The sequence below is a fragment of the Nonomuraea sp. ZG12 genome, from assembly GCF_052068115.1.
Lineage (GTDB): Bacteria > Actinomycetota > Actinomycetes > Streptosporangiales > Streptosporangiaceae > Nonomuraea.
The window spans coordinates 56,506-169,038 of record NZ_JBQHCW010000013.1 but is presented as its reverse complement, the minus strand read 5'-3'; the positions used below and the strand labels follow the sequence as shown (position 1 = coordinate 169,038).

Genomic DNA, 112,533 nt, shown 5'->3' with positions numbered 1-112,533 from the left:
CCATCGGCGTCATCACCGTCGGCGCGACGTTCGTGATCATCGGTGGCGGCATCGACCTGTCGGTCGGCGCCATCATGGCGTTGGCCTCGGTCTGGGCGACGACGGTGGCCACACAGGAGTTCGGGCCGTTCGTCATGGTGCTCTGCGCGGTCCTCGTCGGCACCGGCGCGGGGCTGGTCAACGGGCTGCTCATCGCCTACGGGCGATTGGTGCCGTTCATCGCCACCCTCGCCATGCTGGTGGCGGCGCGCGGCCTGGCCCAGCGCATGTCCGATCGCAAGACTCAGCTCATCCAGAGCGGCAACTCGGCCATCGTCGACCTGTCGACCACCCGGGTGCTCGGCATCCCGCTGCTGGTCTACGTCTTCGCGCTGGTCGTGGTGCTCGGCTGGATCCTGCTCAACCGCACCACCTTCGGCCGCCGCACCTACGCGGTCGGCGGCAACCCGGAAGCCGCCCGGCTGGCCGGCATCGACGTCCGCAAGCACACCGCCCTGCTCTACGCGCTGTCCGGGCTGACGTGCGGCATCGCGGCGGTCCTCATCATGGCCCGGACGACCACGGGCTCGTCCACTCACGGCGACCTGTACGAACTCGACGCCATCGCGGCCGTCATCATCGGCGGCACGCTGCTGACCGGCGGCCGGGGCACGATCATCGGCTCGATCCTGGGTCTGCTGATCTTCACGCTCATCACCAACCTGTTCATCCTCAACGGGCTCAACACCAGTGACCAGCTGATCGCCAAGGGTCTGATCATCGTCGTCGCCGTCCTTCTCCAGCGGCGGAACTTGAAGGAGAGAGCACCATGAGCAACAAAGTCGCGCGCAGAGGATTCCTCGTCGGCGGCGCCGTCCTGCTGGCGGCCGGCTGCACCAGCAACGAGCCGGCCGAGACCGCCTCCAGCGCGGCCCCCGCGCCCGCTCCGGCGGCCAGCGGCAACGACCAGCCGGGCACCAAGGTGGTCATCGGCTTCTCCGCGCCGGCGGCCGACCACGGCTGGATCGCCGCCATCGCCAAGAACGCCGAGGCCACCGCCAAGCAGTATTCCGACGTCGAGTTCAAGCCGGTCGAGCCCACCAACGACATCAACCAGCAGATCTCCGCCGTCGAGTCGCTCATCGCGGCCAAGGTGAACGCGCTGGTGATCCTGCCCAACGACGGCCAGCAGCTCAACCAGGTCGCCCTGCAGGCCACCGCCGCCGGCATCCCGGTGATCAACCTCGACCGCGTCTTCCCCGACAAGCTCGCCTACCGCACCTGGGTCGGCGGCGACAACTACGGCATGGGCGTCGCGGCCGGCCACTTCATCGGCAAGGCGCTGAAGGACAAGGGCGTCGCCGACCCGGTGATCGTGGAGATCCAGGGCATCGCCACGCTGCCGCTCACCCAGGACCGCAGCAAGGGCTTCGAGGACGCGCTGAAGACGTACGGGTTCAAGGTCACGGCCAAGCAGGACGCCCAGTTCACCGTGGAGACCGGCAACGAGGTGGCCGCCTCGCTGCTCCAGGCGCACAAGAAGATCGACGCGCTCTGGAACCACGACGACGACCAGGGCATCGGCGTGCTCGCCGCGATCAACGCGGCCAACCGCGACGAGTTCATCATGGTGGGCGGCGCCGGCTCTGCCAACGCCATGAAGGAGATCCAGGGCGGCACGTCGGTGCTCAAGGCCACCGTCACCTACAGCCCCACGATGGCCTCGTCGGCGATCAAACTCGCACGTCTGATCGCTCAGGGCAAGGGAATGAGTGACCTGGTGGAGAACCAGGTGCCGCAGTCGATCACACTGGCGTCCGAGACCATTACCAAGGAGAACGTAGAGAAGTATCTGCCACTTGGCTTCGAATCCTGATCGGGGGCTGCATGTCAGACAGAACCGTCGGCGTCGGCATGATCGGCTATGCCTTCATGGGACGCGTCCACTCCCAGGCCTGGCGTAGCGTCGCTGCCTTCTTCGACGTACCGGTCGTCCCGCGCATGCGGGTGATCGCCGGACGCTCGAAGGAGTCCACGGAGGCCGCGGCCGAACAGATGGGCTGGGAGGAGGCGGTGACTGACTGGCGGGAAGTGATCGGGCGGCCAGATGTCGACATCGTCGACATCTGCACGCCCGGTGACACCCACGCCGAGATCGCCATCGCCGCCCTGCGGGCCGGCAAGCACGTCATCTGTGAGAAACCGCTGGCCAATACCGTCGCCGAAGCTCAGGCCATGGTCCAGGCCGCGGCCTCGGCCACCGGCAAGAGCATGGTCGCCTTCAACTACCGGCGGGTGCCCGCCGTGGCGCTCGCCCGCGACCTGGTGGCGCAGGGCAGGCTCGGCGAGATCCGGCACGTACGCGCCCAGTACCTGCAGGACTGGATCGTCGATCCGGAGTTCCCGCTGGTCTGGCGGCTGCAGAAGGACAAGGCGGGCTCCGGCGCGCTCGGCGACATCGGCGCGCACATCATCGACGCCGCCGAGTTCGTCAGCGGCCAGCGGATCACCGGCGTCTCGGCGCTCACCGAGACGTTCATCAAGGAACGCCCGCTCGCGGAGGGGTCGTCCGGCCTGGCCGCCGCGGGCGGCACGGGAACAAGCACGGGGACTGGCACCGTGACCGTCGACGACGCCGCGCTGTTCACCGCCCGGCTCTCCGGCGGGGCGGTCGGCTCGTTCGAGGCCACCAGGTTCGCCACCGGCCGCAAGAACGCGATGCGCATCGAGCTGAACGGCTCGCTGGGCAGCCTCGCCTTCGACTTCGAGTCGATGAACGAGCTGTGGTTCAGCGAGGGCGGCAGAGGTTTCGAGCGCATCCTCGTCACCGAACCGGACCACCCGTACGTCGGCGCGTGGTGGCCACCAGGACACGGCCTCGGCTACGAGCACACCTTCACCCACGAGATCCGGGACTTCCTGGAGGCGATCGGGCACGGCACCGATCCGACGCCGTCGTTCGCCGACGGGTTGCGGGTGCAGCGCGTGCTGGCCGCGGTCGAGCAGAGCGCGGCTGACGGCAGCCGCTTCACCACTGTGGAGGACACATGAGACCCATCACGCTGTTCACCGGCCAGTGGGCCGACCTGCCGTTCGAAGAGGTCTGCAGGCTGGCGGCCGAATGGGGCTACGACGGCCTGGAGATCGCCTGCTCAGGCGACCACTTCGACGTCGCGCAGGCCGTGGCGGACCCGTCGTACGTCGAGCAGAAGCGTGCCCAGCTCGACAAGCACGGCCTGAAGGTGTGGACCATCTCCAACCACCTGGTCGGCCAGGCCGTCTGTGACCACCCGATCGACGCCCGGCACAAGGCCATCCTGCCGGCCCGCATCTGGGGCTCCGGCGACCCCGAGTCCGTCCGTCAGGCCGCCGCCGAGGACATGAAGGACACCGCCAGGGCGGCGGCCCTGCTGGGCGTGGACACGGTGGTGGGCTTCACCGGCTCGTCGATCTGGCACACGGTCGCGATGTTCCCGCCGGTGCCGGCCTCGATGGTGGACGCGGGCTATCAGGACTTCGCCGACCGCTGGAACCCCATCCTGGACGTCTTCGACGAGGTCGGAGTCCGCTTCGCGCACGAGGTCCACCCGAGCGAGATCGCCTACGACTACCACACCACTGTCAGGACCCTGGAGGCGATCGGGCACCGACCCGCCTTCGGCCTCAACTGGGACCCCTCGCACATGGTGTGGCAGGACCTGGACCCGGTGGGGTTCATCCTCGACTTCGCCGACCGCATCTACCACGTGGACTGCAAGGACACCCGGATGCGGGTGGGCGACGGCCGGCGCGGCCGCCTGTCCTCGCACCTGCCGTGGGCCGACATGCGGCGCGGCTGGGACTTCGTCTCGACGGGCCGGGGCGACGTGCCGTGGGAGGACTGCTTCCGCGCGCTGAACTCGATCGGCTACACCGGGCCGATCTCCATCGAGTGGGAGGACGCGGGCATGGACCGCCTGGACGGCGGCCGTGAGGCCCTGTCCTACATCCGCGACCTCAACGCCATCACCCCGCCCACCACCTCCTTCGACGCCGCCTTCTCCACCGAGTGACGTTCTGAAGGTCGTAGGAAAGCCCGGGCCACGCGGCCCGGGCTTTCGCACGTCAGGGTCAGTCCATGACCACGATCTGGCGCAGGACCTCGCCGCTCTTCAGCGCGGCCACCGCGTCGTTCAGGTCGGCCAGCCGGATCCGGGCGCTGATCATCGACTCCAGGTCGAGCTGTCCCGCCTTGTAGAGGTTGGCGAAGTAGGGGAAGTCGTGTCGTACGTCTGACTCGCCGTACAGGCTGGACAGCAGGTTCTTGCCCTCGAAGAGCAGGTTGAAGGCGGAGAAGGAGACCATGTCGTCGGCCGCGCCGGCGCCGACGACGATGACGTCGCCCCCGGCGCGGGTGATCTGCCAGGCGTTCTGGATGGTGGCCGACTTGCCGACGACCTCGAAGCCGTAGTCGAAGCCGTTGCCGCCGGTGAGCTCGTTCAGCGCGGCGGGCACCTGCTCGGGCGTGACCGCGTGGGTCGCGCCGACCTTCTTGGCCAGCGTGTGCTTGGACTCCAGTGGGTCCACCGCGAGGATCGTCCGGGCGCCGGACACGCGGGCGCCCTGGATCACCGACAGGCCGACGCCGCCGCAGCCGATCACCGCGACCGTGGAGCCCGGCCGCACCTTCGCGGTGTTGATCGCGGCGCCGACGCCGGTCGTGATGCCGCAGCCGATCAGCGCCCCGACCTCCCACGGAACCTCCGGGTCGAGCTTGATCGCGGCCTGCCACGGGATCACGATCTCCTCGGCCCAGGTGCCGCAGCCGGCCATGCCGAAGGCCGTGGTGCCGCCGCCGAAGCGGAAGTTGCCCTTGGTGAACGACTCGATGATGTACTTCAGGCAGAGGTACGGCTGGCCGCCCAGGCACAGGTCACACTCCTGGCAGGCCGGGCGCCAGCTGATCACCACGTGGTCGCCGGGTTTGACCGTGGAGACGTGCTCGCCGGCCTCCACCACCTCGCCCGCGCCCTCGTGGCCGAGGACGAGCGGCACGGGCTGCGGCAGCACGCCGGTCATGGCCGACAGGTCGGAGTGGCAGACGCCGGTGGCCTTGATCCGGACCCGGACGTCGGTGGGCCCGACGGGGGCCAGCGTGACGTCATCGCGGATGTCGAGCTTGTCATCGCCTACGGCATGCAGAAGTGCGGCGCGCATGGGGGGTTCCTTCCCGGCTATTCCTCAACGGAAAGTGCGGCTTTCGGACAGGACCGCACCGCGTGGCGTACGCGATCCCGCAGTTCTGGAGGTGGTTCGGGGAGGAGGATGTGGAGCTGATCGTCGTCGTCCACCTCGAACACCTCGGGCGCGAGTCCCATGCACACGGCATTGGCCTCGCAGACCAGTTCGTCCACCTTGACCTTCACGAGAGCCTCCTGTGATCCCATGAGACCATCTTGGTGGGCTCGACCACGTAAGCGACCCGCTTGCGGCCTGTCTGTTCGACGTAGGGGAGCAGGAGCTCGTCCGTCACCCCCGGGGTCATCCTGCGCGCGACGTCCATGCCGACGGCCATGACGTCCTCGGCGTCGTCCATCGGTGTGACCCGGCCGTACACCAGGATGCCGCGCAGCTCGGCGTAGTCCTCGCCGGTCTCGATGAGACAGCTCACCCGGGGGTCGCGCGCCAGGTTGCGGGCCTTCTGGGACTTGCCGTAGGTCCAGAAGGTGATCCGGCCCTTGTCGAGCCCGTAGAACATGGTCACCAGATGCGGCGTGCCGTCGGGGTTGATGGTCGCGAGCTGCAGCTTGCGTGCCCCCTCCAGCAACGCGGTGACCTCGTCTTCCGACATGGCGATCCGAGTACGCTGATTCACGCCTGCTAGTAGAACAGGTTCCATTATAGCGGGCAAGAGGACGCCGGAATGTTGTTCGGTTCCACTAGGGTGCAGGGCTATGACGATGCCGCCTGAGCTGCTGCGAGCCGCCGAGGACGCCAAGGGTTTCATGCCGTCGAAGGAGGGCCTGGCCCTGTTCGAGGTGGCCCGGGATTACGGCGCGCGCGGTCCCATTTGCGAGATCGGCACCTACTGCGGCAAGTCCGCCATCTACCTCGGCGCGGCGGCCCGGCAGGCCGGGTCCGTGGTCGTCACCGTCGATCACCACCGGGGCTCGGAGGAGATCCAACCCGGCTGGGAGCACCACGACCCGGAGCTGGTCGACCCCCGCTTCGGCAAGATGGACTCGCTGCCGGTCTTCCGCGCCACGATCGCCGCCGCGGGCCTGGAGGACGAGGTGATCGCGATCGTCGGCGGGTCCGAGCGGGTGGCCGCGCTCTGGCGTACGCCGCTCGGCATGCTGTTCGTCGACGGCGGCCACTCCGACGAGCCGGTCACCCGCGACTACGAAGGCTGGGCGCCGCACGTCATGACGGGCGGCGCGCTGGTCTTCCACGACATCTACCCCGACCCGGCCGACGGCGGCCAGGCGCCCTACCGGGTCTACCTGCGCGCCCTGGCGTCCGGCGCGTTCGCCGAGGTGCACGCCGAGGGCTCGCTGCGGGTCCTGGAGCGGGTGGCTCCGGGGATCTAGGCGGATCTAGGCGATCTAGGCGGTGTGGTGGCGGCGGGCCCACATCCTGCGGGTGTGCGCCTGCCAGGCCTGGAAGTCCTCGTGGCCGCGCGGGTCGTGGCCGAGCGCGATGAGCGCGCTGTCCGCCCAGCCGGCCGCCTCTCCCGGAGTGCCTCCCGCGAGGATCGGCACGGCCTGCGCGACATGGTCGGGCAGCGGCCCGGCCTGCGTCCTGGCCGCGACCGCGAACGCGCAGCCCTGGGCCAGATGCCCCCGGAACCCGTCGGCCCCCGCGTGCTCGGTCAGCCACCACAGCTCGTCGGCCTCCGCACCGCCCGTGTAGGCGGCGGCGAACCCGACCCCGCTCCACAGCGCGGCCCGCCTGCTGACCGGGTACGCGGCGATCCTGGCGGCCACGTCGTCGGGCGAGGCGCAGTCGTGGTACCAGAGCAGCCGTCCCAGGCCCTGGTCGAAGAGCGCGCAGTGGGACCTGGTGAGCAGGTCGGGCATGGCCCGCTCGCCCACCATCCGGTCCGCCCTGGCCATGCTCCAGCCGAAGCCGAACCCGTCGAGGGCCAGCCACCGCAGCAGCGGATGGGCCCGCCGGGACGCCCGGATCGGCCGCAGGCGCAGCATCGCGTAGCCCCGGCCGACGCCGAGATGGACGGCGAACTGGTGACGTGCCCCGGGGCCGGACAGTAGCTCATGAAGGCGCCGGCCCCGAGTCGCGGTGATCAGATCGAGCACCGCGCACGCCGCCCCCGCCCCCTCGAAGGCGAAGGCTTGCTGCTCACGGGAAATCTCATCGATCCTCACAACTTCCCGTGAGATAACTGCGTTGAAGCCATACAGATACGACTTTTCTGCATTCTCAATGACCGCCCGAGAAGGCCCTCGGGTGAGCCGGAACCTCCGTCTGCTCAGATCGGACTCGCGAGGATCCTTGACCAGAAACCTCCGCCAGCCCCGGACCGGGGTCAGCGTCGGCTGGATCCCGACCTGCTCCAAGAACGATGTTGTGCCCGTGTCGCCCACGCTTCCCCCGAAGACGCCTCGTACGGCCACTCCCGAAACTAGTGACCCCAATGCGGGCATCCATCGAGCCGCCACGCTTTCCCCGGCAAAGAAGCGGCAAAACCCCTTGCGGAGTCAGCGGCGGGCCGGGGCGCAGCCGCACCCATCGGGCTGTGCCACCGAGACGGCGGCGGCGTCGCGGAAGACGCCGGAGGCACCCGTCAGGCCGCCCAGGGCGTCGGCGGCCAGCACCACGGCGGCCGCGGTGTACCCGGACCGCTCGTGCGGGAAGTGCTTACGGTTGGCGAACTGCCAGCCGGTCCAGTAGGAGCCGTCCTCGTGCCGTAGATGCTGCATGTCGGCGAAGAGCGTCGCCGCGCGCCCGCTGTCGCCCACCGCGTCCAGGGCCAGCGCGAGCTCGCACGTCTCCGCGCCCGTCACCCACGGCTGGTCGGACACGCACCGGATGCCGAGCCCCGGCACCACGAACGTGGCCCACTCGCGCTCCAGCGACTCCCACGCCTGCGCGCCGCGCACCGCGCCGCCCAGGATGGGGTAGTACCAGTCCATCGAGAAGCGGCTCTTGTCGGCGAACGCCTCCGGATGGGCGGCCAGCACGTGCGCCAGCCGGTCGGCGGCCAGCTCCCAGTGCGGCTGGGGGTCACCGAGCTGGTCGGCGAGCAGCACAGCGCAGCGCAGCCCCTGGTGGATGGAGGAGCAGCCGGTCAGCAGCGCGTACGTGGCCGCCTGGCCGCGCGCGTCACGCTCCCAGACGATCTCCCCGCGCTCGGTCTGCAGCCCGGCGACGTAGTCGAGCGCCGCCTTGGCCATCGGCCACCGCTGCTCGGCGAAGGACCGCTCACCGGTGACGAGGAAGTGGTGCCAGAGCCCGACGGCGATGTAGGCGGCGTGGTTGGACTCGCCGCCCGCCTCGATCGCGACCCCGTCGAGCAGCTTCATCGGCCAGGAGCCGTCGTCGCGCTGGTGCCTGGCGAGCCAGTCGTAGCCCCTGCGCACAGGCTCGTCCAGCCCGGCGACCGTCATGGCCATCAGGCACTCGATGTGGTTCCACGCGTCGACGTGCCCTTCCGGCCAGGGCACTCCGCCGTCTTCCCGCTGGATGGCCGCGATGCTCTCGGCCGTCTGGACGACCTGCTCGCGGGAGATCACGCCGCGGGCTTCCTGACATAGAGCACGACGCTCTTGCCGATGACCGGATTGAGCAGGGCCTCGGCGATCCTGGTCGCGGCGGGGCGCTTCATGATGTCCCAGACGAGCAGCTCGTGGTACGCCTTCGCGACGGGATGGTCGTCGTTGTTGACGCCGACGGCGCACTTGATCCACCAGTACGGCGCGTGCAGGCCGTGGGCGTGGTGGTGCGGGCCGATGACGAACCCGGTGGCCTTCAGCTTGGCCGACAGCTCCGCCAGCGTGTAGATGCGCACATGCCCGCCGGGGGCGGTGTGGTAGTCCTCGTCGAGCGCCCAGCAGATCCGCTCGGGCAGGAAGCTCGGCACGGTGATCGCGGCCGTGCCGCCGGGCCTGAGCACCCGGAAGATCTCGGCCATCGCCGCCATGTCGTCGGGGATGTGCTCCAGCACCTCGGCGGCGATGACGCGGTCGAAGCCGCCCTCGTCGAACGGCATGTCCAGCGCCGTGCCCTGGACGGTCTCCCCGGTGCCGCCGGGTGGCACCTCGCCCGCCTTGTCCATCGCGGCGAACATGGCCGCCACGTTGTCGAGCTCGGCCTGGTCCATGTCGAACGCGACGACGTCCGCGCCTCGGCGGAGCACCTCGAAGGCGTGCCGGCCGCCGCCGCACCCCAGGTCGAGCACGCGTACGCCGGGGCCGACGGGCAGCCGGTCGAAGTCGACGGTCAGCACTGGACGATCTCCTCTGATCAGCGGGTACGGCGGGCCGCGATGGCCTCGCGGTAGGCCTCGACGGTCTTCTTGGCGACGACGTGCCAGGTGTAGCGCTCCATGACCCGGTCGTATCCGGCCTGGCCCACCCGCTCGCGCTCCTCGGGCGAGTCGTGCAGGCGGCGCAGCACGGCGGCGAGCTCCTCGGCGTCGCCGGGCGCGACCTGGACGGCGGCGTCGCCGACGACCTCGGGCAACGCTCCCGTACGGCTGGCGACCAGCGGCGTGGCGCAGGCCATGTGCTCGACGGCGGGCAGCGAGAAGCCCTCGTACAGGGACGGCACCACCGAGATCTCGGAGGTGGCGATGAGCTCGCCCAGCTCGTCGTCGGAGATGCCGTGCACGAAGCGGACCCGGTCCTCCAGCGACAGCTCCCGTACCAGCTTCTCGGTGGGGCCGCCGGGGGTGGGCTTGCTGACCACGGTGAGGTTCACGTCGCGCTCGGTGGCGAGCTTGGCCACCGCGCGCAGCAGCGTGGAGACGCCCTTCATGGGGGAGTCGGCGCTGGCCACGGCCACGATCGAGCCCTTGCGCCGGGGCTTGTCCGGGCGCGGGTGGAAGTAGCGGGTGTCGACGCCGAGCGGGATGAGGCGCATGTTCGCCTGGGGGACGTTGAAGTCGCGGTGGATGTCGGCCAGCGACGACTCGCTGACGGTCAGGATCGGGCTCAGCCGGGGCGCGACCTTGGCCTGCATCCGGACGAACCCGTACCAGCGGCGCATGGTCAGCTTCTTGGCGCCCTTGGCGGCTTCCAGCTCGATCCGCCGGTCCACGCTGATCGGGTGGTGGATGGTGCCGACCACCGGGAACAGCTTCTGGATGCCGAGCAGGCCGTAGCCGAGCGTCTGGTTGTCCTGGACGACGTCGAAGTCGCCGACGCGCTTCTTCAGCTCGCGGTGGGCGCGCAGGGTGAAGGTCAGGGGCTCGGGGAAGCCGGCGGTCCACATGGTGCCGACCTCCAGGAGGTCGATCCAGTCGCGGTATTCGGCGAGCTTGGGGGTCCTGAACGGGTCCTCGTCGCGGTAGAGGTCGAGGCTCGGCACCTTCCGCAGGATCACGCCCTCGTCGAGCTCGGGGTAGGGCTGGCCGGAGAAGACCTCGACGTGGTGACCGAGAGCGACCAGCTCGCGGCTCAGATGGCGGAGATACACGCCCTGGCCGCCGCAGGTGGGTTTGCTGCGGTAGGACAGCAGTGCGATCCGCAGCGTGTCACTCACGGACACCCCTTTCTCCGCCCGGTAGGCCCAGAGAAGGGCGTGTACCGTGAAAGATGACCTTAGTCCGAGAAGGCTACCATTCGGTAGGTCGTCTGGAATTGTTCGCAGCGGCAGCCATATGCCGTGCGAACTGCGACGTTGCCGTGACCGAGCGTGGTTCGGTAGAACGTGTTCTAGATGGATCTGAGGGCATGGCGTACATTTCCGTCGCAACGGACGCGGCAGCGATAGTTGGAGGACCCCGTTGGCCAGGCGCGCTCTGATCACCGGCATCACCGGCCAGGACGGTTCCTATCTGGCGGAGCACTTGCTCGGTCAGGGATATGAGGTGTGGGGGCTGGCCCGCGGCCAGGCGAACCCGCGGTTGTCGCGGATGCGCAGGCTGCTGGCCGACGTCCAGGTGATCCGGGGCGACCTGCTGGACCAGGGCTCGCTCATCTCCGCGGTGGAGCGGGTTCAGCCCGACGAGGTCTACAACCTCGGGGCGATCTCCTTCGTGCCGATGTCATGGGAGCAGGCCGAGCTGACCGCCGAGGTCACCGGGATGGGCGTGCTGCGCATGCTGGAGGCCATCCGGGTCTGCTCGGGCGCGTCGCGCGGCGGCCGCCCCTCCGGCCAGATCCGCTTTTATCAGGCTTCGTCGTCTGAGATGTTCGGGCAGGTCAGCGAGACGCCCCAGACGGAGACGACCGGGTTCCACCCTCGCTCGCCCTACGGCGTCGCCAAGGCGTACGGCCACTTCCTCACCCAGAACTACCGCGAGTCGTACGGCATGTACGCCGTCTCCGGCATCCTGTTCAACCACGAGTCACCGCGCCGGGGGGCCGAGTTCGTCACCCGCAAGGTCTCGCTCGGGGTGGCGCGCATCAAGCTCGGCCTGGCCGCCGAGCTCCGCCTCGGCAACCTGGACGCCCGGCGCGACTGGGGCTACGCGGGCGACTACGTCCGTGCCATGCACCTGATGCTCCGGGCCGAGACGCCGGAGGACTACGTCATCGGCACCGGGCGGATGAAGTCGGTCAAGGAGCTGGTGGAGGCCGCGTTCGCGGCGGTCGGGCTGGACTGGGAGCGCTACGTCGTCACCGACCAGAGCCTGCACCGTCCGGCCGAGGTGGACCTGCTGTGCGCCGACCCGAAGAAGGCCCGCGTCCAGCTCGGCTGGGAGCCCACGGTGTCCTTCGAGGAGCTGGTGGCCATGATGGTCGAGTCCGACCTGCAGCTGCTGACCAACGGCGGCGACCCCGACCAGGAAGGCTCCTGGCCCTGATCTCCTCTCCGCCCGGCCGATTCTCGGCATGCCCCATTGACAAAAAGTATTTTTACGTAAAGACTCATTTTTGCGATGAGAGACGTCCTGTACCTAGAAGAGATCGAGCAGGCCGAGGCGCTGCTCAAGCCGCAGCGCGTCGAGGTGCTGCGGCAGCTCGCCGAGCCCGGCACCTGCGGCGAGGTCGCGGCCCGGCTCGGGCAGACCCCGCAGCGGGTCTACTACCACGTCAAGCGGCTGGTGGACGCCGGCCTGGTCGACCTGGTGTCCGAGCGCCGGGTGCGCGGCATCAACGAGGGCATCTACCAGGCGGCCGCCCGCTCCTACTGGCTGTCGCCGCGCCTGGTCGGCCGGATCGGGCTGACCAAGGCGCGCGACGAGCTCAGCCTCGGCTATCTGCTCGACCTGATGGAGGAGGTTCAGGCCGACATCGCGGCGCTGGACAGGACCGCGCCGGAGCTGCCGTCCATCGGCCTGTCCGGAGAGATTCACGTACGGCCTGAAAAGCGGCAGGAGTTCCTGAACGACCTGCAGACCATGATGCGGGAGCTGTTCACCCGCTATGGCGGAGACGAAGGCGACGCCTTCAAGCTCGCCGTCGCCTGTTATCCCAAGGGAGAAGACCATGAGTGACCCGATGATCATCCGTGCCCGCGTCCCCGCCCCCGTCAAGCAGGTGCGGCACGCCCTGACAGACCCGGACACCCTGCGTGTGTGGCTGGCCGAGCACGTCGAGGTGGAGCTGCCCGACCGCTTCGAGTTCTGGGGCCGCTTCACGCCCGAGGGTGACGCGCCGCACCAGCGGCTGCTGCACGCCGATGACCGTACGGTGCGCTTCGCCTGGACGCTCGACGGCGTCGAGACGACGACGGAGTTCGCCGTGGAGGAGGACGGGCCCGACGCGGCGATCGTGTCGGTGTCGCAGAGCCACTTCGACATGCGGGAGGCCATGGCGGAGAGCAGTGTCCGCGGTGTCCTGCAGACCTACTGGTACCTCGTGCTGGCCAACCTGGTCGAGCACTTCGAGGGCCGCGCCCTCACGCCCAAGCCCGACTTCACCTCCGCCGAGCTGCGCGCGGAGGTCCTCATCGACGCCCCGCCGGCCAAGGTGTACGCATCCCTGATCGACTCGGAGGCGGTCACCCGCTGGTTCGGCTACCCGATCGAGATCGAGCCGCGCGTCGGCGGGCGCTACGCCATGGGCGGGTTCGACGCCGAGGGCGAGCCGGCGAAGATCCTGGAGCTGGAGACCGACCGCAGGATGTCCGTCGACTGGGGACCCGTCGGCGTCGGCACCTGGGAGCTGGAGGGCAGCGGCGGCAAGACTCGGCTGACCCTGGTCCAGAGCGGCTTCGACCGCACGCCCTACGCCGGCTGGCTGGGCAGCGTCTCCGGGCTGGCCGACCTGCGGCGCTTCGTCGAGATGGCGGACTGGAGCCCGATCTGGCTCAGCTGACCTCGGTGGGTGGCTCCGACAGATGAGACAGCACGGTCTCCGCGACCGTGCCGAGCACCTCGATCTGCTCCCTGGTCAACAGGTCGATGAAATGGCGGCGCACGGACTCGACGTGGTCCGGCGCCGCCGCCTCGATGGCCCGCAGCCCGTCCTCGGTCAGCACGACCATGGCGCCCCGGGCGTCGGACTCGCACTCCTCGCGGGTGACCAGCCCGCGCTGCTCCATCCGTGAGATGTGCCGGGACAGCCGGCTCTTGGACCAGAGCATCCGCTCGGCGAGCGCGGTCAGCCGCCAGCGCCGCTCCTCGGTCGAGGTCAGCGCCGTCAGCACGTCGTAGTCGGGCGCGGACAGCCCCGAGTCGTGCAGCAGGTCGCGGTTGACCTGGGCGTCGAGCAGTAACCTCATCCGGCGATAGCCGATCCACGCCCGGAACTCGGCATCGTCCAGCCAGCGGGGCTCGTCCATGCTCCCACCCTAGTTCTGTTTGGTTGACGTGTAACCAACTGCGGCTTTAGGTTTACATGTAAACCGTCATAGGGAGGGGCTGCCATGACCACGCCGCTGTTCGGGCTCGGCATCTCGGCTTCGGCCGCCCAGGGGGCCGATCCGGTGGGTGACGCGCGGGCCGCCGAGGAGCTCGGGTACGACTTCGTCTCCACCTCCGACCATCCGTCGGGCACCGAGCCGAGCTACGAGGTGTGGACGATGCTCACCTGGGTGGCCGCCGCCACCTCCCGGGTCAAGATCGCGACCCGGGTGCTCGGCGTCCCGTACCGGCCGCCCGCGATGGTCGCCAAGATGGCCGAGAGCCTGCACCGGCTCTCCGGAGGGCGGCTCATCCTGGGGCTCGGCGGCGGCTACTCCGACGAGGAGTTCCGCGCGTTCGGCCTCGGGGTGCCCACGCCGCGGGAGAAGGTCGACGGGATGGTGGACGCCATCCACATCATGCGCGGGCTGTGGTCGCAGCCGGAGTTCTCCTACAGGGGCGACCGCTACCACACCGAGCAGGCCGCCATGGAGCCCAAGCCGGACACGCCGATCCCCATCTGGCTCGGCACCTACGGCGACCGGGCGCTGGCGGCGACCGGCCGGCTGGCGGACGGGTGGATCCCCTCGCTCGGGTTCGCGCCGCCGGAGCAGGCCGCCGTCATGCGCGAGCGGGTCCTCTCGGCCGCGCAGGGGCGGCCGGTGCGGTGCGTCTACAACGTGCCCTTCGAGATCGGTACGGGCTCCGGCTCGCCGTCGGTGGTGGCCGGGTCTCCGCAGGCCGTGCTGGATCGGCTCGGGGCGTTGGCGGCCCTGGGGTTCACCTCGATGAACTTCATGCCCGCCGGTCCGGATCCCCGCGGCCAGGCCGAGCGGCTGGCCCTGGAGGTCCTGCCGGAGTTGCGCGCACTGGTGTGAGTGGTGGGGCCGCCTGTCTGATGGCTGTTTTTTCGCCTGGTGTTGTTGTTTGTCGCGGTTGTCGTCCGGGTGGTTCGGCGGGCGGTGATGGGCGATGGTCAGGCGGGTGGGCGAACTCTGCGGTGGCGGATGGAGTCGTCCTGGTCGAAGCGGCTGAGGATGGCGGACAGCAGGGCGCGGGCGTCGGTGACGCGGGCCGCGCCGTACTCCTCGGTCAGCTCGGCTTCGAGTGCGGCGCGGTGGGCGCGGGCGGCGCGCACCGCCGCCTCGCCGTGCTGGGTAAGGCGGAGCAGCCTGGTACGCGCGTCGTCGGGGGACGGCTCTCGGGCGAGCAGGCCACGGCGCTCCATGTCGGCGACGGCCTTCGACGCGCCCTGCTGGGTGACGCCCATCCGCTCGGCCAGCGCGGTGATCGACAGGGGCGCCGCGAGCACGTGCTGGATGATCACGCCGTCGTTGAACCGCAGCTCGCCGAAGCCGTCCGCGGCCAGCCGCCGCTGCACCTCGTCCGCCATCGCCCAGCCGGCGAACAGACTCACCAAGGAGAGGTCCAGGGATTCTGGAGTAGGATTCACAACCATGGTTGTGAAATCTAGCGAACCACCGGCGGCCATGCGTGCGGAGTTCGTCCGCGTCGCCCATCGGATCGTGTGGTGCACGCTGGTCACCGTGGACAGCCGGGGCCGGCCGCGCTCGCGTGTGGTGCACCCCTACTGGGAGGAGGCGGGCGGGGAGCTCGTCGGATGGGTGTTCACCCGGCCCACTCCGCTCAAGGTCGCCCATCTGGCGCGTACGCCGTACGTCTCGTGCTCCTACTGGGACCCGGCCCAGGAGGTCGCGGTCGCCGAGTGTGAGGCGGCCTTCGCCGGTGATGAGGCGACTCGGCGGAAGGTGTGGGACCTGTTCGCCGGCGCGGAGGAGCCGCTCGGGTACGATCCGCGCATCCTGAGCGTGGCGGACCATCGGGACGAGAGCATCACGGTGCTGAGGCTGACGCCGTGGCGGCTGAGCACGCTCAAGAGCGCCTGGCAGCGCCCCGACGGGGCAGCACAGCACATCGCCACGCTGTGAAAAAGCCGGTACGGCAGAGCGGCCCTCTTGCGGCGCCTGTCTGTGGATAACGCGATGTTCTCCACAGAACCTCGTTCGCACGGTCGGCCGGTGGCGGCGGGCGCGCATCCTGGGCGGCGTGTACACCCCCGCCTCGCCGCTGATCGATCGCGCCCGCCGCGTCACCCGCGCGATCCCCCAGGCCGTCGCCTGCCGCCGGACGGCGGCGCACATCTGGGGTGTGGACCCCCTCACCAGTGCCACTCCCGCCGCCGACCGGCCCGTCGAGATCATCGCGCCCGGCGATCTGTCGATCCCCGGCTGCCTCACCCACGTGATGTACGTGCCCAGCGGCGACGTGACCGAGCACGCCGGGGTCCGCCTCCCCACACCGGGCAGGACGGCCTTCGACTGCGCCCGCTGGTTGCCCCGGCTGGAGGCGGTGACGGTGCTCGACCAGTTCCTGAGCCGGGGCGTGAACGTCGATGACCTGCTGCACCGCCCGACGACCTCCCGGCGCGTCCACGACATCCTGGCGCTCGCCGACCGCCGTGCGGCCTCACCACGGGAGAGCTGGCTGCGCGTCATCCTCATCGACGGCGGCCTCCCCAGGCCCGCCGCGCAGCTCCGCGTCACCCTGCCCGGCGACCGTTTCGCCTACCTGGACCTCGGCTGGGAGCCTTACAAGGTGGCCGTCGAGTACGACGGCCGCGCCCACCACACCGCCCCCGCCGACCAGCGCCGCGACGACCTGCGCAGGCAGGAGCTCAACCGGCTGGGCTGGCGTGTCATCGCGGTCGGCCGCGACGTCATCCCCGCCCGCACCGCCGACTTCCTGGAGCACGTGGCCAACGCCTTGATCGAGCGAGGCTGGCAGCCGGGCCCCGACGGCATGATCCGCATCCTGTCCCGCATCCGAGCCGCCCGCCGCTCCCGCCCCAGACCTCGCCACCTACGCGCCTTCGACCCCTGACCACGGGCGCGTCCTTCTTGAGGCGGCGTTGTCCTGTCCCGCGTCCGAGCGGCCCGCCGCTTCCGTTCCAGACTCCGTCACCTACGTGCTTTCGACCCCTGGCTACGGGCATGCCGCCTTATGGCGTGGGCGCATTTCGGCAGGGGGCGATCCGGTTGGCCTGATTCGGTGGGCCCGATCCGAGGACGATGCGTATACGGACGGCAGTCGGCTTCGTCTCGGACGTCGGCCGATATCGCTCGCTCTCGCGAAGGGGGACGTCCATCCGGCCCCGCTCCGGGCTCGGCGCCTTCCGCCCGACCTCGCCACAACCAACCTCGGCATCCGTACCACTGCCGAACAGCGGTGACGCGATCGCCGGGCGAGGTCGGGGAAGAGCCGCCGCCGAGCCAAGTTCTGTGGAAATCCAGCCATCGGGAGGGGACGAATTTGGCTCGCCTACCCAGATCAGCTATTAGGTAGATGGTGATCCCGCAACCTGTGCTCGTCTCTGCCCCGCCGCCGGACGCTCGATGCCGCTGTCGCTGGGCCATCGCGCCGATCGAGCCGGGGGCACGGCGATGACGACGAGCGGCGTTCCGGTCGACGCCGATGCCGTGGACGATGCCGCAGGGCGCTTGGCCGGTGTGGTGCGGACGACGCCACTCGAACGCAACACGCGCCTCTCCGATGCGATGGGCGCCGAGGTGTGGCTCAAGCGCGAGGATCTGCAGACCGTGCGCTCCTACAAGGTGCGTGGCGCGTTCAACCTGATCGCGCAACTGGACGGCATCGCGCGAGCGGCCGGGGTGGTCGCCGCCAGTGCCGGCAATCATGCGCAGGGCGTGGCCTACGCCTGCTCGGCACTCGGCGTACACGGCCGGGTGTATCTGCCGCGCACGACGCCGCGCCAGAAGCGCGACCGGATCGCGGCGCTGGGCGGCAGCATGATCGAAACCGTCCTGGGCGGCGACACCTACGACGAGGCGGCGGCCGCCGCGGCCGCCGATGCCCGCGCGACCGGCGCGACGATCGTGCCGGCGTTCGACGATGCGCGGACCATCGCCGGCCAGGGGACCGTCATCCGTGAGGCGGTGGAGCAGCTCGGCACCAGCCCGGACATGGTGGTGGTGCCTGTCGGCGGCGGCGGGCTGCTGGCCGGCTCCCTCGCGTGGCTGGGCCGGCGGCACCCGCGCACTCGGGTCATCGGCGTCGAGCCTCAGGGCGCCGCCGGCGTCGCCGCGGCACTGGCCGCCGGGGAGCCCGTCACCCTGAGCGAGATCGACACCTTCGTCGACGGCGCAGCCGTGCGCAGAGCCGGGGACATCACGTTCCCGATCATCGCGGCCTCGGATGTCGAGCTCGTCGCAGTGCCGGAAGGCCGGGTGTGCAGCGAGATGCTGGCCCTTTACCAGACCGACGGCATCATCGCCGAGCCCGCCGGCGCGCTCGCCAGCTCCGCTCTCGGGCTGGTGGAGATCCCGGACTCCGCCACAGTGGTCTGCGTGCTTTCCGGCGGGAACAATGACGTCAGCCGTTACGCCGAGGTCGTCGAACGCGCCCTGATCCACGAGGAGCGCAAGCACTATTTCCTGATCGAGTTTCCCCAGGAGCCGGGCGCGCTGCGCCGATTCCTCGACGAGGTGCTCGGCCCGAACGAGGACATCACCCTGTTCGAGTACGTCAAGCACAACAACCGCGAGACCGGCCCCGCCCTGGTCGGTATCGAGCTGGCCGCCCCCGACGACCTGCCGGGTCTGCTGAAGCGAATGGAGGCCGCCCCGCTCCGGATCGAACGCATCGATGCCTCCAGTCCGCTCTTTCGATTCCTGCTATGACGCGCCGGTCCAGGAGGAACGAGTGGTGCCTGCAGGCTGGTCGAGGAGAACTTGTCCACGACCTTCGATCTCGAAGACCTCGCTCGGTCCTGTCGCTCCAGCGCGCGTACCTTGGCCCGGTTGTTCCGTCAGCGTGTTCCGCCGCGCCTACGGGCATACTCCCGGCGGGCGTCAGCGCGCCGGATAGCCCGGCAGGAGGTCAGCCGTTGAGGAGGCGGCTCGCCTGAGCGAGGATCTGCTCCGGGTCGTCGACCGCCGGGTAGATCCACTTCGTGTTGATGTCCTGCTTCATGGTCTTGGCCTCAGGGCCGGTCGCCGTGACCGTACGCTCCCAGCCGTTCGTGAGAACGGCGCCGGCGGACCCCAGGTCCAGGGCGTTGCTGTAGGGGTCAGCGGTGAAAGGCAGGAGGTCGGTCTCGAGGAGTCCGGCTGCCACGTTGTATCCGGCGCACTTGCCCATCGGCTGGGCGTGCTGGCAGCTCTGGATCGTGTAGTGCCCGTCCTCGGCGGCGGCCACCGCCGTGTCGCCGGCCGCGTACACGTCGGGGACTCCGATCACCCGCATGTACCTGTCGACGGTCAGCCTGCCCAGTTGGTCGCGTTCTCCCGGGATCTTGGCTGTGAGCGGGCTCGCGGCCATGCCGGCCGTCCAGATGACGGTCGCCGCCGGGATGACCTCGCCGTCCGAGAGAACGACCTTCTCGGGGGTCGCCGACGACACGGTGGAGCCCAGACGTCGTTCGATCTTCAGCTGGTCGATCGCGCCGTCGATGTGCGGGCGAGGTCCTGGGCCGAGCTCCGGGCCGAGGACGTCGGCGCGGTCGACCAGGACGATCCGCACTGTCTCACCGGCGCCCTGCCCGTCGGCGATCGCCCGCAGGCGCTCACCCAGGACGGTGGCGATCTCCAGGCCGGTGAAGCCGGCGCCCACGATGACGGCCGTGTACCGGCCGTCGGAGGGCTCCCGCTGTGGCAGGCGCCGCAGGTGGTGGTCGAGCGCGGCCGCCGCGGGCAGGGTGTCGATGTCGAAGACGTCCCCCGCGCCGGGGAAGGTGGGGCGTACCAGCTGACTGCCGGTCGCCAGCACGAGCTTGTCGTAGGACAGGGTCAGGCCGGTGCCGTCCCGTCCGACCGCGCGGACGGTACGGGCTTCGGTGTCGATATCGGTCACCGTCGCTGTGAGGCGGCGCACCCCGATCGGGCCGAGGACACGGTCCAGAGGCACCCGCATGGTCTCGGGGTCGTCCTCGTACAGGCGCGGACGGATGACCAGGTCGTCGCCGCCGCTGACCAGGGTCACGCGCAGCTCGTCCCCGGGGCTTCCGGCCGCGCGCGCGGCGCGAACGGCTCCTGCCGCGCTCCACACGCCGGCGAAACCGCCACCGATGACCAGGATGTCCTTCATGCTTTCTCCCCTTTGACGTGCGTACGGACGTCGCCGCCAGGACCGATTCCCGGCTCGTCGACCGTGGTCCGCCGTACATCCTGGACGTTATATATCCTGGATATTAAATGTCAAGATTAGGCGGCAGCTCGGTTCCGGACATAGGATGTCCACATCATGAGAATGGCCAAGGGCGTCGAGTGGGCCCTTCACACGCTCCTCAACCTGGACATGATCGGTGGCGGCCCGGTGGGCAGCGGTCAGCTCGCCGAGGCTCACGGCCTGCCGGCCCCCTACCTGATCAAGCAGTTGCAGCAACTCGTCAGGGCGGGGCTCCTGACCTCCGTTCCCGGGCCGCGTGGCGGCTTCCGCCTGGCCAGGCCGCTCGGTGAGATCACACTCCTCGACGTGGTCGAAGCCATCGAAGGTGACGCGTACCTCTTCCACTGCACCGAGATCCGTTGCTGCGGCAAGATCGGCGAGCTCTCCCCGCCACCGGACGGTCCATGCCCCGTCAAGACGGCCATGCGCCGCGCGGAGCAGGCTTACTACGAGGCGCTGGCCGCCCAGACCCTCGCGGACGTCAAGGCGGAGCTCGACCGCACGCCCATGGCCGGGCAGGTCATCCGGTCCGCGTTCACCTGAATGGTCAGTCCGTAGCCGGACCCGGAACAAGACGCGGAATCCGGCCGGACCCCTGTTGAAGCGTGCCACCACGTGACCGTGCTGGTCGCCGCCATCAACGAATGGCCGTGACCAGCGCGTTCCTATCCGCCTTGCACGGTCCGGCCCCCTGGAGTTCCGTAGTACCAGTGCCGCTCGGCCGGAGCGGGAGGGAGGGTGCCGGCAGCCAGATCGACCAGAGCCGCTGCCAGCTCGACAAGCGGAGCCGCGTCGATGTGCTCCGCACCGCGCAGGAAGCTGGTCGCACTCTCCTCCAGCTCGGGCCAGGTCGAGACTTCGGCCCGGTCCACGCCGCCGCGGGCCTCGATCCGGCGAGCAGCCTCCACGACACAGTGCAGGAGCACCTGTCGCCGATCCTCGCTGAAGTCGTCCAGCAGGACGGCGGAACCGCTGCCCGCCAACGCGTGTGTGCGGAGACCCTGCTCCAACTCCGGCCACCACGAGGGCCGGAGGTCCGCCGGCGTCTCCGCACCGACTCGCGCCGCTTCGATGAAGAGAACCCCGAGTGCCACGTCATAGGCCCAGAACATCGCGCCATCGGAGATCACCGGCACTGTCTTACTCAACGGCACTCCTCCGCAGCCGATTGCTCCCAGCCCAAACCATGGCCTAACGACCCGGCTGATCGCGCCTTGAACGGCGACCAGTACTTTCGCAGCAGGCCCTAGTGCAGCTTGACCGGGAGTTCCTTGATGCCGTTGATGAAGTGGGAGCGCAGGCGGCGGGCCTCGCCGGTCTGGCAGAGCTTGGGGTAGCGGCGGGCGAGTTGCTCGAACAGGACGCGGAGTTCGAGCTTGGCGAGGTGGTTGCCGAGGCAGAAGTGGGCGCCGCCGCCGCCGAAGCCGATGTGGGCGTTGGGGGAGCGGCCGATGTCGAAGACCTCGGCGTCCGGGAAGACGCTGGTGTCGCGGTTGGCGGAGGAGTAGAAGACGACGACCTTGTCGTTCTCCTTGATCTCCTGTCCGCCGAGGATCTGGTCGGTGGTGGAGGTGCGGCGGAAGAGGTTGACGGGGGAGACCCATCGGACGATCTCGTCGGAGGCCGTGGCGGCGAGTCCGGGGTCGGCCACCAGGCGGGCCCACTGGTCGGGGTGCTCGAAGAGGGCGAGCATGCCGCCCGAGGCCGCGTTGCGGGTGGTCTCGTTGCCCGCCACGACGAGCAGCAGGACGAAGAGGTCGAACTCGGTCTCGTCGAGTGTCTGGCCCGCTTCGTCGGACTGGAGGAGCTTGCTGACGATGTCGTCGCGGGGGTTGGCCTTGCGCTGGACGGCGAGTTCGTTGGCGTAGGCGTAGACCTCCATGGCGGCGGAGCTGCCCTCCTCCGGGGAGTCCGCGTAGTCCGGGTCCTGGGCGCCGATCATGCGGTTGGACCAGGCGAAGATCTTGTCGCGGTCGGTCACCGGGGCGCCGAGGAGCTCGCAGATCACGTACAGCGGCAGGGGCGCCGCCACCTCGGTGACGAAGTCGGCCTCGCTGCCGCACTTGTCCAGGAGGTCGTCGGTGATGTCGCGGATGTGCTGTTCGAGGGCGCCGATCGTGCGCGGGGTGAAGCCCCGGTTGACCAGCGAGCGGCGCCGGGTGTGCTCCGGCGGATCCTGGTTGAGCATCATCATCCGCTGCATCGCGATCTGCTCTTCCGGCATCTCCGCGAAGAGCGCCAGCTTCCTGGAGGAGGAGAACAACTCGGAGTGCCGGGAGACGTGCACCACGTCCTCGTAGCGGGTGACCGCCCAGAAATCCGGCTCGCCAGGGTGCCGGTGGACGGGGTCGTTGGCGCGGAGCCAGGCGAGTTGCTGGTGCGGCGGTCCCGCGGCGGCGTAGTTGTCCTGGTCTACGAGGTCGATGTGCACCCGGATTCACCCTCTTGATCAAGCGCTTGGTTTTTGGTATTGCAACGTGTTCTATTACGGCACTGTACGACCGTCAAGGAGGAACGCGAACCCATGCGTACCCCCTTGACATGCCCGCAGCCTCCCCACCAGCATCGGGAGGAAGAGACATCCGATGTCTGACGAAGGATGCGTTGTGAAGCTGCTGCGAGTAGGAGCCGTCGGCCAGGAGCGGCCGGTGGTCATGGACGACGCCGGTGACCTGCGCGACATCGGAGAGCCGGAGATCGACGGGGCGTTCCTGGCATCCGGGGGCGTGGCTCGGGTGCGCGAGGCGCTCGAACGCGACGCGCTGCCCGTCATCGACGCCGAGGGCCTGCGGATCGGCGCGCCGATCGCGCGGCCGGGCAAGATCGTGTGCATCGGGCTCAACTACAGCGACCACGCCGCCGAATCCGGCGCCGACGTGCCGGCCGAGCCCGTGGTGTTCATGAAGGCGAGCAACACCCTGGTCGGGCCGTACGACGAGGTGCTCGTGCCGCGTGACAGCGTGAAGACCGACTGGGAGGTCGAGCTCGCGGTCGTCATCGGCAAGCGGGCCCGCTACCTGGAGTCCCGGGAGGAGGCGCTCGACGCCGTGGCCGGGTACGCGGTGGCCAACGATGTGTCCGAGCGGGAGTTCCAGCTTGAGCGCGGCGGCCAGTGGGACAAGGGCAAGTCGTGCGAGACGTTCAACCCGATGGGCCCCTGGCTGGTGACCGCCGACGAGGTGGGCGACCCGCAGGCCCTGCCGCTGCGCCTGTGGGTCAACGGCGAGCTGCGCCAGAACGGCGACACCAAGAACATGATCTTCGACGTGGCCGAGGTCGTACGCTATCTGAGCCGGTTCATGGTGCTGGAGCCGGGCGACGTGATCAACACCGGCACCCCCGCCGGAGTCGCCATGGGCATGCCCGGTCAGCCCTATCTGCGCGCCGGTGACGTGGTCGAGCTGGAGATCGGCGGGCTCGGGAGACAGCGGCAGAGCGTGGGCCAGGCATGACAGAGCACGGCGCGCGGGCGTACGAGATCGTGGGGATGCGGACGCACGACGTGCGCTTTCCCACCTCGCGTGAGCTCGACGGGTCCGACGCGATGAACCCCGACCCTGATTACTCCGCGGCCTACGTGGTGCTGACGACCGACGACGGGTTCGCCGGGCACGGGTTCGCGTTCACCATCGGGCGGGGCAACGACGTGCAGACGGCCGCGATCGGCGCGCTGGAGTCGTACGTGCTCGGCCGGGACGTCGAGGACCTGGGCGGGCTCTACAAGGAGCTGGTCCACGACTCGCAGCTGCGGTGGCTCGGGCCGGAGAAGGGCGTCATGCACATGGCGATCTCCGCCGTGGTCAACGCCCTGTGGGACCTGAAGGCCAAGCGGGCGGGCAAGCCGGTCTGGCGGCTGCTGTCCGAGATGTCGCCGGAGGAGATCGTCGGCCTCGTCGACTTCCGGTACCTGAGCGACGCGCTGACCCCGGACCAAGCCCTCCAAATCCTGAAAAATGCGGAAAGCGGTAAGGAAGAGCGGATAAATCGGCTTATGGCCGATGGGTATCCCGCCTACGCCACCTCCCCCGGCTGGCTCGGGTACGACGACGACAAGCTGCGCCGCCTCTGCCAGGAGGCTCTGGAGCAGGGCTTCGGCCAGATCAAGCTCAAGGTCGGCGCCGACCTGGCCGACGACATCCGCCGCCTCACGGTGGCCCGCGAGGTCTGCGGCCCCGATTACCCCATCGCGATCGACGCCAACCAGCGCTGGGACGTCGGCTCGGCCATCGCGTGGGTGCGCGCGCTCGCCGAGTTCCGCCCGCACTGGGTCGAGGAGCCCACCAGCCCCGACGACGTGCTCGGCCACGCCGCCATCGCCGAGGGCATCAGGCCCATCCCGGTCGCCACCGGCGAACACGTCCAGAACCGGATCGTGTTCAAGCAGCTCCTGCAGGCCGGTGCGCTGTCGTACCTGCAACTCGACGCCGCCCGCGTCGGCGGCGTCAACGAGAACATCGCGATCCTGCTGCTCGCCGCCAAGTTCGGCGTCCCGGTCTGCCCGCACGCGGGCGGCGTCGGGCTGTGCGAGCTGGTGCAGCACCTGGCGATGTTCGACTACGTGGCCGTCAGCGCCGCGATGGACGACCGCGTGATCGAGTACGTGGACCACCTGCACGAGCACTTCGCCGACCCGGTGGTGATCGACCACGGCCGCTACCGGGCGCCCACGGCCCCGGGGTTCAGCGCCGAGATGCACGCCGCGTCGATCACCGCCCACACCTACCCCGGCGGAGAGGTCTGGAGATGAGCCTCAAAGCCATCGTGACCGGCGGCGGTTCGGGCATCGGCCTGGCCACCGCCACCCTGCTCGCCGGGCGGGGGATGCGGGTCGCCTGCCTCGACCTGCACCCGCCCGGCGAGCCGTTCGTCGGCATCGCGGTGGACGTGCGGGACGACGCGCAGGTACGGCAGGCCGTCGCGGAGGCGGCCGAGCGGCTCGGCGGCATCGACATCCTGATCAACAACGCCGGCGTCGGAGCCCAGGGCACCGTCGAGGACAACGACGACGACGAGTGGCGCACGGTGTTCGACGTCAACGTCCTCGGCATGGTCCGGGTGAGCCGCGCGGCGCTCCCGTACCTGAGAAGGTCCGAGCACGCGGCGATCGTCAACACGTGCTCGGTGGCCGCCACGGCGGGCCTGCCCGGCCGCGCTCTCTACAGCGCGACCAAGGGCGCGGTGCAGTCGCTCACGCTCGCGATGGCGGCGGATCATGTACGCGAGGGCATCCGGGTCAACTGCGTGAACCCGGGCACCACGGACACCCCGTGGGTCGGGCGGCTCCTCGACGCGGCCGACGACCCCGAGGCGGAGCGGGCGGCGCTGAACGCCCGGCAGCCCATGGGCCGTCTGGTGAGCGCCGACGAGGTGGCGACGGCGATCGCCTATCTGGCCGGCCCGGAAGCGGGCGCCACCACCGGGACCGCGCTGGCCGTGGACGGCGGCATGCAGGGGCTCCGCCTCCGGCCCCCGACTTCGGACGACTCCAGGAGCTGATGTGATCGAGCTGCCCCGCCACGGGCTCGGCACCGCGCCGATCGGCGGCCTCTTCCGGGCGGTGACCGACGAGCAGGCGCGGGCCACCATCGACGTGGCCTGGGAGGGCGGCGTCCGGCTGTTCGACACCGCGCCGCACTACGGACTCGGCCTGTCAGAACGCCGCCTCGGCGCGGCGCTCGCCGGCCGCTCCGGCTACGTGCTGTCCACCAAGGTCGGCCGCCTGCTGGTGCCCTCGTCGCGGGGCGGACGCGACGACGAGGGCTTCGACGTGCCCGCCACGTACGAGCGCGTCTGGGACTTCTCGCGCGACGGCGTGCGCCGCTCCCTGGAGGAGTCCCTGGAGCGGCTCGGCCTGCCCCAGGTGGACCTCGTCCTCATCCACGACCCCGACGCGCACGTCGACCAGGCGATCGCCGAGGCCTATCCGGCGCTGGCCGAGCTGCGCGCGCAGGGTGTGGTCAAGGCGATCGGGGTCGGCATGAACCAGTGGCAGGCGCCGCTGCGGTTCGTCCAGGAGACCGACATCGACGTGGTCATGCTGGCCGGCCGCTACACCCTGCTCGACCAGTCGGGCCTGCCCCTGCTGGCCGCCTGCGCCGAGCGGGGCGTGCGGGTGCTGGCGGCGGGCGTCTTCAACAGCGGCCTGCTGGCCACCCCCGAGCCCTCGGGCACCTTCGACTACGCCCCCGCCCCGCCCGCGCTCGTCGAGCGCGCCCGGCGGGTCGCCGCGATCTGCGAGCGGCACGGCGTACGGCTGCCCCAGGCGGCGATGGCCTTCCCGCTGCGCCACCCGGCGGTCGCCGCCGTCGTCCTGGGCGCCCGCACCCCTGAGGAGATCCGTACGAACTTCGCCCTGCGCCGGCGCCCGGTGCCGGACGTCCTATGGCGGGACCTGCGCGCCGAAGGTCTCCTTCAGCAGGCGTAGCGCACGATCCACAGTCCGGGCACCGGCTCGGCCTCGCCCTGCAACGTGAACCCGAGCCCTTCGTAGAGCGCCCGCGCGGGAGCGTTGCCGCGGCCCGTGGACACCACGATCCCGCGCCCCTCCGCCCTGGCCATGACCTCCTTGACCAGCGTCCGCCCGATCCCCTGCCGATGCGCGCCGGGGTGCACGATCAACCGGTCGAGGTCCACCTCGTCGGAGGTCCGCGCCCACGCCACCGCGCCGACCAGCCGCTCCTCGTCATCGAAGGCGCCCAGCCAGGTGAGCGGCAGGGCCAGCAGGTCGGCCGGCGTCTCGTGCAGGGGTGGGATCCGGTCGTCCCCGATGATCTGCGCTTCCACTCTGTACGCCGCGTGCTGCAAGTCGAGCAGCCCGGCCTGGTCAGGGGATATTTCGGTAATGTGCATTGCCCGAGTATCGCCTACCCGACCTCCCACAGCGCGCTCACCGGCATGGCCCGCATCCTGTCGCCGAAAGGCAGGGTCAGTGTGCCGGTATGGAGCACGATCCCGGCGAGGAAGTCCTCCCCGAGGCGGTCGGCAAGATGCCGCAACCCTCTGAAATCGTCCGCCCGGACAGTGGAGGACGCTTTCACCTCGATGCCGACGACCTGGCCCCGTCTGTTCTCCAGGACCGCGTCTACCTCCACCTGGTCCTTGGTGCGGTAGTGAAAGAGGTCCACCTGCTCGTCGGCCCAGGTCAGCTGACGTGCGAGCTCCATAAGGACGAATCCCTCCAGGAGCGGTCCGAAAGGTCCGCCAGGGCGGATGAGGCCTCGAGCGTCAGCGCCGAGCAGATGCGCCGCGACCCCTGAGTCGACGAACGCCATCTTGGAAGTCCGGATCGCGCGATTGCCCAGATTCCTGGACCAGGCCGGGATGCGTTTGATCAGGAAGACTTCCTCAAGAAGATTCAGGTAGCGCGAGGTCGTGGTAGCTGATAGCCCCGCCTCTCTCCCGAGGGCTTGGCCGACGAGAAGCTGGCCAGAACGAGCGGCGAGTAGACGGATGAGCGTACGCATCTCCGCCACCCGCTCGACTTCGAGAAGCGCTGTCATGTCCCGGCTGATCAGATCGCCCACGTAGGAGCTCAAGAAGTGCTGCCGTCTGCGGTCGCTCGCCCGAGCCACGGATTCGGGGAAGCCGCCACGCACGATCCTGTCCGCGTACTCGCTGCGTGTCACGGTGGAGTTGTGCTGCAGCGCGGCACCCTGATCGAAGATGGAATCAACGAACCCGTCAGACGTGTTGTCGATCTCTCCTTGGGAAAAGGGCCAGAGTTCTATGGTCTCCATCCGCCCGACGAGTGTGTCCGGCAGCGTGCGCAACGCCAGGAGGCGGGAGGAACCTGTCAATAGGTATTGACCCGGCTGTGGGTCAGCGTCCACCCGAGCCTTGATGGCGAGCAACAACTCGGGTACTCGTTGAATCTCGTCGATGACCATGATCGGGGAGAAGTCCACGAAACCATCCGGATCCGCCATCGCGGACTGGCGGACGAAGCTCATATCCAGATCCCGCCATTCAGCGGACCTCTCGCTCGTGATCTGCTTGACGAGCGTGCTCTTGCCGCTCTGGCGGGCACCGTTCACCAAGACCACCCGGGTGTCTGCCAGGGCTTCTGTCACGGCACGTGTGGCATGTCGCCTAACCACCCTGCCCAGAGGAGTGCTCACCATGAGCTAAGCATGGCATGGACGAGTCCTCTGCTGTGGTGGTTCAGACGCATGGTGAGTGGTGATGTGGACGGGTGCTACGTGGTTGTTCGGACGTAGGAACTCTGACGCAATGGTCGCTACCATGCTGACGCATTGGTCGCCGCCGATGTGGTGGTCTGGTCGCCGGTCTCGTGGTGGATCGGTCGCTCAGGAGGGGATGAAGAGCCACGCCGTCGACTCGCCTGGTTCGTATGGCGAGTCGAGGCGTTTGGCCACCACTCCCGGCAGGCCCTGTTGCTTGGCCGCCTGGCGGACGGGGTCGGCCTGGCCGGGCCACGACGGGGCCGTCTGCCAGTGGGAGGTCGACAGGTTCAGCGCTTCCAGGGCGGCCCGGCGTACGGTGTAGGGCTGGTCCACCAGGGAGCGGCCGTCGTCGTACAGCAGGTCGTAGAAGACCAGCACCTCCGCGCCCGAGAGGGTGGCGAGCTCGCCGTCCAGCAGGGCGGTCCTGCTGCCGAACGACTCCGCGAGCGCGCGCAGCCAGGGATGCTCGCGGGCGGTGGTGGTGCGGCCGCCCTCGATGGGGACCAGGAGGCGGCGTCCGCCCCAGGCGAACTCGTAGGCGTAGGCCGCCTGGTCGCGGGGCGGGCGGGCGCGTTCGGCGGGGAGCATGGGGGACAGGTCCGGCAGCGGGTCGCGGGCCGGGGGGTCCATCCGGTGGATCATCCAGTTCTTGCCGTTGGTCTGGAAGAGCACGAAACGACCGCCGGCCCGCGAGCCGCGCAGGACGACCTTGACCTCCCGGTCGGACCATTTCTCCAGCTCGTACGTGCCCTGGTCCCAGATGGTCATCGCGCCGCCGCCGTACTCGCCCTGGGGGATCTCGCCGTGGAAGGTGAGGTACTCCATGGGGTGGTCCTCGGTGTGCACGGCCAGGTGGTTGGTGCCGGGGTCGTCGGGGAGGCCCTTGGGGATGGCCCAGGAGGCGAGCACGCCGTCGTGCTCCAGGCGCAGGTCCCAGTGCAGGGAGCGGGCGTGGTGCTCCTGGATGACGAAGGCGTCCCCGCCCTGCGGCTCCGGGGGTGTCTGGGGGACGGGCTCGGGGGTACGGCTGGCGTCGCGTTTGCTCCGATATTTCGTGAGTTTGTCAGCCATATGGGCGTACTACCCCGTAATGGCGTGCGAAAATGATCTCTCCCCCAGCCCCCGATGAGGATGAAGACTCCCATGAGACGTTGGATGGTCATGGCGACCGCCGCGCTGTTCGCGTGGGCGCCGAGCGCCGCCGTCGCGCAGACCGCCGCTCCGGACCCCGTGCAGGCGCTCAAGAAGCAGTTCCGCGCCGAGCGCGGCGTCGACTTCACCGAGATCTCCCGCAGCGGCTCGGGCGAGGTAAGGGTGCGACGCCATGGGCAGGTGCAGCTCGGGACCGGCGGCCCCTTGGCGGCGTACATCACCGGGTGGAACGTCTACAACGACGACCGGCTCAACGACATCGAGCCGGAGGCCCGGCTCATCGTCGCCGACGACACCTACTATCTGGCCGGCGAGTCACTGCCCGAGGGCAAGAACTGGATGGGCCTGAAGTACGGCGAGAAGCTCAAGATCGAGCCCGAGTCCCTGATCACCGAGCAGACGATCAACGTGTTCGATCCGGCCGTTCTCAAGGTCACCCTGAAGGGCGCGACCGCAAAGCCCGTCTCGGGTGGATTCTTCTACCGCGGTGACGTGACCTACGCCGAGCTGAGCAAGGCGGCCAAGAGCTACTACGCCGCCGACCAGGAGGGCGTGACCTCGAAGAAGAACGCCAAGACCAAGATCGAATGGCGGCTCTGGACCGACGGCAACGGCCTGATCAAGCGCTTGACGGCCAAGACGCTCTCGGTCAAGGGCGCGGTGCTGGAGCGGGTCGACACCCGTTACTCCGACTGGGGACGCTGGCAGATCATCCCGCCGCCGGCCGCCGACGAGGTCATCGACTGGGAAGACGCCAAGAACCTGCCCCGCGACCTGCCCGACCCCAACGCCATCGACCTCGGGGCCACCCCCTAGGGAAGCACCTTGCGCAGCCACGCCTCCACGCCCGCGATGTGCACCGTGGCCCAGGACCGGGCCACGTCGGCCTGGCGGGTGGCGATGGCCTCGTAGATCGCGGCGTGCTGCTCCCGCGTCTTCCGCATCGCGCCTTCCTGCGTCAGGCCGCGCCAGATCCGGGCCCGGGTGGTCGGGCCCGACAGGCTCTCGATGAACGAGCAGAGCACGCTGTTGCCGGACCCCACCGCGATCCGCCGGTGGAACTCCAGGTCGTTGGCGACGAGCTCCTCGATCGTGGGATCGGGGGGCAGCGCCTCCAGGATCGCGCGCAGCTCCTCGATCTCCGGCTCGGTCATCTGCTCGGCGGCCATCGCGGTGGCGGCGGGCTCCAGGATGCGGCGCACCTCGAAGAACTGCAGAACGGTGTCGTCGCGGTGCAGGTCCAGCACGAACGACATGGTGTCGAGCAGCAGGCGCGGCTCCAGACTGGTGACGTAGGTGCCGTCGCCCTGGCGTACGTCGAGCACGTTGATCAGGGCGAGGGCGCGTACGGCCTCGCGCAGCGAGTTGCGTGACAGGCCGAGCCGCTCGGCCAGGTCGGACTCCTTCGGCAGCCGGTCGCCGGGGGTCAGCTCGCCGGAGAGGATCATCTGCTTGATCTTGTCGATGGCCGCGTCGGTGACCGCCACGCTCTTCTCCCTAGACATCGGACGTCTAGGATTCTATGGCTTTGAAGCGCACCGGGCCGTCGCCGGACAGGCGGCGAACCGCGCCGCGGGCCTCCAGGGTGCGCAGATGGGCCGCGGCCTCGCCGGCCGCCATACCGCGCAGCACGGGCGGCAGATCTGCCCAGGGCCTGTTCCAGGTCATCATGGCGGCGGTCTCCCAAATGGTCGGCGGTTCGGCGCGCTCGGACAGTTGGGCGTGCAGCCGTTCGAGCTTCTCCTCGTGATGGTGGCGGATCTCTGCCGTCCGTGCTGCTACATCGGGAAATATCCACTCATGGGCGGGGAGGGCGTCGAGCATGCCGAGCTCGCCCACCCGGCCGAGCGACTCCAGGAAATCACCCAATGGGTCCACATCGGTCCGGTCGTAGGGATAGATGCCGACGTGTGGGGTGATGTCGGGGAGCACATGGTCGCCGGTGAACAGCCGGTCGGCGTCCTCCAGGTGCAGGCAGATGTGCCCGGGGGTGTGTCCGGGCGTGTGCACCGCCCGCAGTTTCCTGCCCGGCAGGTCGATCAGATCCCCGTCCCGCAGCCGCAGATCGGGCATCGCCGGCACCTGCCTCCCCTGCGGCGCAGCACTCCTCGACTCCCGGCCGCCGACTCTCTCCGTCTCGCGCGGGGTGCCGTTCGCCGGGCCGTCGCCGGTCGGGTCTGCGGGAGGGTTGCCGGCGGGCTCGGTCGCGGGTCTGGCCGGGCCCGCGTGCACCGCCGCGATCTCGTCGGCGCCCGCGCCCGCCAGTTTCAGCATGTCCGACTGGAAGTCCCGGTGGGCGTCGTCGGACAGGCCGTGCATGAGCTCGACCAGCGCCGCGTCCGCCTCGTGCATCGCGATCCAGGCGCCCGACTCCTGCCGCACCTGCCCGGCCAGCCCGGCGTGGTCGGGGTGGAAGTGGGTGACGACCACGCCCCTGACCGACGCCACGTCGATCCCGAGGCCGGCCAGCCCGCCGCTGAGCGCCGCCCAGGCGTCCGGGTGATTCCACCCGGCGTCCACCAGGACGGGCCCCTTGGGCGATTCCAGGGCGTACACCAGCGTGTAGCCCAGCGGGTTGCCGGGGATCGGCACCGGCACGCTGCACACCCCGCCGCCGAGGTCCTGCGGGCGCTGCTCTGCGTACGGCCTGCGCCGCGATCTGCTCATCGAAGGTCCCCCGTCGTGCGTCTTGCGTAGATTGTGGGGGAGAGACGCGGAACTTGGATACGGATGATCCGGCTCTGTCCCCTCAAGCGATGCGCTCGATGATCGTGGCCGTGGCCAGCGCGCCGCCCGCGCACATCGTCACCAGCGCCGTGGCCGAGTCCGACCGTTCCAGCTCGTGCAGCGCCGTGGTGAGCAGCCGTGCGCCGGTGGCCCCGACCGGGTGGCCGAGCGCGATCGCGCCGCCGTTGACGTTGACCCGCTCGAGGTCCGGCCGGTGCACGCTCGCCCAGGACAGCACCACCGAGGCGAACGCCTCGTTCACCTCGAACCGGTCGATGTCGCTCATCGCCATCCCGGTCGCCGCGAGCACCTTCGCCGTCGCGTCCACCGGTCCGTCCAGGTGGTAGTACGGCTCCGCGCCGACGAGCGCCTGAGCCAGGATCCGCGCCCGGGGCCGCAGCCCGTCCCTGACGGCGATCTCCTCGCTCATCACCAGCACGGCGGCGGCGCCGTCGGAGATCTGCGAGGACGTGCCGGCGGTGTGCAGCGTGCCCTCGCCCCGGACGGGCTTGAGCGCGGCGAGGCTCTCGGCGGTGGTCTCGCGCAGTCCCTGGTCGCGGGTGACCTCACCCACCGGTACGATCTCGCGCTCGAACCGCCCGTCGGACCAGGCCTTCGCGGCGAGCTGCTGGGACCGGGCGCCGAAGGCGTCGAGCCGCTCACGGGTGAGCCCACGCCGCCGCGCGATGCGCTCGGCGGCGGTGAACTGGTCGGGCAGGTCGATGCTCCAGTCGTCCGGCCGTGGCTTGGCCGGTAACACGTTGCTGCCGAGCGGTGCCCGGCTCATCACCTCGACCCCGCAGCCCACGCCCACGTCGATCACCCCGGCGCGGATCAGCGCCGCTGCGAGGTGCACCGCCTGCTGCGAGGACCCGCACTGCGCGTCGACGGTGGTGACGCCCGCCTGGTAGGGCAGCCCCGCATACAGCCAGGCGTGCCGCCCGACGTGCCCGCCCTGCTCGCCCGCCTGGGTGACGCACCCGGCGAACACCTGCTCGACCAGCGCGGGGTCAATCCCTGAACGATCGATGAGGCCGTTCAACGCGGTGGCGAGCACCTGCTGCGGCTTGAGGTCGGCCAGCAGGCCGCCGCGCTTGCCGATGGGAGTACGGACGGCCTCGACGATCACCGGTGTGCCCACAGTCGCCTCCAGAACGATGCTCTGGCCGAGACTGTAACCCGTTCTACTTTGTCGCGAAAGCCCCGTCCAGGGTGCTGGGCAGGCCGAACAGCTCGAACAAGCTCAGGTCGAAGAACATGGACACGTGGCTGATCAGCGAGCCGGTGAAGGTGAGCACGGGCAGCGCGAACGGCCGATAGTGGTCGCCCTCGCGCAGATACATGCCGAACGCCGGCTGCCCGTTGGCCCAGGTGGGCACCAGTCGCAGATCCCCGGGGCCGCGCGCCGGGCAGTTGGTCGTGATTAGCGCGACGATCGCCTCCACGCCTTGGTACCAGCCGTCGAAGGGAGGCATCTCCCAGATCGCTTCCTTGGTGAGCAGCTCCGTGATGGCGCGCATGTCGTAGCTCTCGAACGCCTTCATGTAGCGGTCGAGCTGGGCCTGCTGCTCCTGGGTCAGCGGCTGCGGCCGGTCGTCGAGGCTGGGCGCCACCTCCTGGAGCTGCGCGCGGGCCCGCTGCAGGATGCTGTTGACGGCGACGGTGGTGGTGTCGAGCACCTCGGCGACCTCGGCCGCCCGCCACTTGAGCACGTCCCGGAGGATGAGGACCGCCCGCTGGCGCGGCGGCAGATGCTGCAGGGCCGCGACGAGCGCGAGCCGGATGCTCTCGCGGGCGGTGACGATCGCGGCGGGGTCGTCGCCCCCGGCGCCCACCATCCCGTCGGGCACCGGCTCCAGCCACGGCACCTCACCCCGCTCGACCGGCGGCGCGGTCGGCTCGGCGGCCGGCGCGCCGAGGCCGGTCGGCAACGGCCGGCGGCCCCGGCTGTCGAGCGCGGTGAGGCACTGGGTGGTGGCGATCCGGTAGAGCCAGGTGCGGAGCGAGGAGCGGCCCTCGAAGCCTTCGTAGCCGCGCCACGCCCGCAGGTAGGTCTCCTGCACCAGATCCTCGGCGTCGTGCACCGAGCCGAGCATGCGGTAGCAGTGCGCGAGCAGCTCACGCCGCATGGGATCAGCCAGGCGGAGGAAATCTTCGCTCGATGGCTTGTCGCTCATACCTCCTGTATAGGCCAAGCCACCGACAGACTGAGAAGGGACCCAGGTCAAGCCGTCGGCAGACCGGGACGCGGGCCCAGGTCAAGCCGTCGGCAGACCGGGACGCGGACCCAGGCCGAGCCGTCGGCAGACCGGGATCCCGTCCTCCTTCGGGGTGCAGGTCGGGTCAGTCCGGGACCGTGAGGACGATCTTGCCGGTGGTTCGGTTCGTCTCGCCGAGTTCGTGGGCCTTGGCCGTCTCGGCCAGGGGCACGGTCGCGGCGATCTCCGCGTGCAGCTTGCCCGCCTCCATCAGCGCCGCCAGGGCCCGCATCGCCGCGTGGTCGGGCTCGACGAGTATGGCCTCCGCCCGGATGCCCAGCTCGGCCGCCCGGGCCGCCACCTCCTCGCTCATCCCCAGCAGGGACACGATCGTGCCGCCCTCGCGCAGCGTCTGCAGGGAACGCATGGCGTAGTCGCCGCCGATGGCCTCCAGCACCACGTCGACGTCGCGTACCACCTCGGCGAAGTCCTGCTCGTGATAGTCCACGAGCTCGTCGGCCCCGAGACCGCGCAGCAGGTCGTGCTTGCCGGCGCTCGCCGTGCCGATCACGTACGCGCCGCGCGCCTTGGCGATCTGCACCGCGAGGTGCCCGACCCCACCGGCGGCGGCGTGCACGAGCACGCGCCGGCCGGCCGTCACCCCCGCGACGTCCACGAGCGCCTGCCAGGCGGTGAGGGCGGCGAGCGGGATCGCGGCCGCCTGCGTGTGGTCGATGCCGGCGGGCTTGCGGACGAAGTGCCTGGACGGCGCGGTGACGTACTCGGCGTAGGCGCCATGAGCCACCGGGTAGCGGAGCATGCCGAAGACCTCGTCGCCCGGCTTGTACAGGGCCACGCCGAATCCGACGGCCTCGACGACGCCCGAGACGTCGAAGCCCAGCACGAACGGGGGCGGCGTGCCCCACACGTTGCCACTGGCCCGGCTCTTCCAGTCGGTGGGGTTCACTCCCGCCGCCTTCACCCGCACGAGCACCTCGGTCGGCCCGGGGGCGGGCTTGTCGACTTCCACCATCTTCAGCACTTCGGGACCGCCCGCGGTGTCCTGGCTGATCGCACGCATCTTCATGCGGACCAGCTTGCTGGACGCGGCGGCGTTCGGCGAGTGACCCGAAGGCCAATATGTGCAAAAATCGGGCCATGCACCGTGTAGCCGTCCTCGCGCTCGACGGTGTGATCCCGTTCGAGCTCAGCATCCCGTCCCGGATCTTCGGCGGCGCGTTCACCCCCGACGGCCAGGCGCGCTACGAGGTGGTCACCTGCTCGCTCGACGGCCGCCCGGTCGTGACGGCCGCCGACTACTCGGTGATGGTCGAGCACGACACCGCCGCGCTCGCGACGGCCGACACCGTGGTCATTCCCGCAGTTGAGGCCTTCTCCGACATCACCGGCCCGGAGGAGCTGCCTGCGGGCCTGCTCGCGGCGCTGACCTCCCTGCGTCCCGGAACGCGGGTGGTGTCGATCTGCGTCGCCAGCTTCGTCCTGGCGGCGGCGGGCCTGCTGGACGGCCGGTCCGCGACCACCCACTGGAAGCGGGCCGAGCACTTCGCCCGCCTGTACCCCCAGGTGCGGGTGGACCCCGGCGTGCTGTTCGTGGACGACGGCGACGTGCTCACCTCGGCGGGCGCCTCCGCCGGTGTGGACCTCTGCCTGCACCTGCTGCGCCGTGACCACGGCAGCGAGGTCGCCAACCAGGTGGCACGCATGTGCCTGGTGGCGCCGTGGCGGGACGGCGGCCAGGCGCAGTACGTCGAACGCCCGATGCCCGAGCCGTCCGACTCAGGGACGGCCCCCACCAGGTCCTGGGCCCTGGAGCGGCTGGGCGAGCCGCTCCGGCTGGAGGATCTGGCCCGGCACGCTGGCATGAGCAGGCGGACGTTCACCAGGCGCTTTCGCTCGGAGGTCGGCACCAGCCCCGGCCAGTGGCTCACCCTGCAGCGGGTCGAGCTGGCCAGGCGGCTGCTGGAAAGCAGCGACCTGCCGGTGGACGCCGTCGCCGAGCGCGCCGGTCTCGGCACCGCGGCCTCGCTGCGGCAGCACCTGCACGCGGCGGTCGGCGTCTCACCCCACGCCTACCGCCGCACCTTCAGGCTCTCCCCGCCCACGCCCACGGCCATACTCTCGACGCCCGAGCTCTCCACGCCTGCGCTTCCCACGCCTGTCTAGAAGTCGCTCAGCAGCCGGTCGGAGGCGATCTCGATGCGGCGCTGGATCTGCTCGTAGGTGCGGCGCCCGCGCAGCATCTCCAGCAGCTCCTGCACCCAGATGCTCGACAGGGAGCCGGCCAGCGCGATCTGCTCCTCGCTCGCCTGGTCACGGCCGATGCCGCCGGCCGAGACGCGGAGCAGCAGGCCGGCCATCCGGTCGCCGAACGGGGTCTCGACCTCGGCCAGGATCAGCGAGCGGATCAGCGCGTCGGCCAGCTCCGGCTCGCGCATCAGGCCGCGGGTGGCGCGCATCAGGACGTCGACCGCCCGCCCGGCGGGGGTGGAGGCGCTCGGCGGCCTGCGCTCGATGCTGCTCTCCAGCAGGTCGATCTCCTCGCCGACGACCGCCACGACCAGGTCCATCTTGGACGGGAAGTAGCGATAGAGGGTGCCGAGCGCCACGCCCGCACGCTCGGCGACCGTGCGCATCTGCATCGCCTCGACGCCGCCGCGTGAGGCCAGCGCGGCGGCCGCCTGGACGATGCGCTTGCGGCGCTGGTGCTGGCTACGCGTCCGGACGCTGTGCCCGGCGTTGGGCCCGCTGTCGGGCCCAGCGCCGGGCCCACTGGTGTGCCCGCTGCTGGGCTCGTGCTCCATGGTCCCCTCGGTGTCGCTGGGGGGCGTGGCGATGGCCGCCTGCGGGGTGCGCATGAGAACACGTTACTTGATTTGTCAGCGGCCGGGCTTGTTACTCGTCGGTCACAAACGGCGCCTATAGATGCATGTCTCTAGCGCTACAGGCATATATCGGGACTTGCCGTAACGGGTTGCCTCTGGACAGATTTTAGAATCTGTTCTAGTTTGCGGTTCGACCGAGCGCTTGGTGGAGGCACCATGACCGCGGACACCCTCGCCGCCCTGCTGGCGGCCCGGGCGGAGGACGACCGTCCCGGGCTGCTGTTCGAGGATCGGCGATGGTCGTGGCGCGAGTACGTGCGCGCCTGCCGGCGGGCTGGGGCCTGGCTGGACCGGCGTGGCCGCCCTGGCCAGGACCGTCCCGTCCATGCGGGCGTGCTCTGCGACAACGTGCCCGAGCTCGTCTTCCTGCTGGGCGCGGCGGCGCTGACGGGGCACGTGGTGGTCGCGCTGAACCGCACCCGGTCGGTGGCCGAGCTGTCCCGCGACGCCCGCGCGACCGACGTGGACGTGCTGCTGTGGGACGAGCCCTACGAGGCCCTGGCTCGTGAGGTCGCCCACGACACCGGCGTGGAGCCCGTCCCCGTCTCGGCCCTGTCCCACCCACCCCGAGCCCGAACCGAGCAGAACGGCCTCAGCCCGGACGAGCCCGATCCGGGCGGGCATGGGCAGGGTCGGCACGGCCCGGGTCGGCGTGCGACGGGTGCGCCCAGGCCGGGTGAGCTGGTGATGCTGATCTTCACGTCCGGCACCTCCGGGCGCCCGCGTGCCGTCCGCGTCACACAGCGCAAGATCGCGCTGCCGGGGATGTCGCTGGCCGCGCTCCTCACCCCCGACGACGTCGTCTACTGCTCGATGCCGCTCTTCCACTCCGGCGCGATCATGGCCGCGTACGCCCCGGCGGTGGTCTCGGGGGCCGCGCTGGCGCTGCGCCGGACGTTCTCCGCCTCCAGCACCCTGCCCGACATCAGACGGTACGGGGGCACGTACCTGCATTATGTGGGCAAGGCGCTGTCCTATGTGCTGGCCACCCCAGAGCTGCCCGACGACGCGGCCAACCCGCTGAGGATCGCCTTCGGCAACGAGGGCAGCGCGACGGCGACCCGGCGGTTCGGGGAGCGCTTCGGCTGCCGGGTGATCGACGCGTTCGGGTCCACGGAGACGGCGATCTCGGTCTCACCCGATCCGTCAGGCCCGCCCGGCAGCCTCGGCAGGCTCCCGGAGGGCGTCGAGGTGCGCAACCCGTACACCGGCGAGCGGTGCGCCACGGCGGTGCTGGAGGAAGGACGGCTGCGCAACCCGGACGAGGCGATCGGCGAGCTGGTCAACATGGCGGGGCTCGGCCTGTTCGAGGGGTACTACAACGACCCGGAGGCCGACGCCGAGCGCGTCCGCGACGGCGCGTTCTGGTCCGGCGACCTGGCCTACGCCGACGGCGACGGCTACGTGTTCTTCGCCGGGCGCGGCACCGAACGGCTTCGGGTGGACGGGGAGAACCTGGCCGTCGCCCCGATAGAGGCAGCGGTACGGGAGTTCCCCGGCGTGGTCGAGGCGGCGGTCTACCCGGTGCCGGACGCCCAGGCCGGCGACCAGGTGATGGCGGCCCTGGTGCTGAGCGCCCCCGCAGAAACGCCCCATCCGGCAGCGTCCGACCCCGCGCTGTCCGACCCCGCGCTGTCCGTTCCTGCCGCGTCCGTTCCTGCGGGTTCGATCCGAAGGCGTTCGCCGCCTTCCTGGCTGCGCGGCGGGATCTCGGGGCGAAGGCGCTGCCCCGTTATGTACGGCTGTGCCGCGCGCTGCCCCAGACGCCCTCGCACAAGGTCATCAAGCGGCTCCTGGCCAAGGAGGCCTGGCGTACCCCCGACCCCGTCTGGTGGTGGCCGGGAGCCCGTGCCGAGCCGCGATTACTCGGCCCGGAGGACGTCGCGGCGATCGAGGGCGAGTTCATCCGGCATGGCCGGCACCACCTATTGGAGGGTTGATGGATTTCAAGCTTGACGAGACCCAGGAGGAGCTGCGCGCCCTGGCCTCGGACGTACTGGCGAAAGAGGCCGGTCACGAGCGGCTGGAGTCGCACGAGAAGAGCGGCAGGCCGTACGACGAGAGGTTGTGGAAGGCGCTGCGGGAGGCCGGCCTGACGGCCGTCTGCGCGGCCGAGCACGCCGGCGGCGCGGGGCTGGGGCCTGTCGAGTTGGCCGTGGTCCTGCGGGAGGCGGGGGCGCGGGCCGCGCCGGGGCCCCTGGCGGCCACGCTGGTGAGCACGCTGGCCGTCAGCAGGTACGGCTCCCGCGAGCACCAACGGCGGGTGGCCGGGACGGCCGTGTCCACGGTGGCGATCAGGGAGCCGGGCCGGGCGCTCACCGACCCTCCAGCGACCGTGGCCGAGCCGGTGGCAGGCGGATCGGGCCCGGTGGCGGCCGATCTGGTGGCGGGCGGATCGGGCGCGGTGGCGGGCGAGGCGGGGGCGGGTGGATCGGGTCCGGGGGCGGGCGGCTGGTTGCTCAGCGGCCGCAAGAGCGGTGTGGCCCATGCCGAAGGCGATGTGCTGGTGACGGCCGATCAGGGTCTGTTCCTGGTGCACGCGCCACCGGCGGCGCCCGAGTTCGCCTCCACCGGGGAGCCCACGGCCACGATCACGCTCGACCGCACCCCGGCCGAGCGGGTGGCGGGGCCCCAGGCGATCGAAGGAGTGCGGCAGCTGGCCACGGCGGCCGCCGTCGCGCAGGCCTCCGGTGTGCTGGCGGGCGCGCTGCGGCTCACCACCGAGTACATCAGGACGAGGAAGCAGTTCGGCCGGGCGCTGGCCGAGTTCCAGGCGGTGACCATGCAGATCGCCGACGTCTACATCGCCGGCCGCGCGCTGGACGTGGCCATGTGGTCGGGCGCCTGGCGGCTGGCGGAGGGACTGCCCGCCGAGGAGGACCTGGCCATCGCGGCGTTCCACACGAGCGAGGCGGTCAAGGCGTTGTACACCTGCCAGCACCTGCACGGCGGCCTCGGGCTCGACGTGACCTACCCGCTGCACCGCTACTTCGCGCACGCCAAGCACCTGGCCCACCGGCTCGGCAGTGGAGACGTCCAGCTCGACCTGATCGGAGGGCTCGCCTGATGCTGATCGACCTGACCCCTGACCAGCGCAGGCTCCGCGACGAGCTCCGCGAGTACTTCGCCGGCTGCCTGACCGCCGAGGACCGTAAGAAGATCGCCGAAGACCCGTTCGGCGAGGCGTACATGGCGCATTGCCGCAGGCTCGGCAGGGACGGCAAGCTGGGCCTCGGCTGGCCCAAGGAGTACGGCGGCGGTGGCCACGGCCCTCTTGAGCAGCAGATCTTCGCCAATGAGATCGCCCGCGCCGGCGTGCCGTACCCGATCATCACCGTGCAGACCGTCGGACCCACCCTCATGCAGTACGGCACGAAGGAGCAGAAGGACCGGTTCCTGCCGAGCATCCTGGCGGGCGAGTGCCACTTCGCGATCGGCTACAGCGAGCCCGAGGCGGGCACCGACCTGGCCTCGCTGCGGACCACGGCGGTGCTCGACGGCGACCACTACGTCGTCAACGGCCAGAAGATCTTCACCAGCGGCGCCCACTACGCCCAGTACATCTGGCTGGCCACCCGCACCAATCCCGAGGCGAAGAAGCACAAGGGCATCACCATGATGATCGCCTCGACCGCCGACCCCGGCTACTCCTGGACCCCGATCGTCACCATGGACGGCCGCCACCACACCAACTCCACCTACTACGCCGACGTGCGCGTCCCGGTGGACATGGTCGTGGGCGAGGTGGACAAGGGCTGGGACCTGATCGTCAACCAGCTCAACCACGAGCGCGTCACCCTGGGCCCCGCCGGCAACCTCGGCCAGGCCTACGACCGCTTCCTCGCCTGGGCCCGCCGCACCGGGCTGGCGGACGAGCCGGACGTACGGCGAGCGCTCGGCGCGGTACGGACCAGCTTCCGCACCAACGAGCTGCTCAACTGGCAGGTCGCCGCCAACATGGACCTCGGCTGGCTGGGCGCGCCCGACGCGTCGGCCACCAAGATCTACGGCTCGGAGCGGATGCAGGAGACCGGCAGGCTGATCGGCGACATCCTGGCCCGCTACGGCGACCCCGCCGACCCGGAGACGGCCCGGCTGATCGAGCTGACGGACCACGGGGCCAAGGGCGCGGTCGTCCTCACCTTCGGTGGCGGCGTCAACGAGGTGCAGCGGGAGCTGATCGCCATGCTGGGCCTGAACCTGCCGAGGCCGCCTCGATGAGTGACCCGATGAATGACAAGATCGACAGGGACCTGCACGAGCTGGCCGTCAAGCAGGCCGCGCTCGGGCAGGTGCCGGGCGCCCCGGCGGCGGACCCGGTCAACGCCCCCATGATCAGGCACTGGCTGGACGCGATGGGCGACACCAACCCCGTCTACCTCGACCAGGGGATCGCCCCGCCCGCGATGGCGCAGGTGTGGACCATGCAGGGGGTGCGCCGTGACGCCGGGCAGCACTCGCCGGTGGACGACGTCATGGCCGCGCTGGACGCCGCCGGTTTCACCGGCGTGGTGGCGACCAACTGCGAGCAGGTCTACCACCGCTACGCGCGGCTGGGCGAGCGCCTGACCTCGGCGACCCGCTTCACCGATCTGGCCGGGCCGAAACGGACGGCGCTCGGCGAGGGGTACTTCGCCACCTGGAACATCACCTGGTACGCCGAGTCGGGCGAGGCGGTGGCGGAGATGATGTTCCGGGTGCTCAAGTTCCGCCCGCCGGCGCCGGTGGTGCCGCGCGAGCCGTATCCGCTCAGGCCCGCCGTCAACAGGGACACCGCGTTCTTCTGGGACGGCGTGCGGCAGGGTGAGCTGCGCGTGCAGAGCTGTGCCGGCTGCGGTGAGCTGCGCCATCCACCGGGCCCGGTCTGCCCCCACTGCCGCTCCACCGACCGCGCGTATGTCGTCGCCGCCGGCGAGGGCACGGTCTACAGCTACGTGGTGCACCACCATCCGCCGGTGCCGGGGCTGGAGCCGCCCTTCGTCGTGGCGGTGGTGGCCCTGCCGGAAGGCGTGCGGATCGTGGGCGGCATCGTGGACTGCCCGCCCGAGGCAGTGGGTATCGGTATGGCGGTGCGGGTCACGTACCGCTCGATGGATGACGAACTGGTTCTGCCCATGTGGGCGCCACGGGAGCCGTGATGCGGACGTTGAGCGAGGATCAGGTCGAGCTCGGCTCGGTGCTGCCCGAGTTGCCGATCGACCTCACGCCCACGGTGGTCGTCTCCACCGCGCTGGCCACGATGGACTTCACCCCCGTGCACCACGATGTCGAAGGCGCTCGCGCGCAGGGCTCCAAGGACATCTTTCTCAACATCCTGACCACGATGGGGCTGGTCGAGCGGTACGTCACCGACTGGGCGGGCCCGGAGGCGGTGATCCGGCGGATCAACGTCAAGCTGGGCGTCCCGGCCTACGCCGGCGACCGGCTGCTCTTCACCGGCGCGGTCACCGCGATCGAGTCCGGCGAGATCACGGTCGAGGTCCGCGGCAAGGTCAGCCTCGGCGACCACGCCACCGGGACCGTCACCCTCGTCCTTCCCGCACGCCGGTGACGGCCGCGCCACCACGCAAGGAGCGAACGTGTTGAGAGCCCGCGCGGCCGTCGCCGGCATCGGCGCCACGGATTTCAGCAAGGACTCGGGCCGGTCGGAGCTGCGGCTGGCGGCCGAGGCGGTGTTCGCCGCCCTGGACGACGCCGGGCTGTCGCCCTCCGAGGTCGACGGCATGGTCACCTACACCCAGGACGCCAACCAGGAGATCGCGGTCGCCCGGGAGGTGGGCATCGGCGAGCTGAGCTTCTTCTCCCGCGTGGAGTACGGCGGCGGCGCGGCCTGCGGCACCGTGGCGCACGCGGCGATGGCCGTGGCGACCGGGGCCGCCGACACGGTCGTGTGCTACCGGGCCTTCAACGAGCGCTCGGGCCGGCGCTTCGGCCAGCCCGACGCCCGGGTCGGCGGGCAGCCGTCGTCGCAGGGGCTGGAGATGAGCTGGCACGTGCCGTTCGGGCTGATGACGCCCGCCGCCTGGGTGGCCATGTTCGCCCAGCGGTACATGCACGCCTACGGCGCCACCTCCGAGGACTTCGGGCGGGTGGCCGTGGCGATGCGCAGGCACGCGGCGACGAACCCGGCCGCCTGGTTCCACGGCCGCCCGATCACGCTGGCGGAGCACCAGGCGTCCAGGTGGATCGTGGAGCCGCTGCGGCTGCTCGACTGCTGCCAGGAGAGCGACGGCGCGGTGGCGCTGGTGGTGACGTCCGCCGAACGGGCCCGCGACCTGCGCCGGTCCCCGGCGGTGATCACGGCGGCGGCCCAGGGAGCCGGCGCCGGGCAGATGATGATGACCAGCTACTACCGCGACGACATGACCGGCCTGCCGGAGATGTCAGTGGTCGGCAGGCGGTTGTGGGAGATGTCCGGGCTGACGCCCGCGGACATCCAGACCGCCATCCTGTACGACCACTTCACCCCGTTCGTGCTGACCCAGCTGGAGGAGCTCGGGTTCTGCGGCAAAGGGGAGGCCGCCGACTATCTCAAGGACGGCGGCATCGAGCTCGACGGCCGGCTGCCGGTGAACCCGCACGGCGGCCAGCTCGGCGAGGCGTACATCCACGGGATGAACGGCATCGCCGAGGCGGTGCGCCAGATCCGGGGCACGTCCGTCAACCAGGTGGGCGGGGTCGCCAATGTGCTGGTGACGGCCGGCACCGGGGTGCCGACCAGCGGCCTGATCCTGTCGGCTCCCTGAGCGTCAGGGGCTGAGGATCGTCGGCACCGAGAAGAACACGATCATCGCGATCACCACGCAGATGACGAAGCCGATCAGCTCCCAGGCCCAGTCGAGGTGGCGCGAGCGCCGCTTCTTGCTCGGACGCCGCTTGGGCGGGCCCTGGGCCGGCCGCGCCTTGCGGACCACGGGCTTGCGGGTGTCGTGCGAGTCGAGTCCGGGCCTGGTGGTGCCGGGCTTCTTGCCGGCCGCCGTCTTCTGCTGCCCGGACGGCTTGGGGGTCGCGGCCGTGCGGGGCTGCGGCCAGAACTCGCTCTTGACGGCCTCGGGCTCGCGCGCCGCGGTCGCGGCGGTCATGGATACGGCGGCGATCGGCTGGGTGTCGGCGGGGGCGGGCATCGGCATCCGGTAGACCGGCTCCCGGTCGCGCTCCTTCGCCGGTGACCGGGGGGTGAACAGCGGGCCGGCGTCCCTGGGCAGGAGGAAATCGCCCGTCGCGGGTGGCACGTCCCTGGGCAGGATCACGTCGCCGGTCGCGGGCGCCGCCTGCGGCCTGGGCGGCAGGTCGTCGAGCACGTCGGCGGGCATCGGTGTCCGCATGATGAACGGCCGCTCGTCCTGCGCCTTCGGCGGCTGCCCGTCGGGCTTCTTGCGGCGCGGCTCGAACGCGGCGAAGGGCGTCGGCTTCTCGCCGAAGCGGACCTGCGAGGGGAACGGCGCCGGGCCTTCGGCGCCGGGGTGGCGCAGTTTCGGCATCGGCGCCGTGGTGGCGTCGTGCTCGGGGGTGCGCGACGACGACGGGGGCGTCAGCAGCTCGGCGGGGAAGAGCCTGGTGGTGCTCGCCGGGTCGGCCTCGCCCAGCGGCAGCGGCCAGTTGGGCGGCACCGGCCAGCGCGGCTTGACGAACAGCGGCGCCGGGGCCGCCGAGAGCGATCCGGCGAAGTGGATGCGCAGGGTGCCCGGCGGCGTCGGCCACGGCAGGCGGCCGAGCACGTCGCGCAGCGGGGCGACGCTCAGCGCGATGTAGATGTCGGCGATCGGCTTGGGCACCCGCTTCTCGGCGGCGGCCAGCGCCTGCCCGAGCGACTGCTTGAACCGGTTCGCGGCGTTGACCGCTAGCTCTTCCGCGGTGTCGGGCGCCACGTCGAGTACCCAGGCCAGCTCGGTCCGGTTGAGCCCGCAGACCTGCGTCAGCAGCAGCACCTCGCGCTGCTGCAGGCGCAGCTCGCTCAGCGCCCGCTCGACCAGGGCGGAGGCGGGGTCGATGAGCGGGTCGACCACGGGAGGCGCGTAGACGACGTCCCGCCGGTGGATCTCGCGCCGGGCGAACGCGTAGAGGGCGGCACGCGGAGGCGCCGGCTGCCCGCCCGTCATGGGCACGCCGCCGAGGACGGCCACCAGGACGTCACCCGCGGAGCCCAGGTCGCCGAGCTGGTCGGCGCAGTACGCGAACAGCCCGGCCGCGTGACGGTCGTACAGCTCTGCGACCAGCTCGGGGCGCGAGCGCTGCTCGGTGATCGAGTGAGTCACGTGACCGGTCCCTCTTAGTGGAGAAGCGGACGCTTTGGGGGGCGTCGGAGGTTTATGGAGGCAATCATGCCAACACACCCTGGTCCGGCGCACTACCAGATCGATAATTCGTAGGGAATAGCTGGTCAGTGAAGCGTTTAAGCATGGGGCGACAGGACAGACCTGGTCGGATCGCCGTAGTCTGGGGCCCAAGAGATCATGCGGCGGTCGTGGCAGGGGGGCCGCGGCCCTGCCCTGAAGCGGAAGGTCGCGCGTGATCACGTTCGACGCTGTCACCAAACGCTATCCAGACGGGACCGTCGCCGTCGACGGTCTCAGCCTGGAGGCTCCTACAGGCGAGATCACCGTGTTCGTTGGCCCGTCGGGCTGCGGCAAGACGACGTCTCTCCGGATGATCAACCGGATGATCGACGCAACGGAAGGACAGATCCTGCTCGACGGCGAGCCGGTGCGCAGCATCGACCCGCCCACCCTGCGCCGGGGCATCGGCTACGTCATCCAGCAGGCCGGGCTCTTCCCGCATCGCAAGATCGTGGACAACGTGGCCACCGTCCCGTTCCTGCTCGGCTGGAGCCGCAAGAAGGCCCGTGACCGGGCCATGGAGCTGCTGGAGCGCGTCGGCCTCGACGTGGGCCTGGCCGAGCGTTACCCGTTCCAGCTCTCCGGCGGCCAGCAGCAGCGCGTGGGCGTGGCCAGGGCGCTGGCCGCGGACCCGCCCGTGCTGCTGATGGACGAGCCGTTCAGCGCGGTGGACCCGGTCGTCCGCACCAGCCTGCAGGAGGAGTTGCTCCGGCTCCAGGCGGAGCTGAACAAGACCATCGTCTTCGTCACCCACGACATCGACGAGGCCATCAAGCTCGGCGACCGCGTCGCGGTGCTGCGCGTCGGCGGCACGCTCGCGCAACTGGCGGACCCGAAGACGCTGCTGTCGGAGCCGGCCGACGACTTCGTCCGCGAGTTCCTCGGCCGCGACCGGGGCATCCGCCGCCTGCAGTTCGTGTCCACCGCGGGCCTGCCGCTGCGCACGGACCTGACCGTCCCCGAGGGGTTCGAGGGCAGTACGGACGAGCCGTGGCTGCTCGCCGTCACCCCGGACGACCGGCCGGTGGGCTGGATCGCCAAGGGGCGGCCCGGCGAGCTGGAGCGGTTCGGCTCGTTCGTGTACGGCCAGGACCCGCTGCGCTCGGCCCTCGACGCGGCGCTGCTGTCGCCGTCGGGCAACGCGGTGGCCGTGGACGAGACGGGCCAGGTCGCCGGCGTGCTCACCAGGAAGGCGCTGGACCAGGCGATGGCGGAGGCCGCCGATGGATGACGGCCCGCCCACACTCTGGGAGTGGTTCGCCCGCAACTGGGCCACCGGCCGGGTGGGCAGCATCAGCGACCTGCTCGGCGACCACCTGCTGATGTCGCTGGTGCCCATCGTGGCCGGGCTCGTCCTGGCGCTGCCGCTCGGGCTGGCCAGCGTGCGCTGGCGGTGGCTCTACCAGCCGACGTCGGGCCTGTTCAACGTGATCTACGCGCTGCCGTCGCTGCCGGTGTTCATGCTGCTGATCTCGGTCACCGGGCTCTCCCCGATCACCGTGATCATCCCGCTGACCTTCTACGCCATGGCCGTGCTCATCCCGGCGGTGGTCGACGGGCTCGGCTCGGTGCCCGACCACGTCCGCCAGTCGGCGGTGGCGATGGGCTTCACGCCGCTGCGCCGCCTGGTCCAGGTGGAGCTGCCGATCGCCGCGCCCGTGGTGCTCGCCGGGCTGCGCGTGGTGGCGGTCTCCAGCATCAGCCTGGTGAGCGTGGGCGCGCTGATCGGCCAGGGCGGCCTCGGCATGCTCTTCACCAGGGCCTACCAGAACCCGTTCCTGCCGCCGGTCATCGTCGGGATCGTGCTGATCGTGGTGCTGGCGCTGATCGTCGACGGGCTGCTGATCCTCTGCCAGCGGCTGCTCACGCCGTGGGTGCGGGCGAGGAGGGCGTCGTGAACTGGCTGAGCGACTTCTTCGGCGACCCCGCCCGGTGGTCCGGGCCCGACGGGATTCCCGTCCGGCTGCTGGAGCACCTGGAGTTCTCCGTCCTGGCCCTCGCGCTGGCCATGCTGATCGCGATCCCGCTCGGGCTGCTGATCGGCCACACCGGCCGGGGCGAGGTGCTCGTGGTCGTCTCGGCCAACCTGGCCAGGGCGATGCCCACGCTCGGCATCCTCGTGCTGTTCGTGCTGCTGCTCGGCACCGCGTCCATCTGGCCGGTGATCATCCCGCTGGTGCTGCTGGCCGTGCCGCCGATCCTGGTCAACACCTTCGAGGGCATCAGGGGAGTCGACCCCGAGCTGCGTGACGCGGCGTACGGGATGGGGTTGCGTGGCGGGCAGGTGCTCGGGCGGGTGCTGGTGCCCGTGGCGCTGCCCCTGATCCTGCTCGGGCTCCGGCTCTCCGCCATCCAGGTGGTGGCGACCACGACCGTCGCCGCCTACACGGGGCTGGGCGGGCTGGGGCGCTTCATGATCGATGGATTCGCGACCCAGGATTACTCCAGCGTTGTCGGTGGTTCTGTGTTGATTGTGCTGTTCGCACTCGTGGTGCAGCTCGCCTTCATGCTCGCGCAGAGGGTGACCGTCTCCCCGGGGGTGAGCCAGCGGTTGAAGGTTCGTTGATGTGTCGTACCAAAGGAGTTTTCTTGTGAAACGTATGTTCAGCGCAGCGGCAATGCTGTTGTCCGCGACACTCGCGTTGACCGCCTGCGGCGGTGGCGGCGGCAACCCGCTGCAGACCACGAGCGCGGCGCCCACGGGCTCGGCCACGGGGTCGGCCCCCGCCGGCGGCCCGGTCGTGATCGGCTCGTTCGACTTCGACGAGAGCGTGCTGCTCGGGTCGATCTACGCCCAGGCGCTGGAGGCCAAGGGCGTCCAGGTGGAGGAGAAGCCGCGGATCGGCAGCCGTGAGGTCGTCTACGACCAGGTCAAGAGCGGCGGGCTGACCCTGGTTCCCGAGTACAACGGCAACCTGCTGGCCTTCATCGACCCGGCCACCACGGCGGCGACCACCGAGGAGATCAACACCGCGCTGAAGGAGAAGCTCCCGGCCGAGCTGGAAGTGCTCGACGCCGCCGCGGCCGAGGACAAGGACACCCTGTCAGTCACCAAGGACACCCAGACCAAGCAGTCGCTCACCACCATGGAAGACCTGGCCAAGGTGTCGAAGGACATGATCGTGGGCGGTCCGCCGGAGTTCAAGAAGCGCTGGGAGACGCGTTTCAAGGACGTCTACGGCATCGAGTTCAAGCAGTGGAAGCCCACCGGCCCCACCACGGCCGACGCCATCAAGGACGGCTCGATCCAGGTCGGCAACGTCTTCTCCACCGACCCCAAGATCACCGCCAACGACCTGGTGCCGCTTGAGGACACCAAGAACATCTTCCCCGCCCAGAACGTGACTCCGCTGCTCTACAAGGCCGGCGCCACCGACACCGTCAGGACCACCCTCAACGGCGTCTCCGCCAAGCTGACGACCGAGGGCCTGCTGGAGATGATGCAGAAGATCTCTGTCAACAAGGACGAGCCCGCGACGGTGGCCAAGGAATGGCTGACCACCAACGGCCTCGGCTGACCCGTCCCGTTCCCAGGAGGCCTTCGCCGTGAGCGAGTTCACCGACGCCATGGCACAGCTCGCGGGGGGCGTGGCGGTCATCACCGTCCGCGACGGCCGGGACGACCTGGGCGTCACCGTCTCGGCGCTGGCCTCCGTCTCGCTGGAGCCGCCGCTGGTCCTGGTCAGCCTGGACAGCGGCGGCTACCTCAACGAGGTCCTGCTCCGGCGGGACCGCTGGGCGTGCTCCCTGCTGTCCTCCGGCCAGGCGGCCATGGCCAGCAGGTTCGCCGCCGCCGGCCGCCCCGGTGCCCGCCACCTGGTGGCGGGCACCCCGCACCACCGCGGTCCGCACTCGGACGCGCTGGTGGTGGAGGGCGGCGTCGCCGCCCTGGAGGCGGAGACCTCCCAGGTGGTGCCCGCAGGCGACCACACCCTCTTCATCGCGACCGTCCTCGCCGTCTCGTACGTGACCCCCACCCTCCAGCCCTTGGTACGCCTACGCGGCCGTTATCGCGCGGTGGGCGGCTAGCTCTCCATGCGGGTGACGTCCGCCTCATCCACCTTTGTCCCACCAGGTGGCACACTGTGGGATGGACGGATATGATTTCCTCATGCGCGAGGCATGGCACGAGCCGCCCGAGATCAACCAGCGCGATTTGAAGAACCGGGCGAGCGAGATCATGGACGCCGTCGAGCGAGGCGAGTCCTTCACGCTGACACGCCACGGTCACAAGATCGCGACCGTCACCCCCATAAGCCGCCGCCGGACCTTCGTCCCGAAAGAACGGCTCATGGCGGTCTTCGCGAATGCTCCGGTCATTGACGACAAGGAGTTCGAGGACGACGTGCGGACCGCCTTCAACGACGAGGACTACGATCCCTGGGAGCGTGCCAAGAGGAGCGCCACGTGATCGGCGAGGAGGCCGGGCTTCTCGACACCAACATCCTGGTTCTCGCTGCGCGGTTGGATCCGGCGGAGTTGCCGGAGCGTCCCGCCATCTGCACGGTGACGCTGGCCGAGCTCGCGGTGGGGCCGCTGGTGGCTGACGACCCCCTCAAGCGGGCCAGCAGGCAGGACGTGCTCGCCCGCGTAGAGTCGGAGTTCGAGCCGATCCCGTTCGACGTCGCGGCGGCTCGCGCCTTCGGACGGGTTTACACGGCCGTCAAAGAGGCAGGCCGCAATCCCAGAAGCAACACCGCTGATCTGCTCATCGCCTCCGTGGCGGTGGCCAACCGGCTGCCGCTCTACACGGTCAATCCCGGCGACTTCAAGGGCTTGGAGGGCCTGCTCACCGTGGAGCCGGTCACCCACCCCGACCAACGCTGAGGGCGTTGCCGACGATATCGGCAACGCCCTGGTGATGGAGCCTATGCCGACCGGGGGAGTATGTCATGGCCGGGTGGCCGGCGTGCCGGTCAGCGGATCGTGTACCACGCCGGGAGGGTCAGGGGGCCCGTGGCCGGGAGGCCGAGTTCGGCTGAGAGGCGGGCCAGGGGGCCCCAGGCGTCGAGCCGGATCCGGGTGAGTGCGGCGGCCCGGTCGTCGCTGGAGTCCGGGCCGCGCAGCCGCTCCAGCGGGTTGAGGCGGGGGAAGGTGCGCACCGGGGCGTCGTCGGACAGGCGGGCGCGCTTCCTGGCCAGGGCGATGGCGTCCTCCAGGCCGCCCAGCTCGTCCACCAGCCCACGGGCGTGGGCGTCGGCGCCGGTCCAGACGCGGCCTCGGGCCAGCTCGTGGGCCCGGTCGCGGGTGAGGTCGCGGCCCTGGGCCACCTTGCCGACGAAGTCGTCGTAGATGCGGTCCAGCCAGGCGTTGACCCGCTCCCACTGCTCCGGCGAGAAGGCGCGTGAGGTGGAGAACATGCCGGCGTTGGCGCCCTCGGCGACCAGCTCCGTGTTGACGCCGATCCGCTCCAGGAGCTGGGAGAGCACCGGCTTGCCGCCGAAGACGCCGATGGAGCCCGTCAGCGTGCCGGGCTGGGCGACGATCATGTCGGCGGCCATGGCGACGAAGTAGCCGCCGGAGGCGGCCAGGTCGCCCATGGAGACGATGACAGGCTTGACCTTGCGGGTGAGCACGACCTCCCGCCAGACGGTGTCGGAGGCGACGTACGAACCGCCGGGGCTGTCCACCCGGAAGACGACGGCCTTGACGTGCTCGTCGCGGCGGGCGGCCCGCAGTGCGGCGCTGATCGTGTCGGAGCCCATCGCGCCGCCTCCGCCGAGCGGGCTGCGGCCGCTGCGGCCGGTGCGGATCTGGCCGATGCCGTGGATGAGGGCGATGCCGGCGGCGGTCGGCTGCGGCAGTTTGCGTGCGGCGGCGCCACGGGCGTAGCGGGAGACGTACAGCAGGTGGGTGTCGCCGCCGGTGGACTGCTTGACCTCGTCGTACACCTCGTCCCGGTAGGCCAGCCCGTCGACCAGCCCGGCCTCCAGCGCCTCGCGGCCGATGAACGGGCCCCGGTCGATGTGCTCGCGGACTTTGGCCGGATCGAGCCGGCGGCCCTCGGCGATGCCCGCGACGAGGTGCTCGGTGACCGACTCCACGATGCGGGCCATGGACTCGCGGTGCGGCTCGGTCATGTGGTCCTGGGTGAAGGTGTTGGCGGCGGTCTTGTACTCGTGCCGCTGGCCCATCTCGTAGTCGACGCCCAGCTTGGTCAGCGCGCCCTTGACGAACCGCTGCTCCAGGGCCACGCCGGTCAGCCCGATGTCGCCGCTGGGCTGCAGGTAGACGCGTTCGAAGGCGCTGGCCAGGTAGTAGGGCACGGTGCCGCCGCCGAACTCGCCGAACGTCTCGCCGAAGGCGACCGTCAGCTTGCCCGAGGCGCGGAAGGCGACCACGGCCTGGCGCAGCTCCTGGACCATCGCGAGCCCGATCGGGTTGCCGCCGATCTTCACGATCAGCGCCTTGACCCGTGGGTCCTTGACGGCCCGCTTGAGCCCGGACAGCACGTCGGCCAGACGGGGCTTGCGCATGGACAGCACCGCGGCGAGCGGGTCGGAAGGCGGTCCTTCCGTCAGCCCCTCGGTGAGGTCGAGCTCGAGAACCAGGGGCGCGGTGCGCCGCTGACGGAGCTTGTCGATGCCTTCGAAGATCGCCTTGCCTGCGTCCATAGAGCCACCCTAAGCGGCAGTAGTCGGCCATGGGCGGCCAACTACTGCCGAAGCGGACACCGGCTCAGACGCGTGCTCCGGCGGTGGCGGCACCGACGTTGACCTGAACCGTGGTGACGCGCGGAGGGAAGAGGTTGTAGGTGATCGGGGTGCCGGTCGCCTGAATCCGCTGAAGGACCTGCGCCGGGCTGAGGGTGGGGTACGCCTGCTTCATCAGCGCGAAACTCCCGGCCACGTGCGGCGTCGACATGGACGTGCCGCTCAGCGACCGGTAGGCGTCGTCCGGCACCGAGGAGGTGACGCGCACGCCTGGCGCGAGCAGGTCCAGCAGTCTTCCCCGGTTGGAGAACGTGACGACCTGGCCGTTGTCGTTCGTGGCGCCCACGGCGACCGCGGTGGAGATGCAGGCGGGGGAGGCGACGGCGTCCCGCCAGCCGGCGTTGCCCGCCGCGACGACCGGCGCGACCCCGGCGCCCACCAGCGCGTCGAACTGGGGCTTCAGGGCGGCGGCCTGCGGGTCGGCGTCGCAGTGCTGCCGGTGCGGGCCGCCTCCGCCGAGGCTCATGTTGACCGCGGCCACGTTGTGCGTCCTGGCCACGCGGGCGACGTACTCCAGCGCGAGTTTCTGGTCGGAGGTGTAGCTCATGTAGCAGGGCGCCGCGCCACCGCAGGTCTGGATGTCGTCGAAGCGGCTGAAGACCTGGACGGGCAGGATGCCGGCGGCCGGGGCGACGCCGTTGGCGGGCGCCCCCGCCACCGCCCGGCCCGCCGCGATGCCCGCCACGTGCGTGCCGTGGGCGCACCGGTTGGCGCCGCCGACGAGGCACTGCGCGGTCTCGGCGTCGGCCGCGCCGGGGCCCGTCTGGCTGGACTGGCGGTTCGGGCAGAGCGACACGGCCCCGGAGCTCGGGTCGGAGGTGGAGAAGCAGGCCTCGTCCACGATCCGGCCGGCCATGAACGGATGGTCACGGTCGATCCCCGTGTCCAGGACGGCCACGGTGGTGCCGGTGCCGGTCCAGCCCGCCGCGTTGGCGACGTCCGACGAGATCGCCCTGGTGCTGGAGTCCAGGAAGGCCTGGCTGAGCGTGTCCGGGTACACCGACCTGACCCGGGGGTCCTTCCGCAGCCCGGCCAGTGTGGCGCTGTCGACCTCGGCGACGAAGAAGTGCGGGGAGCGGGTGGCCTCCAGCACGCTGGCCGTGGGGGAGATCTTCTCGACGTCGCCGGCGACGGTGCTGACGCTCTCGCCCGGGTTCAGCTCGACGATCGAGCGCACCTTCGGCCGGCTGCCGAGCTCGGCGATCAGGCCGGGACTGATGGTCGGGTCACCGGCGTCGGGGACGTGGGCATGGGCATGGGCCTGGCCGGGCTGGGCTGCGGTGAGCACCGCCGTGGCCGTGGCGAGCGCCAGGACGCCTGCCGTGAGTGAGCGTGAGCGCACCGATTCCTCCGAGGTAGCACAGACGGACGGGGGAAGTCCTGGCGGAAGATCCCCACGGGTGTTGTCGGTGATGCCTCAGTTGTCGAAGTGACGGAGGTTAGAGATGCGAATGTTGGCGGAGGTAGGCAACCGCCAAGGTGCTCTTTAGCGAGATTTAGTGATATTGGTGGCTGCCCGCTTGAGAGCCGCGCTCGTGGACTTGCTGGTCAGCCGTACCTTTTCCGAGGATTTGAGGGTCTTGGTGCTGTTCACCCCGTGGGCCCAATTGAGCCAGCCGGTGAGCAGGGCGCTGTCCAGCTGCCGCTTGGCGGCCTTGGCGCCCTTCAGCACCCGGTAGGCCTTGCCCAGCGACGAGGCCTTGGTCAGCTCGGGGAAGACCTTGCTGGCCTTGTGCGCCAGCTGCAGATAGCAGGTGAGCGTCGGGTCGGACATCTTGCCGCTGTTCCGGTGGATCTCCACGGCCCACTGCTTGGCCGTCATCCGCTTGGTGGCCGTGCCACGCGTGCAGACGGCCGGGGCCTTCGCGGTGGTGGTCGGCGTCGGCGTCACCGTGACGGTCACCGTGACCGTGACGGTCGGCAGCGGGATCGGCGTCGGGTCCGGCTCGTCGTCCACCGGAGGCTCGGGCGTGGGCCCGCTGCCCGTCGGGTCCGGCTCCGGATCGGTGCCGGGATCGGGGTTCGGGTCGTCCGGGCCGGGCTCGGGAGCGGACGGCGGGTTCTGGCTGATCTCCGGCTGCGGGGCCGTGCCGGTCAGCGCGGCGGCCACGTCCAGGCGCGGCGTGCGGACCTCCGCGCCGTCCACCTGATAGACGTACGGCCTGCCGGTGGTCTTCAGCTTGTCGATCAGCTCGGGCATCGGCGTCTGCGGCGACTGAACCTTCAGCAGCGCCAGTGCGCCCGCCACATGCGGGGCGGCCATCGAGGTGCCGCTGTGCACGGCCATCTGGTTGTCCGGCACCGACGACTCGATGTCCACCCCGGGCGCGAACAGGTCGACCAGCGCGCCCCGGTTGGAGAAGTCGGCGATGGCGTCGCCGTCGTCGTTGGCGCCCACCGCCACCGCCGAGGAGATGCACGCGGGGAAGGAGGCTCCCTCGAAGAACTCGTTGCCCGCGGCCACCACGGTCGCCGTGCCCTTGGCGAGCAGGGCGTCGATCGACGGCTTGAAGGCCCGCGCCTCCTCGCTGTCGTCACAGGAGACGTCGGACGGCATGCCGCCCAGGCTCAGGTTCACCGCCGCGATCGGCTCGCTCATCGCCGCCACGTGCTCCATGGCCAGCCGCAGCGACGACTCGAAAGCCAGCAGGCAGGACGGCTCGCCGCAGATCTCCTCGTCGTTGACCCGGCTGAAGACCTGGATCGCGATGATCCCCGCGCCGGGCGCCACGCCGCCGGTGCCGGCCGCGATGCCGGCGACGTGCGAACCGTGCTCGCACAGGTTCACGCCGCCGGCCTGGCACTTGGCGGTGGCGGCGTCGGCCGAGCCGGGCCCGGTCTCACTGATCTGCCCGTTCGGGCAGAGCGACTCGGCGCCCAGGTCCGAGTCCGTCGCGGAGAAGCAGGCCTCGGCGACGATCCGGTTCGCGAAGAACGGATGATCGCGGTCGATGCCGGTGTCCAGGACGGCGATGTTCTGGCCGCTGCCGGTGTGGCCCGCGGCGTGCGCCTGGTCGGCGCCGATCAGCTTGAGACTGGAGGCCAGCGACGGCGGATAGGCGCGATCCCGGTGGATGGAGGTCACCCGGGAGTCCTCGGCGAGCGCGGCCAGCTCCTCGGCCGTGCCCTCGACGACCATGAACGGCTGGCTCGCCGGCTGGAGGAGGACCTCCACACTGTCGGCCGCCGCTTTGCCGGCCACCGGCGCGTGCTGCGCCGGGTCGGTCAGCTCGACGATGGCGCGCACGGTGCCGCCGTCGACGGCTAAGCCCTCCTCCACCTTCTCCTCAGCGCTCTGGGTGACACTGGGGGTGGGCGTCGGCGTCGGATCATCGGCGAAGGCGGGCGCCGCGGGCAGCAGAGCCAGCACCATCGAGCACACGATCAGGGGGCGAAGTCGCACCGGCGTCCTCCGAGACGGGATGATCTCGGAGTTTACGGTGATTTGTCAGGACCGCACAGCCCCTGCAATCCCTTTCTCATCAGACTTTCAGGTCGTGCCGCCGCTCGGCGCCGACCTCGACAACCACACCGCCCCCAGCGGCGGCACCCGCAGGGTCGTGGAGTACGGCAGGCCGTGGCAGGGCTCCTCGACGGCATCCACCGAGCCCAGGTTGCCCACCCCGCTGCCCCAGTACTCATAGGCGTCGGTGTTGACCGCCTCCGTCCACTGCCCGCCGTACGGCAGGCCGAGCCGGTAGCTCTCGTGCGGCCCGCCGCTGAAGTTGACCACGCACGCCACCGCGGACCCGTCGTCCGCGTAGCGCAGGAACGACAGCGTGTTGCCCGGCGCGTCGTCGGCGTCGATCCACCGGAACCCCTCCGGCTGGGTGTCCTGCTCCCACATCGCGGGCGTCTCACGGTAGAACCGGTTGAGGTCGCGCACCAGCCGCTGCACGCCCTGATGCCCGTCGAACTCCAGCACCCACCAGTCGAGCCCGCGCTCCTCCGACCACTCCGAGCCCTGGCCGAACTCCCCGCCCATGAACAGCAGCTGCTTGCCCGGATGCGCCCACATGAAGGCCAGCAGAGCCCGCAACTGGGCGAAGCGCTGCCACTCGTCGCCCGGCATCTTGCCCATCAGCGAGCCCTTGCCGTGCACCACCTCGTCATGCGACAGCGGCAGCACGTAGTTCTCGGAGTAGGCGTAGATGAGCGAGAAGGTCATCTGGTGGTGGTGGTACTGCCGGAAGATCGGCTCGTGCCGCAGATACTCCAGCGTGTCGTGCATCCAGCCCATGTTCCACTTGAAGCCGAACCCGAGCCCGCCGAGGTGCACCGGCCGCGACACACCCGGCCAGGCCGTCGACTCCTCGGCCACGGTGATGATGCCGGGCGCCTCCCGGTAGCAGACCGCGTTCATCTCCTTGAGGAACTCGACCGCGTCGAGGTTCTCGCGGCCGCCGTAGACGTTCGGCGTCCACTCGCCCTCGCGCCGGGAGTAGTCCAGGTAGAGCATCGAGGCCACGGCGTCCACCCGCAGGCCGTCGATGTGGAACTCCTTCAGCCAGTAGACGGCGTTGGCCACCAGGAAGTTACGCACCTCCCTGCGGCCGAAGTCGAAGACGTACGTCCCCCAGTCGGGGTGCTCGCCCCGGCCCGGATCGGCGTGCTCGTACAGCGGGGTCCCGTCGAAGCGGGCCAGCGCCCAGTCGTCCATCGGGAAGTGCGCCGGCACCCAGTCGAGCAGCACCCCGATGCCCCGCCTGTGCATCTCGTCCACGAACCGGCGGAAATCGTCCGGCGTGCCGAACCTGGCCGTCGGCGCGTAGTAGGAGGTCACCTGGTAACCCCATGACCCGCCGAACGGGTGCTCGGCCACCGGCATCAGCTGCACATGCGTGAACCCCAGGTCCGCGACGTACTCCGAGAGCTGGTCCGCCAGCTCCAGGTAGGACAGGCCGGGCCGCCACGAGCCCAGGTGCACCTCGTAGATGCTGGTGGGGCTGCGCTGCGCCTGCCTGTCGCCGCGCTCGGCCATCCACTCCGCGTCCTGCCAGACGTAATGGGACTGCTCCACCACCGACGCCGTCTGCGGCGGCACCTCGGTCCGCCTGGCCATCGGGTCGGCCTTGTCCCGCCACACGCCGTCGGCGCCCAGCACCTGGTACTTGTACCGCTCACCCGCCCCGATGCCCGGGACGAACAACTCCCAGACCCCCGAACGACCCAGCGAGCGCATCGGGTAGGCGGTGCCGTCCCAGTGGTTGAAGTCGCCGACGACCCTGATGCCACGGGCGTTCGGCGCCCAGACGGCGAACGCCGTGCCGGCCGCGTCCTGGTGCTCCATCACCCGCGCGCCGAGCACCTCCCACAGCCGCTCGTGCCGGCCCTCGCCGATCAGGTGCAGGTCCACCTCGCCCAGCGTGGGCCAGTGGCGGTAGGGGTCGCTCGTCTCATGCGGCTCACCCCCGGCGTACTGAACGCTCAGGGTGTAGCCGGGGACCTTGTCCAGTCCCGGCACAGTGGTCTCGAACACCCCATGCGCCTGGTGTCTCATGTCATGCGTGGTGCCGTCCTCCAGCACCACTTGGACACGTTCGGCGAGCGGGCGCAGCGCGCGGAAAGTGACCCCGCCAGCGACGGGGTGCGCTCCCAGCACGGAGTGCGGATCATGATGCGCCCCGCCCGCGAGGCGGTCGAGCTCTGTCCTCATCGGCATGTTCCTTACCCTGCCCTACGGCGACCGTCCAACCCAGCCACTGCCCGCATTCACCGCGACAATCACCGAAAGTGCTGAATCTTGGGTTTATCCGGCCCGTAAACACCACTTCGATCAGTTGACCTCAAGTTTGCTTGAGCTCCTAGCCTTCCATGCATGAACATGAAACGTGCGGGCAAGCGGGAGTGGATCGGCCTGGCCGTCCTCATCCTGCCGACCTTGCTGCTGTCCATAGACGTGACCGTGCTGCACCTGGCGGTGCCCGCGCTGAGCGCGGACCTCCGGCCGACCGGGGCGCAGCTGTTGTGGATCAACGATATCTACGGGTTCCTCATCGCCGGCTTTCTGATCACGATGGGCACGGTGGGCGACCGGATCGGCCGCAGGCGCCTGCTGCTGATCGGCGCGGCCGCGTTCGCCGTCGCCTCGGCGCTGGCCGCCTTCGCGCCCAGCGCCGAGGTGCTGATCGCGGCACGGGCACTGCTGGGCGTGGCCGGGGCCACCTTGATGCCGTCGACGCTGTCCTTGATCCGCAACATGTTCCACGACCCCGCCCAGCGCACCACCGCGATCAGCGTGTGGATGGTCGGCTTCACCGGCGGCATGGTGATCGGGCCGCTGGTGGGCGGCGTGCTGCTGGAGCACTTCTGGTGGGGGTCGGTGTTCCTGCTCGGCGTGCCGGTGATGGTCGTGCTGCTGGTGGCCGGGCCGTTGCTGCTGCCCGAATACCGGGCGCCCGCCGTCGACCGCCTCGACCTGGCCAGCGTCGGCCTGTCGATCGTGGCCGCCCTCGCGGTCATCTACGGTCTCAAGGAGCTCGCCGCCGAAGGCCCCGGCGTGGCCGCGCTCGCCGCGCTGCTCTCCGGCCTCGTCCTCGCCCTGGTGTTCGTACGGCGACAGCGGACGATCCCCGGCCCCCTCCTCGACCTGAAGCTCTTCGCCGAGCGGCGCTTCAGCGGATCGCTGGGCACGCTCATGCTGGTCATCCTGACCGGGCCGGGCATCGGCCTGCTGGCCGCGCAGTACATGCAGCTCGTGCTCGGCCTGTCACCGCTGGAGGCCGGGCTGTGGAGCCTGCCGCCGACCCTGGCGGTCATCGCCGGGTTCGTCTTCGCGCCGATGCTGGCCCGGCGGCTCCGGCCCGGCCTGGTCGCCGCCACCGGCCTGGTGCTCTCGGCCGCCGGCATCCTGCTGCTCACCGCCCTCTCCGCCGCCGGGCCGGAAGCCGGGCTCGGGCTGCTGGTCGCCGGGCAGTTCGTGTTCTTCCTGGGGGCGGCTCCGATGCTGGTCCTGGGCACCGACATGGTGATCGGCTCCGCGCCGCCCGAACGGTCGGGCTCGGCGGCGGCCCTGTCGGAGACGGTCCAGGAGTTCGGCGGCGCGGTCGGGCTGGCCGTCTTCGGCAGCATCGCCGCCGCCGTCTACCGCAGCGTGCTCGACGTACCGGAAGGCGTCCCCGCGCAGGCGGCGGAGGTCGCCACGGACACCCTCGGCGGTGCGGTGGCGGTGGCCGGCGGCCGGCCGGCCGAGGTCGCGGACGCGCTGCTCGCCGCCGCCCGCGCGGCCTTCACCGACGGCCTGGCCGTCACCGCGGCGGTGAGCGCCGTGGTGCTGCTGGCGGCGGCGGCCCTCGCCGTGACCACCCTCCGCCACGTCCCCCCATCCGCACCCCAGCCGTCCGAAGAGCCCTCGGTCCGGGAACCGGCGCACTCGGCTGAGTGACGCGCCCCACCCGCACCTCCAGCCTTCCGGGCAGCCCTCGGTCCGAAGAGCGTGGCGGGTTCGGTGGCGTTCAGAAGGTTTCGTCGGGTTGGGCGGCGGCCGTCAGCGCGGCGGTGAGCGCCTCGTCGCCGAGGGCCTGGCGCACGGCCTCGGTGATGCGGTCCACGTCGCCGCGTTCGGCGGGAGGCAGGGGTGCTCCCACCGACTCCCTGAGCGCGGCGGCCCCGCCCAGCAGTCGTGCCGCCTCCTCGTGCCGTCCTTCCAGCGCCCGAGCCCCCGCGAGCCCCTCGAACGCCAGCGCCACCGCGCGCGGGTCACCGACCTTGCGGGCAGCCGCCAGGCTCTGCTGGTGGAGGCCGAGCGCGCCCGCCGCGTCGCCGCGCCGCTCGGCGACGAAACCCAGCTCCGCCAGGATCAGCGCCGCCCCCGGCTCGCCCGACACCTCGCGCACCCACCCCAGCTGGGAGCGCAGCCGGCGCTCAGCCTCATCCAGCCGCCCCTGCCTTCTCGCCACCAGCGCCAGCCCCACCTCGGCGAACTCCTCGGCCGGCCGGTTCGACTGCGACACGGCCAGCACCCTGGCCCGCTCGTGGTAGTCCTCCGCCAGCGCGTGGTCGCCGGTCAGCAGGGCGATCCGGCCCAGCCGGGACAGCGCGTCCGACACCGCGCTCCACAGCCCCAGCTCCTCGGCCCTGCGCAGTCCCTCGCGCCGCAACTCGGCGGCGCGCTCGTAGTCGCCGGTGATCTCGGCGTGCGTGCTGAGGTTCTCCACGGCCCGCATCTCACCCCACCGGTCGCCCGCCTCGCGGAACAGCACCAGCCCCCGCTCGCCGTCCTCCCGCAGCGCCGCCACGTCGCCGCGCATCGCCGCCCATCTGGCCCGTACGTTCAGCGCCGCAGCGGTGCCCCACGTGTCGCCCAGCGCCTGGAACTCACCCAGCGCCTCGTCGATGAGCCGCACACTCGCCGACAGGTCGTCGAACCCGAACAACGTGAACCCCGCGAACCATCGCGCCCTGGCCCGGGCAAGGGGATCCTCGACAGCCTCGAACAACCCGGTATCGAACCACCGCAACCCGCCCTGACCTGGCGTTCTGTCCACGGTGTCGGGCTGCGTCGTGCCAGGTTGCCGTGGGTCTCCGGCGAGGAGGGACAGGCCGGTCAGCCAGATCCGGGCCTCGGCGTCGCCGGAGATGGCCACCACCGACTCCAGCGCCCGACGGCCCTCGCCCAGCCTGCCGCGCAGCACCCAGTACCAGGCGGTCGCGTTCACCAGCCGGACGGCCTCTTCCGCCGCGCCGAGACGTACCGAAGCCTCGATCGCGGCGCGGATGTTGTCACTCTCGGCGTCGAGGACGGCGAGCAGGCGGCGCTGCTCGCGCCCGCGCAGGTGCGGCTCGGCGCGCTCGGCGAGGCCGGCGTAGTGGCGGGCATGCCGGAGCCGCACCACGTCCAGCTCCCCGGCCTCGGCCGAACGCTCCCGGCAGTACGCGGCCACCGACTCCAGCAGCCGATAACGCCGCCCACCCACCTCCGACCGGCGGTGGACGGGTTGCGTTGATCCGGCCACCTCCGACGGGGGGTCGAGCGGCCGTGTCGGCTCGGCCACCACCAGGGATCGGTCCACCAGGCGCGTCAGCACGTCCACGACGTCCAGGCCGGAGTCCGCGCAGATGGCCTCGGCCGCCTCCAGGGTCCACCCGCCCGCGTGCACGGCCAGGCGGCGCAGCACCAGGCGTTCGGCGTCGGTGAGCAGCTCCCAGCTCCAGGCGATCATCGCGCGCAACGTCTGCTGCCTGGCGGGCGCGCCTCGCCGGCCCGAGGCGAGCACCCGGAACCGGTCGTCGAGCCGGTCGGCGAGCTGGCGCGGGGTCAGTGCCCGCATCCGGGTGGCGGCCAGCTCCAGCGCGAGCGGGATCCCGTCCAGCCGCTCGCAGATCTCCGCCACCGCGGCGTCGTCGTCCAGCCGGACGCCCGCCCGCGCGCGGAACAGCTCGGCGGCGGCCTCACGCGTCAGCGGCGGCACGCTCCACACCGTCTCGCCCGCGACCCGCAGCGGCTCCTGACTCGTCGCCAGCACCCGCAGCCCCGGCGCCGCCCGTAGCAACGCGCCGGCCAGCTCGGCGACCTCGTCCACCACGTGCTCGCAGTTGTCCAGCACCAGCAGCGTCCGCCCGTCGCGCAACGCCGTGGCCAGCCGGTCGCTCAAGGAGCCGGGCATGTCGTCCCGCACCCCCAGGACCTTCGCCACCGCGTCCGCCACACCCCCTCGGCCCTGTACGGGCACCGCCCCCAACTCCACCAGCCACACCCCGCCGTCGAACCCAATGCCAGCGGTCTCTCGGGCAGGGTGCTGGGCCGGGGGTGAGAGGGGATCTGCCACCCCCACGTGCCGGGTGGGGGTGGGTTCGGGGTGGTTGGCGACTTCCAGGGCCAGGCGGGTCTTGCCGACGCCGCCGGGGCCGGTGAGGGTGATCAGCCTGGCGGTGGTCAGGAGGGAGCGGACCTCTGCCACCGCTTCCCGTCTGCCGACCAGGGCGGTGAGCGTCGCGGGGAGGTTGGTGCGAGGGCCGGTGGGTGGGGTGGGGAGCTCGTTGCGGGGGAGGGCAGGGGTGTGGAGGTCGGGAGATTGGCGCAGAATCGCCTGGTGGACCGCTGCCAGCTCCGGGCCGGGATCGATGCCCAGGTCGTCGGCCAGTCGGGCGCGTAGGGCGGCGTAACGGGTGAGGGCCTCGCTCTGCCGGCCGGCGCGGTAGAGGGAGCGCAGGTGTACGGCGTGCAGGCGTTCGCGCAGCGGGTGCCGTCGCACCAGGTCGGTCAGCTCCGCCGCCAGCAGGTCGTGCTCGCCGAGGCCGAGGCGGGTCTCGGCGAGAGACTCCATCGCCACCAGCCGCTGCTCGTCCAGCCTGGCGATGGCGGTCCTGGTGAACTCCTCGTCGGCGAACTCGCCGTACGCCTCTCCCCGCCACAGCTCCAGGGCCCGGGTCAGCAGCGCACGTCGTACGGTGAGGTCGGTCGTGTGCCCGGCGCGGCCGAGCAGGGCCTGGAACAGGCCCGCGTCCACCTCCTCGGCGGCCACCCGGAGCAGGTAGCCGGGCGGCTGGAAGGTCACCACGTCGCGGTCGCCCAGCGCCTTGCGCAGCTGGGAGGCCTTGACGCGGAGTGCGGCGGGAGCGTTGCCGGGCGGACGGTCGCCCCACAGGTCCTCGATCAGCCGGTCGGTGGACACGGGCACGCCCCGGTGCACGAGCAGGTCGGCCAGGAGCGCGCGGACCTTGACCTCGGGCACCTGGACCGGCTCCCCGGCCGCCGTCCACGCGGCCAGAGGCCCCAGCACCCCGAACCTCATCCGCCCCCCATAACCATCTCCGAACCGCACCATAACCGTCGTTCCGCATCGTGGGGTCAGTCCAACACCTCGTAGAAGGAAATGCGGAAATGTCGAACTCTATTTCGATCCTGGGCCTCGGCCTCATGGGGCAGGCGCTGGCCGGCTCCCTCCTGGACGCGGGCCACCAGGTCACCGTGTGGAACCGCTCGGCGGGCAAGGGCGACGACCTGGTCGCCAGGGGCGCGACACGGGCGGCGACGGTGGCCGAGGCGGTGGCGGCGAGCCCGCTGGTGATCGTGTGCGTGCTGGACTACGTGGCGGTGCACGCGTTGCTGACGGACGTCCCGCTGGACGGCCGCGTCCTGGTGAACCTCACCAACGGCCGCCCCTCGGAAGCCCGTGAGACGGCTCGGCTGGTGGCCGGGCGGGGTGGCGACTACCTGGACGGCGGCGTCATGGCCGTCCCCCAGATGATCGGCAACCCGGGCGCGCTGATCCTTTACAGCGGCTCGCAGGCCGCCTTCGACGGTCACCGGGACACCCTGGGGATCATGGCCGAGCCGCGCTTCGTGGGCGCCGACCCGGGCCTGGCCCCGCTGCTGGACCTGGCCATGCTGACCGGCATGTACGGCCAGTTCGCCGGAGTCCTGGAGGCCGTGGCGCTGGTGGCCTCGGAGAAGGTGCCGGTGGTCGAGTTCACCAGCACGCTCCTGGTGCCGTGGCTGAACGCGATGGCGAGCACCATGCCTCGGTTGGCCGAGCAGATCGAGGCGGGCGACTACAGCACCGACGTGTCGAACCTGGAGATCAACCGGGTCGGCGCGGCCGGCCTGATGCGTGCCTTCGAGGAGCAGGGCGTCAAGCCCGACCTGCTCCTGCCCCTGAAGGCGATCATCGACCAGCGCGTCGCACGCGGCCACGGCACCGAAGGGCTGCAGGGGCTGATCGAGGAGCTGCGCTGAGCAGCGGCTGGAGCTCGTGCACCAGCGGTGGTCAACCCTCGTCGAGGAGTTGGCGCAGGCGGTTGACGATCTCGGTGTGGTCGGCGGTGGGGGGTAGGTGGTCGGCGGCGTCGGACCACAGCTCGGTCGCCGCCCGGCCGAGTCTCGGGGTGACGCCGGTGGCCTCGGCCAGTTCGACCCCGATGCGCATGTCCTTGAGCATCAGGCGCAGGCCGAAGCCCGAGTCGAAGGTCTCCGGCAGGATGTGGTCCGGCCACTTGCGCTCGGTGGAGCCGCTGCGCCCGCTGGAGCCGTTGACGGCTTCCAGCATGGTCGCCGGGTCCAGGCCGAAGCGCTGCCCGGCGAGCATGGCCTCGCTGGTGAGGAGCAGGTGGGTGGCCGACATGAGGTTGTTCAGCGCCTTCAGCGCGTGCCCCGAGCCGGCGGGCCCGAGGCGCAGCACGCGCCGGCCGACGGCCTCCAGCAGCGGGCGCACCCGGTCGACGTCGGCCGGCTCGCCTCCGGCCATGACGGTGAGCGTGCCGTTCTCGGCGCCCTTGACGCCGCCGGAGACGGGCGCGTCCACCAGCCGGACGCCCCTCAGGGCCGCCCGCGCCGCCAGGGCCCGGGTGTTCAGGGGACGGGACGAGCCCATGTCGATGACGACGGTTCCTGGCGCGGCGGCCTGAAGGAGTCCGTCGCCGTCCATGACGGCCTCCACCGCGGCGGAGTCGGGCAGCATGAGCACCACGACCTCGGCGTCGCGGGCGGTGGCGGAGGCGGCGGGCACGGCGGTGCCGCCCGCCGCGACCAGGGCCTCGGACGCGGCCTCGGCCCGGTCGTAGCCGTTGACGCGGTAGCCGGCCGCGATGAGCCGGCGGACCATGGGCAGCCCCATGTTGCCCAATCCGACGAAGCCGATCGTGGCCCCGGTCTGGAGCGGGGTGGCGTTCAGGGGCTCTTCACCCCTTCTTCGCGCAGCTCGCCGAGGGTGCGCTCGGCGATGCGGAACGACTCCAGGGCGGCCGGCGCGCCGACGTAGACGGCCGTCTGCAGCAGCGCCTCCTGGATCTCCGCCTCCGTGACGCCGTTGGTGATCGCACCGCGTACGTGCACAGCCAGCTCGTGCCCCCGGTTCAGCGCGGTGAGCATGACCAGGTTGAGCAGGCTGCGGGTACGCCGGTCCAGGCCCTCCCTCGTCCAGACCGCGCCCCAGCAGTACTCGGTGACCAGCTCCTGCACGGGCCGGCTGAAGTCGGTCACCGCGGCGAGCGAGCGCTCGACGTGCGCCTCGCCGAGCACCTCCTTGCGCATCGCCAGGCCGGCTTCGAAACGGTCGCTCATCGGTTCTCCTCATCGTGGGCCGCGGTGTAGTCGGCGGGGCTGACCTCGTCGTACCAGTGGGTGGGGCCGAGGGAGATGGCGGTGTGCGTCATCAGGGTGGTGTCGGTCGCGCCGTGCCAGTGCCGCTCGCCGGGCGGCACCCAGACCGTGTCGCCGGGCAGCAGCTTGACCGCAGGGCCGCCCTCGGCGCAGACCCAGCCCTGCCCGGCCAGCACCTGGAGGATCTGGCCGTCCGCGTGCTCGTGCCAGTTGGTCCTGGCTCCCGGGGTGAAGGTGACGAGGTTGATCGTGGTGCCGTCGGTGGTGGGCAGCACCGGGTCGGCCCACACGGTGCCGACGAACGTGGCGGACTTGACGACGGACACCTCGCCGGCGGCGCGTCCGTGGACGATTCTCATGACGTTCCTCCATGTACGCGTACTCCGCCGGAGACGTCGCCGATGGCGTCGACCACGCGGTTGCTGATCTGGTCGGCGTAGCCGAGGTTGGCGGCCAGGCCGAAGGTGGCCAGCGGGCCGGCCGCGTTCAGGGTGGGGACGCCGAGGTCGTGCAGGTGGTCCACGTACAGGACCAGATCCTTGGTCATCAGGGTGGAGGTCAGGCCGCCCTCCAGGTAGTCGCCCTCGACGATGTGCGGGAAGCGGTTGGCCGTGGCCCAGTTGGCGCCGCTGGAGGCGTTGAGCACGTCCAGGAGGGTGCGCGGGTCGAGCCCGGCCTTGCGGCCCGCGACCATGACCTCGCTGGTGGCGGCCAGGCTGACCGCGTTGAGGAAGTTGTTGAGCAGCTTGGCCGAGTGGCCCGTGCCCGGCCCGCCCAGGTGGAAGATCTTCTGCGCGAACGTCTCCAGCAGGGGCCGGATCCGGTCCAGCGCCTCCTGGTCGCCGCCGGTCATCAGCGTGAGCGTGCCCCGCTCGGCCGCGGCGGCGCCGCCGGAGACGCCGGCGTCGAGGTAGCGGGCGTCCTTGGCGGCCACGAGCGCGGCGATGCGCCGGGTGGAGCCGGGGGAGGTGGTGCTCAGGTCGACGATGGTCTGGCCGGCTCGGGCGTGCTCCAGGAGGCCGCCCTCGCCGAGCACGACCGCTTCCACGGCTCGGCTGTCGGGCAGCGAGAGCAGGATCTGGTCGGCGGCGCCCGCGATCTCCGCGAGGTTGCGGGCCGGGCTCGCGCCCGCGCGCTCGGCGCTGCCGGGCGCGGGGTCGTGACCGAGTACGGGGTGCCCGGCGTCGGTCAGGCGGCGGGCGATGCGGCCGCCCATGTTCCCCAGGCCGACGAATCCGACGCTCATGCGCCGTCCCTTCTCGTGGTGATCGCTCACGCACCGGCTCCCTTCGGGGTGATGACGCGGGCCGCCTCGTCCACGGCGGTGGGATCCCACGCTCCGGCGCCACCGCCGGGGCGGACGGTGTTGACCCAGGCGGAGCCGCCGTCCACCGACAGCACCTCGCCGTTGACGTAGGAGGCGTCGGAGCTGAGCAGGAAGGCCACCGCCGCGGCGACCTCCTCGGAGGTGCCGGTGCGCCGTTGCGGGACGGTCGTGCCCCGTCGCCTGAGGTCGTCGCCCGCGCCGGGGCTGCCGGCCGAGCCCGCGAACAGGCCGGTGGGGACGAGCCCCGGCGCGACGGCGTTGACCCGCACGCCCTGCGGGCCGCCGTACATCGCGGCTCCGCGCATGACGCCTAGCACGCCGTGCTTGGAGGACTCGTACGGCAGCAGGTCGTGGCTGCCGCGCAGGCCGGCGATCGACGCGGTCAGCACGATGGCACCGCCGGCGCCCTGCGCGGCGTACTGGCGGAAGGCGGCGCGGACGCCGAGGAAGGCGCCGCGCAGGTTGACCGCCACGACCCGGTCGAAGTCCTCGACGCTGATCTCGGGCAGCCGGTCGAAGGTGCCGACGATGCCGGCGTTGAGGTGGTGCAGGTCCACCCGGCCGAACCGCTCGACGGCGGCGGCCACGTAGGCGTCGGTGTCGTCGGGGTCGGACACGTCGGCGCGTACGGCGAGCGCGGGACCGGCAAGCCCGTCGGCGACCCGCTGGGCGCCTTCCAGCTCGACGTCCACCACGACGACCGACGCGCCCTGGCGCGACAGCAGGCTCGCGGTGGCCGCGCCGATGCCGGAGGCGGCTCCGGTGACGACGGCGACCGCGCCCTCGAATCTGCTGGTCATGACTTCCTCTCCGGTGATGCCCGCCAGCCCTGGTAGACCAGGCCGCGCCTGGGCAGCGTGCGGCACAGCAGGTAGTAGACGAGGTGGGTGCGGGGCCACTGGGTGACGTTCGCGCCCGAGGACGAGTGGTAGTAGTTGTTGCAGCCTGCGTCCATGGCCGAGGCGTGCTTGGCGAGCTGGCGGTCCACCCAGCTCACGTGCCGGTCCAGCGCCCGCTCGTCGGTGTCCACCAGCTTGGCGCCGCTCCTGTGGACCCGGCGGATGGCCCGTACGGCCACCTCGGCCTGGCGTTCGAGCTGGGCGATGATGGAGAAGCCGCCGTTGGTGTTGGGGCCGTACATGATGAAGAAGTTGGGGAAGCCGGGCACGGTCACGCCGAGGAAGGCGCGGGGGCGTTCGCCCCAGAACTCCTGGATCTCCTTGCCCCGCCGGCCCGTCACGGTGAACCCGGACAGGAACCTGGTGGGCTGGAAGCCGGTGCTCAGGATGAGCACGTCGATCGGATGCTCGGTGCCCTGGTCGTCGATCACGCCCTTCTCGGTGACCTTGGTGACCGCGTGCGGGACGAGGTCGACGTTGGGCCGGTTGAGCGCCGGGTAGAAGCCGCTGGCGAAGATCGGCCGCTTGCATCCCCACGGGTAGGAGGGGGTGACCGCGGCGCGCACGGCGGGATCGTCGATGGCCGAGTCGATGTAGCGCAGGCACAGCTCACGCATCCGGCGCTGCTCGCGCCCGCCCGTGTCGTAGGCCTTGAAGCGCCGCATCGAGTCGCGGAAGAGCTTGAGCCGGTAGAGCCGGCGCAGCGCGGGCAGCCGTTGGAAGCGGGCCCGTTCGGCCGGGGTGAAGGTCCGCTCGCCCTTGGGCTCCACCCAGCCGGGCTCGCGCTGGAAGACCGCCAGCCGCTCGACCAGCGGGGCGATGGCGGGCACGATCTGCACCGCGGTGGATCCGGTGCCGACGATGGCGACCCGCTTGCCGGTCAGATCCACGTCCGCGTCCCAGCGGGAGGTGTGGAACGACACGCCGCCGAACTCGTCCAGGCCCGGCCACGACGGGTAGCGGGGCACGTTCAGCAGCCCGACGGCGCTGATCACGAAGCGGTACGGCCGCTGCTCGCCGTCGTCGGTGGTCACCAGGTAGTGCCCGGCGTCGTCGTCCCAGACGACCGACTCGACCCGGACGCCGAACCGGAAGCGGGGCCGCAGCGAGAAGCGGTCCACCACCGCCTCGGCGTAGACCTGCAGTTCCGGCTGGGTCGCGTGGGTGCGCGGCCAGTCGTAGGGCATGAAGGAGAAGGAGTAGGCGTGCGAGGGGATGTCCACCTCGCAGCCCGGGTACCGGTTGTCCCACCAGGTTCCGCCGGGGGCCGGTGACTGCTCGAAGATGGTGAAGTCGGTGATCCCGGCCTGCTGGAGCTTGACGGCGGCGGCGATGCCGCCGAAGCCCCCGCCGATGATCGCCACATTGGTTCCTCCGGGCACGAGCTGGCCCCCTTTCAGGGCTGGACCGGTGGCCGGACGTCGAAGACGGCCAGTTGCGTGGCGATGTGCTGATACCAGCCGACGATCACCGTGACCTCGAAGAGCCCGTCGGCCCCGAGGGCGGTGACGGCGCGCTCGTAGGCGTCGTCGTCGAGCCCTCCGGTGCGCAGCAGGATGCGGGCGGTCTCGTGCACGGCGCGTTCCCGTTCGTCCGTGAAGCCGGGGTCCGCGCCGTCGCACAGCGCGTCGACCTCCTGCTGGGACAGTCCGGCGGCGGGACCGGCGAGCCGGTGGGCGTACAGCTCGTACGGGCTGTCGCGGTGCTGGGCGACGCTGAGGATGATGATCTCGCGGCTGCGGGCGCTGAGTGAGATCTCGAACCGGACGGCCGCGCCGAGCTGCTCGAAGGCGCTGCCGATCGCGGGGTTGAGCAGCCAGGCGTTGCACGGTCCCGTGAGGGCGCCGCTCTCGTCCACGATGGGGAAGGCCCTGGTCTGGGTGGCGCGGCGGCCGTTGACCAGCGCGTCGTAGATGCTCCACTGCCGGGCGTCAAGGTCGTCGGGGCCGATCGGGGGGATCCGGCTCATGAGGCGGCCTCGGGCATCGGGTAGTCCGCGGCGTTCAGCACCCAGCCGTCCATGAGGGAGAAGTCGGTGCGGGGCGGGGAGAAGATGTCGATCAGGTGGTTGACGCCGGCGGCCGTCGCCTGGCTGGTGTGCTCGGCGGGGGGCGGGATGATCGTGAGCGACGGGCTGTCGCAGTGCTCGTGCTCGTCGTCGCGCCACTGGCTCAGGTCGGTGGTCCACGGCCAGCGCAGGTGGTGGGTGAACGCGCCGTCGATGACGAGGGAGCACTGCTCGAAGTCGTCGTGCGAGTGCGGGGACATCCGGGCGGGGTCGCGCGGGCCGGTGCGGGGATGGGTGAAGTTCACCATGAACGAGCTGCACCGGAAGATGCGGAAGGCGGGTTCGGTCAGGCCGGGCACGTCGAGGTCGTAGGTGCGCAGCCGGAACCCGCCGACCGGGTCGGGCCACGAGATCAGCGGGGCGACGCCGGGGTGCGGCTCGTCGTAGGCGGCGGCGTTGGCGGCCTCGGCCGGGGCGGCTCCGGAGCGGGCGGTGAAGATGGTGATGACCCGGCCGCCGCCGTCGAGCCGGACGTCGGCGGCGCCCGGCGGGATGAACGTGAGCGTCTGCCCGCCGACCTTTGTGGCCGTCCCGTCGATGGTGATCGTCGCGGACGCGTCCGCCTCGGGGATCAGTACGGCGCACTCGTCGGAGGTGTCGGGCACCGTGAACCCGGTGGGGGTGACCAGGTCGGTGTAGCCGATCACCAGGTGCTGGCTGCGGCCGTACCAGGTGCGGGTGTCCCCGTCGGTGGTGGTGGGGGGCAGCTCGTAGAACTTCACGTGGCTCGCGGGCGAGTAGACGCCGGCCGGTTTCCGCGTCGCCGTCGCGGTGGGCAGGGCTGAGCGCGCGTCGCTCGGATCGTAGGGCATGGTGGGGTCCTTTCTAGGGGTGGGAGGCGGCGGCGTCGCGGCGGATCGCGGCGGCGGCGGTGCCGAAGATGCCCGCGTCGTTGCCGATCATGACGAAGGAGAAGCCGCGTTCGGCCGCCCGGCGCGCGGCGGCTGCGTCCCGGCAGGCGGTGCCGAGCGGCACGTTCCGGGCGCGGGCGGCTTCCAGGAGCTCGCCGGTGTGCCGCTGGAGGAGCGGGTCGTCGGCGGCCAGGCCGGTGGACATCGTCAGGTCGCCCATGCCGAGGAAGGCGGCGTTGAGCCCTGGCGTGTCGAGGATCTCCGTGGCCTGTTCGAGCGCGGAGAGGTCTTCGAGCTGCGGGATGCGCAGGGTCTCCTCGTCGCCCCGCCGGACGTAGTCGGCGGTGGAGTCGAGCCCCCAGGCGCCGGCGCGGGAGGTGGTGCCGAGGCCGCGCCCGCCACGCGGGGGGAAGAGCATGCCGTTCATCGCGCGCTCGGCGTCGTCCGGGCCGGTCACGTGCGGGACGAGGATGCCGTCGGCGCCGGTGTCGAGGACGCGCTGCAGGTGGCTGCCGCCGGCGTCGGGCACGCGTACCAGGGCGTGCATGCCGAGCCCTTGGGCGACGACGACCGCGCGGTAGGTGGACTCCAGGGTCATGGGGCTGTGCTCCATGTCGGCGACCACGAAATCGAAACCCGCGCGGGCCAGCAGCTCGACGGTTTCCAGCGCGGGGATCTTGACCCAGGTCCCGATCAGGCACCGGTTGCTTTCGCGGAGGTGTTGGAGCATGCGCATGGATCCTCCTGTCCCTCTATGAGGGATGAGAGTTCTAGTAAGCGGGATAGGGGCGACGGTAGGCTTTTGGATGCTCTGCGTCAAGAGTCCTGTTTGAACACCTAATTTTCTTGAAGTCGAAATGTCGCAGAAACCTTGACGGCCCCGGTGGGGCGTGTTCTACAGTCCGACGTACCGGATGAGCGAACCGAAGAACCGCATTGCGGGACACACGCTGATCCGGATCGAGCGCGGGAGGGCCGCACGTGACAATCCCCGACATCCCCAGCGGTGACCTCCAGGTCGTCGCCCGAGTGGTCCAGCTGCTGCGGCTGCTCGGCGAGGCCGGGACCATCGATCTGGTGTCCGCCGCCCAGGAGCTGAGCGTGGGGAAGTCCACGGCGCACCGCTACCTGGCTTCGATGGAGAACCACGGCCTGCTCCAGCGCCGTGACCGCAACCGCTACGAGTTCGGGCCGCTGCTCGCCGAGATGGGCACCATGGCCCTGTCCCGGCTGGGCGTGGTCAACCTGGCTCGCCCGGTCATGGAGCAGATCAGCCTGCGGGTCCGGCACACGGTCGTCCTCACGATCTGGAACGGCAGGCAGGCGGTGGTGGCCCAGGTGCACGAGGACAGCAGCCGGACGGCTCACGTCTCGATAAGGACGGGAAGCGTTCTGCGGGCGGGGACGGCCCAGGACTGTATCTTCCGCGCCTTCCAGGACCAGTCCTTCTACCGCTTCCGTCATGAGGCGGCGGAAGCCGGGCAGGAATCCGACGGGCTTGAAGAGGTACGCAGGACCGGCGTCGCCATCCGATCGAGCGCCAACGAGGGAGTGCGAGCGGTGGCGGTGCCCATCCGGGACGCCGCCGACCGTGTCGTGGCCGCGCTGGCAGTGGTCGGCGTGACCCAGCTCGTACCGGAAGAGGACGACAGCGATGTGGTGATGACGCTGCGTGAGGGCGCGCAGGCCATCCACCAGGCATTGAGCGCTTCACTCGAGCGCGCGGGAGAGTGACCGACCGCTCTCCCGCAGCCGTGGTCCGGTACGCGCCGGCCGCGGACGAGTGACGGGGGTGGACCCGGAGCCGTGACGTCCCCCTGGCCGTGACGGCTCTCCACTCAAGAAAGGCAACGACATGAGGCACAACCAACTTCTGGCCCTGATGGCCACCGGTGCGCTGCTGGCCGCCACGGCGGCGTGCGGCGCGAACTCCTCGACCGACGCGAATGCCAACACTCTGACCTGGGCCAGCACGGGAGGCCAGTTCCAGGAGGACGAGAAGAAGGCTCTGCAGGAGCCCTTCACGGCCAAGACCGGCACCAAGTTCGTCAACGTGAGCCCCGCGGACGCCGCCCAGGTCAAGGCCATGGTCGCGTCAGGCAACACCAGCTGGGACCTGGCCAACATGAGCTGGATCTACGCCGGTGCCTACTGCGGGGAGCTCTACGAGAAGCTTGACGATCCGAAGCTCGACCGGAGCAAGTTCCCGCCCGGGACCACCCACGACTGCTTCGTACCGACCTACCGCTACGCCAACGTGTTCAGCTACAACGCCGACATGTTCAAGGGCGAAGCCCCCAGCAAGATCGCGGACTTCTTCGACGTCGAACGCTTCCCCGGCAAGCGCATCGTGCACGACTATCCCAAGAGCGGCCTGCTCGAAGCCGCCCTGGTGGCCGACGGCGTGGCACCCGACAAGGTGTACCCGCTGGACCTGGAGCGGGCGCTGCGCAAGCTCGACACCATCAAGTCGTCCCTGGTCTTCGCCCCCAGCTACGGCGCGATCCAGCAGATGATGGTGGACAAGCAGGGCTCGATGGTCCTCACCGTGACCGCCCGCAGCATCGTGACCGCCCAGAGCGGCGCCAACCTCAAGGCCGTCTGGGACTTCACCACCGTCGACATCGGCGCCCTGGTGATCCCCAAGGGCACCGCCAACAAGGCGCTGGCCCAGCAGGCGCTCGCCTTCACCACCGAACCGGCGCAGGCCACGGCGTACGCCAAGCTGACCGGGACGGCGCCCGCGCGCACCGACGTGGACATCACCAGCATCGGCTACAGCGACGTGCAGAAGAACTTCAACGCGTTCCTGCCCGACCGCGGCACCCTGCTCGAGCAGGACAAGCCCTGGTGGATCGAGAACACCGACATGGTCACGAAGCGCTGGACGAGCTGGAAGGTCAGCTAGGTAACCACGATGCCGGCCTCTACCGCGTCTCCGCCGACCGCCGCCCCCGCGCCGCCGGCCGGCCGCCACCCAGCGGCCCGGCGGCGGCGGGCCGCAGCGCTGCTGCTCCTGCTGCCCGCCCTCGTCGCCCTGGTCCTGTTCTTCGTGCTACCGCTGCTCGACATCATCATCGGCAGCTTCACCGACCCCGAACCGGGCCTGGGCAACTACCTCTCGCTCTTCACCGACGGCTACACGCTGCGCGTGCTGGGCCGTACGCTGCTCGTCGCCCTGATCGTCACGCTGGTGGGCCTCCTGCTCGGCTACCCGTACGCCTACGTGATGACGCTGGCCAGTCCCACCACGCGGGCGGTGATGGTGACGGTCGTGCTGGTGCCCTTCTGGACGAGCATGATGGCGCGCAACTTCGCGTGGATGGTCCTGATCCAGGACGGCGGCGTGGTGCAGGGCATCCTCGGCCTGGTCGGGCTGAGCGGCGTCACGCTGCTCGGCACCGCGACGGGCGTGGCCCTGTCGATGACCCAGGTGCTCCTGCCCTTCATGGTGCTGCCGATGTTCAGCGTCATGCAGCAGATCGACCGCCGCCTGCTGCTCGCCGGGCAGAGCCTGGGCGCCAGCCGCATGTCGACCTTCCGCAAGGTGTACCTGCCGCTGTCGCTCCCCGGCGTGGTGTCGGGCGCGTCGCTGGTCTTCGTGCTGGCGCTCGGCTTCTACGTCACGCCGGCGCTGCTCGGCTCCCCGCAGAGCGCGCTCATCGCCCAGATCATCAGCGTCCGCACCAGAGACCTGCTCGACTTCGGCGGCGCGGGCGCGATGGGCGTCCTCATCCTGGTCGTGACGTTGATCGCGCTGGGCGCCAGCAGGCGACTGGCGGGCGCGGGCACGGCGGTCGCCGCGCACGCCGTGGCCGCAGGAGGTGACAGATGAACGCGCGTCCCTGGCTGAAGATCGTGTCCGTGATCGTGGGCCTGTTCCTGACGGTGCCGACGCTCGTCGTCATCCCGATGAGCTTCTCCTCGTCGCAGACGTTCAAGTTCCCGCCCGAGGGCTGGTCGCTCCAGTGGTACGAGCGGCTGTTCACCTCGCCCGAGTGGAGCACGGCCATCCTGAACTCCCTGCAGGTCGGGCTGCTGACGACCCTGCTGGCCACCACCCTCGGCACCGCCGCGGCACTGGGCCTGGGCATGCTGGGCACCAGGACGCGTGGCGTGGCGACCGGGTTCCTGCTGTCCCCGATCATCATCCCGAACATCCTCATCGCCCTGGTGGTCTTCTCGGCCTTCCTGCGGCTCTCGCTGACCGGCTCCCTGATCGGCATCGCGCTGGCGCACACGGCCATCGCGCTGCCGTTCGTGGTGATCGCGGTGACAGCCCGCCTGCAGGGCATGGACGCGTCCCTGGAGAAGGCCGGCACCAGCCTCGGCGCGGGGCCGCTGTCCGTCTTCAGGAAGATCACCCTTCCGCTGGCGCTGCCGGGCGTGCTCTCCGGCGCGGTCCTGGCCTTCATCACCTCCTTCGACGAGGTGGTGATCGCACTGTTCCTGCAGTCGCCCAGCACGCTCACTCTCCCCGTCCAGATGTTCAACAGCGTGACCGTGCAGATCGACCCCACCATCTCGGCGGCATCGAGCCTGATGGTCTTGCTGGTCAGCGTCCCCATCCTGCTCGCGCAGGTGATCGGCGCGCGCCGAGGAAAGGCAGGTAGGCAATGACGACCGGAGACGGACGCATCGAGCTGACGGATCTGTGCAAGAGGTACGGCTCCGGGCCCCTCGTCGTGGACCACGTGAACATCGACATCGCGCCGGGCGAGTTCATCACCCTGCTCGGGCCGAGCGGCTCGGGCAAGACCACCACGCTCAACATGATCGCCGGCTTCACCGACATCACCTCGGGGGCCATCAAGCTGAACGGGCGCGACATCGCGCCACTGCCGCCGCACCGGCGCGCGTTCGGCATGGTCTTCCAGAGCTACGCGCTCTTCCCGCACATGACGGTCGCGCAGAACGTGGCCTTCCCCCTGCGTGAGCGCAAGGTGCCGAAGGAGGAGATCACCCGGCGGGTGGAGGAGACGCTGCGCCTGGTCGACCTGGCCGGCATGGGCGGGCGGCGGCCGAGCGAGCTGTCGGGTGGCCAGCAGCAGCGGGTCGCGCTGGCCAGGGCGGTGGTCTTCTCGCCCACCGTCCTGCTGCTCGACGAGCCGCTCAGCGCACTGGACCGCAAGCTCAGGCAGACCCTCCAGCAGGAGATCAAGCGCCTGCACGAGGAGCTGAAGCTCACCTTCGTCTTCGTCACGCACGACCAGGACGAGGCCATGTCGCTGTCGGACCGCATCGCGGTCTTCAACGCCGGACGCGTCGAGCGCATCGGCACCCCGGCCGACCTCTACCGCGACCCCGGCACCCGGTTCGTGGCCGGCTTCCTCGGCGAGTCCAACCTCTTCACCGGCCGGCTGCGCCCCGGCGGCGTGTACGAGTGGGCCGGGCACAAGTGGGCCGTGCGCGGCGGTGACGGCGTGCCCGCCGAGAGCGACCTGGTCGTCCGCCCCGAACGGCTGAGCCTGGCCGCCGCCCCCACCGACGTGCCCACCGGCGCGAACAGCGTCCCGGCGAGGGTGACCGGCGTGTTCTTCCAGGGCACCCACCAGCGCGCCGAGCTCGACTACGGCGACGGCACGACGGGCTGCGCCGTTCTTTCCCCCGACATCATGACCGGCATCAGGACCGGCAGCACCGTGACCGCCTACTGGGACCCCGCCCACCAGGTGCTGGTGACCGCGTCGACCGATTCACATCCGAACGAGGAGACCGCATGACCCCGCCCACTGCCTCGCTGCTCGACCCGGAGCTCGACGGCGACCGGCTCAACCCCGACCCGGAGGCAGACGCGCTCCTCGTGGGCGCCGTGGACCTGCACCAGCACCCCGGGCCGAGCCCGTTCCCCAGGCGGATGACCCTCCTGGACGCCGCCACGGACGCCGAGGGCGCCGGCTTCGAGGCGATCGTCGCCAAGTCCCACCACCACAGCATGGTCACCGACATCCTGGCGCTCGGCCCCGCCGGGCTCGACGAGCTGTCGGTACGGGTCTTCGGCGGCATCGCGCTCAACCAGACCGTGGGCGGCCTGAACCCGCACGCCGTCGAGCTGGCCCTGCGGATGGGCGGCCGGGTGGTGTGGTTCCCCACCCTGTCCTCGGCGGCGCACATCGACCACCACCGCACCCACGACACCGGCTTCCCCACCTCCGTCGTGCAGCTGCGCCCCAACGACGTGATCACCATCCTCGGCCCGGACGGCAAGGTGCTGCCCGAGGTGCGCGACATCCTGTCGGTCATCGCGGCCGAGCAGGCGATCATGACCTGCGGCCACCTGGGCGTCGAGGAGACGACCAAGCTGATCGAGGCCGCGAAGCAGGAGGGCGTGCAGCGGATGCTGGTCAACCATCCCTGCTTCGTCGTCGGAGCCTCCGTCGAGCAGGCCGCGCAGTGGGCCCGGCAGGGCGCGCACATCGAGCACTGCCTGGTGATGTATTTCGGCCGTCCCGAGCGCCGCAGGGACCTGAACGAGCTGCTGGCCTTCATCAAGGCGGTCGGCACCGAGCAGACCGTGCTGTCGTCGGACTCCGGCCAGCAGAACAACCCGCTGCCCGTCACGCTGTTCCGGCGCGGGGCACGCGGCCTCCTGGACGCAGGGCTGCCCGAGGGCGACGTCCGCCGCATGCTCGGCGCGAACGCGAGCGGGCTGGTGAGCCGATGAGCGGCACCACGTATGAGGTGCTGGCCATCCGCTACGGCACCCGCGCGACCTCACGCGCCGCGACCTTCTTCAACCACCACGTGTACCGCGAGGCGGACTCGCCCATCGACCTGGACTTCTACCTCTGGGTGGCCAGGAACGACCAGCGCACCGTGGTGATCGACACCGGCTACAACGCCGCCACCAAGGCGCACCGCCTGCCGCGCGTCGAGCTGGCCGACCCGCTCGCCACCCTGGCCGCGCTGAACGTGCGGGCCGAGGCGTCCCCCCAGGTGATCATCACGCACGCCCACTACGACCACATGGGCAACCTGGACGCGTTCCCCTCCTCCGAGGTGGTCATCGCGCAGGCGGAGTTCGACTTCTGGACCGGCCCGTACGCCGATCGCCCGCAGTTCGCCTGCACCGTCGAGGAGAACGAGATCGCGCACCTGCGCGAGGTCCGCGCGCAGGGGCGGGCCACGCTCGTGGAACGTGCCACCCAGGTCGCGCCCGGCATCGAGGTGATCCCGGTCGGCGGCCACACGCCGGGGCAGCTCGTCGTGCGGGTGGCGACGGAGACGGGCCACGCCGTGCTCGCCTCCGACGCCGCGCACTTCTACGAGGAGGTGGATCTGGACCGCCCGTTCACCTACCTCACCGACCTGACCGGCACCTACCGCGCCTACGAGCAGCTGCGTGAGATGACCGGCGAGCCCGGCGAGGTGCTGGTGGCGGGGCACGACGCCGACGTGATGCGGCGCTTCCCGCCGCTGCTCGGCGCCGGCGGACAGGTGGTGCGCGTTGGCTGAGCAGCAGCAGGAGAAGCAGCAGGGACAGGGGCTGGAGCAGGAGCAGGAGCAGTTCAGGAGCTCGCTGGCCGGGAAGGTGGCCGTGGTCACCGGCGGCGGCAGCGGCATCGGCGCGGCCACCGCCCGCCGCCTGTCACGGGACGGGGCGGACGTCGTCGTGGTGGACGTCGACGGCGACGCCGCCGCCTCGGTGGCGGACGGCCTGCCCGGTCTGGCCGTCTCGGTGGCCGCGGACGTCGCCACCGAGGAGGGCGTGGACGCCTACATCGCCGCGGCCCTGGACGAGTTCGGCAAGATCGACCTGCACCACCTGAACGCCGGCGTGCTCGGCACCATGGCGCCCCTGCCCGACGTGGCGGCGGCCGACTTCGACCAGGTCATCGCGGTCAACCTGCGCGGCGTCTTCCTCGGGCTGCGCGCCGCCTTCCGGTGCTACCGCGATCAGGAGACGGGCGGCGCGGTGGTCGTCACCGCGTCGATCTCCTCCCTGCGCGGCGCCGACGACCAGCTTCCCTACCAGACGTCCAAGCACGGCGTGCTGGGCCTGGTGCACGGCGCCGCCATGTACGGCGGGCCGCGCGGGGTGCGGGTGAACGCGGTGGCCCCCGGCCTGGTGCCGACCGGCCTGTTCGCCTCCTCCGGCCACGCCGACCGCGTCCGCACGCTGTCGCTGCGGGGCGGCACCGTGCCCATGCGGCGGGTCGGCACCCCTGACGAGATCGCCGGCGTGGTCGCCTTCCTGCTCGGCGACGACGCGGCGTACGTCACCGGAGAGGTCGTGTCCGCGGACGGCGGCGCGTTCATGGTCAACACCGTGACCCGCGGCGGCGGCGCGGGCGCGTGGACGCCGGCGGACTGACGAGTGAAAGGAACCCACCCGATGACGCTTACCCCCGAGCAGCAGAAGATCAAGGACGAGTTCATCCGGGTGCGCGGCACCTGGGGCGAGTCGTGGGAGAGCATGCTCCGGCTGGACGCCGGCTTCCTGGAGTCCTACCTGCGCCTGTCCGCGGTGCCCTGGACCAGGGAGCACCTGCCGGCCAAGGTCAAGGAGCTCGTCTACATCGCCATGGACGCCGCGGCCACCCACCTCTACCACCCCGGCATCCGCCAGCACGTCCGCGCCGCCCTGAGCCACGGCGCGACCGCCGAGGAGATCATGGAGGTGCTGGAGCTGACCGCCACCCTCGGCATCCACGCCTGCAACATCGGCGTGCCGCTGCTGCTGGAAGTGCTGGAGGAGGAGGGGCTGCGCATCGGACCGACCCCGCTCGACGAGCGCCGGGAGCGCCTGAAGGCCGACTTCACCCACAAGCGCGGCTACTGGCACGACTTCTGGGACGGCCTGCTGGAGCTGGACCCGGACCTGTTCGAGGCATACCTGGACTTCTCCGGTGTGCCGTGGACGACCGGCGTGCTGGAGCCGAAGGTGAAGGAGCTGATCTACATCGCCTTCGACGCCGCCGCCACGCACCTCTACCAGCCGGGGCTCAAGCTGCACATGCGCAACGCCATCGGCTACGGCGCCACATCCGAGGAGATCATGGAGGTGCTCGCGATCGTCAGCGTCATCGGCATCCACAGCGTCGTCGAGGGCGCGCCCATCCTCCAGGAGGAGCTGGGCTAACGGAACGCGGCCAGCGGGATGCCGACCCACGAGGGCCGGTTGCGGGACTCGTAGACCACCTCGTACACCGCCTTGGACAGCTCGAACGCGTGCAGCAGGGCGGCGTCCGCGACCGTGATCGTGCCGCCCCCCTCGACGTATCCGTCGAGGAACGCGGCCTTGTTGCGCTCGGCCCACTGGTCGGCCTTGGGCTCCAGTTTGTCCGCCTCGGCATGGCCCGCCAGCAGGTGCCTGGCGGCGTAGTCGAAGGAGCGGAGCATCCCGGCCACGTCGCGCAGTGGCGACGACAGCGCCCGGCGCTCGGCCAGCGGCTGGCCCGGCTCGCCCTCGAAGTCGAGCACCACCCAGTCGGCGGTGGTGCGCATCACCTGGCCGAGGTGATAGTCGCCGTGCACCCGCTGGACGGGCACCTCCGTGGTCAGCTCCTCGACCCGGTGGTAGGCGTCCTCCAGCATGCCGACGTGCTCGCGCAGCTCCGGCACCTCGGCCGCCGCCCGGCCGAGCTTGCGCCGCATGCCCTCGGCCATCCGCTTGATCTCGTGCGTCTCGACCGTGTCCGTCGGGAAGGCCTCGGCCAGCTCGTGATGGACGCGCGCGGTGGCGGCGCCCAGCCGGGACGCCTCGGCGGCGAAGTCGCCCCCGGCCTCCGCCGCGGTGACGCCGGGCAGCGAGTTGTACAGGTCGCGCACGCTGGTGAGCGCCAGGTCCCAGCCGTCGGTGGAGTTGGACAGGAACTCCTGAAGGATCGCCAGCGTGGTCGCGGTGCCGTCGAGGTCGGTCTCCATCCACCCGTACGGCTGGGCGATGTGCGGGGCGTGCCGGGCGGCCAGCGCGGTGACGACCTCCAGCTCGGGGTTGACGCCCGGGATGAGCCGGCGGAACAGCTTGCAGATGTACGTCTCGCCGTACACGAGCGAGGTGTTGGACTGTTCGGCCCCCAGCACCATGCTGCGGATGCCGGGGTCGATCTCGACGCCGGGCAGGTGCTCGAACCGCACCCGGCCATGTTCGGTGCCCTGTTCGGTGCCCTGTTCGGTGTCGCCCGCCATGGACTCCAGGACCCAGCGGGTCAGCACCGGGTCGTGGGCGGCGTCGTAGACGTGCCACCACGGGTGGGAGGGGCCGTCCGCGAAGGCGTACGGGCCGCACTGGCCGATGAGGGCGTGCTGGAGCGTGTCGGGAAGCTCGGTGCGCATGCCGAGCAGGAGCTGGTACCGCTCGCGGGAGCCCTCCTGCCACACCGACACGATCAGGTGGCGCAGGCCGGGGTCACCGGCCTCGATGGCGACGTCGGAATCGATCGACAGACTGTCGATCGGGCGCCCCTTGCCACCGAACCAGCGCTGATGTCCGATCCATGCGGCAAGGAGCTCGTCCAGCACGTCTTACTCCTCCTGGGTGATGGCCGGTGGGAGGGTGAACCAGTAGAACCCATGCCCAGGAAGTGTCAAAAGATACGGAAGCTCGCCAATCGGTGGAAAAGGAACTCCGCCCATGGTCTCGACGGGGGAGACGCCGACGAACCTCCGCAGGTCCAGCTCCACCGGCTGCGGGAAGCGGGACAGGTTGTTCACGCAGAGCATGCGGTCGTCGCCCAGCTCGCGGACGAACGCCAGCACGCTCGGGTTGGAGGAGTTGAGCTCGGCGAACTCGCCCAGCCCGAACACCGGATGGCGCTTGCGGATCTCGATCATGCGCCTGGTCCAGTGCAGCAGCGAGCCGGCGCTCTTCTGCTGCGCCTCGACGTTCAGGGCCTGGTAGCCGTAGATCGGGTCCATGATGACCGGCAGGTAGAGCCGTCCCGGGTCGCAGTCGGAGAAGCCCGCGTTGCGGTCGGGGTCCCACTGCATGGGGGTGCGTACGCCGTCGCGGTCGCCCAGCCAGATGTTGTCGCCCATGCCGATCTCGTCGCCGTAGTAGAGCACCGGCGAGCCCGGCAGCGACAGCAGCAGGGCGGTGAACAGCTCGATCTGGTTGCGGTCGTTCTCCAGCAGGGGCGCCAGGCGGCGGCGGATGCCGACGTTGGCCCGCATCCGCGGGTCCTTGGCGTACTCGGTGTACATGTAGTCGCGTTCCTCGTCCGTCACCATTTCGAGGGTGAGCTCGTCATGGTTGCGGAGAAAAATCCCCCATTGGCAGTTTTCGGGGATTTTCGGGGTTTGTGCGAGGATTTCCGAGATGGGGTAACGAGATTCCCTGCGGACCGCCATGAAGATGCGCGGCATCAGCGGGAAGTGGAAGGCCATGTGGCACTCGTCCCCGCCGCCCACCGGATCGCCGAAGTACTCGACCACGTCGGAGGGCCACTGGTTGGCCTCGGCGAGCAGCACCCGGTCGGGGTAGATCCGGTCGACCTCCTTACGGACCCGCTTGAGGTATTCGTGCGTCCTCGGCAGGTTCTCGCAGTTGGTGCCCTCCTCCTCGAACAGGTAGGGCACCGCGTCCAGCCGGAACCCGTCGATGCCCAGGTCCAGCCAGAAGCGCAGCACCTCCAGCATCGCGTCCTGCACGGCCGGGTTCTCGTAGTTGAGGTCCGGCTGGTGGTGGAAGAAGCGGTGCCAGTAGTACTGGCCGCGCACCGGGTCGTAGGTCCAGTTGGACGTCTCGGTGTCGATGAAGATGATCCGGGCGTCGGAGTAGGCGGTGTCGGTGTCGGACCAGACGTAGAAGTCGCCGAACGGCCCCTCGGGGTCGTGCCGGGAGGCCTGGAACCACGGGTGGGCGTCGCTGGTGTGGTTCATCACGAGGTCCGCGATGACGCGCATGCCGCGTTTGTGCGCCTCGTCGACGAGGCGCACGAAATCTCCGAGATCGCCGAACTCGGGAAGGATCTTCATGAAGTCCGCGATGTCGTAACCGCCGTCGCGCAGCGGGGACTCGTACAGCGGCAGCAGCCACAGGCAGTCCACGCCGAGCCACTGGAGATAGTCGAGCTTTTCGATCAGGCCCTTGATGTCGCCCGTGCCGTCTCCGTTGGAGTCGGCGAAGCCCCTGATCAGGACCTCGTAGAAGACCGCGCGTTTGTACCAGTAGGGATCGCGCGGCTTCTCCTCGTCGAAGGAGTTGGGTATGGGTGTGGAGCTCATGAGCTCTCCCCTTGGGGGCTCATGAGGGAGGCGCTAACACACACGTTGAAGACTCCCCGCTGAATTCAGTTCTACCGTGGCGAGGCTCGTACGGTGAGAATGTGGGCAGGCTGGATGTGAGGGTCGAGGCGCACGTAGTTGCTCTGGCGCCAGCGGTAGGACTCTCCGGACAGCTCGTCGTCGACGACGAACTCGGCGTTCCAGTCGAGCCCGATCGCGGGCAGGTCGAGTTCGACCGTGGCCTCGTGGGTGTGGTGCGGATCCAGATTGATCACCGCCAGAACGACGTCGCCCAGCCCGTGCCTTCGTGTGGCCGTGTCATAGGCGCCCGGGAGTCGCTTGGAAAAGCAGATGATGTCCGGTTGGTCGACCCGGTGGAATCGTAGATTACGCAATTCCTGCAGTGCGGGATGGGCTCTTCGAAACAAATTCAAATGCGTGATGAGAGGTGCCATACTGCGCCCCTCTCGCTCCGCTAGAACCCAATTACGAGGTTTGTACTGATATTTTTCACTATCTAGATATTCCTCGCTCCCTGGACGTACTGGGATATTCTCCGCGAGCTCGTAACCGGAGTACACGCCCCAGGTCGGCGAGGCGAGAGCGGCCAGCACGGCTCTGATCTTGAAGGCCGGTACGCCTCCGTGCTGCAGGTATTCGTGAAGGATGTCCGGCGTGTTGACGAACAGGTTGGGCCGCAGGAACGACGACGTCTCGTGCGCCAGCTCCGACAGGTACGCCTCCACGTCCGCCTTGGAGTTCTTCCAGGTGTAGTACGTGTAGGACTGGTGGAAGCCCACCTTGGCCAGCGTCTGGAGCATCGCCGGCCGGGTGAACGCCTCCGCCAGGAAGAGCACGTCCGGGTCGGTGGCGTGGATGTCGGCCATCAGCCGCTCCCAGAAGGACACCGGCTTGGTGTGCGGGTTGTCCACCCGGAAGATCCGCACGCCGTGGTCCATCCAGTGCCGCAGCACCCGCTTGACCTCGGTGTAGACGCCCTCGGGGTCCCGGTCGAAGTTGATCGGGTAGATGTCCTGATACTTCTTCGGCGGGTTCTCGGCGTAGGCGATCGTGCCGTCCGCCCGGATCGTGAACCACTCCGGATGCTCCTTGACCCACGGGTGGTCGGGGGAGCACTGCAGCGCGAAGTCGAGCGCGACCTCCATGCCCAGCTCACGAGTACGGCTCACGAACTGCTCGAAGTCGGCCAGGGTGCCCAGGTCGGGATGGACGGCGTCGTGGCCGCCGTCCTCCGAGCCGATCGCCCACGGCGAGCCCGGCTCGTCCGGTTCGGGGCTGAGCGTGTTGTTGCGGCCCTTGCGGAACGTGGTGCCGATCGGATGGATGGGCGGCAGGTAGACGACGTCGAAGCCCATCTTGGCGATCGCGGGCAGACGCTTGGCAGCAGTCTGGAAATTTCCGGACTTGCTGATGCCGGCCTCGTTCACCACCGCGCCCTCGGACCTGGGGAAGAACTCATACCAGGAGCCGTACAGCGCCCTGCGCCTGCTGACCCTGATCCGCTGCTGCCTGGCCCTGGTCACCATGTCGCGCAGCGGATGCGCCTCCAGCAGCGAGGCCGTCTCGGGAAGCTGCGTCACCGACAGCCGGGCCCTGGGGTCCAGCTCCTCGTCACGCAGCGTGGCCGCGACCGCCAGCAGCGCCGCCCGGTGCCCGCACGGGCTGTCGCCGTTGCCGCCGTTGCCGTTCTTGGCGCCGTTCTTGGTGGTCCTGCCGTTGCCATTCTTGGTGCCGTTCTTGGCGGCCGTGGCCGGCTGGCCGGCCGGGTGTCCGTTGGGCCCCGGGCAGTCGGCCGGCCGTACGGCCTTGGCGGCCCGCTCGAACAGCCGGGCGCCCTCCTCGCACATCAGATCGCTGTCCAGGCCACGCGGGATCTTGATCTCGGCGTCGTGCAGCCACGTCGCGATCGGATCACTCCACGCCTCCACCCGGAACAGCCAGTCGCCCTCGCTGGGCAGGCAGACCTCGACCCCCCAGCGGTCGGTGCCCGGCGCGAGCTCGCGCATCCGTCTCAGCCGGCCGCGCTGCCCATCGGGCGCGGTGAGCACCACGCCCGCGGCCACGGCGTCGTGGCCCTCTCTGAACACGGTCGCCGAGACCCCGAAGGTCTCGCCGGCGACCGCCTTGGCGGGCCACTGCCCGCAGTCGACGACGGGGGAGATGTCCGTGATGGGAATTCGTCCGATCATCGCATTTCAAGGTTGCGACGGCACACTCGGTACCGCCGGAGGCTTTCCGTTACAGGAACGATCCTTGCATGTAAATTCTGGGCAGCAGTGGATGTACCTCCCGAGTGTCACCGGGAGAGCCGACATTGGAGAAAGTTGCCCCAATCGTCCGTCTTCATGCTTCGTCCAGGAAAGGGGTTTGAACGTCTCTGCTGGGGGTGAAGGACTCAGAGGTCCCTCCTAGCCCGTAGGGTTCGAAATTGTGAGAGCTATCCGCCGGTTCACCGTCCGGACCGTCCTGCCCGCGGAGCTGGCCGCACTAGGCGAGCTCGTGCACAACCTGCGCTGGTCCTGGCACCCAGAGACGTTGGACCTGTTCGCCGAGGTCGATCCCGGCCTCTGGGAGCAGGTCGGCCACGACCCGGTCGCGCTGCTGGGCGCCGTGAGTCACGAGAGGCTGGCCGAGCTGGCCGCCGACCGTCGATTCCTGCGCCGGCTCGCCGACGCCGCCGACGACCTACGGGAGTACATGACCGCGCCCCGGTGGCACCAGACGCAACCCGACGGCGCGCGGGCCATCGCCTACTTCTCCCCCGAGTACGGCATCGCCGCCGCCATGCCGCAGTACTCCGGCGGTCTCGGCATCCTCGCCGGAGACCACCTCAAGGCGGCCAGCGACCTGGGCGTGCCGATCCTGGCCGTCGGGTTGCTCTACCGCCATGGTTACTTCACCCAGTCGCTGTCGCCCGAGGGCTGGCAACTGGAGCACTACCCGTCGCTGGACGCGGGCGGGCTGCCGCTGAGCCTGCTCAAGGACGACGGCGCCCCGGTCAAGATCCGCATCGGGCTGCCCGGCGAGCGGGCGCTGCACGCGCAGGTGTGGGTGGCGCAGGTCGGCAGGGTGCCGCTGCTGCTGCTCGACTCCGACGTGGCCGAGAACGACAACGCCGCCCGTGACGTCACCGACCGCCTCTACGGCGGCGGCACCGACCACCGGCTGATGCAGGAGCTGCTGCTGGGCGTCGGCGGCGTGCGGGCCATCCGCTCCTACTGCCGCGTCACCGGCCACGCCGAGCCGGAGGTCTTCCACACCAACGAGGGCCACGCCGGCTTCCTCGGCGTGGAGCGCATCCGCGAGCTCACCGAGGCCCGGCTCTCCTTCGACGAAGCGCTGGAGGTGGTGCGCGCCGGCACGGTGTTCACCACGCACACGCCGGTCCCCGCGGGCATCGACCGCTTCCCCGTCGACATGATCGCCCGCCAGTTCGGCGGCGACAACGCCTGGCCGACCGTGCCGGTCGAGCGGATCCTCGCGCTCGGCGCGGAGGCCGACCCCGCCAGGTTCAACATGGCCGTCATGGGCATGCGCCTGGCGCAGCGGGTCAACGGCGTCTCGGAGCTGCACGGCGAGGTCAGCCGGGACATGTTCAAAGAACTCTGGCCGGGATTCGACCTGGACGAGGTGCCGATCGGCTCGATCACCAACGGCGTGCACGCGCCGACCTGGGTGGGGCGCGAGTTCATGGAGCTGGCCGCCCGCGAGGTGCCCTCGCTGCTGGAGAAGGGGCGCGGCTGGGAGAACGTCCAGAAGATCCCCGACGCCGAGATCTGGAACATCAGGGGCGTCCTGCGGGCCCGCCTGGTCCAGGGTGCCAGGGACAGGCTCCGCCGGTCCTGGCGCGACCGGGGCGCGTCCCCTGCCGAGCTCGGCTGGGTCGACGACGTGCTGGACCCCGAGGTGCTGACGATCGGGTTCGCCAGGCGAGTGCCGTCCTACAAGCGGCTCACGCTGATGCTGCAGGACCCGGAGCGGCTGACCGAGCTGCTGCTGGACCCGGACAAGCCCGTGCAGATCGTGATCGCCGGCAAGGCGCACCCCGCCGACGAGGGCGGCAAGAAGCTGATCCAGCAGATCGTCAAGTTCGCCGACCGTCCCGAGGTGCGCCACCGCATCGTCTTCCTGCCCGATTACGACATGACGCTCGGCCAGCTCCTGGTCCAGGGCTGCGACGTCTGGCTCAACAACCCGCTGCGCCCGCTGGAGGCCTCGGGCACCTCCGGCATGAAGTCGGCGCTCAACGGCGGCCTCAACCTGTCCATCCGCGACGGCTGGTGGGACGAGTGGTACGACGGCACCAACGGCTGGGCCATCCCCACGGCCGACGGGGTGGACGACCCCGACCGGCGGGACGAGCTGGAGGCGACCGCCCTCTACGACCTGATCGAGCACGAGGTGGCCGACCGCTTCTACGACCGGGCCGGCGACGGGCTGCCGCGCCGCTGGATGGAGATGGTCAAGCACACGCTGACCTCGCTCGGGCCCAAGGTGCTGGCCGGGCGGATGCTGCGCGACTACGTGGTGGGCCTCTACTCGCCTGCCGCCCGCGCCGCCCAGGCGCTGTCGGCCGACTCCCACGCCGCCGCCAAGGCGTTCGCCGCCTGGCGGCTCAGGGTCACCAGGGCCTGGCCGGGCGTGCGGGTGGAGCACGTGGAGGCCTCCGGCATCGGCGACACCCCGGAGGTGGGCGCGGCGTTGGAGCTGCGCGCCACCGTCGCGCTGGGCGACCTGGAGCCGGGCGACCTGCTGGTGGAGGCCGCGTACGGCAAGGTCGGCCCGCACGACGAGCTGATCCGTCCCGCCTACCTGGAGCTGACCGCCGGCGAGGTGGAGGACGACGGCCGGGCCCACTACAGCGGTGTGGTGCCGCTGGATCGGACCGGCGCCTTCGGCTACACCGTCCGGGCCGTCCCGCACCACCCACTGGCCGCCGCGCGGGCCGAGCTGGGCCTCATCGCGGTGCCGGAGGAGCCCGCCGGCATGACCAACGGCATCCTACGGTGATCCGGTGCCGGTGGACCAATGCACCGGCACCGGCATAATCGGATCTGTGGACGACAGCGGCAACAGCCTGCGGGCAGACAATCTGGTGGCCACGGTCCGGGGTGTGCTGCCGTCCTTGACGCCGGCCGCCAGGACCGTCGCCCGCCTGATCCTCGAAGACCCGGCGACCGTGGCGAAGAGCACCATCACCGAGCTGTCGGCCGCCTCCGGCACCAGCGAAGCCACGATCGTGCGCACCGCGCGGCTGCTCGGCTTCGCCGGCTATCCGCAGCTCCGGCTGGCCCTGGCGGCGGCCGCCGCCCAGCCCGACAGGCTGGTGCCCGGCGACCTGGCGCCCGACGACCCGCTGTCGGAGGTCATCCAGAAGGTGGCCAGAGCCGAGTCCGAGGCGATCAACGACACGGTCGCCCAGCTCACCTCGGAGCGGCTCGGCCTGGTCGTCGACGCCATCGTGGGCGCCCGCAGGGTCGACGCCTACGGCGTGAGCGCCTCGGGGCTGGTGGCGGCGGACATGGCGCAGAAGCTGCTGCGCATCGGCCTGTCCTGCCACGCCTTCCAGGACGCCCACCTGGCCTTGACCAGTGCGGTGCTGCTCAAGGCCGGTGACGTGGCGATCGGCATCAGCACCTCGGGCGAGACGCCCGACGTGATCGAGCCGCTGCGGCGGGCGGGGGAGGCCGGCGCGACCACCGTCGCGATCACCAACAACCCCCGCTCCGCCATCGCGGAGCTGGCCGAGCACGTGCTCATCTCGGCCGGGCGCGAGACGGAGTTCCGTCCCGGCGCGCTGGCCAGCAGGATCAGTCAGCTCCTCGTCGTCGACTGCGTCTTCGTCGGCGTCGCCCAGCGCACGTTCGACTCCTCGCAGGAGGCTCTCACCAGCACCAGGCGCGCCGTCGCGGAGTTCACCAGGCGAACGACACCCGCACGTCGTCAGCCTTGACGAACATCACCCGGTGCCCGAACTGGATCTGCAGATACCTCGTCGTGCCCCGGACCACCGTGTGGCCGGCCGGGTCGAAGGTGACGGCCCGGTAGTACTCCGTCGCCGCCGGCCCGGACAGCGTGTACTTCTCGCCCGCCGAGAACGTGTACTGCAGCGGGGTGACCGCCTGGTACGGGATGCCCTCGGGGTAGGCCTCCTGCTCCGGGTACGCCCTGCCGTACACCGGGACCGTCGCCAGGCCCGGCCTGGGCGTCACCACGGGCCCCGCCGACGGGATGGCGGTCCGTGCCCCGGCGGGGTTGTGGAACCAGGCCTTCTGGCCGAGGTACCAGATCGCCGTCCAGTCGCCCTGCCGCTCGGCCACCGCGTAGCGCTGACCGGTGCTGGCCCTGGCGCTGTGGTCGTACACGCTGTAGAGGGACTCGCCGGTCGGGTGCTTGCCGATGTCCTTGACCAGCGGCGCGTCCTCGCGCGGCGCGGTGCGCAGCCAGACCGTGCCGGCGCTGAGCGGCGGGCAGTCCGCCTCCGGGTCGGCGCGGTCGCAGCCGTAGAAGTGCGGCTTGTTGGTGGCGAAGTCGGGCCTGATCATGACGCTGCCCGACTTCGGGCCGCCGAACGGGCGCAGGGGGGCGCCGAGCAGCTTGAAGTAGTGCGCCCAGTCCCAGAAGGGGCCCGGGTCCTCGTGCATGCCCCTGACCGTGGTCGGCAGCGTGCCGGGCACGTTGTCGTGGCCGATGATGTGCGCCCGGTCCAGTGGCACGCGGTGCTTGGCCGCCAGGTAACGCACCAGCTTGGCCGAGGTGCGGTACATCGCCTCGGTGTACCAGGAGCCGCCCTCGGCGAGGAAGCCCTCGTGCTCCAGGCCGATGGACTTGGCGTTGACGTACCAGTTGCCGGCGTGCCAGCCGACGTCCTTGGTCTTGATGTGCTGGGCGATGTGCCCGTCGGTGGAGCGCAGGGAGTAGTGCCAGCTCGCGCCGTAGGTGGCGTCCTGGACCAGGCCGATCGAGGGGGCGAAGTAGCCCTCCATGTCGTGGATGACGATGTAGTCGATCTTCTGGTTGACGGGACGGTTCGCCAGGTCGTGGTTGCCGTAGTCGTCCGGCGGCAGCTCTTGGTAGGCGGCCGGCATCCACTCGCAGGAGATGGTGCGCGGGCACTCCACGCCGTCACGGCGCGGCGGGCGCAGGCCCAGCTTCTCCAGCCAGGAGGCGACCGTGGACAGCCTGGGGACCGGCGCGAGCCTGACCCGATGGCCGTCGTCGGTGACGCGCTCCTCGCCCGCCTTGATGGTGGCGAAGACCTCGTCGGCGAAGAACTTGGCCGCCTCCGACTCCGCGGCCCCCGAATAGCGGGCGACCGCGCCGTACCACTGGCCGGGGTCGTCGCTGAGCGGCGCGCCGAGGGACTTCTGGTAGTCGGCCAGCAGGGCCGCGCCGCCCCTGATGTTGGCCGCCGGGTCGGTGCGGAGCTCCTCGTGGCTCTCGCCGGTGAGCTGGGCGGCCTTCTCCATGGTGCGCAGCGCGGCGGGGATCTCGGCCGGGGCGGGTGTGTGGGCGGGGGCGGGCTGCGGCCGGCTGTCGTCGCCTCGTGGGTCCTCCGCGCCTTCGGTGTGGTGGTTGGTCCCGGTGTAGGCGGCGGCGTCGGTCAGGTGCATGGGCCCGAATCCGGCGTCGTTACTGGGCCGCCCGGCGTGGGCGTCCCAGCGTGACTCGAGGTAGGAGACGCCGAGCAGCACGCTCTCGGGCACCTGGAACTCCTCGGCCGCCGCGCTGAAGGCCCGCTGCCGGTCGTCCGGCTCCGCGGCCCGCGCGACCGGGGTGTTCACTAAGGGCAGGATGGCGACCGCGGCGATCGCCAGCGCTCTGCGCATGTACCGCTCCTTGACTGGGGGGTTCTGGACCGAGTCAGCGTCTCAATGATTTCCTTCTTCGGCGAGAGTTTTTGCGAAGGAATATTTCAGCCATGGCATTGTAGGGTCGGATCATGGCTGAGTTCGTGAACGTCGAGGTGGCCGACCAGATCGCCACGATCAAGCTGGACCGTCCCAAGATGAACGTGCTCAACGCCCAGGTCCAGCGGGAGATCGCCGAGGCGGCGCGGGCCGTGGACGCCGACCCGCTGGTGCACGCGGTCATCCTCTACGGCGGCGAGCGGGTCTTCGCCGCGGGGGCCGACATCAAGGAGATGGGCGCCATGTCCTATACCGACATGGCCACCCACTCCCGCGCGCTGCAGGACTGCCTGACCGCCGTCGCCCACGTCGGCAAGCCCGTCATCGCGGCCGTCACCGGCTACGCCCTGGGCGGCGGCTGCGAGCTCGCCCTGTGCGCCGACTTCCGGGTCGCGGGGGAGTCCGCCAAGCTGGGTCAGCCCGAGATCCAGCTCGGCATCATCCCCGGCGCCGGCGGCACCCAGCGGCTGCCCCGCCTGATCGGCCCGGCGCGGGCCAAGGACCTCATCTTCAGCGGCCGGCACGTGCCGGCCGCCGAAGCCCTCGCCATCGGCCTGGTGGACCGGGTCGTCCCCGACGCCGAGGTCTACCAAGCGGCCCGCGACTGGGCCGCCACCTTCACCGGCGGCCCCACGGTCGCCATGAAGGCCGCCAAGCAGGCCGTGGACCAGGGTTTGGAGGTGGACCTCGACACCGGGCTGGAGATCGAGCGGCTCCAGTTCTCCGGGCTCTTCGCGACGGATGACGCGAAGATCGGCATGGGGGCGTTCACCGAGAAGTCCACCCCCAAGTTCACGGGCCGCTGACCCTTCTGGTGGTCAGCAGCGTGTCGTAGGCCGGTTTCGGCGCGAGGTTCTCGTCCAGCAGGCACGCCGAACCCTCACCGTCGAACCAGCCCGGGACCCAGGAGTGCCGGTCGGTGAAGCCCCAGACGGTGAACTCACGGCAGGCCCGCACGCTGAGGCAGTCGCTCAGCGCCCTGCCGTAGTACTCCGCCTGGGTGGCGAGCTTCTCCGGCGTCACCGGCAACACCATGCGCACGTCGAGCTCGGTGACGGCGATCTCCAGGCCGAGGTCGGCGAAGCGCCGCATGACGTTCGCCCAGTCGCCCGGGTAGTCGTACTGGATGCCGAGGTGGCCCTGGAAGCCCATGCCGTCGATCGGCACCCGCTGCGCCTGCAGCTCCTTGATGAGGCTGAGGGTGCCCTCGATCTTGGGCGCGTTCCACTCCACGTTGTAGTCGTTCAGGTAGAGCTTGGCGCGCGGGTCGGCGCGGCGCGCCCAGCGGAAGGCGTCGGCGATGTAGCCGGGGCCGAGGTGCGTCAGCCAGATGCTCTGCCGCATCGTGCCGTCCTCGTTCAGGGCCTCGTTGACCACGTCCCAGGCTCGGATCTTGCCCTTGTAGCGGCGGACCTGGGTGGTGACGTGGTCGCGCAGGATCTTCCTGAGCTCAGTGGCGTCGATCGTGCCGTCCTCGACGCCGCCGGTCAGCCAGGCGGGGAGCTGGTTGTGCCAGACCAGCGTGTGCCCGCGCACCTGCTGGCCGTGGCGGCGCGCGTTGCGCACCACTTCGTCGGCGTCCTCCCAGGCGTACACGCCGCGTTCGGGCTCGACCGACTCCCACTTCATCGCGTTCTCCGCGGTGATGTGGTCGAACTCGCGGTTGAGCCTGGCCTGGTAGTCCGGCTCGGCGCGCAGGGCGGCGACGTCCACGGCGGAGCCGATGCTGATGTGGAGCTTGCGCGCCAGGTCCCGCAGGTCGTCCACGCGGTGGTGCCCGTGCTCGGGCCCGTGCCCGGGCCCGTGCTCAGCTCCGGTGGCGGACGCGGGTAAGGCGATGGCCGGCACGGCGAGCGCCAGCGTCAGAGCGAGGATCAGTGGTCTCATCTGTGTCCCTTGACGACGATGGTGGTGAGTGCGCGTGGCTGGAGGGTGACCGTCGAGCCGTCGACCGGCCGTGGGGTGAGTGAGTTGGCGTTGTCGGTGAGGTAGGAGGTGGCCCTGCCGCGCACGCCCTTCCAGGTCAGGGCCGTGGTGCCGGTGTTGAGCACCTCGATCACCTCGGAGCCGTCGGGGTTGCGGAACGCCGAGACCTTCAGCGCGGGGTCGGCCGCCGAGGCGCCGAGGCGGACCGCGCCCGGCCTGATGAACCTGCTGTAGGCGGCCAGCGCCCACATCCGCTTGGACACCCGGTAGGTCTTGGCCACGTCGTCGATCTGCATCAGGGCGCGGGTGGCGCCGCGTGAGGCGCCGAACCAGTAGACGTAGGCGTTGACGTTGCCGAGGGTGAGCGCGTCGTGCACCGCCTGCGCGATGGTGAGGCCGTCGTAGCCGCTGCCGTCGTCCCAGTTCTCGTTCCAGGTGTCACCGTTCGGGTTCCACTCCGACATCCAGGTGTGCCGCTCGGTCGGCAGCGGGCCGTCGACCGGGCTGGCGTAGGTGTGGCCGGTGTGGACCTTCACCCAGCGGCGCGCCTGCGGATCGGCCTCGATCGCCGCCGTGTACGCCTTGGCCTCGTTCCAGCCGAATGAGTCGCAGCAGGTCACCTTGACGCCCCTGGCGATCGGCCCCAGCACCTTGACGAACTCGGCGGCCTGCTCGGGGGTGAAGCGCATGGAGGCGTACGACGCGGTGTAGTCGGGCTCGTTCGTGAACCCGAGATCGGTGATCTTGATCCCTTCGCGGGCGTAGAACTTCGTGTACTGCGTCAGGTAGCGGGCGTACGCCTCGCGCCACTCGGGCAGCAGGGTGCCGCCGTTCTTGTCGTCGCCGTTGTCCTTCATGTAGCCGGGGGCGCTCCAGGCGTCGGCGAAGAACCGTTGCACGCCGTAGGCCTTGGCCTCCTTGGCCACCCAGACCTGGCTGTTGTCGTCGCCGTCCCAGACGTACTTCGGCGGCGCGTCCGGGCCGCCGGGGTCCTCGGGCTGGATGGAGACCATGTGGTCGTACGGGCTGCCCGCGGGGGAGGAGCCGATCCCGAGGCGCAGGATGCTGAGTCCGGCGCCCTTGCGGCGGTCGAACCACAGGTCGAGGATCTCGCGCTGCTGCTCCGGCGACAGCGCGCGCAGCAGCTCGTTGCGGCGGAAGGCCTGGGACAGGCCGAACCCGTCGATCCGCTGGTGCCGGACGTGTTCCTGCACGGTGATCGTGGGCGGATCGCCGGGGTGGGCCGGGTTGACCGCCGTGAAGCCGAGCAGGACGGTCGCGACAACGCCTCTCAACATGGGCGCCTCCGAAAGTTTCGGGTTCGTGACGATAAATTTCGCCGAACGTCGGAAAACGTAAGCGGGGACGGCGCTCACGTCAACACCCGTGTCAAGGTCTCCGTCCCCGGAACGGTCAGTTGCGGCACCCATGCCGATCTTGACAAGCGCGTCCTGGCCGGGGCTGGTTTGCCACTATGGTGACGTTTCATGAAGCGCGTCCTCGTCCCCGCCCGGCTGCGTTCGGCGGTGCGCAGCTGGTTCGACTCCCGCTACATCTCCGTAACTGACCATCGTCAGGACATCAGGGACGCCCTGTGGGAGGTGCAGACCCTGCGCAGGGAGATGGCCGCCCTCCAGGGCGAGGTCGAGCGGTTGAGAAGCGCCGGGCCGCCGGTGAAGGGCGGGGTGGACAAGGCCACCTTCGAGCAGACGCGCAAGCTCACCCAGGAGACCGCCAAGGCGCTCGACGGGCTGCTGCGCAACGAGGTGCTCGTCTGGCAGGCGATCGACGAGATCAGATCCCGGCTGCCCGCCGGCGGGGAGCGGCCGTGCGCGTGAGCTGGGACGGGGGCAGGCTGACCTTCCGCCTGGACCCCGAGGACGAGATCACCGGCAGGGCCGCGGACGGGCATCCGGTCAAGCTCGCCATCAACACCTGCACCGTGCACGACGTGCCGGACGAGGCGCACCCCGACCTGTTCGCGGTCGCCGCCTGGACCGTCGTCGCGCCGTGGACGCGCCGCCGGATCACCTTCGACCGGGCCGTCTCCGCCGCCCTCGCCGCCGCGCTGCACGACGGCTGGGGGATCGAGGCCGGGCCCGTGGGCGCCGAGCCGCGCCCGGCCGGGCGGCGCCTGGCGATCTCCTACAGCGGTGGCGCCGACTCCGTGGCCGCCGCGACGATCTACCCCGAAGCGCCGTTCGTGCACTTCAAACGGGTCTCGCACGACCGGGTGCCGAACCGCTGGCCGCACTACCGCTCCGACGTGCTGGCCGACCTCGCGGGCAAGACCGGGCGCGAGCTCTCCGTCGTGCCGTCCGACCTGGAGTTCACCCTGGCCGAGCCCAGGCCCGGCTACCCCGAGCACCACGCGGTCGCGGCGGGGGCGCTGCTGCTGGCCGACCGGCTGGACCTCGGCGGCCTGGCCTTCGGCTACGAGCTCGGCTCCCGCTGGCTGGGCGGCGGCCGCTACCTGAAGCGGTACACCCCGGACAACCCCATGTGGGCGCCGCACGGCGCGTGGGGACGGCTGTTCGCCGCGGCGGGCGTGCACATCGTGCTGCCGGTGGGCGGCGTGAGCGAGGCCGTCACCATGCGCCTGGCCCTGGAGTCCGACCTCAAGGACCAGGTCCGGTGGTGCCTGACCGGCACCACCGGCCCCTGCCGCACCTGCGCCAAGTGCCTGTACAAGGAGCTCGTCCAGGCCGCCGTCGAGCGCCGCCCGCTCGACACGCCCATCACCGCCGACCATCCGCGAGCCGCCAAGTGGCTCCGGCCGCCCCCGTACGGCGGTCAGGAGATGGTCGAGTACGGACTCGCCCGCGTCCCCGGCATCGAGCGGACCCTCTTCGGCGGGGTCATGCACCACTTCGACGCCACCGAGGAGTCCACGACCTGGCTCGACCACTGCTACCCGCCCGCGATCGAGGAGATCGCCGCCCCCTGGCGCGGCAGGGCGGCCGCCTTCATGACGTCGGAGGTCGGCCTCATGACGCGTGAGGAGGCGCTTCGGGTGGAGACATGGGGCACCGCCGGTGGACCCGCGCCGCCCAGCCGGAAGAATGCGGTGAGATGAACAGGAGCGGCGAATGAGGGTCTACCTGTCGGTCGACATGGAAGGCGTCACCGGACTGACCGATCCGGAGGAGATGCACGCGGGCAAGCGCGGCTACGACCGCGGGTGCGAGCTCATGACGGCCGACGCCAACGCCGTCATCGACGGCGCGTTCGCGGCGGGCGCCGATCGGGCGCTGGTCAACGACGCGCACGGGTCGACCAAGAACCTGCGGATCGACCTGCTCGACCCGCGTGCCACCCTGATCCGCGGGCCGGGCAAGGCGCAGCGGATGGCGCAGGGGCTCGACGGGTCCTTCCAGGCCGCCTGCCTGGTCGGCTACCACGCGCGGGCCGGCGTACGGCACGGCGTGCTCAACCACACCTGGATGGGCAAGGAGATCCAGAACGTCTACCTCAACGGCGAGGAGTGCGGCGAGACGCGGGTGGTGGCGGCGTGCGCCGGCTTCCACGGCGTGCCCGTCGTGCTGGTGACCGGGGACGAGGCGGTCGGCGAGGAGGCGCGTGAGCTGCTCGGCGACGTGGAGACCGTGGCGGTCAAGAAGGGCATCGACAAGTTCTCGGCCGAGCTGCTGCCGCCGAGCGTGGCCCAGGCCCGCATCCGTGAGGCCACGGTGAAAGCGCTCAATCGGTTGAGCGACTTCACGCCCTATACGATTCCCGCGCCGTACACGCTGGGGGTGGAGTGGAACTCCACCGCCATCGCGGCCGCTGTGGCGCTGGTTCCCGGCGTCAAGTCGGTCGGGTCGCGGCACACCGAGTTCACCACTGACGACTACACGGAGATCATGGCGCTGTTCGGCATCTTCGCCACCATCGGCGGCCAGGTCGCCTGCGGCAGCGGTCCGTACGGCTGAGTGTGCGGGAGTAGCTGACATGGAAGGCGCGGCGCTGACCAGGCGCGGGCTGCTGGTGGGCATCGGGGCCGCCGGGGGCGCGGGCGCGATGTACGCCGCCATGGGGGCGCTCGGGCTGGCGCCGGGCGAGCAGGACAGGGCGTTCACGCCGCCGCGAGCGAGCGACTTCTCGCTGCGGGGCAGGGCCGCGGGCAAGGTGGTGATCCTCGGGGCCGGGGTGGCGGGGCTGACGGCTGCCTACGAGCTCGGCAAGGCCGGCTACGACTGCACGGTGCTGGAGGCCAGGGGCAGCGCCGGAGGGCGGAACCGCACGTTACGCGGCGGGGACCGGCTGACCGAGCTGAACGGGCCGGCGCAGCAGGTGACGTTCGGCGAGGGGGTCTACTTCAACGCCGGGCCCGCGCGGATCGCGCCGTGGATGGTCACCCTGGACTACTGCCGCGAGCTGGGCATCCCCATCGAGACGTTCGTGAACCGCAACGCGCACGCCTATGTGCACACCAGCGGCCGGACGATGCGTTCGGGAGCGGCCCGAGCCGACATGTACGGATATGTCGCCGAGCTGCTCGCCAAGGCGACCGACCTCGGCGCGCTCGACAAGAAGCTCACCGAAGACGACCGGGAGCGGCTGCTGGACTTCCTCAGGAGGTTCGGCGACCTCGGCCCCAAGCTCGATTATCAGGGCTCCACCAGGCGCGGCTACGCCGAACTCCCCGGCCTCGACGCCGGCGCCCCGCTCGGCGCGCCGGGCACGCTGAGCCAGGTCCTCGCCGCCGGCACCGGCCGGGCGATCACCAACGACTTCGGCTACGACCAGGCCACACCGATGTTCCAGCCCGTCGGCGGGATGGACGCGATCGTCACCCGGCTCGTCGAGGCGGTGGGCGCGGACCGGATCAGGACCGGCGCCCAGGTCACCCAGATCACCAGCCTGGCCGACGGCGTCGAGGTCACCTGGCGGGGCGGCCGGATGAAGGCCGACTACTGCGTGGCCACCCTCCCGCCGCACGTCCTGGCGAAGATCCCGCACAACCTGGGCGAGCCCGTCACGGCCGCCCTCCGCACGCCCGTCCCCGTCGCCGCGGGCAAGATCGGCCTGGAGTACGGCAGGCGCTGGTGGGAGATCGAGGACCGGATCTACGGCGGCATCACCGAGACCGACCTGGACATCACGCACATCTGGTACCCCTCGCACGACTACCACGCCACCCGCGGCGTAGTGGTCGGCTACTACAACACCGGGGCCGAGGCCGAGCTGTACGGCGCGCTCACCCCAGAGGACCGCCGGCGGCGCGCGCTCACTCAGGGCAAGAAGATCCACGGTGAGAAGTACCGCGGCGACGTGCTGTCGGCCGCCTCCATCGCCTGGGAGCGCCAGGAGCACATCCAGGGCGGCTGGGTGCGCTGGCCGGCCATTGATTCGTCCTTCACTCTTCTGCAACGTCCCAGCGGAAGGGTGTACTTCGCGGGCGACTGGCTCACCCATCTGATCGCCTGGCAGGCGGGGGCCATGCAGTCGGCCCGCAGTGCCGTCACCCAGCTGCACCAGCGGGTGCTGCGGACGCCGTGACGGCGCACGCCGCTCCCGTGACCGGCGTAGGGTCCTGGGAGAGCGATCGAGGAGCTGGGATGACGTTGGACTGGGTGCCCGCCACCGACCGGGACGACCTGCTGGCCGATCCGGTGGCGCGTGCCGTGCGGGAGGTCGACGGCGCGAGGGTGGCCGAGATCGACCCCGAGCTGGCCGACACGGCCGCGTTCTGCGAGCGCTACGGCGTGGCGCTCGACGCGTCGGCCAACTGCGTGGTCGTCGCGGCCAGGCGCGGCGGCGAGGTCCGCTACGCCGCCTGCATGGTGCTGGCCACGATGCGGGTGGACGTGAACGGCGTGGTGCGCAAACACCTGGACGCGCGCAAGGCGAGTTTCGCGCCGATGGCACAGGCCGTGGAGCTCACCGGGATGGAGTACGGCGGCATCACCCCGATCGGACTGCCCGACGACTGGCCGATCCTGGTGGACACGGCCGTCGCCGACCACCCGGACGTGGTCATCGGCAGCGGGGTGCGCCGCTCCAAACTCGCCGTTCCCGGGGCCGCCCTGGCCTCGCTGAAGAGTGCCGACGTGATCAGTTTGGCCAACTGAAGCCAATTCGAGACCGTTGATTGGGAAACCGATGGGCCCTGTCTGGACGTTGTACGACTGGGAATGTGGCCTCGTGGTTCATCTCGTGGGCGGGGATTAAGCCGGTATGGTGCTTCATGCCATGAACGATGACCGACTCGGCCCTTACCGGCTGCTCAGGCGGCTCGGTGAAGGCGGAATGGGCGTTGTCCACCTCGCTGTCGACCCTCAGGGACGGCAGGTGGCGGTCAAGGTCCTGCGCGCCGAAGTCGCCGGTGACGAGGTCGCCAGGCGGCGGCTTTCGCGTGAGGTCGAGACGATGCGCCGGGCGCGCAGCAAGTACATCGCCGAGGTGCTCGACGCCGACGTGACCGGTCATCGCCCCTACATCGTCACGCGTTATGTGGCCGGCCGGCCGCTCGACGAGATCATCAAGAACGACGGGCCGCTCGACCTGCCCGCGCTGGTGCGGATCGGCCACGGGATCGCCGTGGCGCTGGCCGCCGTGCACTCGGTCGGCGTCATCCACCGCGACCTCAAGCCGGGCAACGTGCTGATCCTCGACGGCGAGCCCGTCCTGATCGACTTCGGCATCGCCCAGGCGGTCGACGCGACCCGGCTGACCCAGACGGGCATGTTCATCGGCACGCCCGGTTATCTCGCGCCGGAGATCATCGAGGGGCAGGAGGCCGGGCCCGAGGTCGACATCCACGCCTGGGCCGGCACGCTGCTGTACGCCGGGACCGGCCAGCCGCCCTTCGGCAAGGGCACGCTGGAGATGATCTTCTACAACATCACCGCGGGCAAGGCCGACGTCAGCGCCGCCCCGGCGGCCATCCAGCCGCTGCTCAAGGCCGCCTTCCAGCGCAACCCTGGCAAACGGCCCAAGGCCGCCGAGTTGGCCGAGCAGACCGCGCGGATGCTCACCACGCCGCCGGGCGGGATGCCCGACGAGATCTCCACCGTGCCGCGCCCCGACGCCGAGCCGCCGCCCGTGGAGAGCCTGCTCCCGCCGCGCGACCCCGCCGTCACGCCGCCGTACGGCGCCGATCGCCCCTACGAGCCCCGCATCGCCCCCCAGCCCAGCAGCGGCCCCCAACCCAGCAGCGGCCCCCAGTTTCGCGGTGCGCCCCAGCCCGGTAGCGGGCCGCATGACGCGCCGGGGGACGGCTGGGCGCGCCCGCAGGACGTGTCCTCGGCGCAGCCGCCGTGGGACGCCTCCACGCCGCCGATGACGCCGCGCAAGCTCGTCGAAGGCCAGCACCCGCACGGTCAGCCCCCGGTCCAGCAAGGGCCGCCGGGCCAGGACCACCAGTACGTCTCGCTGCTGCCCGAACAGGGCGACCCGTGGCCCACCCGCAGGGTGAGCCCGGAGGAGCTGCGCCAGATGCAGCGGGAGGCGGCGTCCCAGCCGAGCCTGCCCTGGCAGCAGGCGCCCGCGCAGGCCGCGAGCCACGGCCAGGCCGCCCCGCCCCGCGAGGCGGGCCACGGGCAGGCGGGTCCGTCGCGTGAGGGTGACATGCCGACCAGGCGGGTGCGTCCCGAGGGGCCCGACTACGGCAGGGGCAACCCGGTCCAGCCGCCGCCCTACATCCCGGTGCAGGGCCAGTTCCAGCCCGACCTCAGGACCAAGCGCGAGCCGTTCATCCCCGGCGCGATCCCCGGGCAGGCCCTGCAGCGCTCGGCGGCGTACGGCGTGGCGGGCGCGATGCTGCTGATCATCATGATCGTGCTGGCGTCCCTGGCCCCGGTGGTGGTGGCGATCCTGGCGATCCCGGTCGCGGTGCTGCTGCGCGCCGCCGACCTCGCCCAGCCGGAGCTCCGGGCGACCGGCGCGGCGTCGCTCGACGTCATCAGGGTGTTCGCCTTCCCCAAGGCGCTGGCCAAATCGGCGGGCATCACGCTCGCCCTGTTCCTCTACGCGCTCATCCTTGGACTGCCGGTGACGCTCCTGCTCACGGTGGTGGCGGGGATGAGCCCGTACAACGCTCTGGCGTGGGGGAGCGCGGTGGCGTTGTGGACCGTCTGCGCGGGCCCGGGGGTGGAGGGGCCCGGCAGACAGATGCGCAGGACGCTGTCGTCCCTCGTACCCTCGAGAACAGCGGCGATGGTGATGGCGGGAGTCTTCGCGGCAGGAGCCGCGCTCTCGCTGATCCTCGCAGTCAGCACGTTCGGGGACAACACGAGGAGGGCCATATGGGCTCCGGTGGACGTCGGACCGGTGGTCGGGCTGCTCAACGATCTGAAGGGGGACTCGGGGGGATGACGCGGGGCAGGTGCCGATGAGCACGGGCGACACCCAGACGCCAGAGCGGCTCGGGCCCTACCGGCTGGTCAGGAAGATCGGCGAGGGCGGCATGGGGGTTGTCCACCTGGGGCTCGACGGTGAGGGCCGCGAGGTCGCCGTCAAGGTGCTGCACCCGCACGTCGCGGCCGACCTCAAGGCACGCGACCGGCTGACCCGCGAGGTCGAGACGATGCGCCGGGTGCGCAGCCCGCACGTCGCCGAGGTGGTCGACGCCGAGCTCGTCGGCGGTCAGCCGTACGTCGTGACCCGCTTCGCCCCAGGCCGCACGCTGGAGGCGACGGTGCTGGAGGAGGGCGCGCTGCCGGCGCGCCAGCTCATCAGGCTGACCCAGGGGCTCTGCCAGGCCCTGGTGGCCATCCACGCCGCCGAGGTGATCCACCGCGACTTCAAGCCCTCCAACGTCATGCTCGTCGACGGCGAGCCGCTGGTCATCGACTTCGGCATCGCCCATCTGGTCAACGCCACCCGGCTGACCCAGACGGGGATGTTCGTCGGCACTCCCGGCTATCTCGCGCCCGAGATCATCCGGGACTCCGAGATCACCCAGGCGGCCGACGTGCACTCGCTGGCCTCCACGGTGTTCTTCGCCGCGGTCGGCGCGCCGCCGTTCGGCACCGGCACCTTCGAAGCGGTCTGCTACAACATCATGGAAGGGCGGGCACAGCTCGACAAGGCGCCCGTGTGGCTGCGCGGCTGGCTGCTCCGGGCCCTCCAGGTGGATCCCGCCGCCCGGCCCAACGCCCACGAGCTGCTGAAGATGGCCCGCGCGCTGGACCCCTCGGTGACCACGTTCAACCAGCCGGCCCCGGACGACGGGCCGGGCCGCACCAAGCGGGTGCCGTCCCGTACGCGGACCATGGACGCCTACTCCGACCTGCTGCCGCCCGTCGAGTACGAACGCCCGGCGCGTGAGGTGAAGCCGGCCAGGCAGGAGCGGCCGCCGCCCTACATCCCGGCGCCGATGTCGGCCAGGCCGCCCAGGGCCGACCAGCGCGTGGCCGGCTACCCCGCGCCGCGGCCGACGGCCTACCAGCCGGCGCAGCCGCCGGCGCCTCAGCAGCAGGTCAGGCCCTACACGCCGCCTCCCGCGCCGGCGGCCGAGCGTAAGCGCTATCTGGCGGGCAGCCAGTTCGTCGCGCTGCTGCTGCTGGTCTCGCTGATCGCGCTGACCGTGATGCTGCCCGTCATGGTGGGCGCGGTGGCGATCGCGCTCGCGGTGGTCTTCAGGGTGGGCGAATACCTGTTCGGTGACATGGTGAAGCGGCGTCAGGTGCGCGGCAGCAGTGCCGCAGATCCACTGCTCGTGCTGGTGGGCACGCCATGGGCGCTGGTCAAGGCCTCGCTGGTGAGCCTGGTCCACGTTCCGCTGGCCATCGCCTTCGGGGCGTGCGTCTGGGGGGTGCTGCGCTGGGGCGGCGGGCTGACCGTGAACGACGCCGCCGCCTACGCGGCCGGCGCCTTCGCGGCCGGGCTGTTCGTGCTGCCGGGCGGCGGGGCGCCGCGCAAGGCGGTCACCCGTACGCTCACCGGTGTGCTGCGTACTCCGGGGGCGGCTCTGGCGGCCGCCATGGTCGCCGGCACGGTGGCGCTGTTCGCGGTGATGTTCGCGCTGGGCGCGGAGACCGTGTGGGATCCGTGGCGGGCCCCCGAGACGGTGATCGACGAGCTGACCGCCAGTGCCCGCAACAGCGCGACCGGGTTGATCACCGGCCTGGTCGACGACCTGCTGAAGGACCTGAACCTCGGGTTCCTGTCTCCCTGGTCCTGAGTGTCCCCGCCCCGCGGCGGGGGGAGAGAAGGGGTATGAGCGAGCACCTCGGCCCCTACGAGTTGCTGTCGCGGCTGGGCGCGGGCGGGTTCGGCCAAGTGCACCTCGCCCTGGACCCGGACGGCCGCACGGTCGCCGTCAAAGTGCTGCACCCGCACGTCGCGGCCGACGCCGGCGCGCTGGCGCGGCTGGCCCGCGAGGTGGAGACCATGCGGCGGGTGGGCGGGCCGCACGTGGCGGAGGTGCTCGACGCCTCGCTGGAGGGCGCCAAGCCCTACCTCGTCACCCGTTACGTCCAGGGCAGGCCGCTGAGCTCCGTCCCGGTGCCGGTGGCCGACCTGCGGTCGCTGGCGACCGGCCTGGCCGACGCGCTGCTGGCCGTACACGAGGCGGGGGTCGTGCATCGCGACCTCAAGCCCGCGAACGTGATGATGACCGAGGGCGACCCCGTCGTCATCGACTTCGGCATCGCCAGCGCGCTCGACTCCCTGTCGGTCACCGCCTCCGGCGCGGTGGTCGGCACGCCGGGCTACTTAGCACCGGAGGTGCTGGAGGGCGGTGCGGCGGGGCCGGAGGCGGACGTGTTCTCCTTCGGCGCGACGCTGGCCTACGCCGCGACCGGCCGCCAGCCGTACGGGCAGGGGCCGGCGTCGGCGGTCGCCTACCGCGTCGTCCACCACGAGCCCGATCTGGAGGGCGTGCCCGGCTGGCTGGAGCCGCTGCTGCGCGAGTGCCTGTCCGTCGACCCGGCGGCCCGGCCCACGGCCGCGGGGATCTGCGCCCGGCTGGGCGTGGCGGCGGCCCCGCGCGCCCGCCGCCTGTCCCGGTTCTCCATGGGTACGGCGCGGCGCGAGGAGAGTGACGTTCACCACCTGTCCACGCGCGAATGGCGGCCGGGCCGGGACCGGCGGGTGGAGCCGGCGGAGCTGTCCAGGGCCCGGCACCGGGAGAAGGTGCGCAGGCGCTGGCTGGTCGGGTCGGGGTTGTTCGTGTCGCTGCTGGCGGCCGCGGCCCAGGAGCCGCTGCCGGAGGTGGCGCTGTTCCTGCTGGCCGCGTTCGTGCTGGCCGTGGTGGTGGACGCGGGGGTGGCGCTGGTCACCAAAGGGCCGTTCAGGAAGGGCAGGATCGTCGCCGACTTCACCGGCGTGGCGGGGACGCTGGGGCTCTCGCTGGCGTTGAGCGCCTTCTTCAGCACGGCGGTGCTGGCGCTGTTCGCCGGCACGGCGCTGGTGGTGGGGATCGTCTTCTTGCTCTCCGCCTGATCGGCCCCGCTTCCCGGTAACGGAACATAATTCGGTATGGTGGTGCCGAAAGCGGCTTCGCGTGTTTGCGCGTAAGCTACTCGTGGGTAACATGACCGCGGGGGCCGAGGGCACCCGCTGTCACCGCCCCCATGGGGCACCTGGCAGTCTGGACAGCATGCATCCGGCGCCCACCGCAACGTCGCGGAGGCGCACGCGAATACGGGAGGTCGGCCACCGGCCATGAACATCGTCGTCTGCGTGAAGCAGGTCCCCGACACGGCGACCGAGCGCAAGCTGCGGTCCGAAGACAACACGCTCGACCGTGACGCGGTCGACGGCGTGGTGAACGAGCTCGACGAGTACGCGGTCGAGGAGGCGCTCAAGCTCAAGGAGGCCCACGGCGGTGAGGTGACCGTCCTCACCATGGGTCCGGGCAAGGCCACCGAGACCATCCGCAAGGCCCTGGCCATGGGAGCCGACAAGGCGGTCCACCTCTTCGACGACGGGCTGCACGGCTCCGACGCGCTCGGCACCTCCTACGCGATGGCCCAGGCGCTGAAGAAGATCGGGTTCGACCTGGTCATCCTCGGCTCCGAGTCGACCGACGCGCGCACCGGCGTGCTGCCCGCGATGCTGGCCGAGCGCCTCGGCGCGCCGCAGCTCACGCTGGCCAACAAGGTCGACGTCGACGGCACGTCGATCACCGTCCAGCGGCTGACCGACTACGGCTTCGACAAGGTCGAGGCCACGCTGCCGGCCGTCGTCTCCGTGGTCGAGAAGATCAACGAGCCGCGTTACCCGTCCTTCAAGGGCATCATGGCGGCCAAGAAGAAGCCGGTTCAGACGCTGGCCATCGCCGACGCCGAGATCGACGCCTCCCAGGTGGGCCTGGACGCCTCCTGGTCCCAGGTGGTCGACTTCGCCGCCGCGCCGCCACGCGCCGCCGGCACGATCGCCAAGGACGAGGGTGACGGCGGCGCCAAGGTCGCCGAGTTCCTCGCCGCCAAGAAGTTCATCTGAGAACGGGGGTATTACTGATATGTCGGAGATTCTCGTTCTCGTTGAGCAGGTCGACGGAGAGGTCAAGAAGGTCACGCTGGAGCTGCTGACCCTCGCCCGCTCCCTCGGCACGCCCGCCGCCGTCTGGGCGGGCCCCGGCATCACCGCCGAGGCCAAGGCCAAGCTGGCCGAGTACGGCGCGGACAAGATCTACGTCGCCGGTTCCGAGGACATCGTCGGCTACGTCGTCGCCCCCAAGGCCGAGCTCCTCGCCCAGCTCGTGGCCGCCAAGTCGCCGGCCGCCGTGCTGGTGGCCGCCACGGCCGAGGGCAAGGAGGTCGCCGGACGGCTCGCCGTCAAGACCGACTCCGGGGTCATCACCGACGCCGTCGGCCTCGGCGAGGGCTTCGTCGCCGAGCAGTCCATCTTCGGCGGCGGCGTCAACGTGCACGCCAAGGTCACCAGAGGCACCCCGATCGTCGCCGTACGCCCCAACTCGACGGCCCCCGAGGCCGCTGCCGGGGCCGGTGCCGAGGAGGAGGTCTCGGTGACGCTGTCCGACTCCGCCAAGGCCGCCCGCGTCGTCGAGCGCGTCAAGCAGGAGAAGGGCGCCCGCCCCGAGCTGACCGAGGCCGCCATCGTGGTCTCCGGCGGCCGCGGCGTCGGCTCGGCCGAGAACTTCTCGGTCATCGAGGGTCTGGCCGACGCGCTGGGCGCGGCCGTCGGCGCCTCCCGCGCCGCCACGGACGCGGGCTGGTACCCCCACCAGTTCCAGGTGGGCCAGACGGGCAAGACGGTCTCCCCGCAGCTCTACATCGCCGCGGGCATCTCGGGCGCCATCCAGCACCGGGCCGGCATGCAGACCGCGAAGACCATCGTCGCGATCAACAAGGACCCCGAGGCGCCGATCTTCGAGCTGGCCGACTACGGCGTCGTGGGCGACCTGCACCAGGTCGTCCCGCAGCTCACCGACGAGGTGAACAAGCGCAAGTAGTTCCTTCGTGTACGGCTCCGCCTACGCGCGGAGCCGTACACGTCGGTCGGGCGAGTCGAGCCAGACGTACTGCCCCTCCGGGGTAACGCTCATGCCGAACCTGTCCCGGCCGGGACTTCCCCACGCGAGCCACTGCCGGTAGGCGACTTCGAGCTCGTCCCACAGGTCGTGCGGCCCTCGCTGGAAGACCGAGAATCGGTCATAGCCGGGCGCCTGATGGATCTGCGCCTCGGAGTCGTCCGACCACAGCCACAGCCGGAAGCCGCCGTCCTCCTCATCGGCATGCGCGTCGTACAGATCTGGCAGCAGCCCCGCGATGGCCACGTCGGCTCCTGCCGGGGAGCGCACCACCTGCCGGGGATCGAGGCGGGTGATCGAATCCCGATAAGGGCCGTCAAGCCGGACGTCGTGCGGTCGCTGTGAGCGCATGGGCATGAAGACGGCTCCGCGATGAAACCTGCCGACGGCGCGACCGTCCGCGGTCACCGTGAGCTTGGTCAGATGCCCGGCTTCCCAGCGAGGCGTCCATGGGAGCACGATCGTCCCGCCAGGACGCGTCTGCCGCACCCACGCGTAGGGCATCCGGCTCACCCCGCAGGTGACGTGTACGCCATCGTAGGGTGCCTCCTCCGGCCGGCCATGGGCGCCGTCCCCGAGAATGAGCCGCGGATGATGACCGGCTCGCCGCAGGTTGCCGGCCGCTAGGGCGAACAGGGCCGGGTCGATTTCGATACTGGTCACATTCGCGTCGCCGAGACGATGTGCCAGTAATGCCGCCGTCCAGCCAGTTCCCGTGCCGATTTCCAGAATCTTGTCATTGTCGCCGGGGGCGAGAAGTCCGAGCTCGGCGGCGACGATGCCGGGTGCGGACGACGAGGATGTGTAATCGCCTTTGCCGCTTCCTACGTCGACCGCCCCGTCATTGATCTGGGTGACGATCGCCGCGTCGGAATAAACGGCTTCGATCCATCTCTGCGGGCCCGTCCTCCTGTCGATCAGGTAGCCGGAGCCGCTGTCCGGATGGCACCAGGCCCTGTCCGGCACGAACCAGTGGCGGGGAACGGCATGCATCGCCTCCCGCCACCGGTCGTCAAGGCCCGCTAATGATTCGGTGAGGGCGGCGATACGCTCACCGATATTCACTTTCCGCCTTTGTCTCCGTGCTTGCCGGGGTCCTTGGGGCTGGATCCGTTCTGGGTCGCCGGAGCTGGCTTCGGCTTGTCCAGCGGCCTGTCCGAAGGCCTCTCTTCCCTTTCGTGTTTACCCATTTGCGCAATCCTTCCCGGGCACCTGTTCTTGCACTGATCGTATCGGGGGTGGGGTTCGAGTGATGAGAATTTCAAAGTAAAGAATCGAGGGTCGATATAGTTCCTGATTACACTATTCATCGGGTGCGGCGGAGCCCGTACCACCTCACGACGTGACGGCCGGAAGCAGGATCTGGAAGGCCGCGCCCCGGCCCGGCGTCGAGCGGATCTCCACGCGGCCGCCGTGGGCGGCGACGATGGAGCGGACGATGGCCAGCCCGAGGCCCGCGCCGCCCGTCGTCCTGGCGCGGGAGGTGTCGGCCCGGTAGAAGCGGTCGAAGGCCCTGGCGGCCTCCTCCGCGCTCAGCCCGGGGCCGGAGTCCTCGATGACCAGCACCGCCTCGGCGCCCACGGTGCCGACGCCGATGCGGACCGGGGTGCCCGCCGGGGTGTGGGTGACGGCGTTTCCGACCAGGTTGCTGACCACCTGGCGCAGCCTGGCCTCGTCGCCCAGCACCGGGGCGCTCGCCGCCGGGCCGCCGTCCGGGCCGGTGAAGGTGATGGGCCTGGAGGGGTCCAGGGCGGCGAAGTCGTGCCTGGCGTCCGCGGCCAGCGTGCGCAGGTCCATGGGGGTCGGCTCCAGGGCGGCGGCCACGCCTTCGGGCTCGTCGAGGGCGGCCAGCAGCAGCAGGTCGTCCACCAGGCGGGCCAGGCGGCCGGACTCGCTCTCGATGCGGGCCAGCGCCGCCTCGGCGTCCGTGCCGCCCATCCGGTAAAGCTCGGAGAAACCCTTGATGCCGAACAACGGAGTGCGCAGCTCGTGGCTGACGTCCGCGACGAACCTGCGCATCCGGGCCTCGGACTCCTCCCTGGCCGCGAAGCCCTGCTCGATCTGCGTGAGCATGCCGTTCAGCGAGCGGGTCAGCCGGCCGACCTCGGTGCCGGGCGCGGCGGGCTCGGGCACGCGCCGGGTCAGGTCCCCGGCGGCGATCGCCGCCGCCGTCTCCTCCACCCGCCGCAGCGGCGCCAGCCCCGCGCGGATCGCCACCCCGCCCACCACCCCGAGTACGGCCAGCAGCAGCGAGCCGGCCACCAGGCTGGCCGCGCGGAGCCGGTCGACGGTGGAGTCCATCGCTTCCAGCGAGACCGCGACCGCCACCGTGGCGTAGTCGGGCGTTTCGGCGGGCGCCTCTGCGGGCGTTTCGGCGGGCGACGCCTCCTGTCCCAGGTTCAGCAAGGGCGACACCCCTTCGCCCGCGCGGGAGGGCACCGCCAGCACCCGCCATCGCTCGCCCGTCGCGTCGTCGATGGTGAACGGGTGGCTCCCCCTTGCCTTGACGGCTGCGGTGTCCAGCCTGGGCAGCACGACCTCGCCGCCCACGCCCATCTCCTGGACCAGCGTGCCGTCGGCGGCCAGGAAGGCGATGTACGCCTTGTCCGCCAGGGCGAACTCGTCCACGCTCAGCCGCGCCGGGATGGTGGCGGCCCGCTGCCGCCACTGCGCCAGAACCTCGGGAGAGAGCGTGGCCAGGGCCGAGGACAGGGGGCTGAACTGGGCGTCCATCCTGGCCAGGAGCTGGGTTTCGAGCTGCCGGACCACCACCGAGCTGATCACGGCCAGCCCGGCCACCAGCAGCGCCACCGTGATGGCGAGCAGCCGGGCGCGCAGCGACAGCCGTGCGATCATCGTTTGGGCTTCCGCAGGACGTAGCCGACGCCGTGCACGGTGTGGATGAGCTTGACGTCACCCGTGTCGAGTTTGCGCCGCAGGTAGCTGATGTAGGTGTCGACGATGCTGGAGTCGCCGGCGAAGTCGTAGCGCCACACCTGCTGCAAGATCTCCGCCTTCGGCAGCACCCGCCCCGCGTTCTCCGCCAGGTAGTGCAGCAGCCTGAACTCCGTCGGCGACAGCCGCACCGGGCTTCCCGCCCTGGTCACCTGGTGGCCGTCGGGATCGACCTCCAGGTCGTCGACCGTCAGCGTGTGGTTGCCCGGCGACGCGCCGGTGCGCCGGAGGATGGCCCTGATCCGGGCCAGGAGCTCCTCCAGGTCGAACGGCTTGGTCACGTAGTCGTCGCCGCCCAGCCGCAGGCCGTTGATCTTGTCGGCGGTGCCGTCGCGGGCGGTCAGGAACAGCACCGGCACCGGCCCCGGCCTGCCGCCGCCCCGGGGCAGGGACCTGAGCCTGCGGATCACCTCGAACCCGTCGAGGTCCGGCAGCATGACGTCGAGCAGCACCAGATCGGGCGGCTCGCGGCGGGCCGCCTCCAGGGCCTGTCTGCCGTTGTCGGCCGAGGTCACGGTGAAGCCCGCGAAGCGCAGCGTCGCCGACAGCAACTCCTTGACGGTGGGCTCGTCGTCGACCACGAGCAGCCGTTCGCCTGTTTCCGCACGCACCCGATGGCCCTTCCCTTCAGCCCGTCTTCACCTTACGAGGCCGTACGAGTGCGGCGCCGAATCCGGCCAGCGCCCCCAGCGCCGCAGCGGCCGGCACGGACAGCGGCGCGAGCCGCCCGGCGGCGCCGAAGGACACCGGGCCGAGCGAGATCGACACCTCGGCGACCCACGTCAGCACCGCCGGCAGCGCGCCGCCGACCACGGCCATCCCACCGCCCAGCCACGCCACGCGGCCGACCCCGGCCGTTCCACCTGCCGTCCCACCGGCGGTCCCACCGGCCGGCCGCGCCGGGTGGTCCGCCTGCCGGGCGGCCTGCGCCGCGATGACCGTCACCACGGCGGCCAGGGCGAGGGCCGTCACGCCGAGGCCGGGCAGGAGGTCGCCGCCGAACTGCCGGGGGACGGACATCGTCCAGGTCACGCCGCTGCCCGACGACAGCACGGCCGCCAGCAGGTTCGGCCCGGCGAGCATGATCCCGCCGCCGACCGGCCCGTTGACGGCCGCGACGACCTGCCCGCCGGCGACGGTGACCGCCGCCAGCGTGAGGAGTACGGCACACGCCGCCGGCAGCGCGGGCCGTACCCACCGGGCCACGGCGCCGGGCAGCGGCGCCCGCCGCGAGCCCAGCCACGTCAGCCCCAGCACCACGACCACCCACGCGGCCCCCGCCCCAAGGGCAGGCGGCGAGAAGATGGCCAGCGCCACCAGAAACCCGCCCACCGCCCCACCGGCCCGCAACCCGAACTCCCGCACGCCCGCCGAAGGGGCGATGCCGTGGGGGAGCATCAGGGACAGCACCGCCGCGCCCGTCAGGGTGACGCCCAGGGGCATGCCGTCGACGAGCAGGGGGAGGCCCAGGCCGGTCAGGGAGGTGGTGGCGCCCACGGCCAGGGTGAGCGCCTCCGGGAGGGTCTCCAGGCCGAGGCCGGTCTGGGCCAGGCCGGCGGCGGCGACCGCCGTCATGGCGAGCACCGCCGCCACCCCGGTCAACGCCCCCCACAGGGAGTCAGACATCGCGGGTGCGGAACCGTACGAGCGTGGCGGTCAGCATGGTGGCCACGAAGGCGAGCAGCAGGCCGAGCCCGGCCCAGATCCCGAGCCTGGAGGCCTCGACCATGGCCATGGCCTGGAAGCCGGCGGCGTTCGGCCAGTAGACGACGACGAAGCTGTGCACCGCGGGGGCTATCTCACTCAGGGCCGGGATCAGCAGGAATGCGGTGCTCACGTTCGCCGCGGCGGCAGTGCCCCGCAGCAGAAACCCGAGCGCCAGCCCGAACAGCGCCAGCAGCGCCAGCACCACCGGCGTCAGGAGCAGGAACCTGATCACCATGGGGTCGCCGAACCAGGCCCGTGGCGCCCCGGCCATCGCCAGCGTCGTCTGGCTCGTCAGGAACACCGCCAGCGCGGACACCAGCCCCACGGGCAGCACGACCAGCACGACCAGCACGCTCTTGACGACGGGCAGCCGCTCCCGGCGGCCCGCGGCGGCGGCGCTCGCCCGCATCGTGCCGAAGTTGTACTCGGAGGTGGCCACCAGCACGCCCAGCCCCGCGACCAACAGCTGCACCAGGAGGATCCCCCGGGTCCCGGCGTGCAGCGGCACGAACTCGAGCTGCTCCTGCACCGTGCCCTCGAGATAACGCGTGGCGCCCACGTTGCCGAACATCCAGCCGAACACGCCCGACATCACCACGATGGCGGCGGCCAGGATCGGCGTGGAGCGCACGCTCCTGAACTTGGTCCACTCGGCCAGCAGCATGCCCCTCATCGCGCGGCCCCCTGTCCGGCGCTGTACTCGACGCTGTCGCGGGTGAGCTCCATGAACGCCGTCTCCAGCGAGGTACGGCGTGGTGTCAGCTCGTACAGGGTCACGCCCTCGGCGGCGGCCAGCCGGCCGACGTCGGGCGCGGTGATGCCGGTGACGACGAATCCGCCCTCCTGGGACAGCACCTGGGCACCCACGAGCTCCAGCCGCCGGGCGAAGGCGGGATCGTCGGTCCGGACGAACACCTCCTCGCCGGTCGCGGTGAACTCGGCGGTGTCCGCCTCGGCGATGAGCCGGCCCTTCCCGACGATCACGAGGCGGTCGGCGGTGAGCGCCATCTCGCTCATCAGGTGGCTGGACACCAGCACCGTGCGCCCCTCGGCGGCCAGGGAGCGGATGAGGGTGCGGATCCACACCACGCCCTCGGGGTCGAGTCCGTTGACCGGCTCGTCGAGCAGCAGCACGGGCGGGTCGCCGAGCAGGGCGGCGGCGATGCCCAGCCGCTGACACATGCCGAGGGAGAAGTCCCCGGCCTTGCGGCGAGCCGCGTCCGAGAGCCCGACGATGTCGAGCACCTCGGCGACCCGCCCGGCCTTGATGCCGTTGCTCTGCGCCAGGTAGAGCAGGTGGTCGCGGGCGCTGCGGCGCGGATGCACGGCCTGGGCGTCCAGCAGCGAGCCCACCTCGCGCAGCGGCGTCGGCAGGTCGCGGTAGAGCCGCCCGTCGATGGTCACCGAGCCCGAGGTGGGCAGGTCGAGCCCGAGGATCATGCGCATCGTGGTGGTCTTGCCCGCGCCGTTCGGGCCCAGGAAGCCGGTGACCACGCCGGGCCGTACGGTCAGGTCAAGGTGGTCCACGGCGATCACTTCGCCGTAGCGTTTGGTCAGTTGGTTCAGCTGGATCATGCGGCCCAGCCTGGCCTGCCAGGTTGGAGGCGATCTGAGGGAGTCTGTGAGGGTTCTGTGAGGGGTGGAGCGTCAGGGGAGGCGGGGCGCCCGACTCACCGGGAACTCACAGGTTCACAGCCAGCCCATGTCGCGGGCGCGGCGGACGGCGGTGTGCCGGTTCTCGACGGCCAGCTTGGTCACCGCCGAGGACAGGTAGTTGCGCACGGTGCCCTCCGACAGGCTCAGCTCGCGGGCGATCCGCGACACGGGAGCCCCGCTGGAGGCGGCGCGGAGGGTGTCGAGCTCACGTGGGGT

105 protein-coding genes (2 of these 105 cut by a window edge) are annotated in these 112,533 nt (G+C 70.7%); 56 read left to right on the top strand and 49 right to left on the bottom strand.

Translation table 11 applies throughout. The features are described 5' to 3' along the window. The 4 genes in view from ACTMTF_RS30375 to ACTMTF_RS30360 are tightly spaced (at most 11 nt apart) and all read left to right on the top strand, a layout consistent with a single transcriptional unit that may run on beyond the window. On the top strand, positions 1–812 hold the 3' portion of the coding sequence (locus ACTMTF_RS30375) for an ABC transporter permease (RefSeq protein WP_397005288.1). 217 nt of this gene lie to the left of the window's left edge; 812 of the gene's 1,029 nt are visible here — the last part of the coding sequence; its start codon lies beyond the left edge, outside the window; the stop codon is at positions 810–812. Then, on the top strand, positions 809–1,855 hold the full coding sequence (locus ACTMTF_RS30370; protein WP_441113739.1) for a substrate-binding domain-containing protein: 1,047 nt from the start codon (positions 809–811) through the stop codon (positions 1,853–1,855). Before ACTMTF_RS30375 ends, ACTMTF_RS30370 begins: the two co-directional genes overlap by 4 nt. An 11-nt stretch (positions 1,856–1,866) precedes the next feature. Then, positions 1,867–3,030 (top strand): Gfo/Idh/MocA family protein, encoded by a 1,164-nt coding sequence (locus ACTMTF_RS30365; protein WP_397005284.1) that lies wholly within the window; start codon positions 1,867–1,869, stop codon positions 3,028–3,030. Next, positions 3,027–4,031 carry a sugar phosphate isomerase/epimerase family protein gene (locus tag ACTMTF_RS30360; protein ID WP_397005282.1) on the top strand — a complete coding sequence of 335 codons (1,005 nt, stop codon included), beginning with the start codon at positions 3,027–3,029 and terminating at the stop codon, positions 4,029–4,031. Before ACTMTF_RS30365 ends, ACTMTF_RS30360 begins: the two co-directional genes overlap by 4 nt. Positions 4,032–4,089: 58 nt before the next feature. Here ACTMTF_RS30360 and ACTMTF_RS30355 read toward each other — a convergent pair whose 3' ends face one another. The 3 genes from ACTMTF_RS30355 to ACTMTF_RS30345 are packed head-to-tail and all read right to left on the bottom strand — an operon-like array spanning position 4,090 to position 5,833. Next, complete coding sequence (locus ACTMTF_RS30355; RefSeq protein ID WP_441113738.1) at positions 4,090–5,175, bottom strand: Zn-dependent alcohol dehydrogenase; 1,086 nt, start codon at positions 5,173–5,175, stop codon at positions 4,090–4,092. Between the two features lie 17 nt (positions 5,176–5,192). Beyond that, positions 5,193–5,384 (bottom strand): ferredoxin, encoded by a 192-nt coding sequence (locus ACTMTF_RS30350; protein ID WP_397005278.1) that lies wholly within the window; start codon positions 5,382–5,384, stop codon positions 5,193–5,195. Further along, a complete protein-coding gene (locus ACTMTF_RS30345; RefSeq protein WP_441113737.1) occupies positions 5,381–5,833 on the bottom strand; it encodes a pyridoxamine 5'-phosphate oxidase family protein in 453 nt (150 codons plus the stop codon). The genes ACTMTF_RS30350 and ACTMTF_RS30345 overlap by 4 nt, the downstream gene beginning before the upstream one ends. Before the next feature lie 85 nt (positions 5,834–5,918). On the opposite strand from ACTMTF_RS30345, the gene ACTMTF_RS30340 reads away from it, so the two are divergent. Then, positions 5,919–6,548, top strand: coding sequence for a class I SAM-dependent methyltransferase (locus ACTMTF_RS30340; protein WP_441113793.1), 630 nt, complete (start codon positions 5,919–5,921; stop codon positions 6,546–6,548). Positions 6,549–6,563: 15 nt separating this feature from the next. Here ACTMTF_RS30340 and ACTMTF_RS30335 read toward each other — a convergent pair whose 3' ends face one another. Genes ACTMTF_RS30335 through ACTMTF_RS30320 form a run of 4 tightly spaced genes read right to left on the bottom strand, consistent with a single transcriptional unit; the run spans position 6,564 to position 10,686 of the window. Beyond that, positions 6,564–7,622 (bottom strand): DUF1702 family protein, encoded by a 1,059-nt coding sequence (locus ACTMTF_RS30335; protein WP_441113736.1) that lies wholly within the window; start codon positions 7,620–7,622, stop codon positions 6,564–6,566. Positions 7,623–7,676: 54 nt separating this feature from the next. After that, positions 7,677–8,711 (bottom strand): prenyltransferase, encoded by a 1,035-nt coding sequence (locus ACTMTF_RS30330; RefSeq protein WP_441113735.1) that lies wholly within the window; start codon positions 8,709–8,711, stop codon positions 7,677–7,679. Beyond that, on the bottom strand, positions 8,708–9,424 hold the full coding sequence (locus ACTMTF_RS30325; RefSeq protein ID WP_397005271.1) for a class I SAM-dependent methyltransferase: 717 nt from the start codon (positions 9,422–9,424) through the stop codon (positions 8,708–8,710). Before ACTMTF_RS30325 ends, ACTMTF_RS30330 begins: the two co-directional genes overlap by 4 nt. Positions 9,425–9,441: 17 nt before the next feature. Next, the gene (locus ACTMTF_RS30320) at positions 9,442–10,686 is read right to left on the bottom strand and encodes a glycosyltransferase family 4 protein (RefSeq protein WP_441113734.1); all 1,245 of its coding nucleotides are present in this window, start codon (positions 10,684–10,686) and stop codon (positions 9,442–9,444) included. Between the two features lie 238 nt (positions 10,687–10,924). Here ACTMTF_RS30320 and ACTMTF_RS30315 point away from each other — a divergent pair, with 238 nt between their 5' ends. The 3 genes from ACTMTF_RS30315 to ACTMTF_RS30305 all read left to right on the top strand — a co-directional run bounded on the left by ACTMTF_RS30315 (position 10,925) and on the right by ACTMTF_RS30305 (position 13,403). Continuing rightward, entirely contained in the window at positions 10,925–11,947 is a 1,023-nt protein-coding gene (locus tag ACTMTF_RS30315) for a GDP-mannose 4,6-dehydratase (protein ID WP_397005267.1), read from the top strand. A gap of 75 nt (positions 11,948–12,022) precedes the next feature. Further along, entirely contained in the window at positions 12,023–12,580 is a 558-nt protein-coding gene (locus ACTMTF_RS30310) for a helix-turn-helix domain-containing protein (RefSeq protein ID WP_441113733.1), read from the top strand. Further along, positions 12,573–13,403, top strand: coding sequence for an SRPBCC family protein (locus ACTMTF_RS30305; protein WP_441113732.1), 831 nt, complete (start codon positions 12,573–12,575; stop codon positions 13,401–13,403). Before ACTMTF_RS30310 ends, ACTMTF_RS30305 begins: the two co-directional genes overlap by 8 nt. Here ACTMTF_RS30305 and ACTMTF_RS30300 read toward each other — a convergent pair. Beyond that, positions 13,396–13,869: a MarR family winged helix-turn-helix transcriptional regulator gene (locus tag ACTMTF_RS30300; RefSeq protein WP_441113731.1), complete on the bottom strand. Its 474-nt coding sequence runs from the start codon at positions 13,867–13,869 to the stop codon at positions 13,396–13,398. The genes ACTMTF_RS30305 and ACTMTF_RS30300 overlap by 8 nt on opposite strands. 84 nt (positions 13,870–13,953) lie before the next feature. Here ACTMTF_RS30300 and ACTMTF_RS30295 point away from each other — a divergent pair, with 84 nt between their 5' ends. Continuing rightward, positions 13,954–14,808 carry an LLM class flavin-dependent oxidoreductase gene (locus ACTMTF_RS30295; protein ID WP_441113730.1) on the top strand — a complete coding sequence of 285 codons (855 nt, stop codon included), beginning with the start codon at positions 13,954–13,956 and terminating at the stop codon, positions 14,806–14,808. 98 nt (positions 14,809–14,906) lie between these two features. Here ACTMTF_RS30295 and ACTMTF_RS30290 read toward each other — a convergent pair whose 3' ends face one another. Continuing rightward, positions 14,907–15,389, bottom strand: a complete 483-nt coding sequence (locus tag ACTMTF_RS30290; RefSeq protein ID WP_441113729.1) for a MarR family winged helix-turn-helix transcriptional regulator — start codon at positions 15,387–15,389, stop codon at positions 14,907–14,909. Between ACTMTF_RS30290 and ACTMTF_RS30285 the strand changes: the two genes are divergently transcribed. The 3 genes from ACTMTF_RS30285 to ilvA all read left to right on the top strand — a co-directional run bounded on the left by ACTMTF_RS30285 (position 15,388) and on the right by ilvA (position 18,648). Then, positions 15,388–15,879 (top strand): pyridoxamine 5'-phosphate oxidase family protein, encoded by a 492-nt coding sequence (locus tag ACTMTF_RS30285; RefSeq protein WP_441113728.1) that lies wholly within the window; start codon positions 15,388–15,390, stop codon positions 15,877–15,879. The genes ACTMTF_RS30290 and ACTMTF_RS30285 overlap by 2 nt on opposite strands. 118 nt (positions 15,880–15,997) lie before the next feature. Then, positions 15,998–16,831 carry a DUF559 domain-containing protein gene (locus tag ACTMTF_RS30280; RefSeq protein ID WP_441113727.1) on the top strand — a complete coding sequence of 278 codons (834 nt, stop codon included), beginning with the start codon at positions 15,998–16,000 and terminating at the stop codon, positions 16,829–16,831. 512 nt (positions 16,832–17,343) lie between these two features. Beyond that, positions 17,344–18,648, top strand: a complete 1,305-nt coding sequence (gene ilvA / locus ACTMTF_RS30275) for a threonine ammonia-lyase IlvA (protein WP_441113726.1) — start codon at positions 17,344–17,346, stop codon at positions 18,646–18,648. 199 nt (positions 18,649–18,847) lie between these two features. Here ilvA and ACTMTF_RS30270 read toward each other — a convergent pair whose 3' ends face one another. Next, positions 18,848–20,053 carry an NAD(P)/FAD-dependent oxidoreductase gene (locus tag ACTMTF_RS30270; RefSeq protein ID WP_441113725.1) on the bottom strand — a complete coding sequence of 402 codons (1,206 nt, stop codon included), beginning with the start codon at positions 20,051–20,053 and terminating at the stop codon, positions 18,848–18,850. Positions 20,054–20,209: 156 nt separating this feature from the next. On the opposite strand from ACTMTF_RS30270, the gene ACTMTF_RS30265 reads away from it, so the two are divergent. Continuing rightward, positions 20,210–20,677, top strand: a complete 468-nt coding sequence (locus tag ACTMTF_RS30265) for an RrF2 family transcriptional regulator (protein WP_441113724.1) — start codon at positions 20,210–20,212, stop codon at positions 20,675–20,677. 122 nt (positions 20,678–20,799) lie between these two features. Here ACTMTF_RS30265 and ACTMTF_RS30260 read toward each other — a convergent pair whose 3' ends face one another. Both ACTMTF_RS30260 and ACTMTF_RS30255 read right to left on the bottom strand, forming a co-directional pair. Then, the gene (locus ACTMTF_RS30260; RefSeq protein ID WP_441113723.1) at positions 20,800–21,282 is read right to left on the bottom strand and encodes a hypothetical protein; all 483 of its coding nucleotides are present in this window, start codon (positions 21,280–21,282) and stop codon (positions 20,800–20,802) included. Between the two features lie 98 nt (positions 21,283–21,380). After that, entirely contained in the window at positions 21,381–22,565 is a 1,185-nt protein-coding gene (locus ACTMTF_RS30255; protein WP_441113722.1) for a cytochrome P450, read from the bottom strand. A gap of 175 nt (positions 22,566–22,740) precedes the next feature. On the opposite strand from ACTMTF_RS30255, the gene ACTMTF_RS30250 reads away from it, so the two are divergent. From ACTMTF_RS30250 to ACTMTF_RS30235, 4 genes are read left to right on the top strand one after another with little or no spacing between them, the layout of a single operon-like run. Next, positions 22,741–23,586, top strand: a complete 846-nt coding sequence (locus ACTMTF_RS30250; RefSeq protein WP_441113721.1) for a fumarylacetoacetate hydrolase family protein — start codon at positions 22,741–22,743, stop codon at positions 23,584–23,586. Beyond that, on the top strand, positions 23,583–24,881 hold the full coding sequence (locus ACTMTF_RS30245; RefSeq protein WP_441113720.1) for an L-fuconate dehydratase: 1,299 nt from the start codon (positions 23,583–23,585) through the stop codon (positions 24,879–24,881). Before ACTMTF_RS30250 ends, ACTMTF_RS30245 begins: the two co-directional genes overlap by 4 nt. Beyond that, the gene (locus ACTMTF_RS30240; protein WP_441113719.1) at positions 24,878–25,630 is read left to right on the top strand and encodes an SDR family NAD(P)-dependent oxidoreductase; all 753 of its coding nucleotides are present in this window, start codon (positions 24,878–24,880) and stop codon (positions 25,628–25,630) included. The genes ACTMTF_RS30245 and ACTMTF_RS30240 overlap by 4 nt, the downstream gene beginning before the upstream one ends. A 1-nt stretch (position 25,631) precedes the next feature. Next, complete coding sequence (locus ACTMTF_RS30235; protein ID WP_441113718.1) at positions 25,632–26,558, top strand: aldo/keto reductase; 927 nt, start codon at positions 25,632–25,634, stop codon at positions 26,556–26,558. Here the strand turns inward: ACTMTF_RS30235 and ACTMTF_RS30230 are convergent. The 3 genes from ACTMTF_RS30230 to ACTMTF_RS30220 form a co-directional block, all read right to left on the bottom strand. Next, positions 26,546–26,983 (bottom strand): GNAT family N-acetyltransferase, encoded by a 438-nt coding sequence (locus ACTMTF_RS30230; protein ID WP_441113717.1) that lies wholly within the window; start codon positions 26,981–26,983, stop codon positions 26,546–26,548. The genes ACTMTF_RS30235 and ACTMTF_RS30230 overlap by 13 nt on opposite strands. A 14-nt stretch (positions 26,984–26,997) precedes the next feature. Beyond that, positions 26,998–28,203, bottom strand: coding sequence for an ATP-binding protein (locus ACTMTF_RS30225; protein WP_441113716.1), 1,206 nt, complete (start codon positions 28,201–28,203; stop codon positions 26,998–27,000). Between the two features lie 237 nt (positions 28,204–28,440). Further along, positions 28,441–29,388, bottom strand: a complete 948-nt coding sequence (locus ACTMTF_RS30220) for a DNA polymerase ligase N-terminal domain-containing protein (protein WP_441113715.1) — start codon at positions 29,386–29,388, stop codon at positions 28,441–28,443. A gap of 72 nt (positions 29,389–29,460) precedes the next feature. Here ACTMTF_RS30220 and ACTMTF_RS30215 point away from each other — a divergent pair, with 72 nt between their 5' ends. Beyond that, positions 29,461–30,285 carry a hypothetical protein gene (locus tag ACTMTF_RS30215; RefSeq protein WP_441113714.1) on the top strand — a complete coding sequence of 275 codons (825 nt, stop codon included), beginning with the start codon at positions 29,461–29,463 and terminating at the stop codon, positions 30,283–30,285. Here ACTMTF_RS30215 and ACTMTF_RS30210 read toward each other — a convergent pair. From ACTMTF_RS30210 to ACTMTF_RS30190, 5 genes are all read right to left on the bottom strand, one after another. Then, entirely contained in the window at positions 30,282–30,956 is a 675-nt protein-coding gene (locus ACTMTF_RS30210) for a FadR/GntR family transcriptional regulator (RefSeq protein WP_397005225.1), read from the bottom strand. The two genes, ACTMTF_RS30215 and ACTMTF_RS30210, sit on opposite strands and share 4 nt — an antisense overlap. Positions 30,957–30,981: 25 nt before the next feature. Next, positions 30,982–32,136: an MBL fold metallo-hydrolase gene (locus ACTMTF_RS30205; RefSeq protein WP_441113713.1), complete on the bottom strand. Its 1,155-nt coding sequence runs from the start codon at positions 32,134–32,136 to the stop codon at positions 30,982–30,984. Between the two features lie 82 nt (positions 32,137–32,218). Continuing rightward, a complete protein-coding gene (locus ACTMTF_RS30200) occupies positions 32,219–33,337 on the bottom strand; it encodes a steroid 3-ketoacyl-CoA thiolase (protein ID WP_441113712.1) in 1,119 nt (372 codons plus the stop codon). Positions 33,338–33,380: 43 nt separating this feature from the next. Further along, positions 33,381–34,373, bottom strand: coding sequence for a sigma-70 family RNA polymerase sigma factor (locus tag ACTMTF_RS30195; protein WP_441113711.1), 993 nt, complete (start codon positions 34,371–34,373; stop codon positions 33,381–33,383). Between the two features lie 166 nt (positions 34,374–34,539). Then, entirely contained in the window at positions 34,540–35,475 is a 936-nt protein-coding gene (locus tag ACTMTF_RS30190) for an NADP-dependent oxidoreductase (protein ID WP_441113792.1), read from the bottom strand. A gap of 77 nt (positions 35,476–35,552) precedes the next feature. Here ACTMTF_RS30190 and ACTMTF_RS30185 point away from each other — a divergent pair, with 77 nt between their 5' ends. Then, positions 35,553–36,578 (top strand): GlxA family transcriptional regulator, encoded by a 1,026-nt coding sequence (locus ACTMTF_RS30185; protein ID WP_441113710.1) that lies wholly within the window; start codon positions 35,553–35,555, stop codon positions 36,576–36,578. Here the strand turns inward: ACTMTF_RS30185 and ACTMTF_RS30180 are convergent. After that, entirely contained in the window at positions 36,575–37,270 is a 696-nt protein-coding gene (locus ACTMTF_RS30180; protein WP_441113709.1) for a TetR family transcriptional regulator, read from the bottom strand. The genes ACTMTF_RS30185 and ACTMTF_RS30180 overlap by 4 nt on opposite strands. A 183-nt stretch (positions 37,271–37,453) precedes the next feature. Here ACTMTF_RS30180 and ACTMTF_RS30175 point away from each other — a divergent pair, with 183 nt between their 5' ends. Genes ACTMTF_RS30175 through ACTMTF_RS30150 form a run of 6 tightly spaced genes read left to right on the top strand, consistent with a single transcriptional unit; the run spans position 37,454 to position 44,043 of the window. Beyond that, entirely contained in the window at positions 37,454–39,253 is a 1,800-nt protein-coding gene (locus ACTMTF_RS30175; RefSeq protein WP_441113708.1) for an AMP-binding protein, read from the top strand. After that, positions 39,237–40,364 (top strand): acyl-CoA dehydrogenase family protein, encoded by a 1,128-nt coding sequence (locus ACTMTF_RS30170; RefSeq protein WP_441113707.1) that lies wholly within the window; start codon positions 39,237–39,239, stop codon positions 40,362–40,364. Before ACTMTF_RS30175 ends, ACTMTF_RS30170 begins: the two co-directional genes overlap by 17 nt. Continuing rightward, complete coding sequence (locus ACTMTF_RS30165; protein ID WP_441113706.1) at positions 40,364–41,518, top strand: acyl-CoA dehydrogenase family protein; 1,155 nt, start codon at positions 40,364–40,366, stop codon at positions 41,516–41,518. Before ACTMTF_RS30170 ends, ACTMTF_RS30165 begins: the two co-directional genes overlap by 1 nt. A gap of 8 nt (positions 41,519–41,526) precedes the next feature. Next, entirely contained in the window at positions 41,527–42,435 is a 909-nt protein-coding gene (locus tag ACTMTF_RS30160; RefSeq protein ID WP_441113705.1) for a bifunctional MaoC family dehydratase N-terminal/OB-fold nucleic acid binding domain-containing protein, read from the top strand. After that, positions 42,435–42,848, top strand: a complete 414-nt coding sequence (locus tag ACTMTF_RS30155) for a MaoC/PaaZ C-terminal domain-containing protein (RefSeq protein WP_441113704.1) — start codon at positions 42,435–42,437, stop codon at positions 42,846–42,848. Before ACTMTF_RS30160 ends, ACTMTF_RS30155 begins: the two co-directional genes overlap by 1 nt. A gap of 31 nt (positions 42,849–42,879) precedes the next feature. Next, positions 42,880–44,043, top strand: a complete 1,164-nt coding sequence (locus tag ACTMTF_RS30150) for a lipid-transfer protein (protein ID WP_441113791.1) — start codon at positions 42,880–42,882, stop codon at positions 44,041–44,043. Positions 44,044–44,046: 3 nt separating this feature from the next. Here ACTMTF_RS30150 and ACTMTF_RS30145 read toward each other — a convergent pair whose 3' ends face one another. Further along, positions 44,047–45,552: a hypothetical protein gene (locus ACTMTF_RS30145; RefSeq protein WP_441113703.1), complete on the bottom strand. Its 1,506-nt coding sequence runs from the start codon at positions 45,550–45,552 to the stop codon at positions 44,047–44,049. A 253-nt stretch (positions 45,553–45,805) separates the two neighbouring features. On the opposite strand from ACTMTF_RS30145, the gene ACTMTF_RS30140 reads away from it, so the two are divergent. The 7 genes from ACTMTF_RS30140 to ACTMTF_RS30110 all read left to right on the top strand — a co-directional run bounded on the left by ACTMTF_RS30140 (position 45,806) and on the right by ACTMTF_RS30110 (position 50,460). Further along, on the top strand, positions 45,806–46,864 hold the full coding sequence (locus ACTMTF_RS30140; protein WP_441113702.1) for an ABC transporter ATP-binding protein: 1,059 nt from the start codon (positions 45,806–45,808) through the stop codon (positions 46,862–46,864). After that, on the top strand, positions 46,857–47,531 hold the full coding sequence (locus tag ACTMTF_RS30135; protein WP_441113701.1) for an ABC transporter permease: 675 nt from the start codon (positions 46,857–46,859) through the stop codon (positions 47,529–47,531). The genes ACTMTF_RS30140 and ACTMTF_RS30135 overlap by 8 nt, the downstream gene beginning before the upstream one ends. Next, a complete protein-coding gene (locus tag ACTMTF_RS30130; RefSeq protein WP_441113700.1) occupies positions 47,528–48,199 on the top strand; it encodes an ABC transporter permease in 672 nt (223 codons plus the stop codon). The genes ACTMTF_RS30135 and ACTMTF_RS30130 overlap by 4 nt, the downstream gene beginning before the upstream one ends. A 34-nt stretch (positions 48,200–48,233) precedes the next feature. Continuing rightward, positions 48,234–49,151 (top strand): ABC transporter substrate-binding protein, encoded by a 918-nt coding sequence (locus ACTMTF_RS30125; RefSeq protein WP_441113790.1) that lies wholly within the window; start codon positions 48,234–48,236, stop codon positions 49,149–49,151. A 28-nt stretch (positions 49,152–49,179) separates the two neighbouring features. Further along, the gene (locus ACTMTF_RS30120) at positions 49,180–49,662 is read left to right on the top strand and encodes a flavin reductase family protein (protein ID WP_397005193.1); all 483 of its coding nucleotides are present in this window, start codon (positions 49,180–49,182) and stop codon (positions 49,660–49,662) included. A gap of 82 nt (positions 49,663–49,744) precedes the next feature. After that, on the top strand, positions 49,745–50,044 hold the full coding sequence (locus ACTMTF_RS30115) for a type II toxin-antitoxin system Phd/YefM family antitoxin (protein ID WP_441113699.1): 300 nt from the start codon (positions 49,745–49,747) through the stop codon (positions 50,042–50,044). Beyond that, the gene (locus tag ACTMTF_RS30110) at positions 50,041–50,460 is read left to right on the top strand and encodes a type II toxin-antitoxin system VapC family toxin (protein WP_397005189.1); all 420 of its coding nucleotides are present in this window, start codon (positions 50,041–50,043) and stop codon (positions 50,458–50,460) included. The genes ACTMTF_RS30115 and ACTMTF_RS30110 overlap by 4 nt, the downstream gene beginning before the upstream one ends. A gap of 89 nt (positions 50,461–50,549) precedes the next feature. Here ACTMTF_RS30110 and sppA read toward each other — a convergent pair whose 3' ends face one another. From sppA to glgB, 4 genes are all read right to left on the bottom strand, one after another. Next, positions 50,550–52,247 (bottom strand): signal peptide peptidase SppA, encoded by a 1,698-nt coding sequence (gene sppA, locus ACTMTF_RS30105; protein WP_397005187.1) that lies wholly within the window; start codon positions 52,245–52,247, stop codon positions 50,550–50,552. Between the two features lie 64 nt (positions 52,248–52,311). Continuing rightward, positions 52,312–53,688 (bottom strand): S8 family peptidase, encoded by a 1,377-nt coding sequence (locus ACTMTF_RS30100; RefSeq protein WP_441113698.1) that lies wholly within the window; start codon positions 53,686–53,688, stop codon positions 52,312–52,314. 144 nt (positions 53,689–53,832) lie between these two features. Next, the gene (locus tag ACTMTF_RS30095) at positions 53,833–55,749 is read right to left on the bottom strand and encodes a S8 family peptidase (RefSeq protein WP_441113697.1); all 1,917 of its coding nucleotides are present in this window, start codon (positions 55,747–55,749) and stop codon (positions 53,833–53,835) included. An 87-nt stretch (positions 55,750–55,836) separates the two neighbouring features. Beyond that, a complete protein-coding gene (gene glgB / locus ACTMTF_RS30090) occupies positions 55,837–58,002 on the bottom strand; it encodes a 1,4-alpha-glucan branching protein GlgB (protein WP_441113696.1) in 2,166 nt (721 codons plus the stop codon). Between the two features lie 162 nt (positions 58,003–58,164). On the opposite strand from glgB, the gene ACTMTF_RS30085 reads away from it, so the two are divergent. Continuing rightward, complete coding sequence (locus tag ACTMTF_RS30085) at positions 58,165–59,730, top strand: MFS transporter (protein WP_441113695.1); 1,566 nt, start codon at positions 58,165–58,167, stop codon at positions 59,728–59,730. A gap of 70 nt (positions 59,731–59,800) precedes the next feature. Here ACTMTF_RS30085 and ACTMTF_RS30080 read toward each other — a convergent pair whose 3' ends face one another. Next, positions 59,801–63,079, bottom strand: coding sequence for a BTAD domain-containing putative transcriptional regulator (locus tag ACTMTF_RS30080; protein WP_441113694.1), 3,279 nt, complete (start codon positions 63,077–63,079; stop codon positions 59,801–59,803). 89 nt (positions 63,080–63,168) lie between these two features. Here ACTMTF_RS30080 and ACTMTF_RS30075 point away from each other — a divergent pair, with 89 nt between their 5' ends. Further along, complete coding sequence (locus ACTMTF_RS30075; protein ID WP_441113693.1) at positions 63,169–64,023, top strand: NAD(P)-dependent oxidoreductase; 855 nt, start codon at positions 63,169–63,171, stop codon at positions 64,021–64,023. A gap of 31 nt (positions 64,024–64,054) precedes the next feature. On the opposite strand, the gene ACTMTF_RS30070 is transcribed toward ACTMTF_RS30075, so the two are convergent. Genes ACTMTF_RS30070 through ACTMTF_RS30030 form a run of 9 tightly spaced genes read right to left on the bottom strand, consistent with a single transcriptional unit; the run spans position 64,055 to position 71,266 of the window. Then, on the bottom strand, positions 64,055–64,957 hold the full coding sequence (locus ACTMTF_RS30070) for an NAD(P)-dependent oxidoreductase (protein WP_441113789.1): 903 nt from the start codon (positions 64,955–64,957) through the stop codon (positions 64,055–64,057). Beyond that, positions 64,954–65,346, bottom strand: coding sequence for a carboxymuconolactone decarboxylase family protein (locus ACTMTF_RS30065; RefSeq protein ID WP_397005173.1), 393 nt, complete (start codon positions 65,344–65,346; stop codon positions 64,954–64,956). Before ACTMTF_RS30065 ends, ACTMTF_RS30070 begins: the two co-directional genes overlap by 4 nt. After that, positions 65,343–65,744, bottom strand: coding sequence for a cupin domain-containing protein (locus ACTMTF_RS30060; protein WP_397005171.1), 402 nt, complete (start codon positions 65,742–65,744; stop codon positions 65,343–65,345). The genes ACTMTF_RS30065 and ACTMTF_RS30060 overlap by 4 nt, the downstream gene beginning before the upstream one ends. Then, positions 65,741–66,661, bottom strand: a complete 921-nt coding sequence (locus ACTMTF_RS30055) for an NAD(P)-dependent oxidoreductase (protein WP_441113692.1) — start codon at positions 66,659–66,661, stop codon at positions 65,741–65,743. Before ACTMTF_RS30055 ends, ACTMTF_RS30060 begins: the two co-directional genes overlap by 4 nt. Then, complete coding sequence (locus ACTMTF_RS30050) at positions 66,658–67,512, bottom strand: SDR family NAD(P)-dependent oxidoreductase (protein WP_441113691.1); 855 nt, start codon at positions 67,510–67,512, stop codon at positions 66,658–66,660. Before ACTMTF_RS30050 ends, ACTMTF_RS30055 begins: the two co-directional genes overlap by 4 nt. Continuing rightward, positions 67,509–68,975 (bottom strand): flavin-containing monooxygenase, encoded by a 1,467-nt coding sequence (locus tag ACTMTF_RS30045; protein ID WP_441113690.1) that lies wholly within the window; start codon positions 68,973–68,975, stop codon positions 67,509–67,511. Before ACTMTF_RS30045 ends, ACTMTF_RS30050 begins: the two co-directional genes overlap by 4 nt. Before the next feature lie 32 nt (positions 68,976–69,007). Further along, entirely contained in the window at positions 69,008–69,580 is a 573-nt protein-coding gene (locus ACTMTF_RS30040) for a carboxymuconolactone decarboxylase family protein (RefSeq protein WP_441113689.1), read from the bottom strand. After that, entirely contained in the window at positions 69,577–70,491 is a 915-nt protein-coding gene (locus tag ACTMTF_RS30035) for a hypothetical protein (protein ID WP_441113688.1), read from the bottom strand. Before ACTMTF_RS30035 ends, ACTMTF_RS30040 begins: the two co-directional genes overlap by 4 nt. Positions 70,492–70,504: 13 nt before the next feature. Further along, positions 70,505–71,266: an HpcH/HpaI aldolase family protein gene (locus ACTMTF_RS30030; protein WP_441113687.1), complete on the bottom strand. Its 762-nt coding sequence runs from the start codon at positions 71,264–71,266 to the stop codon at positions 70,505–70,507. Positions 71,267–71,511: 245 nt separating this feature from the next. Between ACTMTF_RS30030 and ACTMTF_RS30025 the strand changes: the two genes are divergently transcribed. The 9 genes from ACTMTF_RS30025 to ACTMTF_RS29985 all read left to right on the top strand — a co-directional run bounded on the left by ACTMTF_RS30025 (position 71,512) and on the right by ACTMTF_RS29985 (position 79,612). Next, entirely contained in the window at positions 71,512–72,264 is a 753-nt protein-coding gene (locus ACTMTF_RS30025) for an IclR family transcriptional regulator (RefSeq protein ID WP_441113686.1), read from the top strand. Between the two features lie 121 nt (positions 72,265–72,385). After that, on the top strand, positions 72,386–73,438 hold the full coding sequence (locus ACTMTF_RS30020) for an extracellular solute-binding protein (protein WP_441113685.1): 1,053 nt from the start codon (positions 72,386–72,388) through the stop codon (positions 73,436–73,438). A 9-nt stretch (positions 73,439–73,447) separates the two neighbouring features. Next, positions 73,448–74,365, top strand: a complete 918-nt coding sequence (locus ACTMTF_RS30015; RefSeq protein WP_441113684.1) for an ABC transporter permease — start codon at positions 73,448–73,450, stop codon at positions 74,363–74,365. Continuing rightward, entirely contained in the window at positions 74,362–75,150 is a 789-nt protein-coding gene (locus ACTMTF_RS30010) for an ABC transporter permease (RefSeq protein WP_441113683.1), read from the top strand. The genes ACTMTF_RS30015 and ACTMTF_RS30010 overlap by 4 nt, the downstream gene beginning before the upstream one ends. After that, positions 75,147–76,253 carry an ABC transporter ATP-binding protein gene (locus tag ACTMTF_RS30005; RefSeq protein ID WP_441113682.1) on the top strand — a complete coding sequence of 369 codons (1,107 nt, stop codon included), beginning with the start codon at positions 75,147–75,149 and terminating at the stop codon, positions 76,251–76,253. Before ACTMTF_RS30010 ends, ACTMTF_RS30005 begins: the two co-directional genes overlap by 4 nt. Beyond that, positions 76,250–77,194 (top strand): DUF6282 family protein, encoded by a 945-nt coding sequence (locus ACTMTF_RS30000; RefSeq protein ID WP_441113681.1) that lies wholly within the window; start codon positions 76,250–76,252, stop codon positions 77,192–77,194. The genes ACTMTF_RS30005 and ACTMTF_RS30000 overlap by 4 nt, the downstream gene beginning before the upstream one ends. Continuing rightward, complete coding sequence (locus ACTMTF_RS29995) at positions 77,191–77,985, top strand: N-acyl homoserine lactonase family protein (RefSeq protein ID WP_441113680.1); 795 nt, start codon at positions 77,191–77,193, stop codon at positions 77,983–77,985. The genes ACTMTF_RS30000 and ACTMTF_RS29995 overlap by 4 nt, the downstream gene beginning before the upstream one ends. Beyond that, the gene (locus tag ACTMTF_RS29990) at positions 77,978–78,844 is read left to right on the top strand and encodes an SDR family NAD(P)-dependent oxidoreductase (RefSeq protein ID WP_441113679.1); all 867 of its coding nucleotides are present in this window, start codon (positions 77,978–77,980) and stop codon (positions 78,842–78,844) included. The genes ACTMTF_RS29995 and ACTMTF_RS29990 overlap by 8 nt, the downstream gene beginning before the upstream one ends. 21 nt (positions 78,845–78,865) lie before the next feature. Continuing rightward, the gene (locus ACTMTF_RS29985; RefSeq protein WP_441113678.1) at positions 78,866–79,612 is read left to right on the top strand and encodes a carboxymuconolactone decarboxylase family protein; all 747 of its coding nucleotides are present in this window, start codon (positions 78,866–78,868) and stop codon (positions 79,610–79,612) included. Here ACTMTF_RS29985 and ACTMTF_RS29980 read toward each other — a convergent pair. From ACTMTF_RS29980 to ACTMTF_RS29970, 3 genes are all read right to left on the bottom strand, one after another. Beyond that, positions 79,609–80,994: a maltokinase N-terminal cap-like domain-containing protein gene (locus tag ACTMTF_RS29980; RefSeq protein WP_441113677.1), complete on the bottom strand. Its 1,386-nt coding sequence runs from the start codon at positions 80,992–80,994 to the stop codon at positions 79,609–79,611. The genes ACTMTF_RS29985 and ACTMTF_RS29980 overlap by 4 nt on opposite strands. A 3-nt stretch (positions 80,995–80,997) precedes the next feature. After that, a complete protein-coding gene (gene treS, locus ACTMTF_RS29975; RefSeq protein ID WP_441113676.1) occupies positions 80,998–82,698 on the bottom strand; it encodes a maltose alpha-D-glucosyltransferase in 1,701 nt (566 codons plus the stop codon). Between the two features lie 71 nt (positions 82,699–82,769). Further along, positions 82,770–84,908: an alpha-1,4-glucan--maltose-1-phosphate maltosyltransferase gene (locus ACTMTF_RS29970; RefSeq protein ID WP_441113675.1), complete on the bottom strand. Its 2,139-nt coding sequence runs from the start codon at positions 84,906–84,908 to the stop codon at positions 82,770–82,772. 241 nt (positions 84,909–85,149) lie between these two features. Between ACTMTF_RS29970 and glgP the strand changes: the two genes are divergently transcribed. Beyond that, on the top strand, positions 85,150–87,729 hold the full coding sequence (gene glgP, locus ACTMTF_RS29965; RefSeq protein WP_441113674.1) for an alpha-glucan family phosphorylase: 2,580 nt from the start codon (positions 85,150–85,152) through the stop codon (positions 87,727–87,729). A gap of 46 nt (positions 87,730–87,775) precedes the next feature. After that, positions 87,776–88,672 (top strand): MurR/RpiR family transcriptional regulator, encoded by an 897-nt coding sequence (locus ACTMTF_RS29960; RefSeq protein ID WP_441113673.1) that lies wholly within the window; start codon positions 87,776–87,778, stop codon positions 88,670–88,672. Here the strand turns inward: ACTMTF_RS29960 and ACTMTF_RS29955 are convergent. Beyond that, on the bottom strand, positions 88,635–90,548 hold the full coding sequence (locus ACTMTF_RS29955; RefSeq protein WP_441113672.1) for an N-acetylmuramoyl-L-alanine amidase: 1,914 nt from the start codon (positions 90,546–90,548) through the stop codon (positions 88,635–88,637). The genes ACTMTF_RS29960 and ACTMTF_RS29955 overlap by 38 nt on opposite strands. Before the next feature lie 113 nt (positions 90,549–90,661). Here ACTMTF_RS29955 and ACTMTF_RS29950 point away from each other — a divergent pair, with 113 nt between their 5' ends. Next, on the top strand, positions 90,662–91,435 hold the full coding sequence (locus ACTMTF_RS29950) for an enoyl-CoA hydratase/isomerase family protein (protein WP_441113671.1): 774 nt from the start codon (positions 90,662–90,664) through the stop codon (positions 91,433–91,435). Here the strand turns inward: ACTMTF_RS29950 and ACTMTF_RS29945 are convergent. Together ACTMTF_RS29945 and ACTMTF_RS29940 are read right to left on the bottom strand one after the other, a co-directional pair. Next, complete coding sequence (locus ACTMTF_RS29945; RefSeq protein ID WP_441113670.1) at positions 91,422–92,516, bottom strand: endo-1,4-beta-xylanase; 1,095 nt, start codon at positions 92,514–92,516, stop codon at positions 91,422–91,424. The two genes, ACTMTF_RS29950 and ACTMTF_RS29945, sit on opposite strands and share 14 nt — an antisense overlap. Beyond that, on the bottom strand, positions 92,513–93,853 hold the full coding sequence (locus tag ACTMTF_RS29940) for a glycoside hydrolase family 30 protein (protein ID WP_441113669.1): 1,341 nt from the start codon (positions 93,851–93,853) through the stop codon (positions 92,513–92,515). The genes ACTMTF_RS29945 and ACTMTF_RS29940 overlap by 4 nt, the downstream gene beginning before the upstream one ends. A gap of 189 nt (positions 93,854–94,042) precedes the next feature. Here ACTMTF_RS29940 and ACTMTF_RS29935 point away from each other — a divergent pair, with 189 nt between their 5' ends. The 10 genes from ACTMTF_RS29935 to ACTMTF_RS29890 all read left to right on the top strand — a co-directional run bounded on the left by ACTMTF_RS29935 (position 94,043) and on the right by ACTMTF_RS29890 (position 105,921). Continuing rightward, entirely contained in the window at positions 94,043–94,393 is a 351-nt protein-coding gene (locus ACTMTF_RS29935; RefSeq protein ID WP_397005121.1) for a hypothetical protein, read from the top strand. Then, positions 94,384–95,631: a DUF6395 domain-containing protein gene (locus ACTMTF_RS29930; protein WP_441113668.1), complete on the top strand. Its 1,248-nt coding sequence runs from the start codon at positions 94,384–94,386 to the stop codon at positions 95,629–95,631. The genes ACTMTF_RS29935 and ACTMTF_RS29930 overlap by 10 nt, the downstream gene beginning before the upstream one ends. A gap of 13 nt (positions 95,632–95,644) precedes the next feature. Next, the gene (locus tag ACTMTF_RS29925) at positions 95,645–96,487 is read left to right on the top strand and encodes a M55 family metallopeptidase (protein ID WP_441113667.1); all 843 of its coding nucleotides are present in this window, start codon (positions 95,645–95,647) and stop codon (positions 96,485–96,487) included. A 19-nt stretch (positions 96,488–96,506) separates the two neighbouring features. Further along, positions 96,507–98,057, top strand: coding sequence for a flavin monoamine oxidase family protein (locus tag ACTMTF_RS29920; RefSeq protein ID WP_441113666.1), 1,551 nt, complete (start codon positions 96,507–96,509; stop codon positions 98,055–98,057). Between the two features lie 59 nt (positions 98,058–98,116). Continuing rightward, a complete protein-coding gene (locus tag ACTMTF_RS29915; protein WP_441113665.1) occupies positions 98,117–98,629 on the top strand; it encodes a YbaK/EbsC family protein in 513 nt (170 codons plus the stop codon). A gap of 121 nt (positions 98,630–98,750) precedes the next feature. Further along, on the top strand, positions 98,751–100,874 hold the full coding sequence (locus ACTMTF_RS29910; RefSeq protein ID WP_441113664.1) for a protein kinase domain-containing protein: 2,124 nt from the start codon (positions 98,751–98,753) through the stop codon (positions 100,872–100,874). A gap of 16 nt (positions 100,875–100,890) precedes the next feature. Further along, positions 100,891–102,684 carry a serine/threonine-protein kinase gene (locus ACTMTF_RS29905; RefSeq protein ID WP_441113663.1) on the top strand — a complete coding sequence of 598 codons (1,794 nt, stop codon included), beginning with the start codon at positions 100,891–100,893 and terminating at the stop codon, positions 102,682–102,684. Between the two features lie 35 nt (positions 102,685–102,719). Further along, positions 102,720–103,946, top strand: coding sequence for a serine/threonine-protein kinase (locus ACTMTF_RS29900; RefSeq protein WP_441113662.1), 1,227 nt, complete (start codon positions 102,720–102,722; stop codon positions 103,944–103,946). 222 nt (positions 103,947–104,168) lie between these two features. Further along, complete coding sequence (locus ACTMTF_RS29895) at positions 104,169–104,948, top strand: electron transfer flavoprotein subunit beta/FixA family protein (RefSeq protein ID WP_441113661.1); 780 nt, start codon at positions 104,169–104,171, stop codon at positions 104,946–104,948. A 19-nt stretch (positions 104,949–104,967) separates the two neighbouring features. Then, positions 104,968–105,921, top strand: coding sequence for an electron transfer flavoprotein subunit alpha/FixB family protein (locus tag ACTMTF_RS29890; RefSeq protein ID WP_441113660.1), 954 nt, complete (start codon positions 104,968–104,970; stop codon positions 105,919–105,921). A 21-nt stretch (positions 105,922–105,942) separates the two neighbouring features. Here the strand turns inward: ACTMTF_RS29890 and ACTMTF_RS29885 are convergent, their stop codons facing one another. The 7 genes from ACTMTF_RS29885 to ACTMTF_RS29855 form a co-directional block, all read right to left on the bottom strand. Further along, on the bottom strand, positions 105,943–107,064 hold the full coding sequence (locus ACTMTF_RS29885; RefSeq protein ID WP_441113659.1) for a methyltransferase domain-containing protein: 1,122 nt from the start codon (positions 107,062–107,064) through the stop codon (positions 105,943–105,945). Positions 107,065–107,334: 270 nt separating this feature from the next. Next, complete coding sequence (locus ACTMTF_RS29880; RefSeq protein ID WP_441113658.1) at positions 107,335–108,855, bottom strand: ATP-binding protein; 1,521 nt, start codon at positions 108,853–108,855, stop codon at positions 107,335–107,337. Beyond that, positions 108,852–109,565, bottom strand: coding sequence for a response regulator transcription factor (locus tag ACTMTF_RS29875; RefSeq protein ID WP_441113657.1), 714 nt, complete (start codon positions 109,563–109,565; stop codon positions 108,852–108,854). The genes ACTMTF_RS29880 and ACTMTF_RS29875 overlap by 4 nt, the downstream gene beginning before the upstream one ends. A 16-nt stretch (positions 109,566–109,581) precedes the next feature. Beyond that, on the bottom strand, positions 109,582–110,580 hold the full coding sequence (locus ACTMTF_RS29870) for a hypothetical protein (RefSeq protein ID WP_441113656.1): 999 nt from the start codon (positions 110,578–110,580) through the stop codon (positions 109,582–109,584). Next, complete coding sequence (locus ACTMTF_RS29865; RefSeq protein WP_441113655.1) at positions 110,573–111,334, bottom strand: hypothetical protein; 762 nt, start codon at positions 111,332–111,334, stop codon at positions 110,573–110,575. The genes ACTMTF_RS29870 and ACTMTF_RS29865 overlap by 8 nt, the downstream gene beginning before the upstream one ends. Further along, positions 111,331–112,236: an ABC transporter ATP-binding protein gene (locus ACTMTF_RS29860; RefSeq protein ID WP_441113654.1), complete on the bottom strand. Its 906-nt coding sequence runs from the start codon at positions 112,234–112,236 to the stop codon at positions 111,331–111,333. Before ACTMTF_RS29860 ends, ACTMTF_RS29865 begins: the two co-directional genes overlap by 4 nt. A gap of 114 nt (positions 112,237–112,350) precedes the next feature. After that, on the bottom strand, positions 112,351–112,533 hold the end of the coding sequence (locus ACTMTF_RS29855; protein WP_441113653.1) for a response regulator. It continues 423 nt past the right edge of the window; 183 of the gene's 606 nt are visible here — the last part of the coding sequence; the start codon falls outside the window, past its right edge; the stop codon is at positions 112,351–112,353.

Coding starts and splice junctions, on each gene's coding strand:
- ACTMTF_RS30185 (WP_441113710.1), top strand. CDS start 35,553: ATGCACCGTGTAGCCGTCCTCGCGCTCGACGGTGTGATCCCGTTCGAG.
- ACTMTF_RS30285 (WP_441113728.1), top strand. CDS start 15,388: ATGGTTGTGAAATCTAGCGAACCACCGGCGGCCATGCGTGCGGAGTTC.
- ACTMTF_RS30075 (WP_441113693.1), top strand. CDS start 63,169: ATGTCGAACTCTATTTCGATCCTGGGCCTCGGCCTCATGGGGCAGGCG.
- ACTMTF_RS30000 (WP_441113681.1), top strand. CDS start 76,250: ATGACCCCGCCCACTGCCTCGCTGCTCGACCCGGAGCTCGACGGCGAC.
- ACTMTF_RS30205 (WP_441113713.1), bottom strand. CDS start 32,136: ATGAGCAGATCGCGGCGCAGGCCGTACGCAGAGCAGCGCCCGCAGGAC.
- ACTMTF_RS29950 (WP_441113671.1), top strand. CDS start 90,662: ATGGCTGAGTTCGTGAACGTCGAGGTGGCCGACCAGATCGCCACGATC.
- ACTMTF_RS29905 (WP_441113663.1), top strand. CDS start 100,891: ATGAGCACGGGCGACACCCAGACGCCAGAGCGGCTCGGGCCCTACCGG.
- ACTMTF_RS30160 (WP_441113705.1), top strand. CDS start 41,527: ATGAATGACAAGATCGACAGGGACCTGCACGAGCTGGCCGTCAAGCAG.
- ACTMTF_RS30080 (WP_441113694.1), bottom strand. CDS start 63,079: ATGAGGTTCGGGGTGCTGGGGCCTCTGGCCGCGTGGACGGCGGCCGGG.
- ACTMTF_RS29880 (WP_441113658.1), bottom strand. CDS start 108,855: ATGATCGCACGGCTGTCGCTGCGCGCCCGGCTGCTCGCCATCACGGTG.
- ACTMTF_RS30340 (WP_441113793.1), top strand. CDS start 5,919: ATGCCGCCTGAGCTGCTGCGAGCCGCCGAGGACGCCAAGGGTTTCATG.
- ACTMTF_RS29925 (WP_441113667.1), top strand. CDS start 95,645: ATGAGGGTCTACCTGTCGGTCGACATGGAAGGCGTCACCGGACTGACC.
- ACTMTF_RS30115 (WP_441113699.1), top strand. CDS start 49,745: ATGCGCGAGGCATGGCACGAGCCGCCCGAGATCAACCAGCGCGATTTG.
- ACTMTF_RS30125 (WP_441113790.1), top strand. CDS start 48,234: ATGTTCAGCGCAGCGGCAATGCTGTTGTCCGCGACACTCGCGTTGACC.
- ACTMTF_RS30175 (WP_441113708.1), top strand. CDS start 37,454: ATGACCGCGGACACCCTCGCCGCCCTGCTGGCGGCCCGGGCGGAGGAC.
- ACTMTF_RS30060 (WP_397005171.1), bottom strand. CDS start 65,744: ATGAGAATCGTCCACGGACGCGCCGCCGGCGAGGTGTCCGTCGTCAAG.
- ilvA (WP_441113726.1), top strand. CDS start 17,344: ATGCCGCTGTCGCTGGGCCATCGCGCCGATCGAGCCGGGGGCACGGCG.
- ACTMTF_RS30365 (WP_397005284.1), top strand. CDS start 1,867: ATGTCAGACAGAACCGTCGGCGTCGGCATGATCGGCTATGCCTTCATG.
- ACTMTF_RS30310 (WP_441113733.1), top strand. CDS start 12,023: ATGAGAGACGTCCTGTACCTAGAAGAGATCGAGCAGGCCGAGGCGCTG.
- ACTMTF_RS29985 (WP_441113678.1), top strand. CDS start 78,866: ATGACGCTTACCCCCGAGCAGCAGAAGATCAAGGACGAGTTCATCCGG.
- ACTMTF_RS30240 (WP_441113719.1), top strand. CDS start 24,878: ATGAGCCTCAAAGCCATCGTGACCGGCGGCGGTTCGGGCATCGGCCTG.
- ACTMTF_RS29995 (WP_441113680.1), top strand. CDS start 77,191: ATGAGCGGCACCACGTATGAGGTGCTGGCCATCCGCTACGGCACCCGC.
- ACTMTF_RS30220 (WP_441113715.1), bottom strand. CDS start 29,388: ATGGCTGACAAACTCACGAAATATCGGAGCAAACGCGACGCCAGCCGT.
- ACTMTF_RS30290 (WP_441113729.1), bottom strand. CDS start 15,389: ATGGTTGTGAATCCTACTCCAGAATCCCTGGACCTCTCCTTGGTGAGT.
- ACTMTF_RS30195 (WP_441113711.1), bottom strand. CDS start 34,373: ATGAGCGACAAGCCATCGAGCGAAGATTTCCTCCGCCTGGCTGATCCC.
- ACTMTF_RS30170 (WP_441113707.1), top strand. CDS start 39,237: ATGGATTTCAAGCTTGACGAGACCCAGGAGGAGCTGCGCGCCCTGGCC.
- ACTMTF_RS30030 (WP_441113687.1), bottom strand. CDS start 71,266: ATGCGCATGCTCCAACACCTCCGCGAAAGCAACCGGTGCCTGATCGGG.
- ACTMTF_RS30265 (WP_441113724.1), top strand. CDS start 20,210: ATGAGAATGGCCAAGGGCGTCGAGTGGGCCCTTCACACGCTCCTCAAC.
- ACTMTF_RS30015 (WP_441113684.1), top strand. CDS start 73,448: ATGCCGGCCTCTACCGCGTCTCCGCCGACCGCCGCCCCCGCGCCGCCG.
- ACTMTF_RS30355 (WP_441113738.1), bottom strand. CDS start 5,175: ATGCGCGCCGCACTTCTGCATGCCGTAGGCGATGACAAGCTCGACATC.
- ACTMTF_RS29870 (WP_441113656.1), bottom strand. CDS start 110,580: ATGTCTGACTCCCTGTGGGGGGCGTTGACCGGGGTGGCGGCGGTGCTC.
- ACTMTF_RS30370 (WP_441113739.1), top strand. CDS start 809: ATGAGCAACAAAGTCGCGCGCAGAGGATTCCTCGTCGGCGGCGCCGTC.
- ACTMTF_RS29915 (WP_441113665.1), top strand. CDS start 98,117: ATGACGTTGGACTGGGTGCCCGCCACCGACCGGGACGACCTGCTGGCC.
- ACTMTF_RS30335 (WP_441113736.1), bottom strand. CDS start 7,622: ATGCCCGCATTGGGGTCACTAGTTTCGGGAGTGGCCGTACGAGGCGTC.
- ACTMTF_RS29920 (WP_441113666.1), top strand. CDS start 96,507: ATGGAAGGCGCGGCGCTGACCAGGCGCGGGCTGCTGGTGGGCATCGGG.
- ACTMTF_RS29890 (WP_441113660.1), top strand. CDS start 104,968: ATGTCGGAGATTCTCGTTCTCGTTGAGCAGGTCGACGGAGAGGTCAAG.
- ACTMTF_RS30155 (WP_441113704.1), top strand. CDS start 42,435: ATGCGGACGTTGAGCGAGGATCAGGTCGAGCTCGGCTCGGTGCTGCCC.
- ACTMTF_RS30230 (WP_441113717.1), bottom strand. CDS start 26,983: ATGCACATTACCGAAATATCCCCTGACCAGGCCGGGCTGCTCGACTTG.
- ACTMTF_RS29940 (WP_441113669.1), bottom strand. CDS start 93,853: ATGTTGAGAGGCGTTGTCGCGACCGTCCTGCTCGGCTTCACGGCGGTC.
- ACTMTF_RS29865 (WP_441113655.1), bottom strand. CDS start 111,334: ATGAGGGGCATGCTGCTGGCCGAGTGGACCAAGTTCAGGAGCGTGCGC.
- ACTMTF_RS30085 (WP_441113695.1), top strand. CDS start 58,165: ATGAACATGAAACGTGCGGGCAAGCGGGAGTGGATCGGCCTGGCCGTC.
- ACTMTF_RS30215 (WP_441113714.1), top strand. CDS start 29,461: ATGAGACGTTGGATGGTCATGGCGACCGCCGCGCTGTTCGCGTGGGCG.
- ACTMTF_RS30040 (WP_441113689.1), bottom strand. CDS start 69,580: ATGAGCCGGATCCCCCCGATCGGCCCCGACGACCTTGACGCCCGGCAG.
- sppA (WP_397005187.1), bottom strand. CDS start 52,247: ATGGACGCAGGCAAGGCGATCTTCGAAGGCATCGACAAGCTCCGTCAG.
- ACTMTF_RS29955 (WP_441113672.1), bottom strand. CDS start 90,548: ATGCGCAGAGCGCTGGCGATCGCCGCGGTCGCCATCCTGCCCTTAGTG.
- ACTMTF_RS29900 (WP_441113662.1), top strand. CDS start 102,720: ATGAGCGAGCACCTCGGCCCCTACGAGTTGCTGTCGCGGCTGGGCGCG.
- ACTMTF_RS30300 (WP_441113731.1), bottom strand. CDS start 13,869: ATGGACGAGCCCCGCTGGCTGGACGATGCCGAGTTCCGGGCGTGGATC.
- ACTMTF_RS30065 (WP_397005173.1), bottom strand. CDS start 65,346: ATGAGCGACCGTTTCGAAGCCGGCCTGGCGATGCGCAAGGAGGTGCTC.
- ACTMTF_RS29910 (WP_441113664.1), top strand. CDS start 98,751: ATGAACGATGACCGACTCGGCCCTTACCGGCTGCTCAGGCGGCTCGGT.
- ACTMTF_RS29895 (WP_441113661.1), top strand. CDS start 104,169: ATGAACATCGTCGTCTGCGTGAAGCAGGTCCCCGACACGGCGACCGAG.
- glgB (WP_441113696.1), bottom strand. CDS start 58,002: ATGAGGACAGAGCTCGACCGCCTCGCGGGCGGGGCGCATCATGATCCG.
- ACTMTF_RS29970 (WP_441113675.1), bottom strand. CDS start 84,908: ATGATCGGACGAATTCCCATCACGGACATCTCCCCCGTCGTCGACTGC.
- ACTMTF_RS30050 (WP_441113691.1), bottom strand. CDS start 67,512: ATGACCAGCAGATTCGAGGGCGCGGTCGCCGTCGTCACCGGAGCCGCC.
- ACTMTF_RS29935 (WP_397005121.1), top strand. CDS start 94,043: ATGAAGCGCGTCCTCGTCCCCGCCCGGCTGCGTTCGGCGGTGCGCAGC.
- ACTMTF_RS30295 (WP_441113730.1), top strand. CDS start 13,954: ATGACCACGCCGCTGTTCGGGCTCGGCATCTCGGCTTCGGCCGCCCAG.
- ACTMTF_RS30020 (WP_441113685.1), top strand. CDS start 72,386: ATGAGGCACAACCAACTTCTGGCCCTGATGGCCACCGGTGCGCTGCTG.
- ACTMTF_RS30245 (WP_441113720.1), top strand. CDS start 23,583: ATGACAGAGCACGGCGCGCGGGCGTACGAGATCGTGGGGATGCGGACG.
- ACTMTF_RS30360 (WP_397005282.1), top strand. CDS start 3,027: ATGAGACCCATCACGCTGTTCACCGGCCAGTGGGCCGACCTGCCGTTC.
- ACTMTF_RS30010 (WP_441113683.1), top strand. CDS start 74,362: ATGAACGCGCGTCCCTGGCTGAAGATCGTGTCCGTGATCGTGGGCCTG.
- ACTMTF_RS30305 (WP_441113732.1), top strand. CDS start 12,573: ATGAGTGACCCGATGATCATCCGTGCCCGCGTCCCCGCCCCCGTCAAG.
- ACTMTF_RS30270 (WP_441113725.1), bottom strand. CDS start 20,053: ATGAAGGACATCCTGGTCATCGGTGGCGGTTTCGCCGGCGTGTGGAGC.
- ACTMTF_RS30005 (WP_441113682.1), top strand. CDS start 75,147: ATGACGACCGGAGACGGACGCATCGAGCTGACGGATCTGTGCAAGAGG.
- ACTMTF_RS30165 (WP_441113706.1), top strand. CDS start 40,364: ATGCTGATCGACCTGACCCCTGACCAGCGCAGGCTCCGCGACGAGCTC.
- ACTMTF_RS30180 (WP_441113709.1), bottom strand. CDS start 37,270: ATGCGCACCCCGCAGGCGGCCATCGCCACGCCCCCCAGCGACACCGAG.
- ACTMTF_RS30135 (WP_441113701.1), top strand. CDS start 46,857: ATGGATGACGGCCCGCCCACACTCTGGGAGTGGTTCGCCCGCAACTGG.
- ACTMTF_RS29945 (WP_441113670.1), bottom strand. CDS start 92,516: ATGAGACCACTGATCCTCGCTCTGACGCTGGCGCTCGCCGTGCCGGCC.
- ACTMTF_RS30190 (WP_441113792.1), bottom strand. CDS start 35,475: ATGCGTGCGATCAGCCAGGACACCGCGGGCGGTCCCGAAGTGCTGAAG.
- ACTMTF_RS30035 (WP_441113688.1), bottom strand. CDS start 70,491: ATGCCCTACGATCCGAGCGACGCGCGCTCAGCCCTGCCCACCGCGACG.
- treS (WP_441113676.1), bottom strand. CDS start 82,698: ATGAGCTCCACACCCATACCCAACTCCTTCGACGAGGAGAAGCCGCGC.
- ACTMTF_RS29860 (WP_441113654.1), bottom strand. CDS start 112,236: ATGATCCAGCTGAACCAACTGACCAAACGCTACGGCGAAGTGATCGCC.